This window comes from Streptococcus sp. S5, assembly GCF_034134805.1.
Lineage (GTDB): Bacteria > Bacillota > Bacilli > Lactobacillales > Streptococcaceae > Streptococcus > Streptococcus lingualis.
This window is the reverse complement of the sequence record NZ_CP139419.1, coordinates 1,497,001-1,612,343: the sequence shown is the minus strand read 5'-3', so window position 1 is coordinate 1,612,343 and position 115,343 is coordinate 1,497,001. Positions and strand designations below refer to the sequence as shown.

At 42.0% G+C, this 115,343-nt stretch carries 107 protein-coding genes and 1 pseudogene (2 of these 108 only partly in view); 89 read left to right on the top strand and 19 right to left on the bottom strand.

What is annotated here, in order from left to right; genetic code table 11:
* From SM123_RS07710 to metG, 5 genes are all read left to right on the top strand, one after another.
* Positions 1-916 carry the 3' portion of a hypothetical protein gene (locus SM123_RS07710; RefSeq protein ID WP_049474238.1) on the top strand. Its footprint begins 122 nt before the window's first position, so the window shows 916 of its 1,038 coding nt (coding positions 123-1,038); its start codon lies off the left edge, out of view; the stop codon is at positions 914-916.
* Positions 855-1,688: a hypothetical protein gene (locus tag SM123_RS07705; RefSeq protein ID WP_320909379.1), complete on the top strand. Its 834-nt coding sequence runs from the start codon at positions 855-857 to the stop codon at positions 1,686-1,688. Before SM123_RS07710 ends, SM123_RS07705 begins: the two co-directional genes overlap by 62 nt.
* Positions 1,689-1,696: 8 nt before the next feature.
* The gene (locus SM123_RS07700; RefSeq protein WP_320909378.1) at positions 1,697-2,224 is read left to right on the top strand and encodes a hypothetical protein; all 528 of its coding nucleotides are present in this window, start codon (positions 1,697-1,699) and stop codon (positions 2,222-2,224) included.
* Between the two features lie 173 nt (positions 2,225-2,397).
* On the top strand, positions 2,398-3,090 hold the full coding sequence (locus SM123_RS07695) for a phosphoglycerate mutase (RefSeq protein ID WP_003012031.1): 693 nt from the start codon (positions 2,398-2,400) through the stop codon (positions 3,088-3,090).
* A 263-nt stretch (positions 3,091-3,353) separates the two neighbouring features.
* On the top strand, positions 3,354-5,345 hold the full coding sequence (gene metG / locus SM123_RS07690) for a methionine--tRNA ligase (RefSeq protein WP_320909377.1): 1,992 nt from the start codon (positions 3,354-3,356) through the stop codon (positions 5,343-5,345).
* 260 nt (positions 5,346-5,605) lie between these two features.
* On the opposite strand, the gene SM123_RS07685 is transcribed toward metG, so the two are convergent.
* Together SM123_RS07685 and SM123_RS07680 are read right to left on the bottom strand one after the other, a co-directional pair.
* Entirely contained in the window at positions 5,606-5,812 is a 207-nt protein-coding gene (locus SM123_RS07685) for a helix-turn-helix domain-containing protein (protein WP_003006064.1), read from the bottom strand.
* A 10-nt stretch (positions 5,813-5,822) separates the two neighbouring features.
* On the bottom strand, positions 5,823-6,344 hold the full coding sequence (locus tag SM123_RS07680) for a DUF2975 domain-containing protein (RefSeq protein WP_320909376.1): 522 nt from the start codon (positions 6,342-6,344) through the stop codon (positions 5,823-5,825).
* A 247-nt stretch (positions 6,345-6,591) separates the two neighbouring features.
* Between SM123_RS07680 and SM123_RS07675 the strand changes: the two genes are divergently transcribed.
* From SM123_RS07675 to SM123_RS07665, 3 genes are all read left to right on the top strand, one after another.
* Entirely contained in the window at positions 6,592-7,854 is a 1,263-nt protein-coding gene (locus tag SM123_RS07675; RefSeq protein WP_320909375.1) for a DUF6287 domain-containing protein, read from the top strand.
* 194 nt (positions 7,855-8,048) lie between these two features.
* The gene (locus SM123_RS07670) at positions 8,049-8,984 is read left to right on the top strand and encodes a metal ABC transporter solute-binding protein, Zn/Mn family (RefSeq protein WP_320909374.1); all 936 of its coding nucleotides are present in this window, start codon (positions 8,049-8,051) and stop codon (positions 8,982-8,984) included.
* Positions 8,985-8,991: 7 nt separating this feature from the next.
* Positions 8,992-12,240, top strand: coding sequence for a pneumococcal-type histidine triad protein (locus tag SM123_RS07665; RefSeq protein WP_320909373.1), 3,249 nt, complete (start codon positions 8,992-8,994; stop codon positions 12,238-12,240).
* 227 nt (positions 12,241-12,467) lie between these two features.
* Here the strand turns inward: SM123_RS07665 and SM123_RS07660 are convergent, their stop codons facing one another.
* A complete protein-coding gene (locus SM123_RS07660; RefSeq protein WP_320909372.1) occupies positions 12,468-13,652 on the bottom strand; it encodes a DUF2974 domain-containing protein in 1,185 nt (394 codons plus the stop codon).
* Between the two features lie 169 nt (positions 13,653-13,821).
* Between SM123_RS07660 and SM123_RS07655 the strand changes: the two genes are divergently transcribed.
* The 5 genes from SM123_RS07655 to SM123_RS07635 all read left to right on the top strand — a co-directional run bounded on the left by SM123_RS07655 (position 13,822) and on the right by SM123_RS07635 (position 18,470).
* The gene (locus tag SM123_RS07655) at positions 13,822-14,499 is read left to right on the top strand and encodes a response regulator transcription factor (RefSeq protein WP_003006080.1); all 678 of its coding nucleotides are present in this window, start codon (positions 13,822-13,824) and stop codon (positions 14,497-14,499) included.
* A complete protein-coding gene (locus tag SM123_RS07650) occupies positions 14,492-15,466 on the top strand; it encodes a sensor histidine kinase (protein ID WP_320909371.1) in 975 nt (324 codons plus the stop codon). The genes SM123_RS07655 and SM123_RS07650 overlap by 8 nt, the downstream gene beginning before the upstream one ends.
* A 115-nt stretch (positions 15,467-15,581) precedes the next feature.
* A complete protein-coding gene (locus tag SM123_RS07645) occupies positions 15,582-15,710 on the top strand; it encodes a hypothetical protein (RefSeq protein WP_260314290.1) in 129 nt (42 codons plus the stop codon).
* Between the two features lie 15 nt (positions 15,711-15,725).
* Positions 15,726-16,484, top strand: coding sequence for an ABC transporter ATP-binding protein (locus SM123_RS07640; RefSeq protein WP_061563696.1), 759 nt, complete (start codon positions 15,726-15,728; stop codon positions 16,482-16,484).
* Positions 16,485-18,470 carry an ABC transporter permease gene (locus tag SM123_RS07635; protein ID WP_320909370.1) on the top strand — a complete coding sequence of 662 codons (1,986 nt, stop codon included), beginning with the start codon at positions 16,485-16,487 and terminating at the stop codon, positions 18,468-18,470. It abuts the gene before it with no gap.
* 369 nt (positions 18,471-18,839) lie between these two features.
* Here SM123_RS07635 and SM123_RS07630 read toward each other — a convergent pair whose 3' ends face one another.
* Positions 18,840-19,103, bottom strand: a complete 264-nt coding sequence (locus SM123_RS07630; protein ID WP_003012241.1) for a SemiSWEET family transporter — start codon at positions 19,101-19,103, stop codon at positions 18,840-18,842.
* 286 nt (positions 19,104-19,389) lie between these two features.
* Here SM123_RS07630 and SM123_RS07625 point away from each other — a divergent pair, with 286 nt between their 5' ends.
* From SM123_RS07625 to SM123_RS07585, 9 genes are all read left to right on the top strand, one after another.
* On the top strand, positions 19,390-19,647 hold the full coding sequence (locus tag SM123_RS07625; protein ID WP_003006102.1) for a SemiSWEET family transporter: 258 nt from the start codon (positions 19,390-19,392) through the stop codon (positions 19,645-19,647).
* Between the two features lie 259 nt (positions 19,648-19,906).
* Complete coding sequence (locus SM123_RS07620) at positions 19,907-20,284, top strand: YbgA family protein (protein ID WP_320909369.1); 378 nt, start codon at positions 19,907-19,909, stop codon at positions 20,282-20,284.
* Positions 20,285-20,650 (top strand): TIGR02328 family protein, encoded by a 366-nt coding sequence (locus tag SM123_RS07615; protein WP_315378364.1) that lies wholly within the window; start codon positions 20,285-20,287, stop codon positions 20,648-20,650. It abuts the gene before it with no gap.
* A 127-nt stretch (positions 20,651-20,777) separates the two neighbouring features.
* Positions 20,778-21,116 (top strand): nucleotide pyrophosphohydrolase, encoded by a 339-nt coding sequence (locus SM123_RS07610; protein WP_251458791.1) that lies wholly within the window; start codon positions 20,778-20,780, stop codon positions 21,114-21,116.
* On the top strand, positions 21,113-22,843 hold the full coding sequence (locus SM123_RS07605; protein ID WP_320909368.1) for a DUF2075 domain-containing protein: 1,731 nt from the start codon (positions 21,113-21,115) through the stop codon (positions 22,841-22,843). Before SM123_RS07610 ends, SM123_RS07605 begins: the two co-directional genes overlap by 4 nt.
* 82 nt (positions 22,844-22,925) lie before the next feature.
* Positions 22,926-23,837, top strand: a complete 912-nt coding sequence (locus SM123_RS07600) for an Rpn family recombination-promoting nuclease/putative transposase (RefSeq protein WP_320909367.1) — start codon at positions 22,926-22,928, stop codon at positions 23,835-23,837.
* A 152-nt stretch (positions 23,838-23,989) separates the two neighbouring features.
* Complete coding sequence (locus SM123_RS07595; protein WP_021152814.1) at positions 23,990-24,913, top strand: L-lactate dehydrogenase; 924 nt, start codon at positions 23,990-23,992, stop codon at positions 24,911-24,913.
* A 244-nt stretch (positions 24,914-25,157) separates the two neighbouring features.
* Entirely contained in the window at positions 25,158-26,216 is a 1,059-nt protein-coding gene (locus tag SM123_RS07590) for an Rpn family recombination-promoting nuclease/putative transposase (RefSeq protein WP_320909366.1), read from the top strand.
* A gap of 304 nt (positions 26,217-26,520) precedes the next feature.
* Positions 26,521-27,060, top strand: a complete 540-nt coding sequence (locus SM123_RS07585) for an NADPH-dependent FMN reductase (RefSeq protein WP_045759196.1) — start codon at positions 26,521-26,523, stop codon at positions 27,058-27,060.
* A gap of 28 nt (positions 27,061-27,088) precedes the next feature.
* Here SM123_RS07585 and SM123_RS07580 read toward each other — a convergent pair whose 3' ends face one another.
* Positions 27,089-27,784: a VIT1/CCC1 transporter family protein gene (locus tag SM123_RS07580; protein WP_061590981.1), complete on the bottom strand. Its 696-nt coding sequence runs from the start codon at positions 27,782-27,784 to the stop codon at positions 27,089-27,091.
* Positions 27,785-28,059: 275 nt separating this feature from the next.
* Positions 28,060-29,454, bottom strand: coding sequence for an MFS transporter (locus SM123_RS07575; RefSeq protein ID WP_320909365.1), 1,395 nt, complete (start codon positions 29,452-29,454; stop codon positions 28,060-28,062).
* Positions 29,455-29,774: 320 nt separating this feature from the next.
* Between SM123_RS07575 and SM123_RS07570 the strand changes: the two genes are divergently transcribed.
* The 6 genes from SM123_RS07570 (at position 29,775) to SM123_RS07545 (ending at position 36,970) form a co-directional block, all read left to right on the top strand.
* Positions 29,775-31,067: a PTS transporter subunit EIIC gene (locus SM123_RS07570; RefSeq protein WP_320909364.1), complete on the top strand. Its 1,293-nt coding sequence runs from the start codon at positions 29,775-29,777 to the stop codon at positions 31,065-31,067.
* Entirely contained in the window at positions 31,054-31,911 is an 858-nt protein-coding gene (locus SM123_RS07565; RefSeq protein WP_320909363.1) for an alpha/beta hydrolase, read from the top strand. Before SM123_RS07570 ends, SM123_RS07565 begins: the two co-directional genes overlap by 14 nt.
* Positions 31,912-31,994: 83 nt before the next feature.
* Positions 31,995-33,113 carry a DUF4767 domain-containing protein gene (locus SM123_RS07560; protein ID WP_320909362.1) on the top strand — a complete coding sequence of 373 codons (1,119 nt, stop codon included), beginning with the start codon at positions 31,995-31,997 and terminating at the stop codon, positions 33,111-33,113.
* A gap of 213 nt (positions 33,114-33,326) precedes the next feature.
* Positions 33,327-33,881 (top strand): hypothetical protein, encoded by a 555-nt coding sequence (locus tag SM123_RS07555; RefSeq protein WP_320909361.1) that lies wholly within the window; start codon positions 33,327-33,329, stop codon positions 33,879-33,881.
* A gap of 325 nt (positions 33,882-34,206) precedes the next feature.
* Entirely contained in the window at positions 34,207-34,974 is a 768-nt protein-coding gene (locus SM123_RS07550) for an ABC transporter ATP-binding protein (protein ID WP_320909360.1), read from the top strand.
* Positions 34,967-36,970, top strand: a complete 2,004-nt coding sequence (locus SM123_RS07545) for an FtsX-like permease family protein (protein WP_320909359.1) — start codon at positions 34,967-34,969, stop codon at positions 36,968-36,970. The genes SM123_RS07550 and SM123_RS07545 overlap by 8 nt, the downstream gene beginning before the upstream one ends.
* Before the next feature lie 479 nt (positions 36,971-37,449).
* Here SM123_RS07545 and SM123_RS07540 read toward each other — a convergent pair whose 3' ends face one another.
* Positions 37,450-39,414, bottom strand: coding sequence for a peptide ABC transporter substrate-binding protein (locus SM123_RS07540; protein ID WP_320909358.1), 1,965 nt, complete (start codon positions 39,412-39,414; stop codon positions 37,450-37,452).
* 259 nt (positions 39,415-39,673) lie between these two features.
* On the opposite strand from SM123_RS07540, the gene SM123_RS07535 reads away from it, so the two are divergent.
* The 17 genes from SM123_RS07535 (at position 39,674) to SM123_RS07455 (ending at position 54,286) form a co-directional block, all read left to right on the top strand.
* Positions 39,674-40,003, top strand: a complete 330-nt coding sequence (locus SM123_RS07535) for a PadR family transcriptional regulator (RefSeq protein ID WP_003012258.1) — start codon at positions 39,674-39,676, stop codon at positions 40,001-40,003.
* The gene (locus SM123_RS07530) at positions 39,997-40,797 is read left to right on the top strand and encodes a hypothetical protein (protein ID WP_070589537.1); all 801 of its coding nucleotides are present in this window, start codon (positions 39,997-39,999) and stop codon (positions 40,795-40,797) included. Before SM123_RS07535 ends, SM123_RS07530 begins: the two co-directional genes overlap by 7 nt.
* The gene (locus SM123_RS07525; RefSeq protein ID WP_320909357.1) at positions 40,794-41,624 is read left to right on the top strand and encodes a hypothetical protein; all 831 of its coding nucleotides are present in this window, start codon (positions 40,794-40,796) and stop codon (positions 41,622-41,624) included. Before SM123_RS07530 ends, SM123_RS07525 begins: the two co-directional genes overlap by 4 nt.
* 284 nt (positions 41,625-41,908) lie before the next feature.
* Complete coding sequence (locus SM123_RS07520) at positions 41,909-43,300, top strand: APC family permease (protein ID WP_320909356.1); 1,392 nt, start codon at positions 41,909-41,911, stop codon at positions 43,298-43,300.
* Between the two features lie 104 nt (positions 43,301-43,404).
* Positions 43,405-43,641 (top strand): DUF2829 domain-containing protein, encoded by a 237-nt coding sequence (locus tag SM123_RS07515; RefSeq protein WP_000141913.1) that lies wholly within the window; start codon positions 43,405-43,407, stop codon positions 43,639-43,641.
* Positions 43,634-44,332, top strand: a complete 699-nt coding sequence (locus tag SM123_RS07510; protein ID WP_049474267.1) for a 3-oxoacyl-ACP reductase — start codon at positions 43,634-43,636, stop codon at positions 44,330-44,332. Before SM123_RS07515 ends, SM123_RS07510 begins: the two co-directional genes overlap by 8 nt.
* A 383-nt stretch (positions 44,333-44,715) precedes the next feature.
* On the top strand, positions 44,716-45,375 hold the full coding sequence (locus SM123_RS07505; protein WP_024055043.1) for an ABC transporter ATP-binding protein: 660 nt from the start codon (positions 44,716-44,718) through the stop codon (positions 45,373-45,375).
* Positions 45,376-45,379: 4 nt separating this feature from the next.
* A complete protein-coding gene (locus SM123_RS07500) occupies positions 45,380-46,582 on the top strand; it encodes an ABC transporter permease (protein ID WP_320909355.1) in 1,203 nt (400 codons plus the stop codon).
* A gap of 98 nt (positions 46,583-46,680) precedes the next feature.
* A complete protein-coding gene (locus tag SM123_RS07495) occupies positions 46,681-47,178 on the top strand; it encodes an NUDIX hydrolase (RefSeq protein WP_320909354.1) in 498 nt (165 codons plus the stop codon).
* Positions 47,175-47,615 carry an ASCH domain-containing protein gene (locus SM123_RS07490; protein WP_320909353.1) on the top strand — a complete coding sequence of 147 codons (441 nt, stop codon included), beginning with the start codon at positions 47,175-47,177 and terminating at the stop codon, positions 47,613-47,615. The genes SM123_RS07495 and SM123_RS07490 overlap by 4 nt, the downstream gene beginning before the upstream one ends.
* 378 nt (positions 47,616-47,993) lie before the next feature.
* Complete coding sequence (gene glmU, locus SM123_RS07485; protein ID WP_320909352.1) at positions 47,994-49,373, top strand: bifunctional UDP-N-acetylglucosamine diphosphorylase/glucosamine-1-phosphate N-acetyltransferase GlmU; 1,380 nt, start codon at positions 47,994-47,996, stop codon at positions 49,371-49,373.
* 9 nt (positions 49,374-49,382) lie between these two features.
* Positions 49,383-49,928, top strand: a complete 546-nt coding sequence (locus SM123_RS07480) for an NUDIX hydrolase (protein WP_223325331.1) — start codon at positions 49,383-49,385, stop codon at positions 49,926-49,928.
* Positions 49,929-49,939: 11 nt separating this feature from the next.
* Positions 49,940-50,275: a cell wall synthase accessory phosphoprotein MacP gene (gene macP / locus SM123_RS07475; RefSeq protein WP_070589511.1), complete on the top strand. Its 336-nt coding sequence runs from the start codon at positions 49,940-49,942 to the stop codon at positions 50,273-50,275.
* 24 nt (positions 50,276-50,299) lie between these two features.
* Entirely contained in the window at positions 50,300-50,992 is a 693-nt protein-coding gene (locus SM123_RS07470) for a 5'-methylthioadenosine/adenosylhomocysteine nucleosidase (RefSeq protein ID WP_021152843.1), read from the top strand.
* Between the two features lie 22 nt (positions 50,993-51,014).
* Complete coding sequence (locus SM123_RS07465) at positions 51,015-51,323, top strand: YjgN family protein (protein WP_070594428.1); 309 nt, start codon at positions 51,015-51,017, stop codon at positions 51,321-51,323.
* Positions 51,324-51,427: 104 nt separating this feature from the next.
* On the top strand, positions 51,428-52,051 hold the full coding sequence (gene nth, locus SM123_RS07460) for an endonuclease III (RefSeq protein ID WP_003006251.1): 624 nt from the start codon (positions 51,428-51,430) through the stop codon (positions 52,049-52,051).
* Between the two features lie 267 nt (positions 52,052-52,318).
* A complete protein-coding gene (locus tag SM123_RS07455) occupies positions 52,319-54,286 on the top strand; it encodes a peptide ABC transporter substrate-binding protein (RefSeq protein WP_320909351.1) in 1,968 nt (655 codons plus the stop codon).
* 98 nt (positions 54,287-54,384) lie between these two features.
* Here SM123_RS07455 and SM123_RS07450 read toward each other — a convergent pair.
* Positions 54,385-54,477 (bottom strand): annotated as a pseudogene (locus SM123_RS07450) (bleomycin resistance protein); the annotation flags it as partial.
* A 107-nt stretch (positions 54,478-54,584) separates the two neighbouring features.
* On the opposite strand from SM123_RS07450, the gene SM123_RS07445 reads away from it, so the two are divergent.
* On the top strand, positions 54,585-55,223 hold the full coding sequence (locus tag SM123_RS07445; protein ID WP_023917595.1) for a hypothetical protein: 639 nt from the start codon (positions 54,585-54,587) through the stop codon (positions 55,221-55,223).
* Positions 55,224-55,457: 234 nt separating this feature from the next.
* On the opposite strand, the gene SM123_RS07440 is transcribed toward SM123_RS07445, so the two are convergent.
* Both SM123_RS07440 and SM123_RS07435 read right to left on the bottom strand, forming a co-directional pair.
* Positions 55,458-55,844, bottom strand: coding sequence for a bleomycin resistance protein (locus tag SM123_RS07440; protein ID WP_004219638.1), 387 nt, complete (start codon positions 55,842-55,844; stop codon positions 55,458-55,460).
* 11 nt (positions 55,845-55,855) lie between these two features.
* Positions 55,856-56,683 carry an exodeoxyribonuclease III gene (locus SM123_RS07435; RefSeq protein ID WP_049522944.1) on the bottom strand — a complete coding sequence of 276 codons (828 nt, stop codon included), beginning with the start codon at positions 56,681-56,683 and terminating at the stop codon, positions 55,856-55,858.
* A gap of 135 nt (positions 56,684-56,818) precedes the next feature.
* Between SM123_RS07435 and SM123_RS07430 the strand changes: the two genes are divergently transcribed.
* The 15 genes from SM123_RS07430 to SM123_RS07360 all read left to right on the top strand — a co-directional run bounded on the left by SM123_RS07430 (position 56,819) and on the right by SM123_RS07360 (position 73,020).
* Positions 56,819-57,271 (top strand): DUF3290 family protein, encoded by a 453-nt coding sequence (locus SM123_RS07430; RefSeq protein ID WP_320909350.1) that lies wholly within the window; start codon positions 56,819-56,821, stop codon positions 57,269-57,271.
* Positions 57,268-57,900, top strand: a complete 633-nt coding sequence (locus tag SM123_RS07425) for a DUF421 domain-containing protein (protein WP_049515494.1) — start codon at positions 57,268-57,270, stop codon at positions 57,898-57,900. Before SM123_RS07430 ends, SM123_RS07425 begins: the two co-directional genes overlap by 4 nt.
* A gap of 140 nt (positions 57,901-58,040) precedes the next feature.
* The gene (gene pbp2b / locus SM123_RS07420) at positions 58,041-60,092 is read left to right on the top strand and encodes a penicillin-binding protein PBP2B (protein WP_320909349.1); all 2,052 of its coding nucleotides are present in this window, start codon (positions 58,041-58,043) and stop codon (positions 60,090-60,092) included.
* Positions 60,093-60,102: 10 nt separating this feature from the next.
* Positions 60,103-60,699, top strand: a complete 597-nt coding sequence (recR, locus tag SM123_RS07415; RefSeq protein ID WP_070845403.1) for a recombination mediator RecR — start codon at positions 60,103-60,105, stop codon at positions 60,697-60,699.
* A gap of 76 nt (positions 60,700-60,775) precedes the next feature.
* Positions 60,776-61,822, top strand: a complete 1,047-nt coding sequence (locus tag SM123_RS07410) for a D-alanine--D-alanine ligase (protein ID WP_320909348.1) — start codon at positions 60,776-60,778, stop codon at positions 61,820-61,822.
* A gap of 324 nt (positions 61,823-62,146) precedes the next feature.
* Complete coding sequence (locus SM123_RS07405) at positions 62,147-63,517, top strand: UDP-N-acetylmuramoyl-tripeptide--D-alanyl-D-alanine ligase (protein WP_247923085.1); 1,371 nt, start codon at positions 62,147-62,149, stop codon at positions 63,515-63,517.
* Positions 63,507-64,118 carry an NUDIX hydrolase gene (locus SM123_RS07400; RefSeq protein ID WP_320909347.1) on the top strand — a complete coding sequence of 204 codons (612 nt, stop codon included), beginning with the start codon at positions 63,507-63,509 and terminating at the stop codon, positions 64,116-64,118. Before SM123_RS07405 ends, SM123_RS07400 begins: the two co-directional genes overlap by 11 nt.
* Positions 64,119-64,148: 30 nt before the next feature.
* A complete protein-coding gene (locus tag SM123_RS07395) occupies positions 64,149-64,850 on the top strand; it encodes a YwaF family protein (RefSeq protein WP_320909346.1) in 702 nt (233 codons plus the stop codon).
* Positions 64,851-64,875: 25 nt separating this feature from the next.
* A complete protein-coding gene (locus SM123_RS07390; protein WP_320909345.1) occupies positions 64,876-65,562 on the top strand; it encodes a YwaF family protein in 687 nt (228 codons plus the stop codon).
* 14 nt (positions 65,563-65,576) lie between these two features.
* Positions 65,577-66,257 carry a YwaF family protein gene (locus tag SM123_RS07385; protein ID WP_070505817.1) on the top strand — a complete coding sequence of 227 codons (681 nt, stop codon included), beginning with the start codon at positions 65,577-65,579 and terminating at the stop codon, positions 66,255-66,257.
* Between the two features lie 184 nt (positions 66,258-66,441).
* Entirely contained in the window at positions 66,442-67,989 is a 1,548-nt protein-coding gene (locus SM123_RS07380; RefSeq protein ID WP_003012237.1) for a peptide chain release factor 3, read from the top strand.
* A gap of 80 nt (positions 67,990-68,069) precedes the next feature.
* Positions 68,070-68,450 carry a PH domain-containing protein gene (locus tag SM123_RS07375; RefSeq protein ID WP_003015210.1) on the top strand — a complete coding sequence of 127 codons (381 nt, stop codon included), beginning with the start codon at positions 68,070-68,072 and terminating at the stop codon, positions 68,448-68,450.
* Between the two features lie 40 nt (positions 68,451-68,490).
* Complete coding sequence (locus SM123_RS07370) at positions 68,491-69,399, top strand: magnesium transporter CorA family protein (protein WP_070666301.1); 909 nt, start codon at positions 68,491-68,493, stop codon at positions 69,397-69,399.
* A gap of 804 nt (positions 69,400-70,203) precedes the next feature.
* Positions 70,204-71,775, top strand: a complete 1,572-nt coding sequence (locus SM123_RS07365; RefSeq protein ID WP_049486402.1) for a degradosome RNA helicase CshA — start codon at positions 70,204-70,206, stop codon at positions 71,773-71,775.
* A 351-nt stretch (positions 71,776-72,126) separates the two neighbouring features.
* Positions 72,127-73,020, top strand: coding sequence for an aldose 1-epimerase family protein (locus tag SM123_RS07360; protein WP_070505813.1), 894 nt, complete (start codon positions 72,127-72,129; stop codon positions 73,018-73,020).
* Positions 73,021-73,036: 16 nt separating this feature from the next.
* Here SM123_RS07360 and SM123_RS07355 read toward each other — a convergent pair whose 3' ends face one another.
* Together SM123_RS07355 and SM123_RS07350 are read right to left on the bottom strand one after the other, a co-directional pair.
* On the bottom strand, positions 73,037-73,300 hold the full coding sequence (locus tag SM123_RS07355; protein WP_247923092.1) for a GIY-YIG nuclease family protein: 264 nt from the start codon (positions 73,298-73,300) through the stop codon (positions 73,037-73,039).
* The gene (locus tag SM123_RS07350) at positions 73,290-74,036 is read right to left on the bottom strand and encodes a tRNA1(Val) (adenine(37)-N6)-methyltransferase (protein WP_320909344.1); all 747 of its coding nucleotides are present in this window, start codon (positions 74,034-74,036) and stop codon (positions 73,290-73,292) included. The genes SM123_RS07355 and SM123_RS07350 overlap by 11 nt, the downstream gene beginning before the upstream one ends.
* A 139-nt stretch (positions 74,037-74,175) precedes the next feature.
* Between SM123_RS07350 and SM123_RS07345 the strand changes: the two genes are divergently transcribed.
* On the top strand, positions 74,176-74,706 hold the full coding sequence (locus tag SM123_RS07345) for a DUF4352 domain-containing protein (protein ID WP_021152864.1): 531 nt from the start codon (positions 74,176-74,178) through the stop codon (positions 74,704-74,706).
* A gap of 31 nt (positions 74,707-74,737) precedes the next feature.
* Here the strand turns inward: SM123_RS07345 and SM123_RS07340 are convergent, their stop codons facing one another.
* Positions 74,738-77,077 carry a cation-translocating P-type ATPase gene (locus SM123_RS07340; RefSeq protein WP_320909343.1) on the bottom strand — a complete coding sequence of 780 codons (2,340 nt, stop codon included), beginning with the start codon at positions 77,075-77,077 and terminating at the stop codon, positions 74,738-74,740.
* Positions 77,078-77,252: 175 nt separating this feature from the next.
* On the opposite strand from SM123_RS07340, the gene SM123_RS07335 reads away from it, so the two are divergent.
* From SM123_RS07335 to SM123_RS07270, 14 genes are all read left to right on the top strand, one after another.
* Complete coding sequence (locus SM123_RS07335; RefSeq protein ID WP_003006324.1) at positions 77,253-77,999, top strand: lysophospholipid acyltransferase family protein; 747 nt, start codon at positions 77,253-77,255, stop codon at positions 77,997-77,999.
* A 67-nt stretch (positions 78,000-78,066) separates the two neighbouring features.
* Complete coding sequence (locus SM123_RS07330; protein WP_320909342.1) at positions 78,067-78,735, top strand: helix-hairpin-helix domain-containing protein; 669 nt, start codon at positions 78,067-78,069, stop codon at positions 78,733-78,735.
* Positions 78,716-80,962, top strand: a complete 2,247-nt coding sequence (locus SM123_RS07325) for a DNA internalization-related competence protein ComEC/Rec2 (protein ID WP_320909341.1) — start codon at positions 78,716-78,718, stop codon at positions 80,960-80,962. The genes SM123_RS07330 and SM123_RS07325 overlap by 20 nt, the downstream gene beginning before the upstream one ends.
* Positions 80,963-81,037: 75 nt before the next feature.
* Positions 81,038-81,640, top strand: coding sequence for a DUF805 domain-containing protein (locus SM123_RS07320; protein WP_223325348.1), 603 nt, complete (start codon positions 81,038-81,040; stop codon positions 81,638-81,640).
* Positions 81,641-81,663: 23 nt separating this feature from the next.
* A complete protein-coding gene (holA, locus tag SM123_RS07315; protein WP_320909340.1) occupies positions 81,664-82,698 on the top strand; it encodes a DNA polymerase III subunit delta in 1,035 nt (344 codons plus the stop codon).
* An 88-nt stretch (positions 82,699-82,786) separates the two neighbouring features.
* Positions 82,787-83,392 carry a superoxide dismutase SodA gene (sodA, locus tag SM123_RS07310; protein ID WP_195529528.1) on the top strand — a complete coding sequence of 202 codons (606 nt, stop codon included), beginning with the start codon at positions 82,787-82,789 and terminating at the stop codon, positions 83,390-83,392.
* Positions 83,393-83,602: 210 nt separating this feature from the next.
* On the top strand, positions 83,603-85,075 hold the full coding sequence (locus SM123_RS07305; RefSeq protein ID WP_320909339.1) for a helicase HerA-like domain-containing protein: 1,473 nt from the start codon (positions 83,603-83,605) through the stop codon (positions 85,073-85,075).
* Positions 85,076-85,173: 98 nt separating this feature from the next.
* Entirely contained in the window at positions 85,174-86,241 is a 1,068-nt protein-coding gene (locus SM123_RS07300; protein ID WP_320909338.1) for a serine hydrolase, read from the top strand.
* A gap of 159 nt (positions 86,242-86,400) precedes the next feature.
* A complete protein-coding gene (locus SM123_RS07295; protein WP_320909337.1) occupies positions 86,401-87,090 on the top strand; it encodes a Crp/Fnr family transcriptional regulator in 690 nt (229 codons plus the stop codon).
* Positions 87,091-87,326: 236 nt separating this feature from the next.
* Complete coding sequence (gene arcA / locus SM123_RS07290) at positions 87,327-88,556, top strand: arginine deiminase (RefSeq protein WP_003002445.1); 1,230 nt, start codon at positions 87,327-87,329, stop codon at positions 88,554-88,556.
* An 85-nt stretch (positions 88,557-88,641) separates the two neighbouring features.
* Positions 88,642-89,658 (top strand): ornithine carbamoyltransferase, encoded by a 1,017-nt coding sequence (argF, locus tag SM123_RS07285; protein WP_021152877.1) that lies wholly within the window; start codon positions 88,642-88,644, stop codon positions 89,656-89,658.
* A gap of 85 nt (positions 89,659-89,743) precedes the next feature.
* A complete protein-coding gene (arcC, locus tag SM123_RS07280) occupies positions 89,744-90,688 on the top strand; it encodes a carbamate kinase (protein WP_024055214.1) in 945 nt (314 codons plus the stop codon).
* 124 nt (positions 90,689-90,812) lie between these two features.
* Entirely contained in the window at positions 90,813-92,324 is a 1,512-nt protein-coding gene (locus tag SM123_RS07275) for a YfcC family protein (RefSeq protein ID WP_049486413.1), read from the top strand.
* A gap of 17 nt (positions 92,325-92,341) precedes the next feature.
* A complete protein-coding gene (locus tag SM123_RS07270; protein WP_254732632.1) occupies positions 92,342-93,676 on the top strand; it encodes a dipeptidase in 1,335 nt (444 codons plus the stop codon).
* Positions 93,677-93,990: 314 nt separating this feature from the next.
* Here the strand turns inward: SM123_RS07270 and SM123_RS07265 are convergent, their stop codons facing one another.
* Both SM123_RS07265 and queA read right to left on the bottom strand, forming a co-directional pair.
* Positions 93,991-94,461, bottom strand: coding sequence for an arginine repressor (locus tag SM123_RS07265; protein WP_003006364.1), 471 nt, complete (start codon positions 94,459-94,461; stop codon positions 93,991-93,993).
* An 11-nt stretch (positions 94,462-94,472) separates the two neighbouring features.
* Positions 94,473-95,501 (bottom strand): tRNA preQ1(34) S-adenosylmethionine ribosyltransferase-isomerase QueA, encoded by a 1,029-nt coding sequence (queA, locus tag SM123_RS07260; protein ID WP_320909336.1) that lies wholly within the window; start codon positions 95,499-95,501, stop codon positions 94,473-94,475.
* Positions 95,502-95,808: 307 nt separating this feature from the next.
* On the opposite strand from queA, the gene SM123_RS07255 reads away from it, so the two are divergent.
* The 10 genes from SM123_RS07255 to alaS all read left to right on the top strand — a co-directional run bounded on the left by SM123_RS07255 (position 95,809) and on the right by alaS (position 108,062).
* On the top strand, positions 95,809-96,516 hold the full coding sequence (locus tag SM123_RS07255) for a glucosamine-6-phosphate deaminase (RefSeq protein WP_003006372.1): 708 nt from the start codon (positions 95,809-95,811) through the stop codon (positions 96,514-96,516).
* Between the two features lie 188 nt (positions 96,517-96,704).
* Complete coding sequence (locus tag SM123_RS07250) at positions 96,705-98,051, top strand: DUF1958 domain-containing protein (RefSeq protein ID WP_049490513.1); 1,347 nt, start codon at positions 96,705-96,707, stop codon at positions 98,049-98,051.
* A 70-nt stretch (positions 98,052-98,121) separates the two neighbouring features.
* Positions 98,122-99,294, top strand: a complete 1,173-nt coding sequence (locus SM123_RS07245) for an MFS transporter (protein ID WP_118228363.1) — start codon at positions 98,122-98,124, stop codon at positions 99,292-99,294.
* 167 nt (positions 99,295-99,461) lie between these two features.
* Complete coding sequence (locus SM123_RS07240) at positions 99,462-100,043, top strand: hypothetical protein (RefSeq protein ID WP_118228362.1); 582 nt, start codon at positions 99,462-99,464, stop codon at positions 100,041-100,043.
* 73 nt (positions 100,044-100,116) lie between these two features.
* Positions 100,117-101,067: a competence protein CoiA family protein gene (locus tag SM123_RS07235; protein ID WP_118228361.1), complete on the top strand. Its 951-nt coding sequence runs from the start codon at positions 100,117-100,119 to the stop codon at positions 101,065-101,067.
* 72 nt (positions 101,068-101,139) lie between these two features.
* On the top strand, positions 101,140-102,942 hold the full coding sequence (pepF, locus tag SM123_RS07230) for an oligoendopeptidase F (RefSeq protein WP_070505789.1): 1,803 nt from the start codon (positions 101,140-101,142) through the stop codon (positions 102,940-102,942).
* A gap of 1 nt (position 102,943) precedes the next feature.
* Positions 102,944-103,663 carry an O-methyltransferase gene (locus SM123_RS07225; protein ID WP_070586540.1) on the top strand — a complete coding sequence of 240 codons (720 nt, stop codon included), beginning with the start codon at positions 102,944-102,946 and terminating at the stop codon, positions 103,661-103,663.
* A 72-nt stretch (positions 103,664-103,735) separates the two neighbouring features.
* A complete protein-coding gene (gene prsA, locus SM123_RS07220) occupies positions 103,736-104,680 on the top strand; it encodes a peptidylprolyl isomerase PrsA (RefSeq protein WP_320909335.1) in 945 nt (314 codons plus the stop codon).
* A 253-nt stretch (positions 104,681-104,933) separates the two neighbouring features.
* Positions 104,934-105,419, top strand: a complete 486-nt coding sequence (locus SM123_RS07215; RefSeq protein WP_023917679.1) for an LURP-one-related/scramblase family protein — start codon at positions 104,934-104,936, stop codon at positions 105,417-105,419.
* Between the two features lie 24 nt (positions 105,420-105,443).
* Entirely contained in the window at positions 105,444-108,062 is a 2,619-nt protein-coding gene (gene alaS, locus SM123_RS07210) for an alanine--tRNA ligase (protein WP_320909334.1), read from the top strand.
* Between the two features lie 374 nt (positions 108,063-108,436).
* Here the strand turns inward: alaS and nrdF are convergent, their stop codons facing one another.
* From nrdF to nrdH, 4 genes are all read right to left on the bottom strand, one after another.
* A complete protein-coding gene (gene nrdF, locus SM123_RS07205; RefSeq protein WP_031573445.1) occupies positions 108,437-109,396 on the bottom strand; it encodes a class 1b ribonucleoside-diphosphate reductase subunit beta in 960 nt (319 codons plus the stop codon).
* Positions 109,397-109,420: 24 nt separating this feature from the next.
* Positions 109,421-109,792 carry a hypothetical protein gene (locus SM123_RS07200; RefSeq protein ID WP_320909333.1) on the bottom strand — a complete coding sequence of 124 codons (372 nt, stop codon included), beginning with the start codon at positions 109,790-109,792 and terminating at the stop codon, positions 109,421-109,423.
* 28 nt (positions 109,793-109,820) lie between these two features.
* A complete protein-coding gene (nrdE, locus tag SM123_RS07195) occupies positions 109,821-111,980 on the bottom strand; it encodes a class 1b ribonucleoside-diphosphate reductase subunit alpha (RefSeq protein ID WP_049472150.1) in 2,160 nt (719 codons plus the stop codon).
* A gap of 114 nt (positions 111,981-112,094) precedes the next feature.
* Positions 112,095-112,313: a glutaredoxin-like protein NrdH gene (nrdH, locus tag SM123_RS07190; RefSeq protein WP_003006408.1), complete on the bottom strand. Its 219-nt coding sequence runs from the start codon at positions 112,311-112,313 to the stop codon at positions 112,095-112,097.
* A gap of 464 nt (positions 112,314-112,777) precedes the next feature.
* On the opposite strand from nrdH, the gene SM123_RS07185 reads away from it, so the two are divergent.
* The 3 genes from SM123_RS07185 to glgB all read left to right on the top strand — a co-directional run.
* Positions 112,778-113,041, top strand: coding sequence for a phosphocarrier protein HPr (locus SM123_RS07185; protein WP_003006411.1), 264 nt, complete (start codon positions 112,778-112,780; stop codon positions 113,039-113,041).
* 4 nt (positions 113,042-113,045) lie between these two features.
* A complete protein-coding gene (ptsP, locus tag SM123_RS07180; RefSeq protein WP_320909332.1) occupies positions 113,046-114,779 on the top strand; it encodes a phosphoenolpyruvate--protein phosphotransferase in 1,734 nt (577 codons plus the stop codon).
* Positions 114,780-115,107: 328 nt separating this feature from the next.
* On the top strand, positions 115,108-115,343 hold the beginning of the coding sequence (gene glgB, locus SM123_RS07175) for a 1,4-alpha-glucan branching protein GlgB (protein ID WP_320909331.1). Its footprint extends 1,672 nt past the window's final position; the window shows 236 of its 1,908 coding nt (coding positions 1-236); its start codon is at positions 115,108-115,110; its stop codon lies off the right edge, out of view.

Sequence of the window (115,343 nt, the reverse complement as noted above, 5' to 3'; positions counted from 1 at the left end):
GAGTGATAGAAATTATGATTATGTTGGTAGAGGACAACGGTTATTGGAAAATCGAATCATTAGTGAAGAGGCCACCGGAATTCCAATATTGGCTTATAGTTTTAAGAAAGAAGATAAAAATAATGCCCCATATTATACTATCGGATCCCAATATATAGCCCTTCAAGATTCTAAACTAATCAGTGGCGAAGATAAGAAAAAAGACGCAAATGAATATTTTAGAATTCGATATTATGAATTGGGTCAAGAGAAAGGAGAAGGTCATACCATTGATGTTTTAAAACTCGTTCAAAAAATGGGTTACGACTCGATTGAAGGAAACATGCGAAGTAGCATGTTTACAGATGGAAAAGATGAGTATGTAGCTTTCAATGTTACAAAAAATAATCTCCTATTTGTGAATCTGAACAAGGGAGAAATCGCAGAGACAGATCCAAAAATGATTGTTGATTATGGTTACAGTGGATTTTATCAAATATTGCCTGCACCCAAATTTGAGACAAAAAAATACAGTCTTGATAGAAATAAAATAGATGTAGGAGGATGTTGGATAGATTATGAATATGATGATGAAGATGAAAAAGTAGAAACTTCCTCAAGTTCTACGGAGAGATTAGATCGCAATGGTGTGAAGGTGAAGGATAGTAAACTCTTAACCCTACTAAAAAAATATCGCCATCTCTTGATTTTAAAACAAAACCTCACTATGGAGGAGGAAAAAACTGTCATCAAGAGTTTGTTTCCTGATGCAGATCATTTCAGTTGGTCTATTAGCGCTCCTTATACAAAGAGTGGGCAGAAAGAAATCGTTCGGAATGCTGAAGAATTTAAAAAGATTATAAAGGAGGAAAGAGTTGAAGAAGAGTTGGAACGTGAATTTGAAAAAACATTTCAAGAAGGGCCAGACGACGATTAGTGATCGGTCAAAAGCCTTTCTAGTGGTTATCTGCTTCCTACTGTTTCTAGGATTCTATTTTTATAGAAATTTAGACGCTAACCTAAAAGGTTTCTATGATAGTAGAAGTTTCCGAGGAGATATACAGATTACAGGTTTCTCTTGGACTCGGCCCAATGCTGGTCCGGATGTGAATTTTATCTATTCTGAAACGGTTGAAGGGAAAAAGATTTCAATTCCCCTGAAAAAATCAGTCAGATTTAAACACTTGGTGATGCCGTATTCTAATAAGATTGATTTAGCTGAAAACCTAGGAATAGAAAATACCTATGATGATTTTGATAGAGCCTATTTGCCCATTATAGAGAAGGGGTTTGAATTCAGTACTGAGCGAATCGAGCTTGAAGCAGAATTAGATAAAAAAATTAACGAGTATAGTGCTTTTAGCGGCTCTTGGATTGAAATAAGCTTATCCCCTTTTAAGAAACGAGGTAACAATTATTTCAGTTTGATGGAGCAATATGAGAATAGCATTCCTAATTCTAAGTTAAAAATTCTAGGGGGATGGTATGATGTCTCGTATAGTAGTTTTATCGAATCAGGAGACATTTATGTTAAAATTATCTCCCCTGAAAATATAAGTCGATTTAAAGAATCAGGGAATGATTTTAAATCAGTTTTGAAAGATTACTTGGCAATTAAGTCTCTACCAGATGGGTGGTATGGCTTGTTCGATGATGGGAAACAAGTATCTGAGACTGTTGAAATTCGGAATGGAAAGGTTAGGGGGTGAAAGGAGGCATGGTAAAAGGAAAAATAAAATTTAATCATCAGTCATTGCGTCAACTTGGCTTATTTACGGCCTATGTTTTGACTTTATTGATGTCACCGTTTTATATATATCAAAAAATAGGGGAGAATGATTCGGCACGGTTTACGATTTTCCTAGGTGAACATTCTCTTTACAATGCCAAAGAGTTTGAAGGCCTCATTCATTCCTATTTCACCATTTCACTAGTGATTCTTTTCGTATTACCAGTACTTGCTATTCTTGTAAAATATCTCCTAAATAAATTAGGCTATCCTTTGTTAGCTCACCTTCAATCACTGTTAATTTTTGTAGCCTGTAGCATTATTTTAATCTTCACCATGTTTTCTATGACTGTTCAAATAGACCTCCTTCGGTTGGAATGGGGATTTTACTTATGTCAAGCCATCTATTGGATTTTTATCCTCAGAGAGTGGTGGAATGTCAGTGGGATCGTTTATAGACGAAATCATCCTTCAGAAGATGAAAGAGCAGAAGAGAAGGAGCAACCGGCAGAATAATCCTATTTCAACGTCAGAAGTAACATTCCCCAATTTCAAACCAGAGCCGTCAGGCTCTTTTTTGTGAGAAATTGCACTTTTCTATGGTCGCCACTAGATTTTTCACTGAAAATCTAGTAGAATAGAATAGATAAACGGGGGAAACCTCGGAGAATAAAAAGGAGATCCATCTAATGGTAAAATTGGTTTTTGCTCGCCACGGTGAGTCTGAATGGAACAAAGCTAACCTTTTCACTGGTTGGGCTGATGTTGATTTGTCTGAAAAAGGTACACAACAAGCGATCGACGCTGGTAAATTGATCAAAGAAGCTGGTATCGAATTTGACCAAGCTTATACTTCAGTATTGAAACGTGCGATCAAAACTACTAACTTGGCTCTTGAAGCTTCTGACCAATTGTGGGTTCCAGTTGAAAAATCATGGCGCTTGAACGAACGTCACTACGGTGGTTTGACTGGTAAAAACAAAGCTGAAGCTGCTGAACAATTTGGTGATGAACAAGTTCACATCTGGCGTCGTTCTTACGATGTATTGCCTCCTGCAATGGACCGTGATGATGAACACTCAGCACACACTGACCGTCGTTATGCTTCACTTGACGATTCAGTGATTCCAGATGCTGAAAACTTGAAAGTGACTTTGGAACGTGCCCTTCCATTCTGGGAAGATAAAATCGCTCCAGCACTTAAAGATGGTAAAAACGTATTCGTAGGAGCACACGGTAACTCAATCCGTGCACTTGTAAAACACATCAAACAATTGTCAGACGACGAAATCATGGATGTGGAAATCCCTAACTTCCCACCATTGGTATTCGAATTTGACGAAAAATTGAACGTTGTAAAAGAATACTATCTTGGAAAATAAAAATATCCAGTGGATATTTTTATCCCGAGCCTAGAAATGCCAAAGCGAGGCTTATCCAGTGGATATTTTTATCCCGAGCCTGAAAACGCAAAAGCGAGGCAATTCTAACGGGATTCGTTATCAATCATAGAAAGCTGACTTCGGTCAGCTTTTTTGCTTGTCTTCCTTACATCCTAGCTGGTTTTGGGTTTTCAGGGTCTCCTAAAAATGTTATAATAGAGTGTTACTAAATTGGGTTCCATTAGCCCTGAAAGGAAAAGAAAATGACAAAATCATTCTACATCACAACCCCTATCTATTACCCATCTGGTAAATTGCATATTGGTTCAGCTTATACAACGATCGCCTGTGACGTTTTGGCGCGTTACAAACGTATGATGAACTACGATGTTTTCTACCTGACTGGTCTCGATGAGCATGGTCAAAAGATCCAGCAAAAAGCAGAAGAAGCTGGGATTACGCCACAAGCTTATGTAGATGGGATGGCCGTTGGAGTGAAAGAACTCTGGCAATTACTCGATATCTCATACGATAAATTCATCCGTACGACAGACGACTACCATGAAGAAGTGGTGGCCCAAGTCTTTGAACGCTTGCTTGCGCAAGACGATATCTACCTTGGTGAGTACTCTGGCTGGTATTCAGTCTCTGATGAAGAGTTCTTTACAGAAAGCCAATTGGCTGAGGTCTTCCGTGATGAGAATGGCAAGGTCATCGGTGGGGTAGCCCCATCAGGCCACGAAGTAGAATGGGTTTCTGAAGAATCTTATTTCCTTCGCCTCAGTAAATACCAAGACCGCTTGGTCGAATTTTTTAAATCTCAACCGGATTTCATCACACCAGATGGCCGTCTCAATGAAATGTTGAAAAACTTCATCGAGCCAGGTTTGGAAGATTTAGCAGTATCTCGGACCACCTTTACTTGGGGAGTTCCAGTTCCATCTAATCCAAAACACGTGGTCTATGTATGGATTGATGCCCTTCTCAACTATGTGACAGCTCTTGGTTACGGTCAAGAAGATCATGAAAGCTTTGATAAGTTCTGGAACGGAACGGTCTTCCACATGGTCGGAAAAGACATCCTTCGTTTCCACTCCATCTACTGGCCAATCCTTCTTATGATGTTGGATATCAAATTGCCAGAACGCTTGATTGCCCATGGTTGGTTTGTCATGAAAGACGGCAAGATGTCTAAGTCTAAAGGGAATGTCATCTACCCAGAAATGTTGGTGGAACGCTTTGGCTTGGATCCACTTCGTTACTACCTCATGCGTAGTTTGCCAGTTGGTTCTGATGGTACTTTCACACCAGAAGACTACGTGGCCCGCATCAACTATGAATTGGCCAATGACCTTGGAAACCTCCTCAACCGGACGGTCGCCATGATCAATAAATACTTTGGTGGTCAAGTTCCTGCTTATGTCGAAAATGTTACCGCATTTGATGCAGATTTGGCTAAGGTGGTTGAAGAAAACATCGCTGAATACCACAAGCAAATGAATGCGGTTGATTACCCACGTGCTTTGGAAGCCGTATGGAACATCATCTCTCGGACTAACAAGTACATCGATGAGACTGCTCCTTGGGTCCTCGCTAAAGAAGATGGTGACAAGGAACAATTGGCAGCGGTCATGGCTCACTTAGCAGCTAGCCTTCGTGTCGTGGCTCACTTGATCCAACCATTCATGATGAACACCTCAAATGCCATCATGGAACAACTTGGCTTGGGCTTGGACTTCGATCTTGAAAACTTGACCCTAGTAGGCTTCCCTGAAAATGTCACAGTGGTTGCTAAAGGAACTCCAATCTTCCCACGTCTTGATATGGAAGAAGAAATTGCCTACATCCAATCTCAAATGACTGCTGGCAAACCACAAGAAAAAGAATGGATTCCAGAAGAAGTGGAACTCAAGTCTGAAAAAGATGAGATCAAATTTGAAGACTTTGACAAGGTTGAAATCCGTGTAGCAGAAGTCAAAGAAGTGGAACGCGTCGAAGGATCAGACAAATTGCTTCGCTTCCGCCTAGATGCAGGAGATGGCGAAGACCGTCAAATCCTCTCAGGTATAGCTCAATTCTATCCAAACGAACAAGAATTGGTCGGCAAGAAACTTCAAATTGTGGCCAACCTCAAACCACGTAAGATGATGAAAAAATATGTCAGCCAAGGCATGATTCTTTCCGCAGAACACGGAGATCAATTAACGGTCTTAACCGTTGATCCATCTGTACCAAATGGCAGCATTATTGGTTAAACATATATAAAAAAGCACTCCCGCGGGAGTGCTTTTCTTGTGTCGATATAGTTTCCATCATTGAGTTTTACAAGGATGGTAGATGAGTCCTATTAGTAATGGGTGTTAACGGAGACTTCCGCAGTGAGAAAAGAGTCTGAAACATTTTTGTTTCAGACTCTCGGAAGATTTGAGACAGTGGGCTCAAATCTAAGGTATGGAATCCCAAAGGGATTCGCTACCGTCCGTCCTCACCTAAGGAAAGCCTCCGAATACAGTTTCTATTCATCTGGCCGGTATTCTAGGATATCTCCTGGCTGGCAGTCGAGTTCTTTGCAGATGGCTTCAAGGGTGGTGAAGCGGATGGCTTTGGCCTTGCCGGTTTTGAGGATGGAGAGGTTGGCTGTGGTGATGCCGATTTTGTCGGCTAGCTCATTGGATTTCATTTTCCGCTTGGCTAGCATGACATCTAGATTGACGATAATCATGGCAACCTCCTTAAATGGTTAGCTCATTTTCTTCAGCAATCTCAATCCCTCTCTCTAAAATCTTGCCAAGGACCCAGACAATTGGGACAGCAAGAAGAAGTCCCGTGTTAAAGGTCAATCGGAAGGTGAAGGGAAGGAGATAAGCATTGCCGCTGGTCTCAAGTGTACCAGACATAAAGGACAAGACCAAGAGAATCTTCCAAGCTCGGTTGCAAAGATCAATGTTGGAGTGAGAAAAGATCTTTTCTTGGTAGAGATTTTGGAGGAAGCTGCGAATGGTGATGAGAAGAAAAATATAGATAGCGCTTGAGGCTAGTGGAAAGAGCAACTGCCAGAGGGGGTGCGGATGTTTGGGGAAGAGCTGGATACCATTGATATCAAAGGACAAGCGTCCAGATTGAACGATCTCCTTAAACACTCCCATCCGGGAAAGCAGGTGGATGACCAGTGCTGCCAAGGTCATAAAGCCACAGAAGTAAATGAAAGCCGTTAAGACTTCAATGACATCTTTTAAGGTTTTTGAGTTTTTCATCGAAAGCCTCCTTGAAGTTTATTTATTTTTCACTTATAGTATACTCCTTATAAAAAATAAGTCAACAAAAAGTATCGAAAAACGATAAAAAAATAATGTTAAACAAAATATTATTTTTGAGAAACAGGTAATCTCTGCTATAACTAGTCAGTTTAAACCTAGAAAACCACTACATAGAGGGGAATTTTACTATACTGTCGATTTAGGGTATACTAGTGTATAGATCTTATTCCATGGAGGTAGTAAAATGAATCTTAAGTGGAAGAAAAAATACCTGGGGCCGATTCTGGGACTAGTCGGAGCAGCTGTTCTGATCGGTGGAGTCTATCTCTACTCTAGTTCTAACATCCAACCAGACCATCAAAAGGAATTTAACCAGACCAGCAAGAAGGTCACCAAGCCAAAAGAAAAAGCTATTGACTTGAGTGGTGATTATGTCTCCAATGAACGAGATGAAGCCAAAATTGAGAAAAAAGGCAAAGCCTGGAAGATCGCTTACCAAACGGCTGATGGCAAGGTATCTGCTGAATTTAGTACGGATTGGAAGGTCGAAGGAGCTAATAAAGTTTCGACAGGCAAGATGAAAAAGTCCGATGGCAATACAGACTTTACAGTCACTGTACGTGTCTTTAAATACAAGACGGATAAGAAACCTTTGATCACGGTGACCATGTCTGATAAAAATCCTGACCACGAGATGGTCTTTGCCAACCGGGAGGATTTTTTCAAATCGACAGATCCAAATGATGTTGTCCTTGATGGCAGTCTCTCACCGTTTGAAGGTGCTTATTCCAATGATACCTATGAAAAGGAAATCGCAGATTCCGGTTTTAAACTTTATGGCTATACTCCAGAAGAATATTACCAAAACAAGACCAATGCCTTTCCAAGTATTGTAAATGGGGAGACTGGCTGGACTTTCTGGAGTGGAGGCACTCGGGCAAGTTACTTGTTCAATAAAGAAAAAGAGCCCAAGAAGCGAAAAGGCTATTATGAAGTTTATTTCACAGGGGCAAATGGGACTGCGATCCAAGGGCAAGAGCAAACCTTGTACTTGATCCCAGCAGGTGTGACAGGTCCTGATGGAGTAGCTTCCCAAGAACGTCGGATTCTCTTTGGGGACGTGGCCTACCGTGATTACCATCTAGAGTGGTGGAAAGCATACCCACAACCGAAAAAAGAGAAAGACTTGGATATTGCGGCCATTAACGGAGGAGACTTCTCAAGCTTAGCTGGAACCTGGCGCAATGGCAAGGGGGCTGAAATCGTCATCCAAGCAGACGGAAAAGTCAAGGGCCAAGGTAGCCTCAAGGCTGTTGCAGACTCGGATAAGAAGAGCAAGATCCCTTATGTTGAGATGAAGATGGGTGAAACTGGTGCAGCGATTGGACTTCTGAAAATCGGTTTCCAAAATCCAGATGGAGACCAGTCTGATACCAGCAAGCCACGTCTAGTGGTCACTCAATCTGCAGGAAACTATCCAGCTGATCAATATTTCTACCGTCAATAAAAAGTTTGAGACATCTTTGTCTCAAACTTTTTTACTGTCTAAAAGGCAGCTATCTATTTGCAGAATGCTAGTTCCTAACATTAAATGGAAAAAAATGTAAAAAAGACTTGACAAAGCAAATGATTAGCAGTATTATTAACTAGTTAATTAACCGATTAATAAACTAGTTAATAAAAATGAAAAAGAGGTGAAGGATGAATAGGAGAAGAATGAAGGTTCTGGGACTCTTGTTTCTCGGTTTCTTTCTGCTGACAGCTTGTGGAAGTCAAGGAAATGCGGGCAAGCCCCCTTCTAAAAAAGGTCTTAAAATTGTCACGAGTTTTTATCCTATCTATGCCCTGGTCAAGGAAATCTCTGGCGATCAAAATGACATCTGGATGGTTCAGTCAGGTGCAGGGATCCATGATTATGAACCCTCAACCAAGGAAGTGGCCCAGATCTATGATGCGGATGTATTTGTCTATCATTCTCAGACCCTGGAATCTTGGGCCGGCCGCTTAGATCCTAACCTACAAGGTTCCAAGTTGCGAGTGATCGAAGGCAGCCAAGGAATGACCCTTGATAAGGTGGCTGGATTAGAGGATGTCGAAGCTGGTCAGGGAAAAGAAGCAAAGCACTTGTATGATCCGCATACTTGGTTGGATCCTGTAAAAATCGCAGAGGAAGGAAAGATCATCGCCCAACGTTTGGGAGAGATCGATCCAAAGAACAAGGAACTCTATCAGGCCAATGCTCAAAAGCTTGAAAAGCGCTGTGAGGAACTGGTAGCCCGCTGCCAGCCTCTCTTTGACAAGGCCAAGCAAAAGACTTTTGTGACCCAGCATACGGCCTTTTCTTACCTGGCTAAACGCTTTGGTCTTAAGCAGTTAGGGATTGCAGGGATTTCCCCAGAGCAAGAACCGACCGCTCGGCAATTGGCGGAGATCCAGCAGTTTGTCAAAGACTACAAGGTAAAAACGATCTTTGTGGAAAAGCACACGTCGTCAAAAGTGGCAGATAGTATTGCCAAGGCAACAGGGGCGCGTGTCAAGGTCTTGGATCCACTGGAAGCTGATCCGAAAAATGATAAGGATCTATTAGAAAATTTAGAAGAAAATATGGCGACTTTAGCCAAGGAATTAGAGGAGTAAATAAAGAATGAAGAAAAAGGGAACGATTGGATTGGTAGCGACCTTGGGGCTAGGACTCTGTGCCTATGCGCTCAGTCAGCAACCACAAGTCAAGGAAGAGAAAAAGAATCAGATTCAGTATTTGCAAGCGGACAAGAAATCGTCATCGTCTGCCACCAGCAAAAAGGAAGACAGCATCGAAGCGGTCAATGCCAAGGAAAAGACCCAGGCAGAGCAGATTGTCATCAAGATTACAGATGAAGGCTTTGTCACTTCTCATGGGGATCATTTTCATTACTACAGCGGCAAGGTTCCATTTGATGCCATCTTTAGTGAAGAGTTGATTTTGCGGGATCCAACTTACCAGCTGCAAGAAGCGGATATCGTGAGCAAGGTCAAGGATGGCTATATTATCAAACGCGCTGGGAAATACTATCTCTACTTAAAGGATGCCCAGCATACGGTTAATGTGCGCTCGATCGAAGAGATCGCCCAACAACAAAAGGGAGGCGCAAAAGAAGAAGGGGAAACGGGATCGGTGCAAGCGAGCTCCTCGCACAAGTCAGGCAAGACCCGTGACTTCCGTCAACCGAGTCAAGCGCTGAAAGAAGGCAAGACTCTTGAGATGCTGACGGCTAAGAACCATACAGCTGGTGGCTACCGTACGGACGATGGTTATGTCTTTAGCCCTGGAGATGTCATTTCAGATACAGGGGACGGCTTTATTGTGCCCCATGGTGGCCATTTCCATTATATTCCAAAGAGTGCCCTATCTGCTGGCGAGTTAGCAGCAGCCCTCTCCGTCTTAGGTGGTCAAGCCGGCCATCAAGCAGGGAACTCACACCTAGCTAGTCCAAGTGCAGAAGCAAGCAAAAATCAAGGGACTCCAGATCAGGTATCTCCAAGTCTAGGGAAACAAGCTAGCAACCAGGTGTCACCAAGTCCAACCAATTCCCATGTGACACCAACGACTTCTACACCGTCCACATCCAAACCGAGTCCAATTCTCAGCAGTCTGATCGAAGAATTGCAGAAAGCCCCTCTAACTTCTCGTCATGTGGAGTCTGATGGTTCTGTCTTTGATCCAAGCAAGATTACCAAGTGGACCGATCAAGGGATTGTCTACCCTCATGGGGATCATTTCCACTTTATCCCATACAGCTCCCTATCTCCTTTAGAACGTGAGTTGGCGCGGCAATTCCAATTGCTTCGTGCTCAAGGAACTGGTAGTCCAACCGAAGGAAATCCAAGCTTGCCTTCAAATCCAAGCACAAAACCAGTTGATCCTGATCCTGATCATGACCACGAGCATGGAGACAGTCACGAGCACGAAGAGGAGCACGACCATGGCTTCCACGCAGACAAGGTCATCAGCAAGGACGAGGAAGGCTATATGGTCGCTCATGGCAACCATGCCCATTATTTCTATAAAAAGGACCTCTCTCCTCAAGAGATTGCAGCAGCGGAGGCAACTCTAGCTGGTAAGAAAGAAGAAGACAAGGGTCAGCCACTGACAGATGATGTTGCCACCTATTCTCGTGATGCCTCAGATGAGGAAAAGATCCAATACATCAGCAAGACCTACGGTGTCCCTCGCGAGGCCATTAAGATTTCCAATGGTTTCTTTGTCTTTAACAATCCAGACCAAGAATACGATCCGACCCACATCCACCCTTATGCTGTTCGTAAGGAACATGTCCGGATCCCACTTGAAACTGGCAATCCTGAACTAGACTTTATCAATGAACTCTATGCAACAGCGCTTCGTTCAGGGATTTCTCCTTATAGCCTTCAGATTGAAAATGGTCAGTTTGTCATCCCGCATGGCGATCATAACCACTACATCAAGGTGCGCTCAGCAGGTCTAGCAGACTACTTAGCCCACCGTCTTCCAACCATTCAATCGCCTTATAAAAAAGGAGACTTGGACAAAAAAGCAGTAGAGGACAAGGTCAACCAGCTCTTAGCAGAAAGTCGCAGTCTATATGCTTCTGATCCATTGCAGCAAAGACGGATTGAGCTGATCTTGGGCCACTTCTTGGAAAATGTCAAGAGTTTCCCAAGCAATTCGACGGAAGGCTACCTAGCCAGTCTCAAACAGGTTGATGAGCAGTACATTCATGCGACCCAAGCGGTCAAACCAAAAGAAGAGACAGCCTTGGATCGTCGTTACCAAGAATTGTTGGAACAAGTGCGCTTGCTAGACACAGAAGCCTTCCAATTGAAGAAGGAAGAGTTGGTCTCTCAACTGCAGGAAGCCTATACTGCCAAGGACAGCAAGCGTTTAGAGCAGGAAGGGAAGCTATTAGAAGCTGTTCAGGAGATGCAAGATCGGACGGGTGTGACATCGGTCGATTACCTCAAGTATTTCTACCAAAGCTTGAGCGATGCGCGCTTGACACCAGAACTCCGCACCAAGGCAGCAGATCTAGCCTTGAAGCTCTACCGAGCTCAAGCCTTTGAAGAAGCTTGGGATTCCAAGTCTCACTTTATGGAACTCTACCAAACTAAGCAAGCTATTGACCAGCTCTTCTCCCAAGAAAAAGGCCAAACCTATCCTATTGAAAAAACAGTTTTGGATCAAAAAGGAAGTCAAACCCCATCCTACAACGTAGCAGTTTATGATTTCCTCAAAGGCTTGTATGGAGAGTTGGATAAGGCAACAGAAGCCCGTCAACAGAACAAGATTTTGACAGCTCTCTTAGAGCAAATCCAGTCGCTCTTGCCACAAGTCGAAGACCAAGGCAAACGAACTGCTTTTGAAGCAGGCTTGGCTCAACTTGGAAAAGAATCTGATCCAGACAAGGCTATTACAAGTGGGGAAGCACTTCTACGCGAAATCAGTGATACCATTGAAAAGCAAAAACAAAAGCAAACGGAAGAGCCTCAAATTGGGGATGTCGCTCTTTATCAACAGCTCTATAACCAATTGATGGCCCTACACCAACAATTGGTGGAAAAGGGAGCTAGTGATGCTGTATTTGATCGCTTAGAAGCTCTCTTTGACCAATTGTCTAATCCAAAGAGTGATAAAGCAGCCTTACTACAGGCCATCCAAGCCTTCCAGGCAGAATTGGCAGCTGCGCCATCTGCAAACGAAGCGGGGAAACCAGCTTCTACAGCTGAAACGCCTGTCGCTACAGAAACTCCGGTGGAAAAAGAAGCAGCAGCTTCAGAAAGAAGCAGGCCTGCCACCACTGAGACAGAAACAGAGCCTGCAAGCTCAGCTGTAACAGAAGCAAGCACACCAGATGCTCCATCTCCTCAGAACCAATAGAAAATAGAAAAGAGAGTAGGACAGAAATCGGTAATTCGTTAGAATTCGATTTCGTCGTCCCACCTCCGCACAGTTGACTAGGGCTGTAAAAGCTGATGAAATCAGCGTAGTAGAGCCCACTCAACCACTGCGTCTTGCTCGACAATCCAAAAATAATTGAGAGGCTAGGACTTTTGTCCCAGCCTCTTTTTGCGTTCTAGTGAATATTAGAGGTCAGTTGTTGAGCCTCACTCCTTGTGCTCCAGGAGCAGTGGAGAGGTAGACTCGACTGCTTTTTTTCGCTTGAAAAATGCGGCCATTTGAACCAGGATGCGGGGGACCGTTTGCCATTTTTTCCAAGCTTGAAAGCGAGTGTCGATGAGCTGCTTGGCTAAGCGTTCCAGCATTTCCCGTTCGGTTGGATCCAGATCCTGGGCATTTTGGAGGATTTCTTTGGCCTTAGCTAGCTGTTTGAGATCGGTTAGATCATTGATGGAAGTGATGCCGGCATCCAGAAAAATGCCAAAAAAGGTGTCAAAAAACTTCTTGCGCTCCTCTGCCGATGTTTCGCGAACCCATTGCTTCAAGGTCAGGTCGGTCTGCTGGCTATCGGGACTGGTTTCAGAAACAGTCACAAAGCTGTAGTCCTTGATTTCCCAAGTAAAGGCATCGTGCTGGGCAAAGCCACCCAAGGCGTGACTTTTGACAATGGTCGTCGGTTCTGGCACTTCCAACATCATGCCAACGATGGATCCCTGAGGGACAAAGCGACGAATGTATGGGGACGTGCGCTGGTAGCCTTCGGTTTCGATAATGGCCTTGTTGAGGCCAGGAGCATCGTAGCTGTAGATCGTGTCGACCCGTTCAAATAAGGAATCAGGTAGATACGAGCAGGCATAGGTTGCAAGATTTCCCCCTTTGGAGTGACCGGCTACTATGAAACGTCCTTTCGGAAATTCCTTCATGACGTTTTGCAGGTAGCTGGCAGCGCGCTTCTGGGCTGGGACATGGTCCATATAGGTCATGTGGAAGTCTTCCTTCCAGCCGATCAAGGTGTCATCCGTCCCTCTGAAAACGACCAAATACACATCCAGACTAAGCCGATAGGTCATGGCTGCAAACTGTTTTTGGACATCGGGATCGTACTCATCGACATAGTTAAGGAGTTTGATGTTCTTAAAGCGCTTTGAAGTAGCCAAGTCATCGACTAATTGGAGGTGCTGGTTACTCACGATAAAATCGGTAGTCCGATTGATCAGTTCCATCGCATCAGACAGGCGCACTGGAATTCCTGTTGTATCTCCTTGAGGCACAATGTGTCCAAAGGGCAGATAGGTTAGCTCTGTCAATGCGAGAACATCCAGTTCTTTGAAGGGGCGGTCATAAATGGAATCGTAGGTCACTTCTTTTAGGTAATCAAAAATAGTCGACATCTGTGCCTCCCGTGTCTTATTTCTTTCAGTATAGCACAAAAATGGATGTAGAAAAAGCGCCTCCTATCAAGAAAGTAGAGGCCAGCTCTTCTTTCCCTCTGAAACAGCCTTTTTCTCTGCTGTTTAATCTGTTATAATAGGAAGAAGAAAATAAGAAGGAAAGAAAGCCATGCATAAAATTCTCTTAGTGGAAGACGATGAAATTATCCGCCAACAAGTCAAACAATTATTGGAACAATGGGGCTATGAAGTGGTCGCAGTAGAGGACTTTATGGATGTCCTCGGGATCTTTGTCGAAAGTGACCCCCACTTGATCCTCATGGATATTGGCCTGCCTCTCTACAATGGTTACCACTGGTGCCAGGAGATTCGCAAGGTTTCAAAGGTTCCGATCATGTTTCTTTCTTCACGGGATCAAGCCATGGATATTGTCATGGCCATCAATATGGGTGGAGACGACTTTGTTACCAAGCCTTTTGACCAAAATGTCCTCCTTGCCAAGGTTCAAGGACTCTTGCGCCGCTCTTACGAATTTGGGACAGATCAAAATCTGCTGGAGCACCGGGGAGCCATCCTCAATCTCAAGTCTACGGACTTGGTGTATGAAGGGGAAGTCATCAAGCTGACCAAGAATGAATTTCAGATCCTGCGTGTCCTGTTTGAGCATGCAGGCAGTATCGTGGCGCGTGATGACATGATGAAGGAGCTCTGGAATAGCGACTTCTTTATTGATGACAATACCTTGTCTGTCAATGTGGCCCGCCTTCGTAAGAAACTAGAAGAAGCTGGCTTGTCAAATTTCATCGAAACCAAGAAAGGCATCGGTTACGGGTTGACCCATGAATAAATTTGGAACGATCTTCTGGCAGTATGTGGTATCCCGCAGGCGCCTGCTCTATCTATTGGTCATCTTTTTGATCGTCGATTTGGTCTTTGCCTATCTCTTTCCAGAGACAGGGACGGTTTTCCTCTATGCGACCCTGGTGCTAGGCTTTTTTACTCTTTGTATCTTGATCTGGGATTTCGCCATGACCTTTCGGGACTACCGCAAAGCCGCACTATATGAGGAAGTTGAGGTTGCCTCACCACTGGAACACCTCCTTTATGAAAAATACAGGGAAGAACAGCAGGCGCGCCTGGAAGAAGGAAAGACAGCCCAGGCCAAGTTCAATGACCTGATGGATTACTATACCCTCTGGGTTCACCAGATTAAGACGCCCATTGCGGCCAGCCAGCTCTTGGTGCAAGATGTCGAGACACCCATTGTCAAGCAGCAGATGGAGCAGGAGCTTTTTAAGATTGACTCCTATGCCAATCTGGTTTTGCAGTACCTGCGACTAGAGAGTTTTCATGATGATCTGGTCTTGAGGCGCGTGTCGGTAGAAGATTTGGTCAAAGAAGTAGTCCGCAAGTATGCCCTCTTTTTTATCCAAAAGAACTTGACCGTGGATCTGCATGATTTGGAGCAGGAGGTCATCACCGATCGCAAGTGGCTCCTGGTCATCATCGAGCAGCTCTTGTCCAATAGCCTCAAGTACACCAGCACCGGTGGAATTGAAATCTATTTTAAAGACCAGACTCTCTATATAAAAGATAGCGGGATTGGGATCAAAAATAGCGATGTCCTTCGCGTCTTTGAGCGGGGCTTCTCCGGCTATAATGGCCACCTGACCCAGCAATCCTCAGGGCTGGGACTCTATCTATCTAAGAAAATCGCAGAGCAATTGGGCCACAGGATCACCCTCCATTCAGAGGTCGGCCAAGGCACGACTGTTGCCATTCACTTTGAAGAGAAGAAGTTGGTCATGGATTAAGATTTCCCCATCTTACAAAAATGTAAGAAATAAAGGTCAAAATGAAAGGTTAGGTTATGGTAGCCGCCTTTTATTTTTTATACAATAGTCTCATCAAATGAAGGAGGTCAAGAAAATGAAACTCTTGAAATGGATGAAACAACCCAAAAAGACTGAGAAACCAAATAACCAAACCGATCTGGAAAAGACGGAATTTGGTCTCCAAGTCCTGCAACAAACCCAAGAATTTTTCTTGATCTACTAGTAAAAGGAGAAAAGTATGTCATTACTAGACGTTCAACATATCAAAAAAATCTACAAAACCCGCTTTCAAGGAACGCAGGTCGAAGCTCTAAAAGATATTCACTTCACTGTTGAAAAAGGGGAATACGTCGCTATCATGGGGGAATCAGGATCCGGGAAATCCACCCTCCTCAATATCCTAGCCATGCTGGACCAGCCAACCGAAGGACGGGTCTACCTCAATGGCACGGACACCTCAACCATCAAGAACAAAGACGCGTCCAGCTTCCGCCGGGAAAAACTTGGCTTTGTCTTTCAAGACTTCAATCTGCTTGATACCTTGTCTGTCAAGGACAATATCCTTCTCCCTCTAGTCCTTTCTCGCAGACCAGTCAAGGAAATGATGAGCAAGGTGGATAGCGTCAGTCGGGAGTTGGGCATTCACCAACTGCTTGAAAAATATCCCTACGAAATCTCTGGTGGGCAAAAACAACGGGTAGCCGTAGCACGGGCCATCATCACCTCCCCTGAAATCCTCCTTGCGGATGAGCCAACAGGGGCGCTGGATTCCAAGTCTTCGGCTGCTTTGCTGGATGTCTTTGAAGATATCAATACCATGGGCCAAACCATTCTCATGGTGACCCACTCAACCGCAGCAGCAGCGAGGGCCAAGCGCGTGCTCTTTATCAAGGATGGGATTCTTTACAACCAGATCTTCCGCGGGGAAAAGACAGAGCGTCAGATGTTCCAAGAAATCTCAGATACTCTGACGATCATGGCAAGTGAGGTGGAGTAGATGTTTCGATTAACCACTAAATTAGCTTGCTCTAATCTGATCAAGAACCGCAAGCTCTATTATCCCTTTGCGATTGCAGTCATTCTCGCAGTGACCATCGCTTATCTCTTTGACTCCCTGACCTTTAATCCCCACATTTCCGAGCTTCGAGGGGGCGATTCCATGATCTTTACCCTCGTCTTGGGACTGTTTGTGGTCAATGCAGCGGGGGCCATCATCGTGCTCTATGCCAATAGCTTCGTCATGAAAAATCGCTCCAAGGAGCTGGGCATCTACAGCATGCTAGGCCTTGAGAAACGCCATCTTATCAGCATGATCTTCAAGGAACTCTTGATGTTTGGCTTTCTAACCATCTCAGCCGGAGTCTTGATTGGAGCCCTCTTTGACAAGCTGATCTTTGCCTTTCTCTTGAAACTCATGAAGATGAAGGTCCAGCTAGTATCTACCTTCCAACCTGGGATTGTCATCTTGGTCTTTGTCACCTTTGGTCTCATCTTTGGACTTTTGATTCTTCTCAATGCTTGGCGCATTCTCCGTTTAAATGCCCTGCAGTTGACGCGTGAGAAATCTAGTGGCGAAAAGAAAGCCAGCTTTTTGTGGCCTCAAACCATCCTGGGCTTAGCAGCTCTTGCTTTTGGCTACTACCTAGCTGTGTCTGTCAAAGACCCCATTATTGCGCTTGTGACCTTCTTTCTAGCCGTTATCCTGGTCATGATCGGAACCTACCTGCTCTTTAATGCTGGGATCACCGTCTTCTTGCATCTGCTTAAGAAAAAGAAGAGCTACTATTACCAGCCCAACAATATGATCTCGGTCTCTAACCTCATCTATCGCATGAAGAAAAATGCAGTGGGGCTTGCGACCATTGCCATCCTCTCGACCATGGTGCTAGTAACCATCTCTGCAGCCACCAACATCTATGTCGGTAGCGAAATGGTCAAGAAAATCATGGCGCCTCATGATTTCTCTGTCCAAGGAAAAGGGGTTGAGCTGGAGCAGATCAATCAGAAATTTGATGAATTTGCCTCTGAGCACCATCTCGAGATCAAGAATCGGGACCTGATGATCTATGCCAACTTTGGGGTTAAATCACAAAAGGGCACAGACTTGACCGTCTATCCAGCTGATGAACGCAGCGTCACTCCTAAAACCGTCTTTATGGTCTTTGATGCAGCTAGTTATGAACACATGACAGGCGAACAAGTTGATCTGACAGGCAACCAAGTTGTTCTCTTTGCCCATAACGAGGCTCTTAAGGGGCAAAAGCAGTTCACTATCAACGGGCAAGACTTCCAAGTCAAAGAAGAGGTGAGCAAGGATTTTATCACCGATCATGTGCCAAACCAGTTTAATATGCTGACAGAGGATTTCAATTACCTAATCGTACCTGACCTCTCAACCTTTGTCGCCCAGTTTCCAAATCTTGCCATCTATACCAATATCTATGGTGGTTTCAATGTCAATGTCGATGAAGACCAGCAACTCAAGCTAGCAACTAGCTATGACAAGATGATCGATGAATTGAGCAGCCAACAGGGCCAAGGAACATTCATCTATGGAGGCAACCGAGCCAATGATGTGGCAGAGTTGAATAGCCTCTTTGGTGGCATCTTCTTTATCGGAATTTTCTTGTCACTGATCTTTATGGTCGGAACAGTTATCGTGATCTACTACAAGCAAATCTCAGAAGGCTATGAAGACCGTGACCGCTTCATCATCCTCCAACAGGTGGGGCTCGATGAACACGAGGTCAAACGGACCATCAACCGTCAAGTGCGGACTGTCTTTTTCCTCCCTCTCATCTTTGCCTTTATCCATCTGGCCTTTGCCTACCATATGATCCGCCTCATTCTCAAAGTCCTCGGTGTCATCAATAGTGGCCAAGTCCTCGTCGTGACCCTCAGCGTCTGCGCCGTCTTTCTCATCACCTACCTGATCGTCTTTTGGATCACCTCTCGGAGCTATCGTAAGATTGTGCAGATATAAGAAAAAGAAGCTTGAATCAAATTAGAAACTTTCCTTAGGTGAGTACGGACGTCATGGAACTTCTATGAAGTTCCATGACTAATTATTGAGCCTAAGGTCTCAATAATTCCGAGTGCCTGAAACAATTATGTTTCAGGCACTTTTCTCACAGCGGAAAGTTTCAATATACTTTAAATAATAATCAGAAATCATTTTGATATTTTTGCACAATAGTCCAGCTAAGGTTATTCAAAGAAAAGAATTATCAATTTTTTTAAGCTCGCTTATGGCGAGCCTTTTCTGTGAAAACCGACTGCGATTGTTTTTGTTTTTCAAAGGGATACACAAAAAAGACTGAACCAGTCGAGTTCAGTCTTTGATCGATTTCTATTAAAGTGATGTAAGGAAAGTCAATCCCCCTAGGATGACACCTGCTGAATTTGGAATGATCAAAATCCAGTCTTTTTTAGGTTCCTTTGTCCAACCATAAATGACCCAGATCAAGCAAGAAATAGCAGCTGACAAGGGTTGGAAAGGTTGGGCCTTATTTCCCTGTAAATTAGCAATAATTTGTGGGATGTAGGCAATGAAAACGATAATCCCAATAAAGGCACCGATCGAGCCAACGATTTGGTTGATTTTTTGTTTATTCATAAAATTTTACCTCCGTGTATCAAAATAGCATAAGTAGGAAGAAAATGCAATTAATTTGCATGCTATGCAAGATGAAAGTGATTACATTCGCACAAAATTAGACAATGTGTCAAAAATGGAAACTAGAGAGAAGACTCTCTCGAAGAGAAATCCATCTTCCTGCAAAATCACAAGATTGTGACACTTTACAGTTCGGTAACATTTGAAAAAAAGACTTGAATTTGTAAAGGACAAAAGGTAGAATAGTGCATACTTTAAAAAAAGAAAAGGAAATGGTAGTTTCAAAATGAATGAAAAACAAATGAAAATTCTCGGTTGGGTTGCGACCTTTATGTCTGTGATGATGTACGTGTCTTACTTCCCACAAATCATGGATAACCTCGCTGGTCACAAAGGGAACTTTGTTCAACCTCTTGTCGCAGCCATCAACTGTAGCCTTTGGGTTTACTACGGACTCTTCAAAAAAGAACGCGATATTCCACTTGCTGCAGCCAATGCACCAGGGATCATCTTTGGTTTGATCACAGCCATCACAGCCTTGTAATCAATGAAAGAGAGAGTGGGACAGAAATTGGTAATTCGTTAGAATTCGATTTCGTCGTCCCACCTCCGCACAGTTGAGAAGGGCTGCAAAAGCTGATGCAATCAGCGTAGTAGAGCCCACTCAACCACTGCGTCTTGCTCGACAATCCAAAAACAATTGAGAGGCCAGGACTTTTGTCCCAGCCTCTTTTTTATAACTTCACTCATTTCCATGGTATAATGGGAGGACTATTAACCGAGAAGATCAAAAGGAGACACGAGTGGATCAAAAACATCACTGCCAAGTCCTATGGGCGAAAAATAAGTACCTGGTGCTGAGCCATTCCAGCAACATTTACAAGGAGATCCGGGAATACCTCAAGCAAGACCAGGTGGAGGTCAGCCACGTCGAGGACCTGATCCAGCAAGCGTTAGCCTTGCCGGAAAATCGTGGTCAGGTCTCCAATGCCTTCCAGCATATCTGGGGCTATTTCAAAAAGCAGGCGACTGCTGAGGAAAAGGCAGACTTTATGTTGCTACTTGAGAAATACCAGCATGGGCAAGCTAGCCAAGAGGATCTCATCAAGGGGATCCAGACGCTCCTTGAGCGTTATCCCAATCGCTACTTGCAAGAGTCAACACTACTAGGAGGTCAATAGATGAGACTGTGGCACCAAGACTTGATTCCCAAACTCCCTCGACCCCAGCTTCTAGGCCAACACCGGGAATGCTGCGCCCTTCGAGGTAATGGCTGGGGCAAGAAGCACGCGACGGTCAACTATGTCTTTGACTACTCGCCCTATCGCCTCTATGCCTATCACCGCCTGATCATGGAGGAGATGACCGCTCGTGGCTACAAGGTCAGTCCAGAGTGGTGGGAGCCGACCTATCGAGGCAAAACCTGCCCAGCTTACCCAGAGCTGAAAGAGGAAGCTTTAACCACGCCGATCTATCCTGAGCATCAGGACACTTACCTCCAAGAATGCCTAGATAACCTAGCAGAAAAAGGGATTCAATTAGATTAAAAAAAAAACGGACCAGACCAGGTTCGTTTTTTTGCGCCAATTCCCAACAAAATGCTTTGAAAGCGTTAATTTCTTTCCCAAACATGCTATAATAATAGGAGATTATGTACAGGAAAAGGATAGACGGATGAAAGAATTAATCGACTTAATTAATCAATTTAGAGATGAACGTGACTGGAGAAAGTTTCATAATGAAAAAGATTTGGCCATTTCGATTTCACTAGAAGCGAGCGAATTGTTAGAACTATTTCAGTGGAAACAATCAGAGGAAGTAGTTGAAAAGTCATTAAAAGAAATCAAAGAAGAACTTGCGGATGTTTTTATGTATTCTTTAATGTTAGCAGATAATTTGAATCTGGATGTAGAAAAAATTATAAAAGAGAAAATTGATATAAATGCAAAAAAATATCCTGTAGAATTAAGCAAGGGAAATAATAAAAAATATACGGACTTGGAGAAAAAATGAGCGACATTCAATCACCCGTAGTTATAGAAATCGATTATTCAAATCGAACATTTGATCAATTAAAAGAAACGATTGCTCCGAAACATTCTAAGCTTATCTTTGATTATCCAACTGTATACATCGTAAACGATGAGAATAAAAACAAGTATAGTGTTTATGTCGGAGAAACAACAGATATCATTCGTAGAACAAATCAGCACCTATCAGATGATATAAAGAAGGACCGAGAAGATTGGCGACAATTTGAACAATCTAAAACCTCTAAAATGTTTGTTATTGGGCATAACCATTTCAATAAATCTTTGACCTTGGATATTGAGAATAGGTTAATGCTTTACTTATCAAGTGTTGACCAAGTTGAAAGGGTTCAGAATAGAAGAGGAAATCCTCAAAACAAATATTATACTTCTGAAGAGTTAGACGAGATTTTCTCAAAGATATGGAGAACCCTAAATCGGAAAAACCATTATTTATTCCCAGCAGAAAGTTTTATTCGAAATTCAGCGATATTTAAATCTTCTCCATTTCACAAGTTAACAGATGAACAAGTGAAGGCCAAAAATGAAATATTGCTCAAAATTACATCTGTCATTAGTAAAAATGAAACAGGAGTTCTAATTTTAGTAAAGGGTGATGCTGGTGCAGGGAAAACGGTTTTGATGAGTTCCCTCATCGATGATTTGTTGAATTCTGAAGATATTCAGATGATTCGTGAGAACAATGATATTAATTTGGTTGTGAATCATGATGATCAACTCAGTGTTTACCAAGAAATTGAGAAAAAATTGGAATGGAAGAGTGGATCAAATATTAATGTTGTGATGAAACCAACTCAATTTTTAAATGCTCTGAAAAAAGAAAAAACTGATGCTGGAATTGTAGTGGTTGATGAAGGTCACTTGTTATTGACTGCAAAAAATCAAGCCTATTTAGGTGGGAATCATTTAAATGATTTGCTCGCTAAATCCAAAGTAGTAGTTCTTGTTTATGATGAAAATCAGATCATGAATAAATCCCAAATATGGACAGATGATGCTTTCTTGAAATTGGAACATGAAGCCAATTTAAAAGGAAATCTCATTACGCTACATAACCAAATGCGTATCCATGCAACAAAAGAAACAGTTGAGTGGATAAGAAACTTGATTGATACTGGAGTTGTGAATGAGGTTCCAATTGATAATGATTATGATATTAGAGTTTTTGACTCTCCTGAGGAACTTCAAAGTGCAATCATGGAAAAAAATGATAATCAGAGTTTAGGGATTTCACGCTTAACAGCAACCTATGATTGGGAATACAGTAGTCAATCAAAACCAAAGGATTCTGACTATTGGTGTGTCCGTATCGGAGACTGGTCTTGTCCATGGAACAGACAACTTGCAAAAGAAAAAGAATCTAAACATTTATCCTGGATAGAGCAGTCTCAAACGATTCATGAAATTGGCTCAACGTTTACCGTTCAGGGATTTGATCTAAATTATGTGGGAGTTATCATTGGCCCATCTGTCAAATATAGAGACGGGAAAATTATTTTTGATATAAGTGAAAGCAAAAATAAAAGTGCTGTTCAAAACAGAAAACTTGAATCAGGTGAAATGATTAATTACGGAGAAACATTATTGCGAAATGAGTTAAATGTTTTGCTCACCCGTGGAGTTAACGGGCTATACGTCTATGCGGTTGATGAAGAACTTCAACAAGCTTTAAAAAATGCGACAAAATAAGATGCTTCTTATTCCCCAAATTTTTTTCGAATGATAGAAGTAGAGGGACCTTCCCTCTATTTTTTATCGAAAAGGAGCAGGGATGCAGAAAAGACACGCGCATGTATCGCCGACCTTGGATATCATGGCTAAGAAGATTTTTAGTTTGCCGGAGGTGACTGCAGCATTTATTCGGGACATTTTGGAGCTAGATGTGGCGGACGCTCAGATTGTGGAGGGAAGCCAGCCCCACAGCATGGCCTATGAGGAGAATGACTTGTTCTCCACTGCGGTGGATGTGAGAGCCAAGCTCCACGACGGGACTGAGGTGATTATCGAGATCCAGATTCGCAAGCAGCAGTATTTCTTGAATCGGTTCCATTACTATTTGGCCAATCAGCTGGTGGAAAATGTGCAAAAACTGCGCCAGCAAGGCCAGACACATAAGATGTATGAGCAGATGGAGCCAGTCTATGGGATTGCGATTTTGGAGAAGTCGCTCTTACTGGACGAAGAGGCCGCCATCAATAAATATTGGCTGACCAATAGCCGGTCCGGCAAGCGACTCAAGGCCTATTATAAAAATGGCAAGCACCAAAATCTTCTGCAGGTTGCCTTTTTAGAGCTAGACAAGTATAATAAAGATGAGAACCTGACTGATGCAGGCAGACAGTGGTTGGAGTTTTTTGGGAATCTTCCCTTCACAAAAGCTCCCAGTCAGGCCGTTGCCCACGCAGATTCATTATTAGATTCATCTAGCTGGACCAAGGAGGAGAAGACCATGATAGACGAGCGGATTCGTATTCAAGAAAATTATGATATGACCCTGGAGACAGCGATAGACGAAGCACGCGAAGAAGGTTTAGTACAAGGATTGGAACGTGGTCTGGAACGTGGTCTGGAACAAGGTCGTAAACAGTTGATATGCGAGATGGTCTCACGAGGAATGACACCTGATCTTATCTCAGAGATGACAGGTTTGACCATTGAAGAAATTGAGACTCTTCTTTCCTGAGTTGTTAAAAGAGGCACTGCCTCTTTTCTTTTTGAAAAAACTTGAAAATTTTCCCATTTTTTCAATCTTCTTTTCTAGAATTGTGGTAGAATAGAGTCAACAAAGAGCGATCCTCACCAACAGTGTGATCGATACTAGAAAAGAGGATTCTGATGACAAGAAAAATTGGTATTATTGGTTTGGGGCATGTGGGTGCGACCTTGGCCCACAGCATGATTTTGAAACACACCTGTGATCACTTGGTCTTGATTGATACCAATGAGAAAAAGGTCAAGGCAGATGCCTTGGATTTCTGTGATACGGTTGCTAATACGGGGTATCCGGTTCATATCACGGTCAATGACTACGCGGCTTTAGAAGATGCGGATGTCGTGGTGTCGACTCTTGGAAATATCGAGTTGCAGGCCAATAACACAGATGACCGTTTTGCGGAGCTTCCCTTTACCAGTAAGCAAGTGGTGCAAGTAGCGCGTGATTTGAAGGCTTCTGGCTTTAGCGGGGTCTTATTGGTCGTGACCAATCCGGTCGATGCAGTCACTCAACTCTATCAACAATATACCGGCCTTCCAAAAGAGCAGGTGATTGGGACAGGGACGTTACTTGATACAGCTCGGATGAAGCGTGCAGTCGCTGATCGTTTGCAGGTTTCTCCTGCTAGTGTATCAGGCTATAACCTTGGTGAGCATGGGAATTCTCAATTTGTCGCTTGGAGTCAGGTCCGTGTTAAGGGACATGCTATTACCGATCTCTTCTCTCAAGAAGAGCTTGACGCCATCAACTACGAGTCCTTGCGCGGTGGACACACGGTTTTCTTTGGTAAATTCTATACCAACTTTGGGATTGCTGCGGCAGCCCAACGCTTAGCAGAAGCTGTGATCAATGATAGCCACGAGGAAATGCCAGTGTCTAACTATCGTCCAGAATATGGAACCTATCTTGGCTATCCAGCGATCGTAGGTCGAAAAGGAATTCTTGAACGATTGGATTTGCATTTGACAGAAGAAGAAAAAGAAAAATTACTCCATTCAGCCGAAACCATCAAAGAAAATACACGAAAAGGTTTGGAGCATGCATAAAAGTGAGGGCTGGGCACAATTTGTTCACCCTTCGATGTATAATATGCATAAAAGTATGACGCAGTGGTTGATTGGTATCTTTGTTCGCTTTTTAAGCTCCAAAGATAACCTAATCAACTTGTGCGGGGGTGGGAAAACGAACTCTTTTTAACTAGTCAGAGTTCTTTCCCACTCCCTTTTTTCTGCAATTTTTTCGAATGGTATAAGTGAGGGGATTCCCTACACGAAATCATTGGAGGTTGCTATGAAGAAACGACACGAGTATGTATCGCCCACCTTGGATTTAATGGCAAAAAAGATTTTTAGCCTGCCGGAGGTGACAGCAAAGTTTATCCGCGAAGTATTGGATCTGCCAGTAGAGTCCGTTGAGATTTTAGAAGGAGACCAGATCCATGAGCAGGGGTTTTTAGGAGATCTTCCTTTTGAAACATCCGTTGATGTGAGAGCAAGACTAGATAGTGGGCTTGAAGTGATCATTGAGATTCAAGTTTTGAAGCAAGAGTATTTCTTGAATCGTTTCCACTATTATTTAGCCAATCAACTGGTAGAAAATGTCCAACGCAAGCGAAAGAAAGGGGCAACCCATTCTATGTACCAGGAGCTGGAGCCGGTCTATGGGATCGCTATCCTGGAGCGAAGTATTTTTCCTCATTTAGATTCACCCGTCAATGTCTATGAAATGCGCCATACAGTAGATGGGACACCTCTTTATAGTTCTCGAAAGGATGGAGTAGCGCACAATATGTTAAAGGTTGCCTTTTTAGAGTTGGATAAGTATAATGAAAGTAGAGATACGGAGTTGAATGCTCACTGGAGACAATGGCTTGAATTTTTTGGTAATCGCCCATTCAGTCATCAACCAGATCAAGTGATCGAGCAGGCAGAATCACTCCTAATCCCATCAAATTGGACAAGGGAGGAAAAAGAAATGATTGATGAACGGATTCGTATCAGAGAAAATTGGGAAATGAGCATGGATACCTTTCGGAAAGAACAACTGGAAGCCGGTTTTCAGAAAGGGTTGAAAAAAGGTCTTGAACAGGGACTCGAACAAGGTCTTGAACAAGGTCTTGAACAGGGACTCGAACAAGGTCTTGAACAAGGACTCGAGCGTGGTCTCGAACAGGGATTGGAACAAGGCAGACAAGAAGGCATGGAGTTGGGAGTTCAAGCTGGTCAGCAGTCTCTGATTCAAAAACTATCTTTGAAGGGGATGAGTATCGAGATGATTGCTGAAATGACAGATTTATCCTGCGAATCCATCAAAAAAATGTTGGCTACGGATTCGTCTAACGAGGAGTAGTAGCGAGAACAGAATTTTGGGATTGAGAATTGACTTGCTGAGAAAAAAGTAGTTCTAAAATGGATTGTAAAGATCGTCAGGAGTTCGTTATTTTTGGATCTTGATCCTCTACAGATTTATACGGTTATGATTTATTGAAGGTTGGAAACTTTTATCCAACCTTTTTTTCTCACTCCTCTTGCCCCTCACCTAGTGAACTGGAATAGAAGTTTAAAAATACGAGTTGTAATCCTTGACATTACATTGTGATCCTGTATAATAGCTATTGTAATAAATAATCTTACAACAGAAAGAGGAAACAACTATGAAAAACATTTTATTTATTGTCGGATCCCTTCGTCAAGGATCTTTTAACCACCAAATGGCTAAGAAAGCAGAAAGTCTTCTGGAAGGAAAAGCAACGGTGACTTACTTGGACTACAAGGACATTCCAATGATGAACCAAGATTTGGAAACACCAACCCTACCAGCTGTGCAGGCAGCGCGTGATGCGGTTCTTGCTGCGGATGCCATCTGGATCTTCTCGCCAGTCTATAACTTTGCTATTCCAGGTGTAGTGAAAAACCTAATCGACTGGCTTAGCCGTGCCCTTGACCTGTCAGAAACTCGTGGTCCATCTGCCCTTCAAGATAAGATCGTAACGGTTTCTTCAGTAGCCAATGCCGGACACGAACCAATGTTTGCGGCTTACCAAGCGCTCTTGCCTTTCGTTCGGACTCAAGTGGTTGGAGAGTTTACTGGAACAACCGTTAACCCAGAAGCTTGGGAAACAGGTGAATTAGTCTTGACAGATGAAGCGGTCGCAGGACTGGAAAAACAAGCACAAGCCTTATTAGAAGCATAAGAAAAGCTGAGACAGAAGTCTCAGCTTTTTAGATACTAAAGAGTTGTCCGAAGAAGTAAGTCACACCCATGGTGAGAAGGCCAATGATGAGGTTGCGAAGCATGGCTGGCTTGGTTGGTGCTTTTCCCAGTTTTGCACTGGTATAGCCAGTGAAGATCAAGGATAGTCCAACAACGAAGACCGTCACCGGGATGCGATAGGCAGTTGGAAAGAGAATAATAGAGAGCATTGGAGGAAGGGAACCAACCGAAAAAGCAAGAAAGCTAGATGCAGCAGCATGCCAAGGATTAGTAAACTCCTCATATTCGATACCATATTTCTCTTCGACCAGGGCTTTGAGTGGATGTTTCATAAAGGCCCGTTCTGTCAAAATCTTTGCGGAAGTTTCGCATTCTCCATTTTGAAGGTAAGCGTGGTAGAGAGATTCTCTCGCTAACTTTGGATCGCGATCCAACAAGGCTTGTTCGCGGTTCACAGCGGCTTCTTCCGTGTCTTTTTGTGTGGAAACAGAGACATACTCACCGCCCGCCATCGAAAAGGCACCTGCCAGAATCGCCGACAAGCCAGATAGGAAAATGATCCAGATGTTTGGTGTGGCACTGGCTACCCCAATCACCACCCCAGCAATAGAAATAATCCCATCATTGGCCCCGAGAACAGCGGCTCTCAAGATATTCAAGCGGTCGTTAAATGATTCATCTACTCCATGTTTCATTTCAGTCATACAATGTCTCCTTTATCTTATTTAGAATGATTATAAATAAAATACAATAAGAAAGCAAGGATTTTAACTCAAATGATAAAAGTTCGACAATTTAATGAAATTTAAGTTATAATCTTTGGCATTGCAAGCAAAAAGAAAGAATAGGTCATACGCCTATTCTAGCAAGATTTATTTAGCAGAAGTGATTTTACCTTTGAGGATCCTGATGGTATTCTAACGCGAGTGCGGAAAGGATAACAAAAAAACAGCAAATTGCTGTTTTCTGATGAGAAAAATTAATTCGTATCTTGTTCTTTCCCCACAACCCAAAATAAGAGAAGCAGTTGGAAGATGCCTAAGGCAAATAAGACCATAAAACCGTTGCGGCTTCCTTTAGCAGTGGCTTGGGTGAAGTCCATCTTTTGATTAGCTTGGCTCATGGCAACGATCAGCGAAGCTAGGGTTGTTCCGACAGCGCCTGCAAATTGTTGCAAGGTGTTAAAAATCGCGTTCGCATCAGGTTGCTCTTCCAGAGAGAGTTGTTTTTGTCCGTTGGTCATGATATTGCCAAAGGCAAGCCCCATACCGGTCATGAAGATCATGTAAAAGACAAGAATCAAGACATTTGATAACTTCAAGCCAAAGAGTGTGAAGAAGAAATGAGCCAGAAGGATCAAAACAGCTCCAAGGAGAATTGGTCTGCGGGCGCCTAGTTTATCTAGAATGAGACCGGAGAAAGGAGCAAAGCCAGCTCCGATGATGGCTCCTGGAAGCAGCATCAAAGCTGCAAGTGTGGTGTTAGAGTGGTTGACCAACTGGATATAATTGGGCAAGAGGAAACTCATGGCCAGAGAACCTAATTGGAAAGTGAAAAAGGCAAGAACATGGCCAGTGAGGAGATGGTTCTTTAAGATGGCAAGGTTGATAATGGGATTCTCCAACTGATTGGACCGCCAGACTAAGAGAACCAGTCCCAAGAACCCAATCACCAGCCAACCAAGGACAGAAAAACTAAAGAAAGCATGGTCAGAGAGACCGTGAATGCCTAGAATCAAGCCTAAAAATGATGCAATAATGGCGAGAAGGCTCATGATATCAAGGGTTTCTCGTTTGACTTTACTGATTTGCTCAATGGAGCGAAGTCCTGCAACTAGCGAAGCTAGAAGGATCGGGAATTGAACCAAAAAGATGGAGCGCCAGCCGAAGTTAGCTGTCAAGAGACCACCGACAGTAGGACCAATGGCGGGAGCGATAGCTGTAATCAGGGTCCCCACTCCCATCATGAGACCGATCTTGCGTTTTGGGACCTGCTCTAAAATGATATTAAACATCAGAGGAAGGGCAAAACCAACCCCCATTCCTTGGACCAATCGACCCAAGACCACAAAGCCAAAACTTGGAGCTAGGAAGTCAATGAGAACACCTAAAACAGATAGGAGATTTCCAACTAAAAAGATGGACTTCATTTTAAAAGAGCGCTTAAGGTAGGCAGATAAGGGGACTACACAGGCAACGACTAGAAGATAGATGGTGGTGACCCACTGGACGGTTGCGGTATTGATCTCAAATTCCTTCATCAATATTGGGAAGGTGATATTCATGGCAGTTTCTCCAGCCACCCCGCAAAAGGAAAGGATCCCTGTTGCAAAGATTGCAAATAAGACCTTGGCTGAAATTTTTTCTTGTGACATCGGTGTCTGATTCCTCCTAAATCTTCCTAAAGATATGGACTATGGTATAAAAATCATGGTTACGATCTGATTTTCCGTCAGCTCCAATCGCTAGGAGCATAGCACGACCAACGGTAACCTGATCCATCGTTTTGTTAGCTAACAAATAGTATAGAGGAAATGAAGACCCCTGTCAAAGAGTTTTTGAAAAGTTTTGAAAATATTAACAGCATTCTCAAAAGACGATGCTTCTCCAAACGAAAGGAAAGGCTCGCCAGTATGGTATAATAAGAAGAAAACAGTAAACGTAAAGAAGTCAATCAACTCGAACAGGAGGCCCCATGACCAAGTATTTAGTCCAGAAGTTTTTCTGGTTACGAGAAAAAAGTTTGATTCAAATTTCCCAGAAAACCCTTGTTTCCTTATTTCCTTTTTTTCTATTTTCAGGAATCATTCGGGTGATCGCTCTATCGGTCTTCTCCGATCGAGGCTATATCCATCAGCTCTTTTCGATGGATAGCTGGTTGCCGTGGGATCAGGCCATTAGTCAAGTCCTCATTAATTTTTCCAATTTTTTAGGAGGTCTAGCAGGACCTTTAGCGACTTATTTCGCTGGAAAATATACAGCTGGGCACTATGGTAGAAGTACAGGGACAGCAGGTGTCACCGCTCTTTTGGTCAGCTTGATTGTAGGGTCTCAGGAATTGTTGGTGGGACCGCTCCATGACGGGCAACTGACGCGTATCAACTTACCCGCGACGACCAATATCGTCTTAGCGATTTTTTTAGGCTATCTAATTGGGCAGATCTTTCGTCTATCCAAGGCCAGTGACGACCAGATTGTGGACAAGGATTTCATCTATCAACCCAAGACGGTGCGTCCCATTTTCTTGTCCTTAGTTCTAGGGGTCAGCCTCAATCTTCTTTTGGTTCTTGGAAATCAATTTAATATTTTTCAAACTATCCGACAGTTCTTGGCTTCTCTAACGGTAAGCAGTCATCATCTCCTGTCCACCTTTGTCATGGGTCTTTTCAGTAGCATATCTGCTTGGTTTGGTAATAGTCAAGTCTTTGCCTTGAACTCAATTGCGGATGATAGCTTTGCCTTGGAAAATCTGACCTACGCTGTGACCCATCATTCAACGACAGGCATTCCTCATCTCTATACCTTGACCAATTTGTACCGCAGTTTTGGTCTGGTGGCTGGTGTCGGCGCTGTCCTAGCGCTTTTGGTTGCAATCTTATTGGTTTCACGAAGTCAAAAGGACAAGAAAGTCAGTCTTCTCAGTCTGTTTCCAAGTCTCTTTAACAATGGGGCTTCTTTCATGGTAGGGATACCGGTCCTTCTCAACCTCCTATATGTGATTCCCTTTTTATTGATCCCTTTGGTGAATATGGCGATAGCAGCTCTAGCTTTGTGCTTCAAACTGATGCCAGCAGCCGTCTATCCCGTGCCAGATGGGACACCTAGCCTTCTTTATGCTTTTATTGGAACCGGAGGAAGTCTGAGAGCCTTAGCTGTCAGTATACTTTGTTTTGCCGTCGATGTGCTCCTTTATCTACCATTTGTCCGCATGGGAAATCGTATCCGAAAAGATCTAAAAGTGAAAGGAGAAAGCGATGAAACAATCTAAAAAAACAGCGATCGTCCTCACTTTGGTTAGTCTTTTCTTAATCGCTTTAGCCATTCCTTCTTATAGCTGGACTCGGACCAATGTTTCAAAAATCGAGAAATTTTATAATTCAAAATTGTCTCCCATCATCATGATCCCGGGAAGCTCAGCAACAGAGAACCGCTTCGATAGCTTGGTAACCAAGCTCAACCAAGGCCGCCAAGGAACCAAACACAGTCTACTTAAGCTTAAGGTTTGGAATGATGGGCATATCACCTATAGTGGTAGTATTGATGCCAAGGACAATGAGCCGGTAATTGTGGTTGGTTTTGAAAACAACAAAGATGGCTATAGCAACATTAAAAAGCAGGCTAAACTATTCAATCAAGCCTTTGAAGCCCTTCAAGCCAAATACAATTTTAATAATTTTAAGGGCTTGGGTCATTCCAACGGTGGCTTGATTTATACAGCCTTTATTGAAAATTACCTGGGGGATTATGATGTGGATCTCAAGACCCTCATGACCATCGGAACTCCCTACAATTTCACGGAGACCAATATCAAAAATAAATCTGAGATGTTGGCTGACTTTATCAAGGGAAAAGAAGCTATCCCCACAACCCTTCATATGTATTCAGTAGCAGGGACCATCACCTATGATTCAGATGAGTTGGTCCCAGATGCCAGTGTTTCTGCTGGGAAATATATCTACCAAAACCAAGCAGCTAGCTATACGGAGATTACGGTGACGGGGGAAGATGCCCAGCACTCGGATCTTCCGACCAATGATGAGGTAGTTGCCTTGGTGAAAGAGCATATTGAAAGTCAAACGGATAGTCGTGCCAAACCGAATAAAATAAACTAAGTGTGAAGAAGGGATTCCTTCCTCACCTTTTTTTTAGTATAATAAAGTTTAGTATGAAAATAAGGGAGACTATAGGAAATAAGATGAAAAGAAAACAATGGGTGCAGTTAGGAATAGTGGCTTCGAGTATGGTCATGTTAACAGGATGTTACCAAAGATACCAACGCCAGTCCAGTCCCAAAAAAGAGGCTGCAACAAGCCAGACCTCAGCAAAGAAACAAGCGAAAAAAGCAGATAACAAACAATTATACCAGTCTGTTTTTTCAGACTACCAAAAGATTTTTGCCACTTCAAAAGATTTAGATGCTATTTCCAAATTGAATGATGCATTAGCCAAAGAAGATCGGATGATCAATAGCTGGGTGATCGAGACCGTGATCAATCAGCCAGATGCCGTTCGCTATGCCTTTAAGGACTTAAATAACGATGGGGTAGATGAGATGATCATCGCCAATCAGCAGACCGATGGAAGCTACTTTGTGACAGGAGTTTATTACCTCAAGAACCAAAAACCGACCCTGCTAGCTGAAGGTTTCGTCGCTGGACACGGTGGAGCGCGCAATGCGACGACCCTCTATCAGGGAGGAGAAGTCTTAGAAGTCAGCTGGATGTCAGGAACTGGCCGTGGGGTAGCTGTGCTCTCACGGATAGAAAAGACGCCTCAAGCTGCGACCAAAGTCCAGGAAGAAGAAGTCCAAGTACCTGGTTCAGATCTGAATAGCCTCTTTGGAAAATCGGATGAGAATAAACTGGATCTCAAGGCTTTTGACTGGCAAACTTTTGACAGCGCACCATCAGCGGGAAATAGCCAAAGCCAGGAAAAAACGCCTTGGAACGCTGAAAAATCAGCAAAATTAGCAGAATTTATGAAGACCTGGGGAGAAAAGATGGGCCAACCCAACTATCAAAAAGGCATCGCTGGCGGTGATGTAGGACCAGACAACCTCTATACTCTAGGGGAAAATAGCAAGATGGATGCCATTTATACAGATACTGGTCAGGGAAATGCAAAATACCGCATCGTGGAACGCTATAGCAATTGGGACAAGTATCCAGATGTGCATAGTTATTTCTTTGCCATTACAGATACAGGAGAAGGCATTGTCTTTCATTCTCCAACGACTAATGGTGGAAAGATGTATCTAAAACCAACGGACAACAAGGAACTTCAAGAAGAATTTACACAGTTGCTTCATCAATAAAAAGAAGAATAAACCAGAAAAGGACTGTTTTTCTGGTTTTGTTTATCCAAAGAATGAATAAAAATACAATAAAAGAAATAATTTTTAGGATATAAAATATGTTAAGAACTAGTGATAATTAGCGGTGCATAAGTATTTGAAAACAGAAAATGTTTGACAATTAAAGGAAAATCATTTAAAATATATTCATTCTTTATTTATAGGAGAAAAAATATGAAAAAACTTCTTACAGCCGGTGTGGCTCTCTTGTCGGTTGCAACGTTAGCAGCTTGTTCTGGTAAAACTGCTTCAGAATCATCAAGCAAGGATTCAAAAGCTTCTTCTAGCAAAGTAGAAAAATCATCTACTTCAGAAAGCAAATCAAGCAGTTCATCTAAATCAGCAACCTCTTCTGTTGATATTCCAGAAATTGTCTTGTTGACTGATGATGAAATCGATAACGCCAAAACACTTGGTGATATGAAAACCATTTATGGAAAAATGATCGATAACTACACAAAATATCTCAAAGAAATTGGTGATAAGATTCCAGCTTCTGGTAAAGAGGCCTATAATAAGCAAGTAGATGCAGGTATCCAATCTATGGAAACTGCAAGAAAAGCTTTTAACGAGTCACTTTCATCCCTTGGTTCTGATGATACAGTTGTGCCTGAGCAACCTCGTGCTCAATTTGCACAACAAATAAAGAGTGCTCGCGATATTGCCCAAAAAGCTCTTGAAGGTGCTTATCAATCAATTGCACCATTGCTCTCTTCATCAGCTGAATAATTCATAAATGAAAATGAGAGTAGGACAGAAATAGGTAATTCGTTAGAATTCGATTTCGTCGTCCCACCTCCGCACAGTTGAGTAGGGCTGTAAAAGCTGATGAAATCAGCGTAGTAGAGACCACTCAACCACTGCGTCTTGCTCGACAATCCAAAAACAATTAATAGGCTAGGACTTTTGTCCTAGCCTATTTTTGTTTTCTTACAAAAATGTAAGAAATAAAGGGTAAAATGTAAGGTTATGTTATGGTGAAAGCGTTCTTATTTTAGTACAATTGATTTGTAAAAAACAATTGAAGCTTTTTCGAGCTAGAAAGGAACAGACCATGACCCTACTAGACGTTCAACATATCAAAAAAATTTACAAAACCCGCTTTCAAGGAACGCAGGTCGAAGCCTTAAAGGATATCCATTTTACCGTGGAAAAAGGTGAGTACGTCGCTATCATGGGGGAATCAGGATCTGGGAAATCCACCCTCCTCAATATCCTAGCCATGCTGGATCAGCCGACTGAAGGGCGGGTTTACCTAAATAGCATAGACACCTCGACCATCAAGAACAAGGACGCGTCGAGCTTCCGTCGCGAAAAACTAGGCTTCGTCTTTCAAGATTTCAACCTGCTCGATACCTTGTCTGTCAAGGACAATATCCTCCTGCCTCTCGTCCTCTCTCGCAGACCGGTCAAGGAAATGATGAGCAAGGTCGATAGCGTCAGTCGGGAGTTGGGCATTCACCAGCTCTTAGAAAAATACCCTTACGAAATCTCTGGTGGGCAAAAGCAACGGGTGGCCGTAGCACGGGCCATCATCACCTCGCCAGAAATCCTCCTGGCGGATGAGCCAACAGGGGCGCTGGATTCCAAGTCTTCGGCTGCTTTGCTGGATGTCTTTGAAGATATTAATACAATGGGGCAAACCATCCTCATGGTGACCCACTCAACTGCAGCGGCTGCTCGGGCCAAGCGCGTGCTCTTTATCAAAGACGGAATTCTCTACAACCAGATCTTCCGCGGGGAAAAAACAGAACGTCAGATGTTCCAAGAAATCTCGGATACCTTGACGGTCATGGCGAGTAAGGAGGATCGTGATGTTTAAATTAACAAGTAAATTAGCTCTTTCCAACCTCAAACAAAATCGTAAGCTCTATTACCCTTTTGCTATAGCTATCATTTTAACGACTATGATCCTCTATAGCTTTATCGCCCTGGCAACGACCCCTCATTTAGAAGCTTCTTACGGAGGACGAACGGCAAGAGCTGTCCTTGGTTTTGGTTGTTTCGTCGTCCAGCTGGTCGTCGTCATTTTAGTGGCTTATGCCAATGGCTATGTTATGAAAAATCGTTCCAAAGAATTGGGATTATACAGTGTTTTGGGGATGGAGAAGAAGCATCTCCTCGTCATGACCTTATGGGAATTGCTTATCTTCTATATCCTCACAGTTGGAGTAGGACTGGGCTTGGGGCTCTTGTTTGATCCCTTGATTTTTGCCCTCCTCTTAAAATGTATGGGGCTTCCAGTCGTCATTCAATCGACCTTCCAGATAGGGGCTGTTCTTAACACTTTATTTGGGCTAGCCTTAGCTTTTGCCCTCATTCTCTTGTTAAATTCTTTCCGTCTCTTGCGCTACAGTTCCCTCCACCTCATGCAACAGAAAAAGGCAGGAGAGAAGAAAGGACGCTTCTTGCTGGTCCAAACTCTTTTAGGACTAGGACTCTTAGGAATTGCTTTCTATTTAGCGCTAACCGCAGAGCGTCCAGTTGCGGCTGTCCAAAGATTCTTTATTGCCGTTATCTTGGTCATTCTTGCGACTTATCTCTTATTCAACGCAGGCACCATTACCTTTTTAAGATTTCTCAAAGGTCGGAAATCCTACTATTACAAGCCAGAGAATTTTATATCCGTCTCCAACTTAATAGCACGGATGCGAAAAAATGCAGCGGGCCTTGCGACCATTAGTATTCTTTCCACCATGGTCTTGGTCACCTTAACAGGGTCGCTGAATCTCTTTATTGGAGGGCAGAATTACCTAGATACTATGTACCCTTCGGACTACAATATTAGTGTGGGGCATATGACTTCAGAAGCTGAAACAGAACCGGTTATTGAGGAGGTTCAAGCACAAATTAAGAAAGTGGCCGATGCGACACATCTATCAGATTATCAAGTGAATCAGACAACATACTGGTCGGCTGAAATTCGAAAGATTGATGGAAAGGTCTTAGAGGTTTATGACCAGTCCGATCAAGAAACTGGTCAGGAATTGAAGACAGAAGGAGTAGTCTACTTTTTTGATCAGGCAACTTATGAGCAACTGACGGGTCAAAAAGTTGAGCTTGGGGAAAATGAAATCCTAGCCTATGGGTATCAGTATCCTGGAAGACTAGACTCGCAATTAGAAATCAATGGAAAGAGCTTCGCGATTAAGCAAAAACTAGACTCCAATTTTATCCAAGGGAAACTCCCTCAAGCCGACCTGTTTCAACACCAAATGGGCTTGTATCTTGTCCTCCCTGACTTGAACCAACTGGGATTAAAAATTGATAAAAATTTGGAATTCTCTATTAGTGCTAAAAATAAAGAAAACCAAGATTTTATAGCTGGAATGGCCAAAGAGCTTTATTCGACAGACAAAATGAGTCAATATGGTGGGACTTTGTTTGGTGGGGTTGATCGATACAGCATGGAGAAGGAGTGGCGTGAATCAGCAGGGACAATCCTCTTTATTGGTGTTTTCCTATCTGTGATCTTTCTATTGGCTACGGTTCTCGTGATTTACTACAAACAGATTTCAGAAGGCTATGAGGACCGGGAAAATTTTGTGATCTTGCAACAAGTAGGATTGGACCAAAAGCAAACCGGCACCACCATACGCAAACAGATTCTCACCGTCTTTTTCCTTCCATTATTCTTCTCCTTCCTCTACCTAGGAGTGGCCTATAAGATGATTGCAAAAATCGTTGCTCTCTTAGGAGCGAACAATGCGGGCTTGGTCCTTCAAACAACCTTAGCCATCTGCGCTGTCTTTTTCATCTCTTATATCCTCGTCTTTCTTCTGACTTCTAGAAGTTATCGAAAGATTGTCGTGAGATAGCGTTCGAGTCTATAAAAGATTGGGAAATGAAAAAGCCGATAAGTAGACAAACTGTTTTTTTCATAGAACAAGCTAAGTGTTGCGGAAAGAATTATAATAATGTATGTTTTAAAGCTTATTTAAACAAATACTGAAACTTTCCTCCGTGAGAAAGAGAGTGGGACAGAAATCGGTAATTCGTTAGAATTCGATTTCGTCGTCCCACCTCCGCACAGTTGAGTAGGGCTGTAAAAGCTGATGAAATCAGCGTAGTAGAGCCCACTCAACCACTGCGTCTTGCTCGACAATCCAAAAATAATTGAGAGGCTAGGACTTTTGTCCCAGCCTCTCGGGAGTTTTGAAACTTTAGGTTCAAAACTAAGTTTTGAAACTTCGGAGAAGTTCGCTAACGTCCGTACTCACCTAAGGAAAGTTTCAAGGATAGGTTTTTCCTTAATCAAAAACACCGAGGATCAAATCCCCGGTGTTTTCTATCACGATTATTTCACGTGTTTTGCAAGTTCTTCTTGCGCTTTTTTGTTTGATTCTTCTTTTTCTTTCAACCAATTCTTATAAGCTTTTTCGTAATCAGCAGTTGTAACTGTCTTATCTTGAACTTTTTGGTATTTGAAGAAGCTTGATTCACCTTTAATACCAATTGCAGAATTTGCTGCTGAGAATGGCGTTACCTTCGTGATAGATGGAACTCCACCCTTAGAGTAGATTGGAAGTACCATTGCGTTTTCAGTCAACCAAGCTTGGGCAGCAGCGTATTTTTCATAACGCGCATTGGTATCCAATTTTTCAGCATTAGCAGCATCCAACAATTCTTTGTATTGGTTCAAACCAATTTTTTCGATGAGAGCTTGGTCTTTCTTAGGATCAAGTCCCATACCAGTCAAGGTTGAACCATCTGTTGGGTTCAAGATATCCAAGTAAGTAGATGGATCTTGGAAGTCAGGTCCCCAACCTGTGATATCCATATCAAAGTCTTTTTGATCTGGTGATTGGGCGAAGTAAGTAGCGTTGTCTGCATCGTCTGTAGACAATTTTTGTACATCGATCACGACATTGTCTTTACCAAGAGCTGTTTCAATAGAACTCTTCATAGAGTCTGCTTGTTGGACAAGAGCATTAGAAGATTGGTCTACGACATAGTCGATATGGATTGGGAATTGAACACCTTGTGATTGCAATTCAGATTTCGCTTTTTCAAGTTCCGCTTTGGCTTTATCCGCATTATGCAAGCTATCTTGCGCGTCAGCAAAGCTAACACCTTTCCACTCATCTCCTGTTGCGGCAAGTTTTTCTTCAACGAGCGTACCGAAGTCTTTTCCGTTGGCTTGCACAAATGTTGGTGGAACTAGAAGGGTACGTAGAGTTTTTGATGCTCCGTCTTTCCCGTTAACTTGAGCGCTGTAGGAAGTTCTGTCTAAAGCAAAGTTCAAGGCTTGACGGAAATTCTTGTTTTGAAGAGCTGTCTTAGTACTGTTCTTTTGCTCATCAGACGTCTTCTTCGTATGACCGTAGTTTTGACGGTTAACGTTGAAGTAAGCGTAGTAAACAGTAGAATCTTGAGGTGTATAAACGATGTTATCCTTGAATTTCTTCTCAATTGTGCTGTAAGTTGAGCTTGTTGGGAAGAGACGAGCAGTAGATAGGTTCCCATCTGAGAAGTTACGAGCAAGATAGTCTTGGTCAGATCCATCGAAGTAAGTCAATTTAACCGTATCGATGTGAACATTTTTCTTGTCGTAGTAATCAGGGTTTTTATCCAACTCGATTTGTGATTTTGAAGTGAAGGATTTCAAAATGTATGGACCATTGTAGAGGATACCATTTGGTTTCACGCTACCAAAGTCTTTCCCAGCTGATTCCAAGAATTTTTCATTAACTGGCATCATGGTAGCAGTCGTCAATTTAGAATTCCAGAAAGATTCTGGTTGGTTCAAAGTGTATTGAAGAGTGTGATCATCAACAGCTTTTACCCCAACAGTTGAGAAGTCTTTGGTTTTCCCGTTTACATAGTCATCCAAGCTTTTGACCGAGTTTTGAACCAAGTAAAGAGCATCCGATTTTTTATCTGCTACGTATTTTAGAGATGTCACGAAATCTTGTGCAGTGACGTCAGCGTATTCATTTCCTTCTGAATCATACCACTTCGCATCTTTTCGAAGCTTGTAAGTATAAGTCAGACCGTCTTTTGAAACGGACCAGTCCTCAGCAAGAGCAGGCACTAAGTTACCGTATTGATCGTTTTCAAACAAACCATCGACCAAGTTGGTTGTAATGTCGCTTGTAGTTGAACGATTTGAAGTCAAATAGTTCAAGGAATCAGGGTCTGTACCATACACGTAGTTGTAAGTAGTCCCTTTTGACGCATTAGAAGATGAGCCACATGCAGCAAGGAAAAGCGTTGAAGCCGCGGCGACACCTGCTAAAAGAGCAAGCTTCGATTTTTTCATATTCGTGTCTCCTTTTGAATAATTTTAATTATTATACTCCAATCAATCTACAAAATAAAGTGTTTTTTGAACTTTTTTTGTATATTTACACACCACTATACAGTAAAACCCTTGATTTTAAGGGATTTTTAAGGAATAAAAATTTTTTTAAAAAATTACTATTATGCTTTACATACTAGTAAAGAAAGAGTATACTGATAGTGAGCAAACTAGTATGTAAAACAAACTAGTGAAAAATGTGAAGAAAGAGGTGAGAAGGATGAAAGAGTCCCAATTACTAAAGGGAGTCTTGGAGGGCTGTGTGCTGGAGATTATTTCCAAAAAGGCTATCTATGGCTATGAATTGATCCAAAGTCTCAAAGAGATGGGATTTGATAAGATTGTCGCTGGGACCATTTATCCCCTGCTTCAAAAATTAGAAAAACAAGGGGTCATTCATGGGGAAATGAGGCCGTCTCCAGATGGTCCTGATCGCAAGTATTTTTCACTCAGTGATGCTGGAAGAGAGCGCTTAGAGGAATTTTGGGACCAGTGGCAGGAGCTAGTCACAAAAGTAGAACGTATCAAGAAGGAGGGAGAAGAATGGTAGAAAGTTATACCGAAAAAATGTCAGATGAATTGATTCATCTAAACAAAGAGGATCAAGCCTATGTGAAAAAAATGGTGGCCTATATTGGGGCCAAATCCTATTTTTATGATGATGAAGCACTCGGTGAACAACTCTACAATATGGTTTGCGACCTGAAAGTTGCTGAAAAAGAAGGCATTCGGGCGGTGGATTATTTTGGAAAGGATCCACGGGCGATGGTGGATCAAGTTCTTTCAGACTTGCCTAAACGCTCTTTAGGATCTTATGTGGGACTCGTCTTCCTACTTGGAGTGATCTTGGTTGGCATGCGTTATTTAATGGATTTTACCTGGATGACGCCACTAAAAATCGAACCCTTGACCTATGTTGTCATTCTCCTCAATTTCTTGGTGTTCAGCCAGTTCATCACGTGGCTTTGGTCTAAACAGAGCTATGGTGAAATGAAGTGGTCTTGGGCTATGTTTATCAGTGTGATCAGCCTGATGGTATTTCTGAACATCGTACGACAATTTTCGATCTATTTTGGCCACATTGGGAGTCTCTTCTTATCAGATGGTTGGGCAATTGTTCTCGCTGTCCTAGTCTTACTTGGGTTTACGGTCATGGCTTTTAGAAGCAGGAATCGTCTGATGTCGAGTCTACTAGTCATGGGCCTGACTTTCCTAGTTACAGGATGCTGGATTCGTCTTGTGAATCAGGAAACTGCTCATTTAATAGGCTGGTTACTTCCTCTCATGGGACTAGTCCTGACCCTTATTGTATTTTGTCTCCAAAGAAAGAAGGAAGAAGCATGAAATCAGCAATGTATTTTGAAGAAACGCAGGCCTTGATGCAAACCTTTAGCCAGGAGGACCAAGCCTATTTCCAAGATCTCTGGGATTATTTCAATTTTGCAGGTTTCTTATATGAGGAGAAAGCCTTAAGAGAGCAGGTCTATAATCTAGCGCTAGATTTTTCGCAAGCAGGAGCGGATGGCTTAACGGCCAAGGACTATTTTGGTCTCGATCCAAAGGGAATGGCAGACCAAATCATCGAAAATATGCCCAAAGAATCGACGCGGTCTGTTTTGAAATATGGGGCTATCTTTTCAGGTATTGTGATATTTTATCGCCTCTTAAGTGATTTTGCTTCTCAAGCAGTCCTTGTGCTCAAGCCACTAGTCTATTTGACAGACATCATTTTGGGACTCCTAGCTGTTGGGATCATCTTCTATCTCCTTCGTCGTCTCATTTTTGCGGAGGAAAAAACGAAAAAAGCAATTTATGTAGCATTTGTTCTAGTTCTAGGATTCTATTTTGTCGGTGAAATAGTGGGAGTCCGCTTCTTGCCAGCTCTTGCTTGGTTTGTAGTCCCTAGTCCTTGGGATACTCTTCTCATGACAGGGGCTAGCGGGGCTCTCATTCTTTGGCAATGGAAAGAAGAGTTTGGACGAGCTTTCATCTTTCCTATCGTCGCCTTTTTAGGGGTTGGATTCTTACATCGCTGGACCTTGGCACAAGGAGTTCAGAATCTTGGTATGACAGTTCTTCTGCCCACAGTGATCATCGTCTTTGGGCTGGTTATTTATTATTGGTTTACGATTCGTGCTTTGAAAAAGAATAGGACGGAAAGTGATAAATAGAAAGAAAAGGGGGGCTGGGACTAAAGTCCTAGCCTCTCAATTGTTTTTGGATTGTCGAGCAAGACGCAGTGGTTGAGTGCTCAAAGCACTGCTTTGAGGTGGTAGATAGGACTTGCTAAGCAAGTTTCCTAAGTATTTGTTCGCTTTTCAAGTTCCAAAGATGCCCTACTCAACTGTGCGGAGGTGGGACGACGAAATCGAATTCTGACGAATTACCGATTTCTGTCCCACTCTCTTTCTTGTCCAAGTATGATAGAATAAACTCATTAGATGGGAGAATAGATATGAATTTATTTCGAAAAAAGGGACTTGGGCAAGTACACCCGGGTCTAAATCGCCATTTACGTTTGTGGGATTTGATTATTTTAGGAATTGGTGCCATGGTGGGGACAGGGATCTTCACGATTACGGGAACTGCAGCAGCGAATTTAGCTGGGCCAGCCTTGATCATTTCGATTGTGATTGCAGCTTTTTGCGTAGGGCTCTCGGCTCTCTTTTTTGCCGAATTTGCCTCTCGTATTCCTGCGACTGGGGGAGCCTATAGTTACCTCTATGCTATCTTTGGAGAGTTTCCTGCCTGGATTGCAGGTTGGTTGACCGTGATGGAATTTATGACGGCTGTATCAGGGGTGGCCTCAGGTTGGGCAGCCTATTTCAAAGGTTTGCTAGCCAATCTTGGCTGGAGGCTACCGACTGCTCTAAATGGCACTTTTGATCCAGCTGCGGGGACTTATGTGGATCTCTTGCCTATTTTGGTCATGGTCCTCGTCACAGCCTTAGTCCTTATGAATGCAAAAGCGGTCTTACGTTTTAATTCCTTGCTGGTCTTACTCAAGTTCTCCGCTCTTGCCTTGTTTATCCTTGTGGGGATTTTTCACCTAAATCCTGGCAACTGGGCAAACTTTGCTCCGTATGGATTTGGCGAAATCTATGGTGGTCAGACAGGGATTATGGCTGGAGCTTCGCTCATGTTCTTTGCCTTTCTTGGTTTTGAGTCCATTTCCATGGCGGTCGATGAAATCAAGGAACCACAAAAGAACGTCCCTCGCGGGATTGTCCTCAGTCTTTTGATCACAACCGTTCTTTATATCTTGGTCACCCTGGTTTTGACCGGTATGGTTCCTTTTAAGAACTTAAATGTAGAAGACGCGGTTGCCTTTACCCTCCGTCAGGTCGGAGCCGGCTGGGCTGGAAATTATGTATCGCTGGTAGCGATTTTGACACTAATCACCGTCTGCATTTCCATGACCTTTGCCCTCTCACGGATGATTTACAGTTTGGCGCGGGATGGTCTCCTGCCAAAAGCTATGAAACAACTCGATCCAAAAACTAGAATTCCCAAAAATGCAACACTAGTAGCTGGATCAATGGCTGCTATTGCTGGTGGAGTCTTTCCACTAGCCAGTATCGCTTCCTTCTTAAATATTTGTACCTTGGCTTACCTGGTTATGTTGGCCTTTGCCCTCTTGAAATTGCGCAAGGAACACGGGGCTCCTGGACCTGGTGAATTTAAAACACCCTTGGTTCCAGTCTTGCCAATTCTATCAATTGTGGTCTGCCTGTCCTTTATGACCCAGTATTCCCTATCGACCTGGCTGGCCTTCGGAGTTGCTCTCCTGATTGGGATCGGAATTTATTTCGGTTATGGGTATCGCCATTCAGAAGAAAATCAATAAAAGATGAAAGCTAGAGTAGAAGAACTCTGGCTTTTTGTATAGGGAAAGCTCTTTTTTTGATATAATAAAGGGAGAAAGTTAACTAGATAACAAAGGAGAAAAACATGACATTTGAAGAGATTTTACCAGGCTTAAAGGCTAAGAAAAAATATGTGCGAACCGGTTGGGGCGGAGCAGAAAACTATGTCCAATTGTTTGATACCATTGAGCAAAATGGGGTGGCTCTGGAAGTGACACCTTATTTCCTCATCAATGTCTCTGGCGAGGGTGAAGGTTTCTCCATGTGGAGTCCAACTCCTTGTGATGTTTTAGCGACAGATTGGGTGGAAGTCCATGACTAAAAGGGTCTTGATTACAGGCGTGAGTTCCGGGATTGGTCTGGCTCAAGCTCGCCTCTTTCTAGAGAAGGGCTACCAGGTCTATGGGGTGGACCAGGGAGCGGATCCTCAGTTAGCAGGTGATTTTCACTTCTTACAGAGGGACTTAACTCTTGATTTGACGCCGATTTTTGATTGGTGTCCTGAGGTAGAAGTCTTGTGCAATACAGCCGGAGTTTTGGATGATTACAAACCGCTTCTGGAGCAAAGCGCTCAGGAGATTCAGGAGATCTTTGAGATCAACTATGTGACCCCGGTGGAGCTGACGCGGCATTATCTGACTCAAATGTTGGAGAAGAAGCAAGGTATCATCATCAATATGTGCTCCATTGCTTCTAGCCTGGCAGGAGGCGGCGGTCACGCTTATACCTCGTCCAAGCATGCCTTAGCAGGATTTACCAAACAGTTGGCCCTGGATTATGCAGAAGCTGGTATTCAGGTCTTTGGGATTGCTCCTGGGGCTGTCAAAACAGGCATGACCGCAGCGGATTTTGAACCAGGTGGATTGGCTGACTGGGTAGCCAGTGAGACGCCGATCAAGCGCTGGATTAATCCAGAAGAAGTAGCAGAAGTCAGCCTCTTTTTGGCTAGCGGGAAGGCATCTGCCATGCAAGGACAAATCCTTACCATTGATGGTGGTTGGAGTTTGAAGTAGGAGGATGAAAAAGCAAGAGTTGAAATCTTGCTAAGAAATGTAATTGTTTTTTCCTTACTGAAAGAGGATCAAACCTAGGTGAACAATTAAGTTAGGACAGTGGTGAGACAGGTATTTACCTCTATGCTAAAGAAGATCTTACTGAACGAAATTAAACCTACCAGAGTGATCAGGATGAATCAGATTTCTTTATGATTGGTCACGATGGAGATCTAGCCTTTTTCACCAAAAAAAGACAGGGATAATAACAATTATGAAGATAACTGAGGGTAAGTTCAGAAGAACTTTTTGAATGGGCTCTACCTGAAACCTTAAGAGATTGTTTTAGAAGAAACGAATAGTATAACTGATTTGCTAAGTTATTGTGGAATGAAGGTGAAGTCATGATTAAATTAGTGAATGTTACTAAATGTTTTAGTGATGGATCGAATGTCAGATATATTTTCAAAAATTGTAATTTTGAATTTAAAAAAGGTAGCACGACTGCAATAGTTGGCCGTTCTGGATTAGGAAAAACTACTCTTGTTAAATTAATATTAGGGATTACCAGTTTAAATGAGGGGGATATCTTAGTCTGTGGTAGTTCCATTTTAGATATGAAAAATTTGAGTAAGGTAAGGCGTAGGAATATTGGCTGTGTCTTCCAAAACTTTAATTTGATTTCAGGTTTCACGGTGAAAGAGAATATTCTACTTCCAAGATATTTTTTTGAAAATGGAGAGAATAACATTAACGAAATTTGTAACACTCTAGGTCTTTCAAAGGAAATGTTAAGCAAGAGTATTGATAAGATTAGTGGAGGTGAAAAACAAAGAGTTGCCTTGGCAAGAGCTCTTATTAATAATCCAGAAATATTGATAGCAGATGAACCTACTGGTAATTTAGACGCTGCTAACGAACAAAATATAATAGAATTGTTGAAGCGGATCAATGAGGAGTTAGGTATCACGATTATAATAGTAACTCATAGTGATAAGGTGGCGAATAGTATGCAGTCTATTTGCACAGTTGTTGATGGCAAAATTGAGTACGTAAGGAGATGATAAAATGAATCATTCCATATTATTCATTGCTAAAAGAGATTTAGAAGTTAACAAACGAAGATATAGATTAGTTCGACTGTCAATAGCGATCTCTGTTTTGCTAATTGTTTTAGTGATGCTCATTTCTAATTCTTTCTATAATAAAATGATTAAAGAAATGACTGTAGCAAATAAAAATGTTGTTACTGTTGCCTTTGGTAATAAAGAAAATTCTCTGAATTATAAAGCTTTACCTTTATTTTCTAGTGATGATATTGATCGAGTTAAAAAAATTGATGAAGTAAAAAATATTACAGGTGTGAAACTACTATTTACGGATGATATCAAATTCCAAAATGGCAAAACATCGGTTTCCAATACCATCCATTGTTTAGAAGAAAAGTATTTAAAAAACCTGAATATTAGAATTGCTGAAGGGAAATTTCCAGAGAAGGACAATGAAATATTAATCGGAGATTCCGTACACAAGGCTACATCAATGAATGTCGGAGATACGGTGACTATTAAGATTGATAATCATTATGAAAAGTTTGTAATTTCTGGCATTATAGACAAGCAAGAAGCGCAGTTATTTTCTACCTTGCCAACAGAAATAAATCAAATGATGGCAATCAATGTAAAAAGTAGTAGCGTTTCATCAAATAAGTATTACTATCTGAATGCTACTGTAAAAAATGGAACCGATTTAAATGAAGTAGCAAACAAGATAGAAAAGACTGTTTTAAAAAATGAAAATTTAAAACAATCTTTATCAGGAACAGGATTAGATGTTGTTGTAGCAACACAACAGGATGTTATCAATATGCTATCCAGATGGTTTTCCTACATCGACCTTTTTATCCTCTTAATCATAGTTCTTATCTCTATTGTAGCGATTATTAATATCATCAATATTCTAGCTATTACCATTCAGGAGAATCATAAACAGATCGCAACTTTTAAAATCATCGGTGCATCTGATCGACAGATAAAAAGAATATATTTATTTGAAAGCTTTATGATGGGAGTACGAGGTACAAGCGCGGGATTGGTGATAGGAATTGCTATTTCTTATTTGATCATCTTTTTGAGTGGATTACCACTAGATATTGAACTTACCAGATTGTTGTTCCCGGTATTAATAGGGATACTCACTTCAGTTTTTGCAGGATTATTGGTATCTAGAAAAATTATTAAAATTGATATTGAAAAGGTATTAAATCAATAGAGAAGAAATGATTAGGGTCAATAAGAGATGGTGTTGCAAAAAGAATAGCTATACTGGTTTCACTATCGACTGAGCTTTGAATGAAAGTAGAGGATTTGATGGAAATCAAAAAACACTTTGGTGTATACGGAATCTGTCTTCAAGACGGGAAATTACTTTGCATTGAAAAAACAAGAGGCCCCTATCAACAGCGTTTTGATCTACCGGGTGGTAGCCAGGAACTAGGGGAAGGGCTGACTGAAACACTCAAGCGAGAAGTTCTGGAAGAGACGGGCTATACGATTAGCAGATACGCTAATCCTAGGATGTATGACGTGATGGTTCAAGAAGAGGGCAAAGATTTCGCTGTACACCATATCATGGCCTTTTATGATATCGTACTCGATTTCGAAGGCCCTCAACAATCCCTTCCTCAGGAGGTTCTTGATGGAAGCAATGATTCAGCAAATGCAGTTTGGTTGAATGTGGAAGAAATTACTGAAGACAATGCTTCTCCTTTAGTATTGAAGGTGAAGGCGGAGTTACGAGGATTTCCAGAATTGGACATGACAAGCTATAGAAATTGGAAGGTGAAAGAAAAGAAGGAGAACAAATGACACCTCAAGAAATGTGGAATGCCTACAAGCAAATCAACCCCTCTATCGGAGATGAGATAGATGCCTGGGCTTTTGGAGTGGACCCAGACCTTTTAGCGGAACTGGTCTTTAAAGGCGAAAAAACAGCAACTGCCTCAGCTTACGATCTTTACGCAGTAGAGGACGAACCCCTTCCCCAAGAAGGAACCTTTGATGTCATTTTAGACAGTAAGGATCAAGCTGTCTGCATTGTCGAAATTACAAAGGTTTCTGTTCAGCCTTTCCATCAAGTGTCAGCTGACCATGCCTATAAGGAAGGTGAAGGAGACAAATCTCTGGCTTATTGGCGTCAGGTTCATGAAGACTTTTTCAAAGACTGCTTTGGAGAAGCAGGTCTGACGTTTACACCTGACAGCAAGGTGGTTTTAGAAGAATTTCGCAAGGTCTATCCATTATAGATACGCTCTCCATTTAGAAAATCAGAAAAGAGAATAACTGTTTTCTATCAAACAATACCTAGTGATTGTGTCAAGCTAAAAATACTGCCCAGTTCTTAGAACTATTAAAAGATTTTTTGAGACTTTCCGCTGTGAGAAAAGCGCTTGAAACCTAAAAGTTTCAAGCGCTCGGGAGTTTTGAAACTTTAGGTTCAAAACTAAATCATGGAACTTCGAAGAAGTTCGCTGATGTCCGTACTCACCCAAGGAAAGTCTCAACGAAGATTTGATCTTAATCTGACTCTCCTTTTTGGAGAGTTTTTTGGTTTGGGTCTTATTTTCCAAAAGGGCTAAAAAATGGTATAATGTAAGCGATATTGTACAGAAAAGAGAAATGTTATGCCAAATTATGCCATTATTTTAGCAGCGGGGAAAGGTACCCGTATGAAATCAGATCTGCCCAAGGTTCTTCACAAGGTTGCAGGGATCTCAATGTTGGAGCATGTCTTCCGTAGTGTTGGAGCAATCTCACCTGAAAAGACGGTAACGGTTGTGGGGCACAAGGCGGAATTGGTGGAGCAAGTCCTAGCTGGACAAACAGAATTTGTTAAGCAAACCGAACAATTGGGAACCGGTCATGCGGTTATGATGGCAGAGCCAGTCTTGGAAGGTCTTGAAGGCCATACTCTTGTCATCGCAGGTGATACTCCTTTGATTACAGGTGAAAGCCTCAAACACTTGATTGACTTTCATATCAACCACAAAAATGTGGCAACCATTTTGACAGCCGAAGCAGCTAATCCATTTGGCTATGGTCGGATTGTCCGCAATGACAATGCGGAAGTGCTTCGAATCGTCGAGCAAAAAGATGCGACAGATTTTGAAAAGCAAATCAAGGAAATCAATACAGGAACTTATGTCTTTGACAATGCACGCCTCTTTGAAGCTTTGAAAAATATAAACACTAACAATGCCCAAGGTGAATACTATATCACGGATGTCATCGGTATTTTCCGTGAAGCTGGTGAAAAAGTTGGGGCTTATACGCTCAAAGACTTTGATGAAAGTCTCGGGGTTAACGACCGCGTTGCCCTTGCAACAGCAGAAGGCATCATGCGTCGTCGCATTAACCAAGCCCACATGGTCAATGGGGTGAGCTTTGTCAATCCGGATGCGGCCTATATCGATGTCGATGTTGAGATCGCACCAGAAGTGCAAATCGAAGCCAATGTTACCTTAAAAGGACACACAAAAATTGGGGCTGAAACAGTCTTAACCAATGGAACCTATATTGTGGACAGTGAAATTGGGGTAGCTGCTGTCATCACTAACTCTATGATTGAAGAGAGCACGGTAGCTGATGGCGTGACGGTAGGACCATACGCTCATATTCGTCCAGGATCTAGCCTCGCCAAAGATGTCCATATTGGAAACTTTGTTGAAGTCAAAGGTTCGTCTATTGGCGAAAATACCAAAGCGGGTCATTTGACCTACATCGGCAACTGCCAAGTCGGCAGCAACGTCAACTTTGGGGCAGGAACTATCACTGTGAATTATGATGGCCAACACAAGTTTAAAACGACGATTGGAAACAATGTCTTTGTCGGATCCAATTCGACGATTATTGCGCCAGTTGAATTAGGCGACAATTCCTTAGTCGGTGCTGGATCAACCATTACCAAGGATGTACCAGCTGATGCGATTGCGATTGGTCGTGGCCGTCAAGTGAATAAAGAAGAGTATGCCCTTCGCTTGCCACACCATCCTAAAAATAAATAGGAGATTCTCATGCAATTTGAAGAAAAAACCATTGAGCGCAAGGAGATTTATCAGGGACCGATTTTCCAAGTGGTCACTGATCAAGTAGAACTACCCGCTGGAAAAGGCCAAGCGCAGCGTGATTTAATCTTCCATAATGGAGCAGTAGCGGTTTTGCCGATCACAGAAGATGGGAAAACGATCTTGGTCAAGCAGTACCGTAAGGCGATTGAAAGGACCTCGGTGGAGATTCCAGCAGGGAAGTTAGAAAAGGGAGAAAACGCAGACCCTAAAGCGGCTGCTCTGCGCGAATTGGAAGAAGAAATTGGCTACACAGCTGATCTAGAGTTGTTGTATGATTTTTATTCAGCCATTGGATTTTGTAATGAGCGGATCAAACTTTATGGTGCGACCAACTTGAAAAAGGTGGAAAATCCACGTCCACAAGATGCGGATGAGACCTTAGAGTTATTAGAAGTGACTTTGAAGGAAGCCAAAGATTTAATCCAAACTGGCGAAGTCTGTGATGCCAAGACCATCATGGCGATCCAATATTGGGACTTAATCAATAAATAGAGGAGGATCCGATGGGAAAACCTTTATTAACCGATGAAATGATTGAACGAGCAAGGCGAGGTGAGGACATCACCGGTCCTAAAATGGTCGATGCGGAAGAGACGAAAATTATTCGGACAGACCACAGAGGATTTGGCTATGAACGTCCTATGAGAGAGAGTCGTAGGGAACGTCCACAAGAGCGTTATTCTCAGGATACTGTGCAGATCCAAGTGGAGCCCACAGTGACCAAGAGTCGTCGCATTGAAGAACGCAAACAAAGTGTGGTCCAATCCAAACTCAATAAGATTTTGTTCTGGATCATTGTGCTCCTCATTGCCTTGATCATTGCTATTTGGCGTTTATAAGGTCGTCACAAGGAGAGAAATGACATGAAAATTGGAATTATCGCAGCCATGCCCCAGGAGTTGAAGATCTTGGTTGAAGCCCTTGAAAATGGGGAAAAGCATCTGCGTCTTGGAAAAGTCTACTATACAGGATCTATTGGACGCCATGAGGTCGTTTTGGTTGAAAGTGGTATCGGAAAAGTCATGTCTGCTATGAGTGTAGCAGTCTTGGCCAATGATTTTAAGGTGGAAGCCATTATCAATACGGGTTCTGCAGGTGCCGTTGCACCGGGAATGGCCGTTGGGGATATCGTCCTTGCGGACAAATTGGCCTATCATGATGTGGATGTGACAGCCTTTGGTTATAAGTATGGTCAAATGGCAGGTCAACCACTTTACTTTGAATCCAGTCGCTATTTCGTATCAGAAATGAAAAAAGTTCTGGAAGAAGAAGCTGCAACCACACATGTAGGCTTGATTACAACAGGAGATAGCTTTATCGCGAGTGAAGAAAAAGTCGCAGCAATTCGGGAGCATTTCCCAGAAGTCTTGGCCGTTGAGATGGAAGGGGCAGCTATTGCCCAAGCCGCTCATGCAGCTGGACGTCCCTTTATGGTTATTCGAGCTATGAGTGATACGGCAGATCACGCAGCCAATATTTCTTTTGATGAATTTATCGTAGAGGCTGGCGAACGCTCTGCTCAAACCCTGATTACCTTCTTGAAGAGATTGGTGTAGAAAAAATATAGGGAGATGGACCATGTATCGTGAATCGTATTTTGATGGAGGCCTATTTTCATATATTGGCCATGTTTTATTAGCAACCTTCATTACAGTATTGACTTTTGGGATTTGTGCTCCTTGGGGCGTGTGCATTATGTATAACTGGAAGGTCAAGCATACCGTGATTGATGGTCGTCGTCAGTACTTTGACGGCACGGCTATGCAGTTATTTGGAAATTGGATCAAATGGTGGTTCTTTACCATCATTACATTTGGGATCTATGTGTTCTGGTTAAATATCAAGGTCACTCAATGGATTACCAAGCATACTCATTTTATAGACTAATTGAAAAGGACTCGTCTACGGACTAGTCCTTTTTTGAAGCCGAATCTTTCAGAAATAGGGAACTTTCATGCTATAATAAAGACTAGTAATGTAAAGGAGAGAATATGGTTTTATCAAAGAAACGGGCACGTCATGTGATTGAAGAAATTATCGCCCTCTTTCCAGATGCTAAGCCAAGTCTGGATTTTCGTAATCATTTTGAATTGTTAGTAGCGGTTATGCTCTCGGCTCAGACGACTGATGCGGCTGTTAACAAAGCGACACCAGGTTTGTTTGCGGCTTTTCCAACCCCGCAAGCCATGGCAGCAGCCAGTGAAGCTGATATCGCCAAGCATATTTCTAAATTAGGCCTCTATCGAAATAAGGCCAAATTTCTCAAAAAATGTGCCCAGCAATTGCTAGATAACTTTGATGGTCAAGTGCCTCAGACTCGTGAAGAGTTAGAAAGTCTAGCAGGAGTAGGACGCAAGACAGCTAATGTGGTTATGAGTGTAGGATTTGGGATTCCAGCTTTTGCTGTCGATACCCATGTGGAGCGGATCTGCAAGCACCATGATATCGTCAAGAAATCAGCGACGCCATTGGAAGTTGAAAAGCGGGTCATGGATGTTCTGCCAAAGAGCGAATGGCTAGCGGCCCATCAAGCCATGATTTATTTTGGACGGGCCATCTGCCATCCTAAAAATCCTGAATGTGACCAGTATCCACAACTCTATCATTTTGATTAGGAATCAGTTCCTCTGCTCGAAAGAGCAGAGGTTCTTTTTTTGTAATGAAACGTATATTTATTAAAAGGATTGAAAGGTGATATCTATGTTGGATCTGGTGGTAGGTGCCTAGACTCCTCTATCCGGCTTCTTTGAGATCGATTTCAAGATGCTTTTTCTTTATATCTTATTATATTCATTCAGAAATAACGAACTTTTTTTAAATAAATTTGGTTTTTTTTAAGAAATAGTGTATAATGGTAGAAAATCTAACATAAGGAGATAGTGATGAAAGCAAAAAAACTGTTAGCTCTTGCAGGAGTTTCTGTTGCAGGTGCCTTTCTTTTAGCAGCATGTGGCGGTGGTAGTAGCAATCAAGCAACCTACTCATTCGTCTATTCAGCAGATCCAAATACCTTGGATTACATCGCTGCAACTCGTACAACAACTTCAGATGTCACAAGTAACCTTGTAGATGGTCTTCTTGAAAACGACCGATACGGAAACTTTGTGCCAAGTCTAGCAGAAGATTGGACTGTCTCTGAAGATGGATTAACCTATACTTACAAACTTCGTAAGGATGCCAAATGGTATACGAGTGAAGGAGAAGAATATGGTGCTGTAACGGCTCAAGACTTTGTTACAGGGATCAAACACGCGGTTGAGTCTAAATCAGAAGGTCTCTTCTTGATTCAAAATTCGATCAAAGGTTTGGATGCCTACGTAAAAGGGGAAACCAAAGACTTTAACACAGTTGGAGTGAAAGCCTTAGATGACCACACCATCCAATATACCTTGGTCCGTCCAGAAAGCTTCTGGAACTCAAAAACAACCTCAGGTGTTCTTTTCCCAGTCAATGCGGATTTCTTGAAATCTCAAGGAAAAGATTTTGGTTCTTTGAAACCTAGCAGCATCTTATACAATGGTCCATATTACCTGAAATCATTGACTTCAAAATCTGAGATTGAATTGGTCAAGAACAAAGACTATTACGATGCGAAAAATGTTCATATCGACAATGTCAAATTGACCTTTAATGATGGATCAAACCCAGATTCTATCATTAAGAACTTTGAAAAAGGTCAATATTCCTTTGCATCTGTTATGCCAAACAGCTCGACTTATAAGAGCGTCAAGAAAAACTTTGGCGACAACATTGTCTACGGTTTGCAATTGGGAACATCCTACTACCTTGGATTCAACTTGGACCGTCAAAAATATGACCACACAGCCAAAACAACGGATGAACAAAAAGCCTCTACCAAGAAAGCAATCTTGAACAAGGACTTCCGTCAAGCGGTGAACTTTGGTTTTGACCGCAAATCTTATGCGGCACAAGTTTCAGGGGCTGATGCGGCTGAAAATACCCTTCGTAGTACCTTGGTGCCACCAACTTATGTCCAAGTCAATGGAGAAGACTTTGGTAAAGTCGTTGAAAAACAATTGGTTACCTATGGGGATCAATGGAAAGGTGTGAGCCTGGACGATGGTCAAACAAGCCTTTACAGCCCAGAAAAAGCCAAGGCTTCATTTGCGAAAGCTAAAGCTGAATTGCAAAAACAAGGAGTTCAATTCCCAATTCATTTGGACTACATTGTTAGCCAAGTGGACAACAGCATGGTCCAACAAGCTAGCTCCTTCAAACAATCTGTAGAGTCAGCGCTTGGTGCAGACAATGTCGTTGTGGACCTTCAAAAGGTATCGGATGATGATTTCCAAAATATCACCTACTTCAGCGATACAGCGGCTGCGAGAGATTACGATATCTCAGGCGGTGGTTGGGCTCCTGACTACCAAGACCCATCGACTTACCTCGAAAGTATCAGCCCAGTAAATGGTTCTGTCTTCTACTATCTTGGTATTGATGCAGGTTCAAACAACCCAGCCATTGCAACAGTTGGTTTGGATCAATACGCTAACATGTTGAAAGACGCAGATGCTGAATTGTTGGATCAAGCAAAACGCTATGAAAAATATGCAGCAGCGCAAGCATGGTTGACAGATAGCTCGATTACGCTTCCAACTGTTTCAAATGGTGGTGCTCCAATGCTTCAACGGACCGTACCATACAGCCGTGCGGCTTCATGGGTTGGTACAAAAGGAACAGGAACATTCTACAAATACCTTGAAATGTCTAAAGATGTTGTCACTACAAAAGACTTTAACAAGGCCAAAGAAGAATGGTTGAAGAAAAAAGCAGAATCCAATAAAAAAGCTCAAGAAGATCTCAAAGATCACATTGAGAAGAAAAAGTAAAAAAATCAATCATTGGTCTATCAATGAAGATAAAAAAGTCGGAGCCGTCATGTGAAGGCTCCGGTTTTTTTATGTCTTGAAAGTCAGTCTGTCTCATTCTATTCACTAAATCTTAAAAAATAGCCATCAGGGTCTAAAACTGCAAATTCATGGGGATAGATATATTGTTCACCAACACGAAATTTTCTTTTGTTATACCCTATGCTTTTTAGTGAAAGCGTTTCCTGTTTTAATTTAAATAAACTATAAAAAATGATATAATACATGTGAGTCAACCACTTTAAGGAGAACAATCCTGATGAAAAACAAAATAATATTAAGCTCTGTAACGCTTCTATCTGCATTTATACTAGCAGCATGCGGAAACGGAGAGAAGAAAGCAACAGAAACTACGGCTGCATCAACGACAAAAGCTCAAACAACAACTCCTGGGTCTTCTTCTAGGGCAAAAGAAATATCCCTTGCAGATACTCAACGTATCGGAAATGAAAATTTTGGTTATATCAATATCCCTAAAGATTGGGTCGTATATAATTTCAAAGCTCAAAGTAGCAAAACTCAAAGTAGCAAAACGCTCAAATATTCATCACCAGACAAACACAATATGTTGTTAATGGAATCAAACACTAAAGATACTGTTGAACTTGGCCCCAACGAAACCTTTGACGCACAGTTACTTGCGGACCGTTTATATAGCTTCTGGGGAAAAGCCAAAAATCAAACTAGTTTAGAAGGTGTAAAAGCTATTTTTGCCAGTGAGGACGCTTTCTTAATAAAAGTAACATTTAAAAATGGGAACATTTTGTACGAATGGGTATTCCAAAAAGGCGATAAAGTATACAATATCACAATCGTAGGTTCAGAAGATATGATTAAAGCCTTAAGACCTGTTCTCGAGCAATCTTGGGGCTTAGATCCAAATATTCCTGGGAAATAATCCCCAAAAGACTAAAAGAGAGTGGGACAGAAATTGGTAATTCGTTAGAATTCGATTTCGTAGTCCCACCTCCGCACAGTTGAGTAGGGCTGTAAAAGCTGATGAAATCAGCGTAGTAGAGCCCACTCAACCACTGCGTCTTGCTCGACAATCCAAAAATAATTGAGAGGCTAGGACTTTTGTCCCAGCCTCTTTCTTTTTTTGTTTCTTTTTCTACTCTAGTGATCTATTTTCTTATTCACTAAATCTTAAAAAATAGCCATCTGGATCTAGAACTGCAAATTCATGGGGATAGATATATTGTTCACCAACACGAAATTTTCTTTTGGTCAAAGGACGATGAATAGGATAGTTAGACTCGATTACTTTTTGATAGAGTCTAGGGACATCTTTTATGCCGAAGGAGATATTAACTCCACGACCAAAGGGGTAGGTCAGTTCAGCTAGTTCCTCCTTACTCCCCTCCTCTATCATTAGCTGGCACTCTTCAAGAGAAAGAAAGAGGAAGTTCTCTTCTGGTCGCCCGTATTCGATGGTAAAACCCAGTAAATCACAGTAGAAGGAACGGGACTGCTCTAAATTCGATACAATAAACTCAGGAATCACTGCATTGAAATTCATAAAGACCATCCTTACAAATCAATTTCTAATACAATTGGTGTATGATCTTGACGAGCGCCTGAGTCAATCATATCTGATTTAGTGACCTTGTCAGCAATGCGGTTTGAGGTTAACCAATAGTCGATTCTCCAGCCCGTATTGTTGATTTTTGAGGTTTTACTTCGTTGTGCCCACCAAGTATAGCGCTCAGGAACATCACCATGTAGGTGACGAAAGGTATCTGTAAATCCTTTGGCCAAAAGATTTGTAAATCCTTCACGTTCTTCGTCTGTGAATCCTGGTGAACGGCGGTTGCTGGCTGGGTTGGCAAGGTCAATTTCCTTGTGGGCAACGTTGTAGTCCCCAGTTGCAAGGACGGTTTTTTCTTTGTCTAATTCAGCCAAATATTCAGCATACTTAACGTCCCAAATTTGACGTTCTTCCAAACGTTTGAGTCCATCACCAGCGTTAGGTGTGTAGACCTGAGTCACGAAAAATTCATCAAATTCCAAAGTAATGATCCGACCTTCCAAGTCCATGGTCGAAGGAGCTCCGATTTCTGGGAAAGTCACAACTGGTGTGAGCTCTTTTTTATAGAGGAACATGGTTCCAGCGTAGCCTTTACGAGCCGGTTCTTGAGAAGAGCGCCAGGTGTTTTCGTAGCCAGGGAAGAGCTCCTCAAGGATTTCGAGGTGTTTTTTAGTAGGACCTTTGGCGGATAACTTGGTTTCTTGAATGGCAATGATATCCGCATCCTCAGAAACCAAGGTTTGGAGGACTTCTTGAGAGAGTTTGGCGCGTGCTGAATCACTAGTTAATGCAGCATTAAGCGAGTCGATATTCCATGAAATGAGTTTCATTGTATTTCCTTTTCTTGACATGATAGATAATTTTATTATAACAAAAAATATATTTTTTTCTGATTAGAATGCCTTGAATTCTCCCCTGAAATCTATTATAATAGATTGAATTCATTTGGAGAAAGGGAGTTCATTATGAAATTTTACTCTTATGACTATGTATTGAGTCAGATCAGTCAGCAAAATTGGGTGACCATTGTGATCTCTGGTTTGCTCATTCTACTGACTGGTTTTTTTGCGGTGAAAGCCTATCGGGAGAAGCACGATAGCAAATTCCGCGAATTATCTATTATCTCCATTTTAACTCTGGTGGCAGTGGTCTTGATCAGTATCAGCAATTTCCAAAATAGCCAAAGTAATAATGATCAGTTCCAACGCTCACTCCATTTTATTGAGGTCATCTCAAAGGAGTTGGATGTCAAAAAAGAAGATGTCTATGTCAATACTTCAGCAGCCACAGATGGGGCGATCCTGAAGGTTGGAGAGGTTTATTACCGAGCTATCGCAGGCTCTGACCCAGATAGCTACCTATTAGAAAAGATGGATCTGTGTAAAACAGACGTGGAACTTGTGGAGGTGAACAAATGACAGTAGATTTTTTAGCCATTTTGATTAAATTAGCTATCGGCTTGATTTCCTTGGTATTTGTAATCAATGTGACCGGGAAAGGAAACTTAGCACCAAGTTCTGCAGTAGACCAGATACAGAACTTTGTTCTGGGGGGAATTATTGGTGGGGTGATTTACAATAGCTCCATTACCATTCTTCAATACATTGTGATTCTCTTGATGTGGACTATTTTGATCTTACTCTTAAAATGGCTCAATACCAATGTCCGTTTTATGAAGCACTTGATCGATGGCAAACCAACTGTCATTATCAAAAATGGGAAGCTTGATCCGGAAGCTTGTCGATCCAAGGGACTTTCTGCTTCAGACGTTGCCTTGAAATTGCGTTCACAAGGAATTTTCCAATTAAAGGGAGTGAAACGAGCTGTCATTGAACAAAACGGTCAAATGATCGTTGTCCGTGCGGGGGATGAAAATCCTAAATACCCAATCATTACGGATGGTGTGGTTCAGCTTGAAATTTTGGAAACAATTGGGAAAAGTGAAGAGTGGTTGCTAGCTGAATTGGAAAAAGAAGGCTATGACAACGTTTTGGACATTTTCATTGCTGAGTATGACAAAGGAAAAATCAATGTTGTGACCTATTAAAAGAAGAGATTGGACGAGCCTGTCCAATCTTTTTTCTTTATAAAATTCCAGGAAAGGCCTCTTCCTTTTCTTGAGATACTCTGGGAAAAATAGTAAAATGGAAGGTAAGTGTTCATTAGAAAAGAAGGATAGAAAATTTCATGAAGAAGAAAATACGGAAGTTTGAGAATCATTCGATTACACGCAGACTCTACCTGCTGTTTAGTTTGATTTGCCTTCTTTTTTTGGTGCTGATTGCCCGACTTGGCTATATGCAGATCACTCACCAAGCCTACTATACGGATAAATTGGCAAAAGCTACGAAAAAGACGGTCAAACAAGGAAGTGTGCGAGGGCAAATCTATGATGCTTCTGGTAAGCCCTTGGTGGAAAATGTGGGAAAACAAGTCCTGACCTTTACGCGCGATCGTAAAATGACGGCACAAGAAATGCGAGAGACAGCAGGGAAACTCCTGCAGTATGTCGACGTAGAAAATCCTCAAGTGACTGAACGACAAGAAGTGGATTACTATCTAGCTAATACCAAGGTCTACCAAGAGGTCGTGGAACACCTACCTGAGAAAAAGAAATTTGATACCGATGGCAACCGCCTGCCGGAAGCCAAGATTTATCAAGCGGCAGTGGATAGTATCGACCCTTCAAAACTCGGCTATACAGATGATGAGAAAAAGATTATTTATCTCTATAGCCAGATGAATGCGGTAGAGAATTTTGCGACGGGGATTATTTCGACGCAAGTACTAGGAGCTGAACAGATTGCGACCATCGCTGCGGACAGTCAGGACCTTCCGGGAATTGCCATCACGACTAGCTGGGACCGCAAGGTTTTGGACACTCCTTTAGCTTCTATTATTGGAAACGTATCGACCGAGCAGGCGGGGCTTCCAGCAGAAGAGGTTGAGGACTATGTCAAAAAAGGTTATGCTCTCAATGACCGGGTTGGTACCTCTTATCTCGAAAAGGAATACGAAAACGTCCTTCAAGGCAAACGCAGTGAAAAAGAAATTCTCCTAGATAAAAATGGCAACATGGAGAAAGTGGTCGATGTTTCAAAAGGGGCCAAAGGAGAAAACCTCAAGCTCTCGATTGATTTAGATTTCCAAAAAGGAGTGGAAGATATCCTTCGCTCCGCCTTTAGCGCAGAGTTGCAAGCTGGAAATGCGACCTACTCCGAAGGTGTCTATGCCGTAGCTCTGGAACCCGATACAGGGAAGGTCCTTGCTATGGCAGGGATTAAACACCAGGCTGGTAGTCAAGATCTATCAGCAGATGCGTTGGGAACAGTCACCAACGTCTTCGTCCCAGGATCTGTGGTCAAAGGAGCGACCTTGACTTCTGGATGGGAAAATGGAGCCATTTCTGGGAATCAGGTTCTGACCGATCAGCCGATTGTTTTTGCAGGATCAGCTCCTATCAATTCTTGGTTTACCCAATACGGTAGTCGTTCCATCAATGCGGTGGAAGCATTGGAATACTCTTCTAATACCTATATGGTCCAAATTGCCCTTAAGATGATGGGGCAACCTTACACCCCAAACATGACCTTGCAAGTGGATCAGGTTGAACCTGCCATGAAAAAACTGCGCTCTACTTTTGAAGAGTATGGTCTTGGAACATCAACGGGGATTGACCTTCCCAATGAATCGACTGGTTTTATTCCAAAAGACTACACAGTCGGCAATTATTTGACCAATGCCTTTGGCCAGTTTGACAACTATACACCGATGCAATTGGCCCAGTATGCGGCAACCGTTGCAAATGATGGGAAGAGGGTGAGTCCTCATGTCGTCGAAGGCATCTATGACAATAATGATCAAGGGGGCCTTGGTCAGTTGAAAAAAGCGATCGAAACCAAGGAGCTCAATCAGGTCCATATCTCAGCGGAGGACATGGCTTTGATCAAGCAAGGGTTCTATCAGGTTGCGAATGGTACGAGTGGGTTGACGACAGGGAAAACTGTTGGTCAAGGTGCCAGTGTCTCCATTAGTGCCAAGACAGGTACGGCCGAAACCACAGTCGATGGAGGCAAACAAGCCATTAATACCAATGTGGTGGCTTATGCACCGTCAAACAATCCAAAGATTGCGGTAGCGGTGGTCTTTCCACATAATACCAATCTACAAGCGACAGTCAGTCATTCCATTACACGTGACATTATTAACTTATACAATCAGAAACACCCGATGAATTAGAAAGGAAACTATGCTTTATCCAGCACCTATTGCAAAATTAATTGACAGCTATTCGAAGTTGCCAGGAATTGGGATCAAAACAGCGACTCGTCTGGCTTTTTACACCATTGGTATGTCAGATGATGATGTCAATGAATTTGCCAAGAACTTACTGAATGCCAAGCGTGAGCTAGGGTATTGCAGTATTTGTGGCAATTTAACCGATGAAGAAACCTGCGAGATTTGTCGAGATGAAACGCGGGATCCATCCCTCATTCTGGTTGTAGAAGATAGCCGGGATGTATCTGCTATGGAAAATATCCAGGAATACCATGGTCGCTATCATGTCTTGCATGGCTTGATCTCGCCCATGAATGGCGTGGGACCCGATGACATCAATCTCAAGACTTTGATTGGTCGCTTGATGGATGGAACAGTCACAGAGGTCATTGTTGCGACCAATGCGACAGCAGACGGGGAAGCGACATCTATGTATATCTCGCGCGTGCTCAAACCTGCAGGGATCAAAGTAACCCGTTTGGCACGTGGTCTGGCAGTTGGAGCCGATATCGAGTATGCGGACGAAGTGACCTTGCTTCGTGCGATCGAAAATCGGACAGAATTATAAGAGAAGTTCTTTCGAAAGGGCTATCATTGTGGTATACTATCAAGTAAGAAATCAAGGGAACAATTAGGGAGAAACTATGAGTAAACAAGACTTAATCCTGTTGTATGGTGGACGTAGTGCAGAACGTGAAGTATCTGTTCTTTCAGCTGAAAGTGTGATGCGCGCGATTGATTACCAAGCATTTTCGGTTCAAACCTATTTTATTACGCAGTCAGGAGATTTCATCCAGACGCAAGCTTTTGAAGAGAAGCCAGCAGATGGTGAGAAATTGATGACCAACGAGACAGTAGACTGGTCTAAAAAAGTGGCACCATCAGCGATCTACAAGGAAGGAGCAGTTGTCTTTCCAGTTCTTCATGGACCGATGGGAGAAGATGGTTCTATTCAAGGATTCTTGGAAGTTTTGAAAATGCCTTATGTCGGCTGTGGCATCTTGGCTTCCAGTGTGGCAATGGACAAGATCACAACCAAACGAGTTTTGGAATCTGCAGGGATTCCACAAGTTCCTTATGTAGCTGTAGTGGAAGGTGATGACCTAGATGAGAAAATTGCTACAATTGAAGCCACTCTCTCTTATCCCGTCTTTACCAAACCATCCAATATGGGATCTAGTGTAGGAATTTCAAAATCTGAAAACCAAACAGAACTTCGGGCCGCTCTCGCATTAGCTTTTAAATACGACAGTCGTATCTTAGTAGAACAAGGGGTCAATGCGCGTGAGATCGAAGTCGGCCTCCTTGGCAACTATGATGTGAAGAGTACCTTACCAGGTGAAGTTGTGAAAGATGTGGCCTTCTATGATTACGATGCCAAATACATTGACAATAAAATTACCATGGCCATTCCAGCCCAATTGGACCCTGAGGTTGTGAACACCATGCGGACCAACGCAGAAAAAGCTTTCCGTGCGATCGGTGGACTTGGCTTGGCGCGTTGTGATTTCTTCTATACGGATAAAGGAGAAATCTTCCTAAACGAACTCAATACCATGCCTGGATTTACCCAATGGTCTATGTATCCTTTGCTTTGGGACAATATGGGACTCAACTATACAGATTTGATCACCAAGTTAGTAGAGCTTGGAAAAGAAGTCTTCCAAAAACACGAAGCGCATTTGTTGTAAGAAAAGAGAGAGTGGGACAGAAATCGGTAATTCGTTAGAATTCGATTTCGTCGTCCCACCTCCGCACAGTTGAGTAGGGCATCTTTGAAACTTGAAAAGCGAACAACTACTTAGGAAACTTGCTTAGCAAGTCCTATCTACCACCTCAAAGCAGTGCTTTGAGCACTCAACCACTGCGTCTTGCTCGACAATCCAAAAACAATCAAGAGGCTAGGACTTCTGTCCCAGCCACTTTTTTTGTGGTCTAGAATATGGTATAATGAGAAGAATTTGATAGGAGCGTCCAAATCTTAGAGGACGTTACGGAGAACTGAGGAGTCGGATATGAATCTCACATTACATGAAGTTGCTCATCTAGTACATGCAAAAAATGATATCAGCCAATTTGAAGATGTGGCCCTCGTCAAGCCGGAATTTGACAGCCGATTGATTGGGCCTGGAGACCTGTTTGTTCCTTTAAAGGGAGCGCGTGATGGTCATGACTTTATTGAGACTGCTTTTGAAAATGGAGCCGTAGCCACTTTTTCAGAGAAAGTGGTAGAAGGCCACCCTTATATTTTGGTGGAAGATGTGCTGAGCGCTTTTCAAACACTTGCTGCAGCCTATCTTCAAAAGACAAAAGTAGATGTTTTTGCAGTGACGGGGTCAAATGGTAAAACCACCACAAAAGATATGTTGGCACAGCTTTTGTCCACCACCTACCTGACCTATAAAACACAAGGAAACTATAATAACGAAATTGGTCTTCCTTATACGGTTTTGCATATGCCAGAAGGGACGGACAAACTGGTCCTTGAAATGGGGCAAGACCATCTAGGAGATATCCATCTCTTGTCAGAACTGGCGCATCCAAAAGCTGCTATTGTCACCTTGATTGGGGAAGCCCATTTGGAATTCTTCAAAGATCGAAGTGAGATCGCAAAAGGAAAACTCCAGATTGCGGACGGGATGCCAGAAGGTGGCCTTCTGGTAGTTCCAGCTGATCCGATCGTCAATGCCTACCTCCCTGAAAATCAAACAGTCGTTCGCTTTGGGCCAGACGAGGAGATTTTTATTACTGAGTTAATTGAGCGAAAGGATAGCTTAACTTTCCGAGCGAATTTCTTAGAAGAAGCTATCGATCTTCCGGTAACAGGAAAATACAATGCGACCAATGCTATGATCGCAGCTTATGTTGCTTTGAAAGAAGGAGTGAGTGAGGCTGCGATTCGTGATAGTTTTGAAACCTTGCAATTAACGCGCAACCGGACAGAATGGAAGAAGGCCAGTAACGGAGCGGATATCCTATCCGATGTCTACAATGCCAATCCAACGGCTATGCGCCTAATCTTAGAAACTTTCTCGACTATTCCTGCTAATCCAAATGGTCGAAAATTAGCTGTCCTGGCAGATATGAAAGAACTAGGGGAGCAATCCATTGATCTGCACAACCAAATGATCCTCAGCCTGTCGCCTGATGTCTTGGATACGGTGATTTTCTACGGTCAAGACATTGCGGGCTTGGCTCAATTAGCGAGCCAGATGTTCCCACTCGGACATGTCTATTATTTCAAAAAGACCGCTGAGGAAGACCAGTTTGAGGACTTGGTCAAACAAGTCAAGGAAAGCTTAAAAGAGCAGGACCAAATCCTCATCAAGGGAAGCAATTCCATGAATCTAGCCAAATTGGTAGAGGAATTGGAGAATGGCGAGTAATAATGTACTGAAGAACATTCAGCGCTTGATTTCAATCACTAATACAGGCTTAGCCTTCTCAAAAGATCCATTTGATCAAGAGCGCTACCAGGATATTCGTGAAATTTTACAGGATCTTGTGAGAGAAACGACTGATCTGAATTCACAAGAATTATCGGATTTGTTTCGACCGACAAACTATTATGACACCCCCTTAATTGATGTTAGGGCTTGGATTGTCAAAGATAGAAAACTTTGTCTGGTGAAAGGTCAGGGAGAAGAGACCTGGGCTTTGCCGGGTGGTTTTGGTGAGGTTGGCTATTCTCCTAAAGAAAATATTTTAAAGGAAATCCAAGAAGAAACGGGCTATGTAGCACGTGTCAATCGCTTGTTGGCAGTATTTGATACCAATCGCTACCAATTGCAAAGCCGCCAATATGTGAAATTGGTATTTGAATGTGAATTGCTGGCTGGAAGTTTTCAACAGAATCAGGAAATTTCCGATCTTGCATTTTTTGAGAGAGAGAAGATGCCTGCTCTTTCTACCAAGCGCAATACAGAAGAACAATTGAATTTCCTTTGGGAGGTTTATGATGGGAAACGAGATTTGTATTGTGATTAAAAACGATCTATAAATTAAAGGGATATAAAAATGACACTTTGGGATTTATTGTTTACGAACCAAAAATCAGCCCCGCCTGAGTTTGGACTCAGGTACTTTTTCCTACCAGTTTCCTTGTTGGTGGTTGGCTACTTTTCTATCAAATATGCGCAGTCAAAAAGCTACCAGCGCTTTTGGTACTGGGCACAATTGATTCAAGTTTTGACCATCAATGCTTGGTATATTCTAGCCCACATGCCTTTGACAGATAATTTGCCTTTTTATCATTGTCGCTTGGCCATGCTTGCGATCCTCTTTGCTCCGAGAGGAACCTATATCAAGCAATATTTTGCCTTGTTGGGAGTTCTAGGATCCATTGCGGCCTTGGTTTATCCAGCCTTTGACCCCTTCCCATTCCCCCATATTACCGTGCTCAATCTGATTTTTAGTCACTGGGCCTTGTTTGCCAATAGTTTGATTTACCTGCAAGATTTTTATCAGTCGGAAAAACAAGACAGCTTACGAATTGTTAAGATCACTTTTGGAATGAATGCAGTCATCTTTTTGGTCAACCTTTTGACCAGTGGAGATTACGGCTTCTTAAAGCGTCCACCAATCATTGGAGACCACGGTGCTCTTTTGAACTACCTCTTGGTCAGCATCGTGATGGTGGCCGGTATTTGCTTGGTCAATCAACGCTATAAATACAAATACAAGATGGTCGAAGAGAATATCGTTTCGCGTTCAGAATAAAAAGAGCAGATAAGGGAAAGAAATCATGACACTTTGGGACTTATTTTTCACCAGTCAACCAACGGCCCCTCCTCAATTGGGGGTCTGGTATTTCTTATTGCCGACTTCATTGGTGGTAGTGGGAGTTCTGTCCATTCGATTTGCTCATTCTAAAGGCTATCAAAACTTTTGGTATTGGGGGCAGTTGATCCAGTTGCTCATTATCAACTCTTGGTATCTAGCTGCTCGCTTGCCTCTTTCAGAGAGTCTTCCCTTCTATCATAGTCGGATGGCCATGTGGATCATTCTTTTGGCTCCCAAGGGCAGCTTCAAACAATATTTTGCCCTCGTGGGAGTCTTTGGCTCCATTATGGCCTTGGTTCATCCTGTTTTTTATCCCTACCCTTTTCCTCACGTATCTTCGATCAACAATGTCTTTGGTCACTGGGCTCTCTTGGCCAACTGTTTGATCTATCTGGTTCAATCCTACCAGGTGGAAGAAGGGGCTGTTTGGAAAATCTGTCAGATGACTGTTGGGATCAATGCCATTATTCAGCTTGCGAATCTCGCAACAGGTGGAAACTACGGCTTTATGCGTCGGCCTCCTGTCATAGGTGACCATGGCCTTGTGTTCAACTATTTGATCGTGACAGTTCTCATGACGGGGACACTGATTTTCATCAATACGATCGTTCAGTACAGTAAGAAAAGAAGAATACCTGAATCTGTTTAAACTAAGGAGATTTTATGCATCATTTTTTCACTACAGAATCAACAGCACCACCAGCAATTTCAGTAACTTGGTATAGTGTGATGGTCTTGTTCGTTGTGACAGCGATTATGATGTCACTTCGCTATTATCAGAATGAGCAATTTCGCAAATGTTTTCAATACTTACAGGGCTTCCAGTTAATTTGCTTGTATCTTTGGTATTTTGCCTACCACATTCCATGGTCCAATAGCTTACCTTTTTACCATTGCCGCTTGGCCATGTTTGCGGTCTTGTTTTTACCAGACCGATGGAAAAGCAAACAGTTCTTTGCCTTGATGGGAGTGAGTGGAGCCATCTTTGCTTTGGGCTATCCAGTCTTTGATCCCTACACTTTCCCTCATATTACGAGTTTTTCTTTCCTCCTCGGACATTACTGTCTCCTCATCAATTCCTTGATTTATCTTTTGAGATGGTATGATCGAAACCAATTAAAAAATAGTCAGATTGTTCTCTATACCTTTGCCTTAGATTTATTCCTGGTTGGAGTCAATCAATTGACGGGAGGAAATTACGGCTTGATGGCCCGCCCTCCGATTATGAGAGGGGATAAGGTGTGGCTCAACTATCTGGTTGTATCCAGTATTTTAGCCCTTGCTTTATTACTCTTTAATCAGTTCTTCAGTCGCAGAAGTGAGCGAGTGAAAGTGAGAAAATAAATATGATTGAATTAGACTAGAATCTACGGATTTTAGTCTTTCTTTTTGCTCTCAAAGAAGAATCATCGTTGAAAAAAGTGCCTATTTTCGCTATAATAGAAAAGATAGAGAAATTGAGGAGAGATCCGATGTAAAGATGAATTTGTAAATTTATCAGAAAATAAAAAGAGAAAGAATTAGGAATATGAACGTACAAGAAGAAATTAAAAAACGCCGTACCTTTGCCATTATCTCCCACCCGGATGCTGGTAAAACGACGATTACAGAGCAGTTGCTCTACTTTGGAGGAGAGATTCGGGAAGCCGGTACCGTCAAAGGGAAGAAAACAGGAAACTTTGCTAAATCTGACTGGATGGATATCGAGAAGCAACGTGGGATTTCGGTAACCTCATCTGTTATGCAGTTCGACTATGATGGCAAACGGGTTAATATCCTTGATACCCCAGGGCACGAAGACTTTTCAGAAGATACTTATCGGACCTTGATGGCGGTGGACGCTGCCGTCATGGTGGTGGACTCTGCCAAAGGGATTGAGGCCCAAACCAAGAAATTGTTTGAGGTTGTGAAACACCGTGGCATTCCCGTCTTTACCTTTATGAATAAGCTGGACCGTGACGGTCGTGAGCCACTGGACCTCTTACAAGAATTGGAAGAAGTCTTGGGCATCGCGAGTTACCCAATGAACTGGCCGATCGGGATGGGGAAAGCCTTTGAGGGGCTTTACGACCTCTATAATCAACGCTTAGAACTCTACAAAGGGGATGAACGCTTTGCGAGTCTAGAAGATGGAGACAAGCTCTTTGCCAACAATCCTTTCTACGAGCAGGTGAAAGATGACATCGAACTCTTGCAAGAAGCTGGAAATGAATTCTCAGAAGAAGCCATCCTTGCGGGTGAATTAACACCAGTCTTCTTCGGATCCGCTTTGACCAACTTTGGGGTACAGACTTTCTTGGAGACTTTCCTCAAGTTTGCTCCAGAACCACACGGCCACAAGAAGACCGATGGAGAAATGGTCGATCCTTATGACAAGGATTTCTCAGGATTTGTCTTTAAAATCCAAGCTAATATGGACCCTCGTCACCGTGACCGGATTGCCTTTGTGCGGATCGTATCTGGTGAATTTGAGCGTGGGATGAGTGTCAACCTGCCTCGTACTGGTAAGGGAGCGAAACTCTCTAATGTCACTCAATTTATGGCCGAAAGCCGTGAGAATGTCAGCAATGCTGTAGCAGGAGACATCATCGGGGTTTACGATACCGGGACTTATCAGGTTGGAGATACTTTGACAGTGGGCAAAAACAAGTTTGAATTTGAACCCCTGCCAACCTTTACGCCTGAAATCTTCATGAAGGTGTCTGCTAAGAACGTCATGAAGCAAAAATCCTTCCACAAAGGGATTGAGCAATTGGTGCAAGAAGGAGCTATTCAGCTCTATACCAACTACCAAACAGGTGAATACATGCTTGGTGCCGTTGGTCAACTTCAGTTTGAAGTCTTTAAGCACCGGATGGAAAATGAATACAATGCCGAAGTGGTCATGAGCCCAATGGGTAAAAAGACCGTTCGCTGGATCAAACCAGAAGACTTAGATGAGCGCATGTCTTCAAGCCGAAACATCTTGGCGAAGGACCGCTTTGACCAGCCAGTCTTCCTCTTTGAAAACGACTTTGCCCTCCGCTGGTTTGCGGACAAGTATCCAGACGTTGAGTTGGAAGAAAAGATGGGATAAGGAACGTTTTCAAAACTGATCCATAACAATAGAAATAAGAAAACGGAAGCTTATCTGTTTTCGCTTTTAAAGGAGAAATGATGGGATTACTAAGTGGTTTGATGGGCAATGCCTCTCAAAAGAATGTTGATAAAGTAGAAAGAGATCTGGAAGATATCTTGGTGCCGGGAGAGCAAGTCACACTTGCTTTTAGCTTGATTCGTGATTTAATCGTCTTTACAGAGTTTCGTTTGATCTTGGTTGATAAGCAAGGAGTAACAGGAAAGAAAACTTCCTACAAATCCCTTCCTTATCGCTCCATCTCTCGATTTTCAGTAGAAACTTCCGGTCATTTTGATTTGGATGCTGAATTAAAAATCTGGGTCTCTTCAGCAGTGGAACCTTCAGAAGTTTTACAATTCAAGAGTGACAACAGTGTCATTGAAATCCAGCAAGCATTAGCCAGTGCGGTCTTTAAATAAAAAATCATGTTGATAGAGAACAGTTGAGAAAGGAGACGGAATGTTTATCGATAAACAATTGGGTCAAGATCGGAAATGGATCAATATCGACTCGGATTTGATTGCTGAAAATTCATATCTTTATAAAAAATACGATATTGACAAAGAAACCATTGAGTACGCGATGGATAAGAACGAACGTGCCCATATGGATTACAATCGAGAAAACGGAACGATCACCTTTATCTACAATGTATTGGATTTAGAAAAGGACAAGGAATACTACGAAACCATCCCCATGACCTTTATCGTTCAAGATACGCGACTCGTGACCATCAGTAACCAGGACAATGCCTATATCATTGAACAAATGGTTCGTTATTTGGAAAGCCATGAGGAGCTGTCGATCTATAAGTTGCTTTTTGCAGGTCTTGAAATGATCAGTAATGCTTATTATCCGATTATTGATCGCTTAGATAAGCACAAAGATGAACTCAATCGTTTGCTTCGAAAGACAACGACGACAAAGAATCTTTATGCCCTGTCTGACCTTGAGACCGGTATGGTGTATCTGGTCGCGGCAGCCAAGCAAAATCGGATGTTGCTAGAACATATCAAAGCACATGTCATTTATCGCAGGATGAATGATGTTGAAAAAGAGCAGTTTGATGATGCCATGATCGAAGCGCGTCAGTTGGTTTCAATGACCGAGTTGATTTCCAATGTCTTACAGCAGTTGTCTGGATCATACAACAATATCCTAAACAACAACTTGAATGACAACTTGACAACCCTAACCATCTTTGAAGCCTTGTTGGCGGTCTTAGCCGTTATCACCGGTTTCTTTGGAATGAATATCCCTCTTCCGATGACAGAGGATCCCAATGCTTGGATCTATGTATCCCTATGTAGCTTTATATTATGGCTCATTTTGGCAAAGGTCATGCGGTGGATTGTGAAAAAAAGATAAAAAAAAGAGGCTTGGAGAAATCCGAGCCTCTTCGTATCTAGAATAATCTGAGAAATAGGAACCATCTAGACACCTGCCCTCCTCTCCAAAGAAGGGGCAGTGTGAATAGTTCATCGACTGTACAAAATCTTCTTGGAAATAGTAGGAGTAGATTTAATAGTACTGAGTGGTTCTAAATAAATCAGAACTTAGAATAAATCGTTGAATCAGATAAAATGATCCTATTTCTTTATACAGAAATATTTTAGATACTAACTGTATTATACATATTTATTTGTAAAAACGCAAGATAAGAGTTACCAAAAAATAAAAGTTTTCCGATTTTTTTATACTCCAATGATGAAGTATATGAAATGGTCGCAAGAAGAAAACCAGTCCTGGCTAGATTTAGGGGCGTTTTTATAATCTTAAGCTATCTAAGATTTTTTCCTAAAAAATAAAATTAGTCTCCTGTGACTATCATTTGCCTCTTCATTATGTTATACTAGATAAGTTGCAAACTTGTATGAGAGAAATGGTGGGGAGACTGAACAGATGGAAGGCTTCTGTTCGAAAGAAGACTCCCGCAAATAGGATCATGTTGCCTATTTGTTTGAAAAAACGATTCTAGTCAACAACATCCGTTAGGACGCAAAACATTTTTCTCTAAAGAAAATGTAGTCTTAAACAGACGGACTAGTTTTTCTTTAGATGAGTCTTGCGACAGGTAACCGGGAAGATGACTTCCTATGCAATCAGTGCGTATTCGCATTGAAAGAAGTTTGATAAAGTGGCTTCGCACCACTTTTTAGAAAGAAGAAAGAATTGAAATTCAATGAATTTAACTTATCTGCTGAATTATTAGCAGAAATCGAAAAAGCTGGCTTTGTAGAAGCAAGCCCGATCCAAGAACAAACCATTCCTTTGGCTCTTGAAGGAAAAGATGTCATCGGTCAAGCGCAAACAGGGACTGGTAAAACAGCTGCTTTCGGTCTTCCAACGTTGGAGAAGATTGATGTCGATAACACAGTGATCCAAGCCCTTGTCATTGCACCAACGCGTGAATTGGCCGTTCAAAGTCAGGAAGAACTCTTCCGCTTTGGACGCAGTAAGGGTGTTAAAGTTCGCTCTGTCTATGGTGGATCAAGCATTGAAAAGCAAATTAAAGCTTTGAAGTCAGGTGCTCACATCGTTGTGGGAACACCTGGACGCTTGCTAGATTTGATCAAGCGCAAGGCCTTGAAACTCGATCATATTGAAACCTTGATCTTGGATGAAGCAGATGAAATGCTCAACATGGGCTTCTTGGAAGATATCGAAGCCATCATTAGCCGTGTTCCAGAAACACGCCAAACCTTGCTCTTTTCAGCAACGATGCCAGAAGCGATCAAGCGTATCGGTGTTCAGTTTATGAAAGAGCCAGAACACGTTAAGATTGCGGCCAAAGAATTGACCACCGATTTGGTCGATCAATACTATATTCGTGTCAAAGAAGGCGAAAAGTTTGATACCATGACTCGATTGATGGATGTCGAGCAGCCTGAACTTGCCATCGTCTTTGGTCGGACAAAACGTCGGGTCGATGAATTGACGCGTGGCTTGAAAATCCGTGGTTTCCGAGCAGAAGGGATTCACGGAGATTTGGATCAAAACAAACGTCTTCGTGTCCTTCGTGATTTCAAAAATGGGAACTTGGACGTCTTGGTGGCAACGGACGTTGCGGCACGTGGGTTGGACATTTCAGGTGTGACCCATGTCTACAACTACGATATTCCACAAGATCCAGAAAGCTATGTTCACCGGATCGGACGGACAGGTCGTGCTGGGAAAACAGGGCAATCCATTACCTTTGTTTCGCCAAATGAAATGGGCTATTTGCAAATCATTGAGAACTTGACCAAAAAGCGGATGAAGGGAATGAAACCTGCAACAGCAGAAGAAGCCTTCCAAGCGAAAAAACAAGTAGCGCTGAAGAAAATTGAGCGAGACTTTGAGGATGAAAAAATCCGGACTAACTTTGAGAAGTTTGGTAAAGATGCTCGCAAATTGGCTGCAGAATTCACTCCTGAAGAATTGGCTATGTATATCTTGAGCTTGACAGTTCAAGATCCAGATAGTCTTCCAGAAGTTGAAATTGCGCGTGAAAAACCATTGCCATTTAAACCATCCGGTGGTGGCTTTGGTGGGAAAGGCAAAGGGGGCCGTGGAAATGGCCGTCGTGGAGACCAACGCCGTGACCGAAATCGCAGAGATGACCGTGAAGGTGGACGCCGTGATTTCAAACGCAAGTCCAATAAAAATAGCCGAGACTTTGAAGGCAAAGGCAACAAACGTCCTCATCGTACTTCCAATGAAAAGAAAAATGGATTTGTTATCCGCAACAAAGGGGATAAATAAGCCCTAAGAACGGTCTAGCAATAGGCCGTTTTTTTAATGAAAATCAAAAATACAAGGGTTAACCAGCTGTTAACCCTTGTATATTTATAAGGAGACCTAAATGATAACTGACTCTTTTAGAAAAATGTATCATGATAAGGAGCATCCAAAAAAGTCAGACAACAGAAAGAATGAATTCCTAAAACGGAATATTTCTGTTAACATATTAAGTCTACAATTATTTCTAAGCTTTGTCAAGAATTTTTTCTTATTTTTTTAAAAATTTTTGACTAGAAAAATAAAAATTGACAATCTCTTCTAAAAGGTTATAATGAATATAATAACTATACTAATTATTAAGAGGTGTCGCCCATGGTGATTGCATTAAAAAATGATGATCTAGAAGTACAATGTAAGACATTCGGAGGGGAATTGAGCTCTATTCGAAGTAAAGAAGGCATAGAATATCTCTGGCAAGGGGATCCAGAGTATTGGTCAGGACAAGCGCCCGTTCTGTTTCCGATTTGCGGGAGCGTTCGTAATGGCCAAGTGCAGTATCATCTAAAAGATGGAGTGAAGACAGGCCAGCTTCCAAGACACGGTCTTATTCGCAAGAGAGAGTTTGAACTCAAAGAACAGACAGACCATCGTCTTGTCTTTGAAATTACCTCTAACGACGAAAGCTTACAAAATTATCCCTACCATTTTCGAGTGGAAATCGCTTATGAATTGAAAGGGAAAGAAATTACCATCACCTATCGCGTGCAAAATCTTGAGTCAGATCAAGTCATGCCTTATTTTATTGGAGGGCATCCAGCCTTTCGTTGTCCCCTTTTAGCAGATGAAGACTATGAAGACTATGAGTTGATTTTTGAAAAAGAAGAAAGCTGTAGCGTTCCTCTCTTGTTCACAGAAACCGGCTTGGTTGATCGCCTGCAGCGGACACCATTTTTAGACCATAGTCGTAGCTTACCTTTACGCCATGAACTGTTTGAAAAAGATGCCATTATTTTAGATCAATTAGCCTCCAAATCTGTGCAGCTCCTCTCGAAAAAATCCGGTAAAGGTTTGGAATTTGCCTTTGCAGATTTTGAGAATCTCGTCCTTTGGTCTACCAATAACAAGGGTCCTTTCATTGCCTTGGAGCCTTGGACGGGTATTTCCACATCTGCAGAAGAGGGAGATTTCTTCGAAGATAAAAAAGGTGTGATCCAGTTGGCTCCTCAAGAAACACGGAGTCACCAGTACCGTATCACCATTTTGTAAATGAAAAACCGTTGGACTATAGAGTCCGACGGTTCTTTTTGATATAGTTTAGCTTTGCTTGACGCGATTTCTTTTTAAAGAGAGCCTCGGCAGACATAGCAGAGGGTTTATCTGGATAGGATTCTTGGTAAAGAAGTTTAACGGGGAGGCGAGCCCGTGTGTATTTGGCGCCTTTTCCAGCATTGTGCGTCTTCAGGCGTTTTTCGACATCCGTGGTGTAGCCAGTGTAGAGGGAGCCATCCGCGCACTCTAGGACATACATGTAAGCCTTAGTTTCCATAGTAGATCTCATGAATCTCGTCTGTATAGCTACCGTCTTCATTGTGGATAAAGAGGGGAGGCAGAATTTTTAAACCATCTAGTGAACCATCCTTGATCGCCTCAATCAACAACATATTCGCCTCTTTGGTCACTTTTGGATAGACAAACTGGATCCGCTTAGGTGCAAGATTGTAACGTTTCATGGTTTCGATGATATCCAAGAAGCGATCTGGACGATGAACCATTGCTAAGCGGCCATTTGATTTGAGAACCCGCTGGGCCACATGGCAAATCTCATCTAAATTGGTCGTAATTTCATGCCGAGCTAAGAGGTAGTGTTCACTCTCATTGAGATTGGAATGCTCATCCACCTTGAAATAAGGAGGATTGCAGAGGATAATATCCACCTTACTGCCCTTGATATGTTGAGGCAAATGCTTGAGGTCATCATTGATCATGGACATTTGCTGGTTCAAGCCATTGAGAGCAATGGAGCGGGTAGCCATATCCGCTAGACGTTCCTGAATTTCGACACCAATGATCTGGGCCTCTGTCCGAGTGCTTGCAAAGAGTCCCACAGCCCCATTTCCAGCGCAGAGATCTACGATCAAGCCTCGCTTGGGCAATTTTGGAAAGCGCGAGAGCAGGACGCTATCCACGGAGTAACTAAAGACTTCCCGATTTTGTATAATTTTCACATCACTTGAAAAGAGTTGATTGACGCGCTCGCCGTCTTTTAATTCGATATCTGTCATGGCTCTATTATAGCATGAAAAGAGGCTTGGGGAAAGATGATAATTTTTAATATATTAAAATGATATATTTTTGTAAAAACGCTTTCTTTTCTTGTTTAAATATGTTACTATATATTAAAAAAAGTGGGAGGTTTTGTAAATGAACAAAACGAAAAAATGGTTTGGCTTGGGGGTAACATTGCTTTCAGCAAGTATACTAGTAGCCTGTGGAAATTCTAGTAGTAAGTCTGATGATACTTCAAAAGAAGCTAAAACAGAGAAAAAGGCATCTACTGAGAAGAGTAGTGAAAAGAAATCAACCTATGCAATTGGTGATAAGATTGTTTTTGATAAACAAGCTGAGTACACTATTACAAATGTTGAATGGACTGATGAACGGAATGATTTTGATAAAACAAATCCCGATAAAGTATTAAAAGTGACCTATAATGTGAAAAATCTATCAGATAGTGATCTAGCAGTTGGGGTTGACATTGATCTATTTGTTGGTGGAAATAAAATGGAGACTTATCCTAATACAAATACAATGGGGTCAATTTCACCGGGTCGATCAATGGAAGGTGCTGTACAACATTTTGGTGTAAAAGGGGATGGCAAATTAGAACTGGAAATAAAACCATTTGCTGCATTTAATGAAAAACCTGCGATTGTTGCTTTTGATGCACCGTAAAAAAAGTTGAGAGTAAAACTCTCAACTTTTTTTAATCAAATTCATATTTTTGGAGAATCGTAGTGAGGATAAAGATTCCTGTAAAGATAGCCATCAATGCCAGATAAACTGGGAAAGTAGTGGCTGTAAGGAGGGAAATCTCGATCAAGTTTTTCAACACAACCGCAGATGCGTAGAATCCTACTACAGAGAAGAGGATGAGGAGGGCCCGCCAGATATTTAGTGGCAGGCAAGCACGGATAACGGATAGGAAACCGATGGATCCAAGTAAGTAGTAGGATACAGTAGACATATCGGCTGCAGACCAACCATGGCTTGCTCCCCAAAGGCGAATAAACAAGACACTAAAGACGACCATCAAGGCGCTTGGTAAGGCTAACAGAAGGGAACGTCTCAAGAAGTGTTTTTCAACCGGTTTGATATTGCGTTCAAAGGTCAACACAAATGGTGGGAATCCTTCGACGAATTGGTCGATCAGGGTGATTTGAATAGGAATGAAAGGGAAAATCAGCAAATAGTTGACGTTAAAGAAGAGAGCACTGGCAATACAGATGATAGCCAAGAGGAAGGAATAGATCGTTTTGATAAAGAAGATTGGAGCGATTCGTCCAATGTTATTCACCACACGACGGCCTTCAAAAAGAATTTCTGGAACGTCATTAAAGTCAGAGTTCAAAAGAACAATATTGGCAATTTGACGGGTTGCTGGATCTCCTTCAGCCATTACGATGGAGCAGTCTGCTTCGCGAAGAGCAAGGATATCATTGACCCCATCTCCTGTCATAGCAGTCGTCCGACCAGCTGCTTTCAAGGTTTGGATGAGCAGTTTTTTCTGGTGAGGAGACACGCGCCCAAAGATAGCTGTTTCTTCTGCTTGATCCACTAATTGATCATCAGAAATTTTTGAACAATCGATGTAGTTCTCATAATTTTTGAAGCCAGCTTGTTGAGCGATATAAGAGACCGTCACAGGGTTGTCACCGGAGATGATTTTGAGATCCACTCCTTGAGAGCGCAAATACTCAAGAGTATCTGAAGCCCCTTCACGAATGGGGTCTGTAATCTCAATAACCGCAATCCCTTCAAGATTTTCAGGCAGTTTCAATTCCTGCATGCTGATCAGTTCTGAACTGTGAGCCAAGACGAGCACGCGCGATCCACGAGCTTGTGCTTCTACGACAGCAGCGGGATTTTCTTTAAGGAGCATTTCAGGAGCACCGAGAAAGACAGTTCCAAGGTTGGATAGGTGCATGGCTCCCCATTTCCGATCACTTGAGAAAGGAATAATGTTTTCTGCAGTATAAGCATGCTCTAACTCCCCATAAGCCTTGCGAATAGCTTGAGCAGTAGGATTGGTATCCTCGCTATATTGCATGTAAGCAGAGAGGATGACCTGGATTGTCTGTTCAGAAAAATGATCAGATAAGCTATGGAGAGCTTCGACTGTCATCTTCCCTTGAGTGATGGTACCGGTCTTATCAAGACATAAGGTATCCACACGCGCCAGGGTTTCTACTGAGTACATTTCTTGGACAAGAACCTTGCGCATACCGAGCTTAATAACCGCTGTCAAAAGAGATGTAACTGTCAGTAAAGCGATTCCCTTTGGCAACATTCCCAAGAGAGCTGTTGAAGAATTCACGACAGAATCTTTGATCGGCAGCATCTTGATCAACAGTGCTTCAAAGAAGAGGGCAAGGCCAAATGGGATGATAATTTTACCAGTGAAGCTAGAAATTTTCGCTAAGTTATAAAGAATACGCGAATTGATAGGCTTCAAGGTTTTGGCTTCCATCATCAGTTTGTTGGCATAGTTGTTTGCTCCAACTCGCTTGACACGGGCATAGACTTGACCACTGGCAATATAACTACCAGAAAGCAGTTCATCGCCAACTTCTTTTAAGACCAGATCACTCTCACCAGTCAGCATAGCCTCATTGGCTTCAGCGATACCAGACATGACTTCGGCATCACTAGGGATCTGCTCACCCGAAGACAAGAGCATTAAATCACCTAGAACAAGCTTTTCTGGTGGAATCGCATCTTTTTCACCGTCTCGAATGACAGTCACTAGCTCACGACTCATGAGATTGAGTTTATCAATCATCCGCTTGGCGCGCATCTCGGTCATGATCCCTGTAATGGCATTGAAGCAAATGACTGCGAAAAAGATCATATTGCTCCAGGCCTGTACAGCAGCCAAGGCCACGGCAATCACAAAGTTTAAGGTATTAAACAAGGTGAAGACGTTGCGCTTGATAATTTGCCAGGTGCTGGTACTTGTATTCGTTGTAAAATCATTGGTTTGTCCGCGATCCATTTTCTTGCGGACTTCACTGAGGGACAAGCCCTTTAAATCAATAGTTTCCATAGACAATATGATATCATTTTTTTGAGAAAAAGACTATCTAGAATCGGTCCGCTGAGACAATTTTTATCTAAAAAAGGTTTGCGGTCAAAATCAGGATACGGTATAATAAGAAAGAACCTTTTACAGGATGAAATATCTTGTAGAGAGACGAATGAAATGGATTTGAGGAACAACTATGTTTTATACCTATTTACGTGGCCTTGTTGCCTTTATTCTGTGGGTTTTAAATGGGAATGCCCATTACCATCATAAGGACAATATTCCAGATCGGGAAGAGAACTACATCTTGGTATCCCCTCACCGGACTTGGTGGGATCCGGTCTATATGGCCTTTGCAACCAAGCCAAAGCAGTTTATCTTTATGGCGAAAAAAGAGCTCTTCACCAATCGTATTTTTGGCTGGTGGATTCGCATGTGTGGGGCATTTCCGATCGACCGTGAAAATCCAGGAGCAGAAGCCATTAAGTATCCTGTCAATATGCTGAAAAAGAGCAACCGTTCCTTGATTATGTTCCCAAGTGGAAGCCGTCATTCTCAAGACGTCAAAGGCGGTGTTGCCATCATTGCCAAAATGGCGAAGGTCCGTATCATGCCAGTGACTTATACTGGCCCAAGAGACTTAAAAGGTTTGGCAACGGGTGAACGCATTGATATGAACTTTGGACATCCCATTGATATTTCGGATATTAAAAAGATGAATGACGAAGGAGTGGCAGAAGTTGCCCGCCGTATCCAGGAGGAGTTTGACCGCTTGGATGCGGAAGCACAAGCGATCAACACCCCAACAAAACCTTTTATCTTGATTCGTTTGTTAAAAATCCTTTTGATTCCTCTTGTCTTAGTCGTGGGAATCTTGACCTTGCTCTTTAGTTACCTAGCCAGTTTTGTATGGGATCCAGACAAACATCGGAAAAACAAGTAAAAAAACTGAGAGTTTTTCTCAGTTTTTTTTTATTTTTACGAATAATAAAAGTGAGAGGAGGTTTCTTATGGAGGATATCATCGAAAAAATCAAAGAATATAAGCTCTTTTTAGCTCTTACTGCTATCGGACTCTTACTTGGAGGGTATTTTCTTTTTCATCGACCTCAGTCAAGTGCATCCACCATACCGGATCTTTATCAGTCTTCTAGTTCAACTTCGAGCAAAGAAAAGGTGCAGACTAATAGTTCCAAAGAAGAAAAGACGGCGACTTCTGTGTCTGATGCACCCGAGATCATTACGGTCGATGTCAAAGGAGCCGTCAAACAACCAGGGGTCTATGAGTTGCGCTCCAATAGCAGAGTCCACGATGCTATTTATAAGGCGGGTGGGATGACAGCAGATGCCAATAGCCAATCGGTCAACTTGGCGCAAAAACTCTCCGATGAAGCAGTGATCTATGTTGCTAAAGAAGGAGAGGATGTTCCAGTACTTGGAAGTTCAGAAAGTCCTGCAACTTCGTCAGCGCCAGCAGAAAAAACAGGCAAAGTCCATTTAAATCGAGCGACCGAGTCAGATCTCCAGACAGTATCAGGCATTGGCCAGAAACGTGCCCAGGACATTATCGCCTATCGCGAAGCAAATGGTCCTTTTCGATCAGTGGATGATCTGAAGAATGTTTCAGGAATCGGAGAGAAAACACTGGAGAAACTAAGAGATGCTTTCACGGTGGATTAAAGACCTTCCATTTTCTCTTGTCCATCTCGCCTTTTTGCTCCTATGGCTGTATTTTAGTATCTATCAACCATCTTGGCTTTCGATCAGCGGTCTAGTAGTAGTGGGAGTTTTAGCGGTTCATCACTATAAAGGGGATCGCTCAAGTTTGCTAGGGCTTGGTTTAGTAACCCTTTGTTTCGCGGCCTTCTTTGTCTTTCAGCGACTACAGGATCATCCAGTACAAGTGGAAAGTCAGCCCCCACCCCACTTACGCCTGATTCCAGATACGATCAAGATCAATGGGGATGCCCTGTCTTTTCGTGCTAAAAATCAGGGTAGGACCTATCAAGTCTTCTACACTTTAAAATCAGAAAAAGAAAAACAGCAGTGGCAAAGTCAAACTCATTTGTTGGAGTTGACATATAAAGGTGTTATAGAGGAACCAGAAGGACAGCGAAATTTTAGAGGATTTGACTACCGGGCTTATTTGCAAACACAGGGGATTCACTATCAAATAAAAATTGAAGCGATCCAATCCGCGCTTCCTATACAGACTTGGAATGTTTTTGACTGGCTGTCTCAATGGAGGCGACAAGCCATTGTTTGGAGTAAAGAGCACTTTCCGCAGCCAATGAACCAGTATATGACCGGCCTTCTTTTTGGCTATTTAGATAAGGATTTTGAAGAGATGGACCAGCTTTACACGAGTTTAGGAATCATCCATTTATTCGCCTTATCTGGGATGCAGGTCGGCTTTTTCATCAATGGGATCCGGAAAGCTCTCTTACGTCTAGGAATCTTGCAAGAAACAGTTGATATCTGGATGCTTCCAATTTCTTTGGTCTATGCTGGCTTGACAGGTTTTTCAGTTTCAGTGGTTCGCAGTCTCTTGCAGAAGATTCTCTCTCAAAAGGGCATCCGAGGGATGGAGAATATGGCGATGACCTTGATGCTCTTAATGTTTCTCATGCCCAAGTTTCTCCTGACAGCTGGAGGGGTTTTGAGTTGTGCCTACGCCTTTATTTTGACCTTGGTAGATACCAGTTCTTATTCCGGACTGAAAAAGCTACTAGTGGAAAGTTTATGGATTAGCCTGGGGATTTTGCCCCTTTTGACCTATTACTTTAGTGTCTTTCAACCGTGGTCACTCCCTTTAACCTTCCTCTTTTCTTTCTTATTTGATCTTGTCCTTCTTCCAGGTTTAACGGTGCTATTTATCTTATCGATTCTAAAGCCCCTTACAATTTTTAACAGTTTCTTTCTTCTCATAGAGGAGTGTATTCGTTGGATTTCAAAGCTCACGTCGCTACCTTTGGTATTTGGTCAGCCGACGGGACCAGCTCTGATTGCTCTCTTCCTTCTTTTTGGGATCTTGTATGATCTTCGAAAGCAAAAAAAACGTCGTTTTCTGTTAATCGGTATGATTCTACTCATCTTTTGTTGGACCAAGCACCCTTTAGAAAATGAGATTACCATGGTGGATATCGGTCAAGGAGACAGTATCTTTTTACGCGATTGGAAAGGAAGAACCCTATTGATTGATGTTGGAGGACGTGTCACTTTTAAAAGTGGAGACAAGTGGCAAGAGCGCAGTCAATCTGCCAATGCGGAACAAACCTTGATTCCCTATCTCAAGAGTCGAGGTGTTGGAAAACTCGATGCTTTGGTCTTGACTCATACAGACCAGGACCATATGGGCGATATGGTGGAGGTTGCCAAACAAATCCCGGTTAAAAAAGTGTATGTCAGTCCAGGTAGTCTAACTAATTCTCAATTTCGAGAGAAATTGAAACAGCTTCATAGTCCGATTAAAGTAGTCCAGAGAGGAGATCAACTACCTATTTTTGATGATCATTTAGAAGTCTTATCCCCTGATGAAGTGGGGGAAGGTAAAAATGATGATTCGATTGTCCTCTATGGGCAGTTCTATCAGAAACGATTTTTGTTCACAGGTGATCTGGAAGAAGCCGGAGAGAAGAAACTATTGAAAAACGATCCACAATTACAAGTAGATGTCTTGAAAGTAGGCCACCACGGTTCTAAAGGTTCCTCTAGTGATGTGTTTTTAGATCAGTTACATCCTCAGTTGGCCTTGATCTCTGTTGGAAAGAAAAATCGCTACCAGCATCCTCACAAAGAATTGCTCGATCGTCTAGAGGAACGCTCTATTTCTTATTTTCGTACCGATGAAAGGGGAGCGATTCGCTTGATTGGATGGAACCATTGGAGGGTAGAAACGGTCCGCTAGAGACGAGGAGAGGTTTGCTTTCTATGCTGAAAATTGCTATTATAGAAAGTGAAATCAATGTAAAGGTAGAATCGTATGAACGCATTTAAGCAATTTTGGATACAGTATGCAGATTTTTCAAGTAAGACCAGTCGGGCGCATTTTTGGCTAGCTTTTTTCTGGAATTCCCTGATTTCTTTGCCTCTTTGGGTTTTTTACATCGTGACCTCTTTATCCCATCAAAATGCTCAAGAAACGCTCAATTTTTCAACTGTTCATTCTAAGACAGGTTTATGGGCGCTCGCGTTCTTAGCATTCTTTTACTTCCTCATTTTAGTACCCAGTCAAGCCATTTGTGTACGTCGCTTGCGGGATGCGGGAATCCATTGGTCTTGGATCTTTTTGAACCTTGGTCCGGTTCTGCTCTATTTGTTGACGGGACTAGATATTTTCCTATTTCTCTGGGTGATTACAGTTATTTCTCTCTTGATTCTCATGATGCTTCCAGGAAAAAACACCTTCCCACAACCAGTAGAGACTCCTATGGGAGTGGCTTCTGAACCACAGGTCACAGCGCCAGGTGGGAGCTTTGGCGGCAACTCGTTTGAGCAAATCCCTAATTTTGTAGCAGCACCTGATTTATCTGATGAAAAACCACCATTGGAACAAAGAATGGCTGCTGAACACGAAATCCACTAGACTGATAGAGATAAGAGAGTTTCATGCAAGCAATTACCGACACTAGACATCTGACGGTTCAAACTCTGCCTCCTATTCTTGTCTTGACGGGTGAGGATGTAGGTCAATTTGAATGGTTAAAAAAAGACATTTTAAAAAAAATAGGCTATGATCCCTCAGATTTGAATTATTCTTATTTTGATATGAAGGAAGCCTCCTATGCTGAGGTCGAGCTGGATTTGGTTAGTCTTCCTTTTTTTGCAGATGAAAAAATCGTGATTTTGGACCACTTATTGGATCTAACCACTGCCAAAAAACGCAATTTAACAGATGAAGATCTGAAGCAATTTGAAAACTATCTGGAAAATCCTTCTGAATCGACCCGTTTGGTGATATTTGCAGAAGGAAAATTAGATAGTAAGCGTCGCTTGGTCAAACTTCTAAAACGGGATGCCCAGATCATTGAAGCAACAACACCTAAAGAGCAAGATTTAAAGCGTTATTTTTCTAGTCAGGCCCAAGAATTGGGCTTACACTTTGTGGGCGATTCCTTGGACCAGCTACTCTTAAAATCTGGCTATGATTTTGGAGAGTTACAGAAGAATCTCGCTCTATTGCGGGCTTATAAAGAAGATGGTCAGATTACCCTCGAAGATATCGAGGAGGTTGTTCCAAAGTCCTTGCAAGATAATATTTTTGATCTGACACAGATGATTCTCAAACGCCAAATCGATCAAGCTAGGAATTTGGTGAAAGATCTTCGCTTACAAGGAGAAGATGAAATAAAATTGATCGCTATTTTGTTGGGGCAATTCCGAATGTTTTCTCAAGTTAAAATTTTCTCAGAAGAAGGCCAATCCGAAAGCCAAATTGTAGCGAGCTTGTCGGAGTTGTCAGGACGCAAGGTCAATCCTTACCAGGTGAAGTTTGCCTTACGGGATAGCCGCAGGCTTTCCCTGTCTTTTTTGAAGCAGGCTATGACGACCTTCATCGAGACTGATTATGCGATTAAAAGTGGAACATATGAAAAAGACTACTTATTTGATTTGGCCCTGTTGAAAGTAGCTAATAGCATATAACGATGAATGAAATCGCAAGCAGATTAGTTGAATAATTTAGCTGTTTGCGTTATCATCAAGTCAGTAATAAAGAAAAGAGGACCATAAAATGGCTATCATTTTACCAGAATTACCATATGCTTATGATGCATTGGAACCTTATATCGATGAAGAAACCATGCATTTGCACCATGATAAACACCATCAAACATATGTAAACAATGTGAATGCAGCTCTTGAAAAACATCCTGAAATTGGAGAAGACCTTGAAAGCTTGTTAGCTGATGTTGAATCCATTCCAGCTGATATTCGCCAAGCTGTGATCAACAATGGTGGTGGTCATTTGAACCACGCTCTTTTCTGGGAATTGATGACTCCAGAACAAACAGCTCCTTCAGCAGAACTTGCTGCAGCGATTGATGCTACATTTGGTTCATTTGAAGACTTCAAAGCAGCCTTCACAGCAGCAGCAACGACACGTTTTGGTTCTGGCTGGGCATGGTTGGTTGTCAACAAAGAAGGCAAACTCGAAGTCACTTCAACAGCAAACCAAGATACACCAATCTCTGAAGGTAAAACACCAATCCTTGGTTTGGATGTTTGGGAACATGCCTACTACGTGAAATACCGTAACGTACGCCCTGACTACATCAAAGCTTTCTTCTCAGTGATCAACTGGAATAAAGTTAATGACTTGTTTGCAGCAGCAAAATAATAAAATGAAGGAATCTATAAGAGCTAGTATTGGCTCTTATAGATTTTTTTATGTGCATCCGGAAAATCGGAGTATAATTTCTTGCGTTTGGTCAGGAAAATGATACACTAGTAGGAGTGTGTCTTACTTGTCTGAAGCCTGGTTTGAAGGGCCTAGGCAAGGTAAAGATAAACCTTAAAATGAAAACTGAAACATTCAGGGAGAAATGAAATGACTAGTATTACCATTACTAAAGGAGCTGTTGAGACGCCTATCTATTTGCGGATGTTGAATCGTCATGGCTTGATTGCAGGTGCAACAGGAACAGGAAAAACGGTTACGCTCAAGGTCCTAACAGAAAAATTAAGCAAAGAAGGAATTCCGGTCTTTCTAGCCGATATCAAGGGAGATTTATCTGGCTTAGCCAAAGCAGGGCAATGGACACCAAAACTGGAAGAACGCTACAAGCTTCTTGGTCTCACAGATCCGTTTGAGCCACAAGCCTTCCCTGTTCGATTGTGGGATGTCTTTGGACAATCTGGTCATCCTGTTCGGGCGACTGTCGAAGGGATGGGATCATTGCTTCTTTCTCGTCTGCTTGATTTGAATGAAACCCAATCAGGAATTCTCGCAATTGTCTTTAAAGTGGCCCAAGAGAAAGATTGGCCCTTGATTGATTTGAAGGACCTGCAAAGCCTTTTAAAGGAAGTCTATGAACACAGCTCAGACTATTCGGCCCAATATGGCAATATCACCAAACAATCTGTCGGAGCGATCCAAAGAAGTCTTTTGGTTCTTGAAGAAGAAGGAGCAGATCAGTTTTTCGGAGAGCCCGCACTTGATTTAAATGACTTCATGCAAGTCGATGCATCAGGGCGTGGGTATATCAATATTCTTTCGGCTACAAAGCTCTTTCATTCACCAAAATTATACTCAACCTTTTTGATTTGGATGCTGTCTCGTCTCTTTGAAACACTTCCAGAGGTTGGGGATCCTGAAAAGCCAAAATTGGTCTTCTTCTTTGATGAAGCGCATCTCCTCTTTAAGGATGCAAGCAAGCTCTTTCTTGAGAAGGTCGAGCAAGTGGTACGCCTGATTCGTTCGAAGGGTGTAGGGATTTACTTTATTACCCAAAATCCTCAAGACCTTCCAGAATCTGTTTTGGCACAGCTTGGAAATCGTGTTCAGCATGCGCTTCGAGCTTATACACCCAAAGAAATGAAGGCAATTAAGGTTGCTGCCCAAAGTTTTCGTCCAAATCCAGATTTTGATACAGAAACAGTGATCACAGAGTTAGGGACAGGGGAAGCCTTGGTTTCTTTCCTGAATGAAAAGGGACAGCCTAGTGTGGTTGAGCGTGCTTACATTCTCTCTCCTCAATCGAGTTTTGACCTCTTAAATGAGAGTGAACAATTGGCCTTGATCACAACATCGCCTTTCCATCAAAAGTATGCGACGACGATTGATCGGGAATCTGCCTATGAAAAATTAGCAGCTAAAGCAAGCAAGGAAGCACAAGAAGAAGAGCAAAAAGAAGCAGAAAAAGAACGAGCTGCGGCGGAAAAAGCAGAGCAAAAACGCAGTCCAGGTCGCCCAAGAAAATCCAGTCTTGAAAAAGCCAAGGATTCCTTCTTGAGTTCCTTATTCCGGACGATTGCGCGTGAGATCGCTAAGCTAATTATGGGCTCCTTTAAACGAAAATAAGCCTTTTATGAAAAGAAAAAAACTTTTTAAAAAGAAACCGTTTTCTCTTTCTGATAATTCTTGTTATTTTCAGTAGAATCTTTTATAATTAATCTCGTATGAAAAAATATTTTAATCTACGCTCGATCATGATTGCGGTCAGTATTTTATTGTGCTTAGTGGGAACAAGCGCACTGGGCTACTTGCATCTTACGCAACCAACAGCATCAGCAATTGAAAAAAAAGCAAAGAAAACAAAAGAAGCAAAAGAACAAGATATCGAAAAGTCTACCCCTGAGACGAAAAAACCGCGTGTCAAATCTCCTGAAGCTAAGCAAGCAGTAGTAGATGCAGACATGGAAACGATGAGCGCTTATGGCCTTGTCTATGATTATGCTAATAAAGGTTTGGTAGAGGTTGTTCAGGATTTCCTAGCAGAAAGTGGAATTGATCCGTCACAAGTTGCCTTCACGTATCGCAATGCCATTACAGGAGAGCAATTTGCCATGAATGATCTTCAACCAATGACGGCAGGTAGTACCTATAAGCTACCCTTGAACATGTTGGTGGTGGATGAAGTCGCAAAGGGCAAACTGAATTTAACAGATCGGTTTGACATTACCAACACCTACTATGAATATGTAGGGGAGCATGACAATTACATTGCTGCCTTTGATGGAGCTATGTCTATCCCTGATATGCAGCGCTATTCATTGGTTTACTCTGAAAATACCCCAGCCTATGCTTTGGCCGATCGTTTAGGGGGGATGGAGCAAGCGCGTAAGCTATTCAGTCGCTATGGTCAATCTCGTTCACCAGAGGTTAAAACCTTTAGCGAAGATAATAAAACGACAACGGATTATTACATCCATGTCTTGGAATACCTTTGGAATCATCAAGAAAAATATGCAGATTTGCTGGAATTGATTGGAGAATCATTCCCAGGTGAGTACTATAAGAAATTCTTGCCAGATTTGGTGATTCAACAAAAACCAGGGTATGTTGCTGAAGCACTTAATGTGGATGCAATTGTCCATGAATCGACTCCTTATTTGGTTGCCATTTACACTGCAGGACTTGGAGGTACGACTCCAGAAAGTTCTGAAATTAGTGGCGTTGGTCTTTATCAATTGGGGCAATTAGCTTATGTTATCAATGAATGGCATCGTGTCAATATGAATGAATAATCAACAGAAGGTCTGAGGGTTGCTCAGACCTTTTCTTCTAACAAAGTATCATGAAAATGACTTGGTGTTTCGAATTACTTTTCTGTTCTAAAGAGACTTCTTTCCCTTTTCTATAAAAAGTATGTTATACTACTAATAGTAATAAGAGGAAGTATAGACATGATTACAAAGGAAGATTACCAGTTGCTCCGCTCGCATCCAGCCTTTTCTGCGCTACCAGTGGAGCTATTTGATAAATTAGCTGTTGAAATTCATGCCAGGGATATCCCTAAAGGACAAATTTTATTTTATGCAGGAGATAGGCGGGAGCGCATTTTTCTTCTGACAAAAGGCTTTGCTCGTATTGAGCAATTTGATTCGTCTGACCAATTCTCCTATATGGATTATATAAAGAAGGGGGCTTTGTTCCCTTATGGTGGGATGTTCCAGGATGAGCGTTACCACTATACAGCTAGTGCGGTGACGGATTTGCGTTGTTTCGTGATCCCCGTCAATCTTTATGAATTATATGCCCAAGAGAGTAAGGAGCAGCTGCTCTTTATTACGAGAAAGCTCTCTTCCATCCTAGAATTTCAAGAGTTGCGTTTGCGCAATGTCGTGACAGCTAGTGCTAGTGAGCGTGTGATTCAATCCTTAGCCATTCTGTGCAAGGACTATGAAAGCCTTGGAAATCAACTTCCATTTCCGATTAGTATGAAGGAAATGGCCAAATTAGCAGCCACAACCCGAGAAACTGTCAATCAAGTTTTAAAGAAACTCATCGATTCTCATAAGATCCAGTATGAGAGAAAACAACTAACTTTTCTGGATACAGCCTACTTTTTAAAGAGTTTTGAAGAGATCAACTAATTTGTTGATCTTTTTTTATTTTTTACAAAAAAATATATATTCATAAAAATAATATAAAAGACAAAATATGCAAAGAAAACGCTTCATATTAACTAAAAAATAGGAAAGATTCAAAAAAACGCCAAATTCTTTGCATTCAAAAAGTAGAATCCTTTGTGAAAGCGGTATCATTAAAGACTATAATAACAACTGTAATAAGCTTGTGAACAAGCTCAAAGAAAAAAGGAGGATGACAGATGTCAACTAAACCAATTCATGTTTTCTCAGAAATTGGAAAACTGAAAAAAGTAATGTTGCACCGTCCAGGTAAAGAGTTGGAAAACTTGATGCCTGACTATCTAGAGCGTCTTCTTTTTGATGATATTCCATTCTTGGAAGATGCACAAAAAGAACACGACAATTTTGCTCAAGCGCTTCGTAACGAAGGAATCGAAGTACTTTATCTTGAAAAATTGGCAGCTGAGTCATTGACTACTCCAGAAATTCGCGAACAATTCATCGAAGAATATCTTGATGAAGCAAACATTCGTGGACGCCAAACTAAAAACGCTATTCGCGAAATCCTTCGTGGTATTGAAGACAACCAAGAATTGGTTGAAAAAACAATGGCTGGTTTCCAAAAAGCTGAGCTTCCAGAAATTCCTGAAGCTGACAAAGGCTTGACAGACCTTGTCGAATCTGACTACCCATTTGCGATTGATCCAATGCCAAACTTGTACTTCACACGTGACCCATTTGCTACAATTGGGAATGCAGTATCATTGAACCACATGTATGCTGATACACGTAACCGTGAAACTTTGTATGGTAAATATATCTTCAAATATCACCCAGTATATGGTGGTAATGTAGAATTGGTATACAACCGTGAAGAAGACACTCGTATCGAAGGTGGGGACGAATTGGTCCTTTCTAAAGATGTCTTGGCAGTTGGTATCTCACAACGTACAGATGCTGCATCAATTGAAAAATTGTTGGTAAACATCTTCAAGAAGAACGTTGGCTTCAAGAAAGTATTGGCCTTCGAATTTGCGAACAACCGTAAATTCATGCACTTGGATACAGTATTCACAATGGTGGACTACGATAAATTTACCATCCACCCAGAAATCCAAGGAAACCTTCGCGTCTTCTCTGTAACATATGAAAATGAAGCATTGAAGATTGTTGAAGAAAAAGGTGATTTGGCTGAATTGCTTGCTGAAAACCTTGGTGTTGAAAAAGTTACATTGATCCCTTGTGGTGATGGCAATGTGGTTGCAGCTGCTCGTGAACAATGGAACGACGGATCAAATACTCTTACAATCGCACCTGGTGTGGTAGTTGTATACGATCGTAACACAGTCACAAACAAGAAATTAGAAGAATACGGACTTCGTTTGATTAAGATCCGCGGAAGTGAATTAGTTCGCGGTCGTGGTGGACCTCGTTGTATGTCAATGCCATTCGAACGTGAAGAAATCTAATAGAGAAGACCGAGAGCTGGTCTTTGGGGATCAGCTCTTTCTTCTTACTGATCAATACTAGAAAGAAAATAGGAGACAATTAGAAATGACAGATTCAGTATTCCAAGGACGTAGCTTCTTGGCAGAAAAAGACTTTACACGTGCAGAGTTAGAATACCTTATCGGACTTTCAGCTCACTTGAAAGACCTTAAAAAACGCAACATTGAACACCACTATCTTGCTGGTAAAAACATTGCGCTTTTGTTTGAAAAAACTTCAACTCGTACTCGTGCTGCCTTCACAACAGCAGCTATCGACCTTGGTGCTCACCCAGAATACCTAGGTGCAAACGACATCCAACTTGGTAAAAAAGAATCTACAGAAGATACTGCTAAAGTTCTTGGACGTATGTTTGACGGTATTGAATTCCGTGGTTTCAGCCAACGTATGGTTGAAGAATTGGCTGAATTCTCAGGTGTTCCAGTTTGGAATGGTTTGACTGACGAATGGCACCCAACTCAAATGCTTGCAGACTACTTGACAGTTCAAGAAAACTTTGGACGTTTGGAAGGTTTGACACTTGTATACTGTGGTGATGGACGTAACAACGTTGCGAACAGCCTTCTTGTAACAGGTGCTATCCTTGGTGTGAACGTACACATCTTCTCACCAAAAGAACTCTTCCCAGAAAAAGAAATCGTTGAATTGGCAGAAGGATTTGCAAAAGAAAGTGGCGCTCATATCTTGATCACTGAAGATGCTGACGAAGCAGTGAAAGGTGCAGACGTACTTTACACTGACGTTTGGGTATCAATGGGTGAAGAAGACAAATTTGCAGAACGTGTTGCCCTTTTGAAACCTTACCAAGTAAACATGGATTTGATTAAGAAAGCTGATAACGAAGACTTGATCTTCTTGCACTGCTTACCAGCCTTCCACGATACAAATACTGTTTACGGTAAAGATGTTGCTGAAAAATTCGGCGTAGAAGAAATGGAAGTTACTGACGAAGTGTTCCGCAGCAAATATGCTCGTCACTTTGACCAAGCTGAAAACCGTATGCACACCATCAAAGCGGTTATGGCAGCTACTCTTGGTAACTTGTACATTCCAAAAGTTTAAGACTTTATAACCGTATACCAACAGCTATAGGGGCTGGACTGCTAGCTTTAGTCCTGCCCCTATTTTTTATAGAAAGGGATAACTTATGTCAAGAAAAATCGTCGTTGCTTTGGGAGGAAATGCTATTCTCTCATCTGATCCTTCTGCTCAAGCTCAACAAGAAGCACTTGTAGAAACAGCAAAACACTTAGTCAAATTAATCAAAAATGGGGATGACTTGATCATCACTCACGGAAATGGTCCTCAAGTAGGGAACCTTTTGCTCCAACACTTGGCAGCAAACTCTGAAAAAAACCCTGCTTTCCCACTTGATTCATTAGTTGCTATGACCGAAGGAAGTATTGGCTACTGGCTTCAAAATGCTCTTCAAAATGCTCTTCATGAAGAAGGAATCGAAAAAGATGTGGCTTCTGTTGTGACACAAGTCATTGTTGATAAGAACGACCCAGCTTTTGTCAACCTCAGCAAACCAATCGGTCCATTCTACTCAGAAGAAGAAGCAAAAGCAGAAGCTGAAAAATCAGGAGCAACTTTCAAAGAAGATGCTGGTCGTGGCTGGCGTAAAGTCGTGGCTTCACCAAAACCAGTGGATATCAAAGAAATCAATACCATCCGTACTTTGTTGAACGACGGTCAAGTCGTTGTGGCAGCCGGTGGTGGTGGTATCCCAGTTGTGAAAGAAGCAGATGGTAGCTTATCTGGTGTTGAAGCGGTTATCGATAAAGACTTTGCATCTCAACGTTTGGCTGAATTAGTAGAAGCAGACCTCTTCATCGTCTTGACTGGTGTCGATTATGTCTTTGTGAACTACAACAAACCAGACCAAGCAAAATTGGAACATGTTAATGTGGCTCAATTGGAAGAATACATCAAACAAGACCAATTTGCACCAGGAAGCATGCTTCCTAAAGTGGAAGCTGCCATTGCCTTCGTCAATGGTCGCCCAGAAGGAAAAGCAGTTATTACATCACTTGAAAACCTTGGAGCTTTGATTGAGTCTGAAAGTGGAACAATCATCCAAAAAGACTAATGAAAAATTAGGAAAAAACTAGTATTTTAAAGCTTATTGTGATAGAATAAATCTATAGGTAAGCGTTTTACAAGAGACTCTTGTAAAACATCACTCACACTTTGTTGCGTTAGGAGGAAGACAAATGAGTGAAAAAACGAAAAAAGGATTTAAGATGCCTTCATCTTTTTCCGTATTGTTAATTATCATTGCTATTATGGCAGTGTTAACTTGGATTATTCCAGCTGGTCAATACAAGGTTGACGATGCAGGTGCTATCATTGCAGGTAGTTATGAATCTGTAAAAGCACATCCTCAAGGGATTTGGGATGTCTTGATGGCCCCAATCAATGCCATGCTTGGTAAAGCACCAACTAGTGCAGCGATTGACGTAGCCTTCTTCATCTTAATGGTCGGTGGTTTCCTTGGTGTTGTGAACGAAACAGGTACCCTTGATGTAGGGATTGCTTCTATCGTTCGTAAATACAAAGGCCGCGAAAAAATGTTGATTTTGATCTTGATGCCATTGTTTGCCCTTGGTGGTACAACTTATGGTATGGGTGAAGAAACCATGGCCTTCTATCCACTTCTTGTACCTGTTATGATGTCCGTTGGTTTTGACAGCTTGACAGGGGTAGCCATTATCCTTTTAGGATCACAAATCGGATGTTTGGCGTCAACATTGAACCCATTTGCGACAGTTATCGCATCTGATACTGCAGGTATCTCAAGTGCTTCAGGTCTCTTACTTCGTGTGATCTTCTGGATCGTATTGACAGGACTTAGCACATACTATGTATACCGTTATGCAGATAAGGTTCAAAAAGACCCAACCAAATCTCTCACCTATGCAACTCGTGAAGAAGATTTGAAACACTTCAATGTTGATAGTGGCGAAGAAATTCCTTCACAAATGAACAAGAAACAAAAACGTGTCTTGGTCGTCTTCATCTCAACATTCGTTATCATGGTTGCTGGATTTATCCCATTCAAAGATTTGGGTATTACATTCTTTAACAACTTTAACGAATCTCTCCATAAAATTCCAGTACTTGGTCAATTGATCGGTAACACAGATGCTCTTGGTACATGGTACTTCCCACAAACAGCTATGCTCTTTGCCTTCATGGGAATCCTCGTTGGTATCATTTATGGCTTGAAAGAAGATAAAATCATTTCATCTTTCATGAATGGTGCAGCTGACCTCTTGAGTGTTGCTCTTATCGTAGCGGTAGCACGTGGTATCCAAGTCATCATGAACGACGGTATGATCACTGCGACAATTCTTCACTGGGGTGAAGAAGGACTTAAAGGTCTTTCATCTCAATTGTTCATTGTCTTGACTTACATTTTCTACTTGCCAATGTCATTCTTGATCCCATCATCATCTGGTCTTGCCAGTGCAACAATGGGTATCATGGCACCTCTTGGTAAATTCGTCAATGTACCAGGTAGCTTGATTGTCACAGCTTACCAATCTGCATCTGGTGTCTTGAACTTGATCGCACCAACTTCAGGTATCGTAATGGGAGCTCTTGCTCTTGGACGTGTTGACTTGAGTGCATGGTGGAAATTCATGGGTAAATTGGTCGTAGCGATTGTTGTGATCACCATTGCCCTTCTTCTACTAGGAACTGTGGTTCCATTCTTGCAATAGAATAAAGTAGGTGTTTCATGAAAAATAGAATAAAGAACGATGTAAAAGAGCAGTTTTTAAACTCGCTTCAAACCATCATTTCTTACCCTTCTGTATTAAATGAAGGGGAAAATGGAACACCGTTTGGACAAGCTATCCAAGATGTCCTAGAAAAAACCTTAGAGCTTGCTCGAGAATTAGGTTTTCAAACATATATAGATCCTGAAGGATACTATGGATATGCAGAGATCGGTCAGGGGGAAGAACTCCTGGCCGTTCTTTGTCACTTGGATGTTGTTCCAGCCGGTGATTTACAAGATTGGCAAACGCCACCTTTTGAAGCGACTATTGTCGGTGATTATCTAGTAGGTCGTGGTGTGCAGGATGATAAGGGACCGTCTCTTGCTGCCCTCTATGCAGTCAAGAGTTTACTGGATGATGGCATCCAGTTTACCAAACGAATCCGCTTTATTTTTGGGACGGATGAAGAAACCTTGTGGCGCTGTATGAACCGCTACAACCAAATCGAAGAGCAAGCAGATCTTGGATTTGCACCGGATTCCTCTTTCCCATTAACCTATGCTGAAAAAGGCTTATTACAAGTGAAATTGCATGGTCCAGGTTGGGATGATATTCCCTTACAGGCTGGTCAGGCCCTCAATGTTGTTCCAGACAAGGCGACCTATGCTGGTCATCGTTTGGAAGAGTTGCTTCCTGTTTTGGATCAAAGTGGGGTTCAGTATAGCCAAACAGAAGATTCTGTAACGGTTTTGGGTGTTTCCAAGCACTCTAAAGATGCAGCTGAAGGAGTGAATGCTATTGTCGGTTTAGCGGAAAGTTTATCCCTCATCCAACCCCATCCAGCTTTGCTATTTATCGCAGATGCAGTTGGTGAGGATGCAACTGGTGAGGCTCTATTTGGCCCTATTTCAGATGAACCAAGTGGCGATCTTTCCTTTAATCTTGCGACCCTTGTGATCGATCAAGAACAATCGGAAATCGGGATTGATATCCGGATCCCCGTCTTAGCAGATAAGGATGCCTTGGTAGCTCGTTTGCAAGAAATTGCAGCTAGCTATCAGTTGGAATATGAAGAGTTTGATTATCTGGCTCCTTTATATGTTCCTTTGGATAGTCCTTTAGTCAGCTCTTTGATGGCCGTCTATCAGGAAGAAACTGGTGATAAGACACCAGCTATGTCTTCTGGTGGTGCGACATTTGCGCGGACCATGGAAAATTGTGTCGCTTTTGGGGCTCTTTTCCCAGGTGCAGAACAGACCGAGCACCAAGCCAATGAACGTGCAAAAATTGAAGATCTCTACGCAGCGATGGAAATCTATCGAGAAGCCATTCAACGCTTAGCTACAACGTAAAAAATTTGGAAACCAAGTTTCTAAACTTTCAGATTGAAGACAAACTTATACTAAAAACTTTCCTTAGGTGAGTACGGACGTCAGCGAACTTCTACGAAGTTCCAAGACTAATTATTGAGCCTAAGGTCTCAATAATTCCGAGTGCCTGAAACAATTTTGTTTCAGGCACTTTTCTCTCAGCGGAAAGTTTCAGTGTTTTCTTCATTCATTCAAAAAACTAGAACACATTTTAATTTTTTTGCAGAATCGCTCACCTTATTTTAAGATAGTTTATCTACATTTTAAAAAGTTTGGAAACTCGGTTTCCAAACTTTTTATTTACTAAAGAAGAAGGGTGGGGTGAATTCTTTTAATTTTTCAAAACAATCCAAAGCTCCTTGGTTGTCTTCGCAGATAACCAAACAGACATCGTCTCCACAGATGGTGGCTACAATTTCTTGGAGTTCCAGTGCATCTAAGATTGCTCCAAAGGATTGGGCCAGACCTGGAAGAGTTTTTACAACGACCTGGTTTTGAACGGGCCGCAACATGACTAAGGCATCTTCCATATACATCCGCAGGCGCTTTTCCCAACGGGAAGGAGCGATGGTGTTCATGGCATAGTAGGAACTATCCCCCTCGTTAATTTTTACTAGATTCAAGGATTTGACATCCCGTGAAAGGGTGGACTGGGTAACGAGAACACCATTGGCTTCTAAGGCTTCCTGGAGTTCTTGTTGGGTATGAATCCTACGCTCAGAAATGATCGAGCGGATCAAGCGATGGCGGCTTTCAATTTTATTCATGAGAGACTCCTTTACTTGATGAACATAGCATCCCCAAAGCTGAAGAAGCGGTAGCGTTCTTGAATCGCATGGTGGTAGGCTTCGAGGGTTAATTCGCGGCCAGCAAAGGCAGAAACCAACATGACCAGAGTTGATTTTGGAAGGTGGAAGTTGGTTGAAAAGGCGTCGACGACTTTCCATTCATAACCTGGTTTGATAAAGATATTGGTCCAACCTGAATCGGCTTGGATGTCTCCATCAAATTTATTGCCAATTGTTTCAAGGGTTCGAATAGAAGTCGTTCCAACAGCTACGATGCGTTTTCCTGCAGCTTTTACCTGACGAAGGGTAGCAGCAGCCTCTTCAGAAAGTTGGTAAAATTCAGAGTGCATCTCATGGTCTTCAAGATTGTCCACGGATACTGGACGGAAGGTTCCCAGGCCCACATGAAGGGTCAAATAGACCAGGTGAACCCCTTTTGCTTCAATCTTTTGGAGCAATTCTTTGGTGAAATGAAGACCTGCCGTTGGAGCTGCTGCAGAACCATTTTCTTTGGCGTAAACGGTTTGGTAGCGCTCGCGGTCAGCAAGTTTTTCGTGAATATAGGGAGGAAGTGGCATTTCACCAAGGCTTTCTAGAACTTCTAAAAAGATCCCTTGGTAGTGGAAGCGAACGATACGGCCTCCGTGCTCTAATTCTTCCTCAACGGTTGCGGTCAAACGACCATCTCCGAAGCTGACTGTGGCCCCTACCTTTAAGCGTTTTGCAGGTTTTGCCAAGACTTCCCAACAGTCATCTTGCGTATTTTTAAGGAGAAGGAATTCGACGTGACCACCTGTTTCTGGTTTGACTCCATGAAGGCGGGCTGGTAGAACGCGCGTATTGTTCATGACAAGAGCATCTCCTGGCTCCAATTCATCCAAAATTGCATCAAAATGACGGTCTTGGAATTGCCCTGTTTTTCGATCGAGGATCAAGAGTTTAGAGGCATCTCGTTTTAAAAGAGGGGTTTGAGCAATCAGTTCTTCAGGCAAATCAAAGTCAAAGTCGTTAGTATTCATTTGCGCTCCTTTTATAATAAATTTGTGAGTAGATAGATGGTAGTCCCGACAGCTAAGAGCATCAGGCTGATTCCCATCAAAAAGATCAGGACCTTGAGAATCTTTCTTTGATGAATCAAGAAAGATAAGAGAAAGACAAGGAGTCCGATCAAAAAAATGATGAATAATAGTGATACAATCATACCTTTCATTATATCACGAATCGACTTGAAAAAGAAAAAAATGCCAGAAAAAGATAGCGGTTTCACTTGACAAAAATTGGTCTATACCATATAATAAAAGCATAGAGAAATAGGAGGTCTATCCAATGAAAATTATTGAAGTAAAGGACCAAATTGAGGGTGGAAAAGTTGCCTTTGATATATTGAAAGAAACTTTAAAGGAAGGTGCTCAAACCTTAGGTCTTGCGACTGGAAGCAGTCCCCTTGAGTTTTATAAACAAATTCGTGAAAGTGATTTGGATCTGTCTAATCTAATCAGTGTGAACTTAGATGAATACGTAGGGTTGACGGGAGATGATCCTCAATCTTATCGGTATTTCATGGAGAAAAACCTCTTTGATGCCAAACCATTCAAAGAAAGTTATCTCCCATCAGGTGTAGAAGAATCTGCCGATCAAGAAGTGATCCGTTATAACAAAATACTCGAAGACCATCCAGTGGATCTTCAAATCTTGGGAATCGGACGCAATGGGCATATCGGTTTTAATGAGCCAGGGACATCCTTTGATAGTCAGACCCACTTAGTTCAGTTGGATGCCTCTACCATTGAGGCCAATTCTCGTTTCTTTGATAAGATCGAAGATGTACCAACCCAAGCCATTTCGATGGGGATTGCCAATATCTTAGCTGCGAAATCAATTGTCTTGTTTGCTTATGGGGAATCAAAAGCCCAAGCAATCAAAGGTACAGTAGAGGGTGAAAGGACAGAAAAAGTGCCAGCTAGTGCCCTTCAAGGACATCCAAATGTGACCATTATTGCGGATAAGGAAGCCTTGAGCTTGTTAAGTCGATAAAAAACAGGACCTATCGCCGATTTATTCGGGCCAGATAGGTTTTTTTCTGCTTCAAAATATGGTACAATACAAGTAATTATCTGCTGGGATTAGCTCTTTTCATCTACTGGGAGACAAGAGGAAAGGGCATGAGGGCTAGAAGCTTATTTTAGCCTCCAGCTGATTAGTCTGTTATAAAGGAAAAGTTTATGATAAAAAAATATTTGATCCATATTTGCCTCCTTCTGAGTCTCTTATGCCAGCCAATTCTAGCGAGTGCGGATGAATTGGTGGATATGGCGCAAAAGATGTATCCAAATGACAATGTCCAAGCCATTAACCGTCCACATTCTTCGCTTATTATTGACGGCAATACCGGAAATGTTCTTTGGAAAGACAATATCGATGAAGTCAGAGATCCTGCCAGCATGAGTAAGCTCATGACGCTCTATCTCTTGTTTGAAGATATGGCAAATGGCAAGATCAGTAAGGATACAGTGATCAAGGCGACCGCTTCAGACCAAGCGATCGGAAAGATCTATGAGATCTCCAACAATAATATTGTTGCTGGGGTAGACTACACAATTCCTGAGTTGATTACCATGACAGTGGTTCCATCCTCAAATGTATCGACCCTCATGTTGGCCAATCTCATGTCCAACAATGATCCAGATGCCTTTATCGAGCGCATGAATGCCAAGGCTAAGGAATTAGGGATGACCAATACGGTCTGGAATAATCCGAGTGGGGCGGCCATCTCCACCTTGCAGGGCTACTATCAGGTCAACAATTATCCAAATGATGCGGCCAACCAGACAACTGCGCGTGATTTAGGGATTCTGGTTTATCATTTTATCAATCAATACCCAGATATTTTAAACTATACCAATCAAGCACAAGTCACGGTCAAAAAAGGGACTCCATATGAGGAAACCTTTGATACCTACAATTATTCATTGCCAGGAGCCAAGTATGCCTTGAAAGGTGTGGATGGTTTGAAAACTGGTTCAAGCCCTCGTGGAGCTTTCAACTATATCGCGACCATCAAACGGGGCAATCAGCGCTTAATTGCTGTCATTATGGGCGTAGGAGATTGGGCAGACCAAGATGGGGAATATTACCGTCACCCGTTTGGCAATGCCTTGATCGAAAAAGCCTATAAAGATTTTGGCTATAAAAAATTGCTAGATGCAGGTGTCCAGAAGATTGACGGCAAGACCTATACACTTGAAAAACCCTTCTATGCAACGGTCAAAAAAGGTGCTAAAGAACCGACCCTTGCGGTAAAAGATGGCTATCTGACAGTAGATAATGATCTCTACACGTTGTCTGAAGGTATCCGAGATGATATGAAGGTAGAAGAAGGGGCCAAGCCAGAGCTTGTCAAAGAAACAGCAAGTGGGAAAAAGACAACGGCTAAGCACAGTAAATGGCTTTCGCTGGATCACTTCCTGATCTTGATTCCAATTCTCATTCTTGTCATCATTCTCTCGATTGAAAAACAAAGTCGTGAGAGACGCAAAAAAGAGGCTCAAAAGCGCTATAATAAAGAGTAAAATAAAACCTAACTGATTGTCAGTTGGGTTTTGTCATTGTCTCATTCCGATATTTTTAGAAAGGATTCATATGAAAAAATTCCGAAATTCTTATGCGGCTTATATGTTGCTCTATAGTTTTTATTTTATGTCCACATCTCTCTTTACGACCCTCATTTCCGTCTATTTGATGGGAAAGCACTATAGTGCAACCCAAGTGTCGACTTTGGTATCGGTTGCCTTTTTCTTATCCATGGTAGCCCAACCCTTCTTTGGGTATATCAATGAGCGATTTGGAATCGTAAAAATGACGACCCTCAGTCTGAGTGTGATCATTGGTGGTGTCTTAGGTTTTCTTTGGGCCCCCAATCTCTTTTGGCTGACTGTTTTTTATGGGATTGTTCTAGTCTGTTTGAATGGGACAGCTCCCATGATGGAAGTATTTGCAACGCAAAGTCCATACGCTTTTGGGAAGATTCGCGTTTGGGGAACTATTGGCTACTCGGTCGGTGTTCAAATAGCCGGCTGGGTCTATCATCAGTTTAGCCCCCAAGCTGTCTATTATACGGTTTTGATCACCATTGTATTGAGTCTCTTCTGCCTAAGTGCGGTTCGAATGAAGAAAAAAGAGACAGTCGTAGAAAAGGAAAAACACCCTGTCTCTATTCGTCCTCTTCTTCACAATGGACCTTATCTCTTCTTTATCATTTTGATTGGCTTGGCTTCAGGGGTTGGAAATATTGGTCATACCTATATTCCTGAGTTGCTCATGGATAGCGGTCTACCAGTCCATATTGCCTCAACGGTTGTAGCTATCTCAGTCGTAGTGGAAGCCCCCTTGATCTTTTTCTCTGATCGATTCATGGACCACTGGCCTTTACGGGTTTTGATCGCTCTTCCAATTGGGATTATTTTCGCTCAATATGCTGTCTATGCTCTTCCAAGTCCTGTCTTCTTAAAAGTGATAATGACTCTCTTAGCCAAGCATACAACAGGGATGGTTTTGATTATGGTCTCCTTACGGTTTATTGCCCAACAGGTGAATGGAAAAGACTTGGTTCTTGCCATGGCTATTGTCCAAGGAGCTCGTTATTTAGGCACCATTCTTTTACAACCCTTCGCAGCCCTCTGTATTGAAAGAGGTGGTTACCAAGTCATGAGTTTCTTTTTAGCAGGGGGTGTAGGGATCGTCTTTTTGCTGAGCTTTGCCTTAAAAATGCCCCAAGGGAAGGCTCACGGCCTTTTTGGTGGCAAAGTAGACTAATGAAATTGTTACAATTGTATGACTAATCATCGAGGAGTTGGACAGAAACACTGATTTCACAGTGTTTTGTCCAACTTTTTTGCTATTATTAAGAACTAGTGGTTAATTTGACAGTCAAAGTATTCGATGGTAGAATGAGGTAAAATAAATATAAAGGAGACCATTTTATGAAAAAAATGATCTTATCGACAGCTGCTCTTTTGACGATTGTTTCCCTTGCTGCTTGTTCAAACAAACAAGACACAAAGAAGGAAACTTCAAATAGTCAATCAACTACTAAAGTGACGAGCAAATCTGCCAACACTTCAAAAAGTAAGGATACTTCAACAGATTCAGAAGATACGTCATCTTCTAGCCTCTTAACAGATGCTGAAATCAGCAAGGCAAAAACAGTTGGAGACTTCAAAAAGTTGTTTGCAAAATTAATGGATCAATCTGTTTCACTTACTGAAGAAGCAGGCACTTCTGTTACAGGTTCCGCAAAAGAACAATACGATGCAATGATTAGTACCTTAAAGCAAGGATTAGAAAACCAAAAAGATATCTTTAATGAAGGCTTGGAAAGCATCGGTTCAGATAGCACAGTCGTTCCTAAAGAAGACCGTGAAGCTTTGATCGAAATCTTGAAAGATGCTCGTGAAGAGTTGGAAAGTACTCGTAAAGAAATGAAAGATATGCAGAAAGAATTGAGTAAATCTCCTGTTGCAGATGACGACAGTGATGATTCAGATTCAGATTCTGAAGAATAAAAAGAAGAAAAGGTTGGAATTTCCAGCCTTTTTCCTATTTTTTTTCGAATGATATAGATGAGGAGGTGGGCCTATGTTTATTGCCATGGATAACAATCAAAAGCGGTGGAACTGTATGGAAGAGATCCCAGCTGTGACAGAAGGTCCCTTCTATTGCTTGGCTTGTCATAGTCCAGTGCGTCTAAAAAATGGCTCGGTTCTACGGGCTCATTTTGCTCATATAAAATTACAGCATTGTCCCTATCATCACGAAGCTGAGAGTTTTGAACATCTGGAATTGAAAGCTTGTCTTTATGACTGGGCCTCTAAGGAATCTCATACAGAGGTAGAAAGTTATTTAGCAGACTTTCAACAAATTGCCGATCTTTTGGTAGTAGACAAGAACTTAGCTTTGGAAGTGCAGTGCAGCTCCCTATCTTTAGAACGCTTGAAGGAGAGGAGCGATGCTTATCGATCCAACGGTTACCAGGTCAATTGGTTACTTGGTAAAAAGTTGTGGCTCAAGGAAAGGTTAACAAAACTGCAGGCAGGCTTTCTTTATTTTAGTCAGAATCGCGGGTTCCATCTTTGGGAATTGGATCTGACAAAGAAAGAGCTACGTTTACAATACCTCATTCATGAGGATTTACGAGGGCGATTGCATTATCAGACAGAAATTTTCCCTTTTGGTCAAAGGTCTTTACTAGAAGTCTTACGTACCCCTTATCTTTCGCAACCCATGGAACAAATGGCAGTCGAGCTCGATCGGACATTTTTAACATATATACAGCAGCAACTCTTTTATCGTCATCCAAAGTGGCTGAAGCTTCAGGAAGAACTCTATTTGCAGGGACACCATCTGATGGAACTGGGGCTAGATTTCTTTTATCCTCTTTGTCGTCCGATCCTTTCACAGAACTTGCTCCAAATTAAAGAGGATGTAGAAGGTTACTACCAGCAATTTATGACCTATTATCAGTCGCAAGGGATCCAACCCGTTCAGATCCTTTATCCCCCACGTTTTTATGCTCAACAGAAAAGCTAACTTTCTAAGATAGAAATCCTCCCGAAATGTTCATTTTTATGCTAAAATAGTACCATTGGAGGATTAATCGAAATGGTAAAACAACGTAATGAAATTGATGAAAAATACCAATGGGATTTGTCGACAATTTTTGCGACAGATCAAGCTTGGGAAGAAGAAGCAGCTAGCTTAGCTGCAGATATTAAAGCAGCAAGCCACTATGCTGGTCATTTATTGGATTCAGCGCAAACACTTTTGGATACAACCAATGCATATTTGGAATTGAGCCGTCGTTTGGAAAAGGTCTACGTCTATGCTCATATGAAAAATGACCAAGATACACGTGTGGCTAAATACCAAGAGTACCAATCAAAAGGGATGTCTCTTTATAGCTTGTTGGGTGAAACCTTTGCCTTCTATGAGCCTGAATTCATGGCCATTACGGATGAGCAGTACAAAGCTTTTGTGAGTGAGGTTCCGGCCTTGGAACAATATGGTCATTATTTTGATCGTTTGCTAGAGAAAAAAGAACATGTCTTGTCTCAAAAAGAAGAGGAATTACTTGCAGGAGCTGGTGAGATCTTTGCGGCTGGTGGGGAAACCTTTGAAATCTTGGACAATGCAGATATTGTTTTCCCAACTGTGCATGATGACAAGGGCGAAGAAGTTCAATTAACCCATGGAAACTATATTTCTTTGGTAGAATCAAAAGATCGTGCCGTTCGTAAAGAAGCTTACGAAGGCCTCTACAAGGTTTATGAACAGTACCAACATACCTATGCTAAAACCTTGCAAACCAATGTGAAAGTTCACAACTTTAATGCCAAAGTTCGCAAATTCTCATCTGCCCGTGAAGCGGCCCTTTCTGAAAACTTTGTACCAGAAAGTGTTTATGATAGCTTGGTAGCAGCTGTGAACAAACATTTGCCACTCTTGCAACGTTATGTGCAATTGCGTTCAAAAATTCTTGGAATCTCAGACTTGAAGATGTACGATATGTATACGCCATTATCCGATACAGACTACAAGTTTACCTATGAAGAATCGTTGGCCAAAGCAGAAGAAGTCTTGGCCGTTTTGGGTGAGGACTACCTTTCTCGTGTGAAACGTGCCTTTAGCGAACGGTGGATTGATGTGCATGTCAACCAAGGAAAACGATCAGGTGCTTATTCAGGTGGTTCTTATGATACCAATGCCTTCATGTTGTTGAACTGGCAAGATACATTGGATAATCTCTTCACCTTGGTGCATGAAACTGGTCACAGTATGCATTCTAGCTATACCCGTGAAACCCAGCCTTATGTCTATGGGGACTATTCCATCTTCCTTGCCGAAATCGCCTCTACAACCAATGAAAATATACTGACCGAACGTCTGTTAGAAGAAGTAGAAGACGATGCAACTCGTTTTGCTATTTTGAATCACTTCTTGGATGGCTTCCGTGGAACCGTCTTCCGTCAAACTCAGTTTGCCGAATTTGAGCATGCCATTCACAAAGCAGACCAAGAAGGTACGGTATTGACTAGTGAGTTCTTGAACAACCTTTATGCAGAGCTCAATGAAAAATACTATGGTCTTTCAAAAGATGACAACCCTGAAATCCAGTATGAATGGGCTCGGATTCCTCACTTCTACTATAACTACTATGTTTTCCAATATTCAACAGGGTTTGCAGCAGCTTCAGCCTTAGCTGAAAAAATTGTTCATGGAACACAAGAAGATCGTGATAAATATATCGACTACTTGAAGGCCGGAAACTCTGATTATCCACTCAACGTCATCCGTAAAGCAGGTGTGGATATGGAAAAAGAAGACTATTTGGACGCAGCCTTTGCGGTCTTCGAACGTCGGTTGAATGAATTTGAAGCCCTAGTAGAAAAATTAGGACTCGCATAAGATGGTAGAGTCTTATAGTAAAAATGCCAACCACAATATGCGCCGGCCAGTGGTTAAAGACGAGATCGTTGACTTTATGCGCACGCGTCAAAAACCGGTAGTAGGTGCCTTGGAGGAGTTAGAAGCATTTGCCCGCAAGGAAAATATTCCGATTATTCCGCATGAAACGGTAGCTTATTTTAGACTACTCCTGCAAGCCCTACAACCAAAGAAAATCCTTGAAATTGGGACGGCAATTGGGTTTTCAGCGCTCTTAATGGCTGAAAATGCTCCCGATGCACAAATTACCACTATTGATCGGAATGAAGAGATGATTGGCTTTGCCAAGGAAAATCTGGCTAAATACGATCAGAGAAAGCAAATCACCTTGCTTGAAGGAGATGCAGTAGATGTCTTGCAGGATTTAACAGAGACCTATGACTTTGTCTTTATGGACTCTGCTAAGTCTAAGTACATCGTCTTTTTACCACGGATTCTCGAACTCTTAGAGGTTGGGGGAATTGTGGTACTGGATGATATTTTCCAAGGAGGAGATGTTGCAAAGGACATCATGGAAGTGCGTCGTGGACAACGAACCATTTACCGGGGGCTTCAGAACCTCTTTCATGCGACTCTCAATCATCCAGATTTGACCGCTAGTTTGGTGCCACTTGGAGATGGTATTTTGATGATTCGGAAAAATGCAGAGACGGTAACCTTGCCAGATCCTAGCTCTTTTTAGGTAAATTTAAGGTATTCTCTCTAATTTGTGGTAAAATAGAAGAAGTTTAAAAAGGAACGGAGAATAATTTTCATGAAGAAAAAACTTGTAGCGGGTGCTGTGACCTTGCTATCAGTCGTAACACTAGCAGCGTGTGCCAATGGCACAAACAAAGATATCGTGACCATGAAAGGGGACACGATCACAGTTTCTGATTTCTATAATGAAATCAAAAACAACCAAGGTGCTCAACAAGTTCTTTTCCAAATGACCATCAATAAAGTCTTTGAAAAAGAATATGGATCAAAGGTTTCTGATAAAGAAGTCGATAAAGAATTGGCTAAACAAAAGAAACAATTAGGTAACCAATTCGATGCATACTTGGCGCAACAAGGCTTGACGGAAGAAACAGCGAAGAAACAAATCCGTAGCAATATGTTGTTGGAATATGCAGTCAACCAAGCTGCTAAGAAAGATATCAAAGAGTCTGACTACAAGGCGGCTTTTGAATCTTACACACCAGAAGTAACAGCACAAATTATCAAGTTAGATTCAGAAGATAAAGCAAAAGAAGTGTTGGAAGCTGCTAAAGCGGAAGGTGCAGACTTTGCCCAAATCGCCAAAGACAATTCAACAGATACTGCTACAAAAGACAAAGGTGGCGAAGTTAAGTTCGATTCAGGAACAGCAAATATTCCATCTCAAGTCAAAGAAGCTGCCTTTAAATTGGATGAAAACGGCATTTCAGATGTGATCACAGTTTCAGCAGGTCAAAACTATTCTGCTAGCTACTATATTGTCAAATTGAATAAGAAGACAGAAAAAGGTTCTGACTGGAAGAAATACGAAAAACGTTTGAAAGAGATCATTGTTGACGGTCGTAAGCAAGATACCAATTTCATCCGTAGCGTTATTGCAAAAGCGATGACCAATGCCAATATCAAGGTCAAAGATGATGCTTTCAAATCAACATTTAACCAATATTTGCAAAATATCGGTGTTCAAACAAGTGATAGCAGCTCATCATCTAAAAAATAGTTGACGGTTCCATTTGGAACTTGTATAATGAAATAGTTGAGAATAAATCATTGTTACTCGGAATCAGAGAAGTGGCGGGGGTGCGAGCCATGGAAGAGAAATGATTTTGCTACTCGGCTGAGACAATTGCATATAAAATGAAGAATGACAAGTTCATTGAATGAAGGTGGTACCGCGGTTTTTCGCCCTTCGTTTAGTGGCTTGTCTTTTGTTTATGGGCAGTTGTCTGGAGCTTTTTAAAGGAGATCAAAAGATGCGAACCTATCAAGTGAAACAAAAATTTCGATTGGGTGGCGAGCGGTTCGATATCAAAGATGAGTTGGGAAATGTTGAATACCAGGTTGAGGGATCTTTTCTTAAGATTCCCAAGACTTTTACCATCTATGATAAGAATGGACAAGAAGTGAGCCACATTACTAAAAAAACAATCAGCTTTCTTCCCAAGTTTGTGGTTGAGTTGAAGGATGGGGACCGCTTTTTTATCCATAAAAAGCTGACGCTCTTCAGGGATAAGTACGATATCGAAGATTTGGGACTTCGGGTACAAGGAAATATCTGGGACCTAGAATTCAAATTATTCGATGATCGGGATCAAATCGTCGCTGAGATTAGCAAGGAACTCTTTCATCTAACCTCTACCTACCAAGTATCGGTGTATGAGGATGAATACGCTGATTTAGTCATCTCACTTTGTGTCGCTATCGATTATGTCGAAATGTTAGAAGCTAGCGCAAATTAATCTTAGAAAAATTAGGAGACAAATATGAAACAATTATCTAGTGCACAAGTCCGCCAAATGTGGCTTGATTTCTGGGCAAGCAAAGGCCACTCTGTAGAACCATCTGTTAGCTTGGTTCCAGTAAACGATCCAACCCTTTTGTGGATCAACTCAGGGGTTGCCACTCTTAAGAAATACTTCGATGGAACCATCAAACCTGAAAATCCACGGATTACCAATGCTCAAAAAGCCATCCGTACCAATGATATCGAAAACGTAGGAAAGACTGCTCGTCACCATACCATGTTTGAAATGTTGGGGAACTTCTCAATCGGAGATTACTTCCGTGATGAAGCCATTACGTGGGCTTATGAACTTTTGACAAGCGCTGAATGGTTTGACTTCCCCAAAGACAAACTTTACATGACTTATTACCCTGACGACAAGGATTCATACAACCGTTGGATCGCTGTTGGGGTAGATCCAAGTCACTTGATCCCAATCGAAGACAACTTCTGGGAAATCGGTGCAGGGCCTTCTGGACCAGATACAGAAATCTTCTTTGACCGTGGAGAAGCCTTTGACCCTGAAAATATCGGTCTTCGTCTGCTTGCAGAAGATATCGAAAACGACCGTTACATCGAAATCTGGAACATTGTCTTGTCACAATTTAACGCAGACCCTGCTGTTCCTCGTAGCGAATACAAGGAATTGCCACACAAGAACATTGATACGGGCGCTGGTTTGGAACGTTTGGTAGCCGTTATTCAAGGAGCGAAGACCAACTTTGAAACAGACCTCTTCATGCCGATCATCCGTGAAGTTGAAAAGATGTCTGGTAAAACCTATGATCCAGATGGCGATAACATGAGCTTCAAGGTGATTGCTGACCACATCCGTTCGCTTTCATTTGCGATTGGTGATGGGGCTCTTCCAGGTAATGAAGGACGCGGTTACGTTCTTCGTCGTCTCCTCCGTCGTGCTTCCATGCATGGTCAAAAATTAGGGATTGAAGGAACCTTCTTGTATAAATTGGTTCCAACCGTTGGGAAGATCATGGAAAGCTACTACCCAGAAGTACTTGAAAAACAAGACTTCATCGAGAAAATTATCAAGAGTGAAGAAGAATCATTTGCTCGTACCTTGAACTCCGGACAACACTTTGCCCAAACTATCGTTGAAGACTTGAAAGCAAAAGGTCAAACAGTGATTGCTGGTCAAGATGTCTTCAAACTTTATGATACATATGGATTCCCCGTAGAATTGACAGAAGAAATCGCTGAAGAAGCTGGAATGACAGTCGATCGTGAAGGTTTTGAAGCAGCCATGAAGGAACAACAAGAACGGGCGCGTGCATCGGCTGTCAAAGGTGGATCTATGGGGATGCAAAATGAAACCCTTCAAAACATTACAGTTGAAAGTAGCTTCAACTACAATGCCAGCCAATTGCCTTCTAAGTTGGTGGCTATCGTAGCGGACAATGCAGAAGTAGAGGCTGTATCAGAAGGGACTGCATCATTGATCTTTGCAGAAACTCCATTCTACGCTGAAATGGGTGGACAAGTTGCGGACCATGGTCAAATCTTGGATGCTGCAGGAAACGTCGTAGCGACAGTGACAGATGTTCAAAAAGCACCAAATGGACAACCACTTCATACTGTTGAAGTTCTTGCTCCTCTTGCCTTGAACCAAGAATACACCTTGGCGATCGATACCAATCGTCGTCATCGTGTTATGAAGAACCACACTGCAACTCACTTGCTCCATGCGGCTCTTCACAATATCCTTGGTAACCATGCAACCCAAGCAGGATCTCTTAACGAAGTAGAATTCCTTCGCTTTGACTTCACTCACTTCCAAGCCGTAACTCCTGAAGAATTGCGCGCTATTGAACAACAAGTCAATGAAAAGATTTGGGAAGCGATCGCAGTCGAAACGATTGAAACAGATATCGATACTGCTAAAGAAATGGGAGCCATGGCCCTCTTTGGTGAGAAATACGGTAAGGAAGTCCGTGTTGTCACTATTGGTGATTACTCTGTTGAGCTCTGTGGTGGTACTCACGTAGGTAACACTTCTGAAATTGGTCTCTTCAAGATTGTCAAAGAAGAAGGGATCGGATCAGGAACTCGTCGTATCTTGGCAGTGACTGGTAAGGAAGCCTTTGAAGCTTATCGTGAACAAGAAGATGCTCTGAAAGCAGTCGCAGCAACTTTGAAAGCTCCTCAACTCAAAGAAGTCCCTCACAAGGTGGAAGGTCTTCAAGAACAACTCCGTCAATTGCAAAAAGAAAATGCAGAATTGAAGGAAAAAGCAGCAGCAGCGGCAGCAGGTGATGTCTTCAAGAATGTTCAAGAAGCAAACGGACACCGTTACATTGCCAGCCAAGTTTCTGTATCAGATGCAGGTGCCCTTCGTACCTTTGCGGATAACTGGAAACAAAAAGATTACTCTGATGTGCTTGTTCTTGTCGCAGCCATCGGTGACAAGGTCAATGTCCTTGTAGCCAGCAAGACAAAAGATGTGCATGCAGGTAATGTGATCAAAGAATTGGCTCCAATCGTCGATGGACGTGGTGGTGGTAAACCAGACATGGCCATGGCAGGAGGAAGCAACCAAGCCAAGATCCAAGAATTGTTGGATGCTGTAGCAGGTAAATTGTAATTATCGAAGAGGTTGGATGTTTGTTCAACCTCTTTTTTCAAAAAAGAAGCAGATCCAATTAGAAAAAGATTGCAACAAAAAAACCTTTCCGTCTGGAAAGGTTTCAGATTGAAGATAAAGTCTTCTGAAAAACTTTCCTTAGGTGAGTACGGACGTCAGCGAACTTCTACGAAGTTCCATGACTAATTCTTGAGACTAAGGTCTCAAGAATTCCGAGTGTCTGAGACTACTATGTCTCAGACACTTTTCTCACGGCGGAAAGTTTTTAATCTTTAAAAAATAAAAGTCATTTTTTGAAAATCATCTATCTGTTTTATGTAAAACAATAGGTTGTCTACATTTAAAAACCTTTCCAAACGGAAAGGTTTTTCTTCTTATAGTCCGTAATTGTAATCGTCATCCTGCATGGCTTCTACTTCACCGAGAAGGTAACCATTTCCGACTTGAGAGAAGAAGTCGTGGTTAGATGTACCGGTTGAGATTCCGTTCATAACGATTGGGTTGACGTCATCCGCTGAGTCTGGGAAGAGTGGATCTTGTCCCAAGTTCATGAGGGCTTTATTAGCATTGTAGCGAAGGAAGGTCTTGACTTCCTCTGTCCAGCCCACACCGTCATAGAGGCTCTCTGTATAGCCTTCTTCATTTTCATAGAGGGTATAGAGCAGGTCATACATCCATTCTTTGAGTTTTTCTTGTTCTTCTTCTGGTAATTCGTTAAATCCAAGTTGGAACTTGTAGCCGATATAGGTTCCGTGAACTGATTCGTCCCGAATGATCAACTTGATGATCTCAGCTACGTTGGCCAATTTGTTGTTTCCAAGATAGTAGAGAGGTGTGAAGAAACCAGAGTAGAAGAGGAAGGTCTCAAGGAAAACGCTGGCGACTTTCTTTTCAAGGGGAGTCCCATTGAGATAGATTTCGTTGATGATTTCTGCCTTCCTTTGAAGGAAAGGATTGGTGTTGGTCCATTCGAAAATCTCTTCGATTTCTGACTTGGTATTCAAAGTAGAAAAGATAGAAGAGTAAGACTTAGCATGGACAGATTCCATGAATTGGATGTTGTTAAAAACAGCTTCTTCGTGGGGAGTACGAATATCTGCACGAAGAGCCTGAACACCTGTTTCAGATTGCATGGTATCTAGAAGGGTTAATCCCCCAAAGACTTTACCAACTAGGTCTTTTTCTTTATTCGACAACTTTCTCCAGTCATCCAAGTCGTTTGACAAAGGGATACGTGTATCCAACCAGAATTGCTCTGTCAGTTTTTCCCAGGTCGATTTATCGATGACATCTTCGATCGCATTCCAGTTAATGGCTTTGTAGTATGTTTCCATTTTATAAAATTCCTTCTGAATTATTCATTCTTGTTTGCTATCTAAAAGTCGTTGTATAGAATTATTATATTCCTCATCAATGTCATCTGTACTTTGATTGTTTTCTTTTCTTTTTTGTACTTCGACTAAGTAATCATCAGTTTTTTGTTGAATTAGTTGATTGATTTCATCGTTTGAGGTGTTTTTATTCTTGATTGTTTGAAGTTTAGAAAGAAAATGTTTATATGCTTTTTGAAAACTGATAGTTACTACTGCACCTAGAGCAGTCCCCAAAGAAATAAGTATAGCAGCTGCTTTTTTTGGCCCTCCCCATAATTTTGTAAGTTGAGCCATTTTAGCATAATCCCACTTAACTTCTTTTATAATTTTAACAGATTCTAAAATTAGGTTTTTCATGATTGTTACCTTGTAAGTGAATTTCGACTTAAATCACACAGCTTTCACATTGGTTCGCGCCAACTTCTCCACCATCATCTGTAAAGGTACGGACGTAGTAGATAGACTTGATACCCTTGTTAAAGGCGTAGTTCCGAAGGATAGACAAGTCACGTGTCGTTTGTTTGTTTTCAGTTTTCCATTCGTAAAGTCCTTTTGGAATATCACTGCGCATAAAGAGAGTCAGTGAAAGACCTTGGTCTACGTGCTCAGTTGCAGCAGCATAGACATCGATGACTTTTCGCATATCCATGTCGTAGGCAGAAGTGTAGTAAGGAATCGTTTCCGTTGACAATCCTGCTGCAGGGTAGTAGATCTTACCGATTTTTTTCTCTTGGCGTTCTTCAATCCGTTGTGTAATTGGGTGGATAGAAGCAGATACGTCATTAATGTAGCTGATAGATCCATTTGGTGCGACAGCCAAGCGGTTTTGGTGGTAAAGACCATCTGCTTGAACTTTAGCACGCAGTTCTGCCCAATCCTCAGCACTTGGGATAAAGATATCTTTAAAGAGTTCTTTGACGCGATCAGATTTTGGTACAAATTCTCCAGTCGTGTACTTATCAAAGTAAGTACCGTTGGCATAGTCTGATTTTTCGAAGTTGTGGAAGGTAACACCACGTTCGCGAGCGATGTTGTTTGATTCTACGAGAGTCCAGTAGTTCATGAGCATGAAGTAGATACTTGTAAACTCAACAGACTCAGGTGATCCGTATTCAATTAATTGTTGCGCAAGGTAGCTGTGAAGTCCCATTGCTCCAAGTCCAAACGAATGCGCCAGTTTATTTCCGTGGTCGATAGTTGGAACGGCCACGATATGAGAGCTATCTGTAACGAAGGTCAAAGCACGAACCATGGCACGAATCGAACGTCCAAAATCAGGTGAAGTCATCATGTTAACTACGTTGGTTGAACCAAGGTTACATGAGACGTCTGTTCCCATTTGGACAAATTCTTGGGCATCGTTGATCAAGCTTGGTTCTTGAACTTGGAGGATCTCTGAACACAAGTTACTCATGATGATTTTTCCATCAACAGGGTTTGCCCGGTTAGCAGTATCGATGTTGACTACATATGGGTAGCCAGATTCTTGTTGCAATTTAGAAATTTCAGTTTCCAAATCACGTGCCTTAATTTTTGTCTTGCGGATGTTTGGATTAGCAACCAACTCATCGTATTTTTCAGTGATGTCGATGTAGTTGAATGGCACTCCGTATTCACGTTCCACAGAGTAAGGGCTGAAGAGGTACATTTCCTCATTCTTACGAGCCAACTCGTAGAACTTATCTGGCACGACGACACCAAGTGAGAGAGTCTTAACCCGAACCTTTTCATCAGCATTTTCTTTCTTAGTAGAAAGGAAGGCGATGATGTCTGGGTGAAAGACATTGAGGTAAACCACCCCAGCCCCTTGGCGTTGTCCCAATTGGTTAGAGTAAGAGAAGCTATCTTCGAAGAGTTTCATAACAGGTACGACCCCAGAAGCGGCTCCTTCATACCCTTTGATTGGTGCTCCAGCTTCACGAAGGTTGCTGAGGGAAATCCCAACCCCACCACCGATACGTGAAAGTTGAAGGGCAGAGTTGATGGAACGTCCGATCGCGTTCATATCATCAGTTACTTGGATCAAGAAACATGAAACCAATTCTCCACGGCGGGCACGACCAGCATTTAAGAAAGAAGGAGTAGCTGGTTGGTAGCGTTGGTGGATAATTTCGTTTGCGATGTCTCGCGCGATAGCTTCATTTCCATCTGCAAAATAGAGAGCATTGAAGAAGACACGGTCTTCCATGCTTTCAAGATAGTATTCTCCATCATTTGTTTTCAAAGCGTATTGGTTATAGAATTTGTAGGCTGCCATGAAGGACTTGAATTGGAAGTTTTGGTCTTTGATAAATTGGGCCAATTCCTCTAAAAATTCAGGACGGTATTTCTCGATAAAAGCTCTCTCAATGTAATTGTGCTCGAGAAGGTACTGAATCTTGTCTGTAATCGAGTCAAAGGCTTTAGTATTTGGTACAACATTTTCTTTAAAGAACGCATCCAAAGCTTCTTTATCTTTATGAAGCATGATTTGGCCGTTTACTGGACGGTTGATTTCATTGTTAAGACGAAAATACGTCACATCTTCAAGAGATTTTAATCCCATAATAATCCTTTTCTAGTTCAAAAAAATGAAGAGGAGAAGTCCTCTCTTTACAAGTAAAAAGTCTAGTGTTAGGTTGCTAACGCTAGACCCTATTTAAGCAAAATACTGTGTTTATTAAGAAAGTTTCTTCAACTTAGCTGGTTGAAAACCAGAAAATACTTCATCCGGTGTTTGAATTACTGGAGCAGCATTGAAGCCAAGGTTCTTAACATGCTCTACAAATTCTGGCTGTTCATCTAAGTTAATTTCGCGGTATTCCACATGATTGCTATCGAGGAATCGCTTGGTCATTTTGCATTGAACACAATTATTTTTTGAATAAATGGTTACCATTTCTTTTCCGTTCTCCTATCGAAATATAAATCTGTAAACAGTATAAACAAAATCCAGCAACTTGTCAACAAAATAAAACTAAATATTGTGCAAAGATATGAAATGGAGTTTTCAAAGCACAATATATTGTGCTTTGAAAATCGAAGAAATGGGATAGGAATAGGCTTTAAAGCATCTTTAATTAGTTATAATTTTTTGGTGAATCAATATCCTGTGGTTCAAGAGCTTCTTTTCATTGAAAGCGGAGGAAAATGTTACTTATAATATAGTAGAAAATTGAAAAGATATTTTCTCTGTTCTTCAGGTGCTTCTTAAAATGTATCTAAATTGGGATTTTTCGCAGTCTTTTTCTGTAAGTCAGTGATAAAAATCTTGAAAAAAATTTCAAAAGATGATATAATACCAAATTGTAAGGGTTATCAAAAGGTAACTCAAAAACTATTTTTAAAAAGGAGAGTCAAACTATGGCTTCTAAAGATTTCCACATCGTGGCAGAAACAGGTATCCACGCACGTCCAGCAACTTTGTTGGTTCAAACTGCTAGCAAATTTGCTTCAGATATTACTCTTGAATACAAAGGTAAATCAGTTAACTTGAAATCAATCATGGGTGTTATGAGCCTTGGTGTTGGTCAAGGAGCAGACGTTGTAATCTCTGCAGAAGGTGCTGACGCTGATGATGCTATCGCAGCTATCTCAGAAACAATGACTAAAGAAGGATTGGCTTAAAAATATGACAAAAATGCTAAAAGGAATTGCAGCATCTGACGGTGTTGCCGTTGCTAAGGCATATTTGCTCATTCAACCAGACTTATCATTTGAGACTGTTTCAGTCGAAGATACAAGTGCAGAAGAAGCTCGTTTGGATGCAGCTCTTGAAGCTTCACAAAACGAGCTTTCTCTTATTCGGGAGAATGCAGTAGCAAGCCTTGGTGAAGAAGCAGCGCAAGTTTTTGATGCGCATATGATGGTTCTTGCTGACCCTGAAATGATTGGTCAGATCAAAGAAACAATTCGTACGAAAAAAATCAATGCAGAAGCTGGCTTGAAAGAAGTCACTGACATGTTCATTGCGATCTTTGAAGGAATGGAAGACAATCCTTACATGCAAGAACGTGCAGCAGATATTCGTGACGTTACCAAACGTGTCCTTGCCAACTTGCTTGGTAAGAAATTGCCAAACCCTGCTTCTATCAATGAAGAAGCAATCGTGGTGGCGCATGACTTGACTCCATCTGATACAGCACAGTTGAACAAAAAGTATGTAAAAGCTTTTGTTACGAATATCGGTGGACGTACAAGTCACTCAGCTATCATGGCTCGTACACTTGAAATCGCAGCTGTTCTTGGTACAAATAACATCACAGAACTTGTCAAAGATGGCGATGTTTTGGCTGTTTCAGGGATCACTGGTGAAGTAGTGATCAACCCTACTGAAGAACAGATTGCAGAGTTCAAAGCAGCTGGTGAAGCTTATGCTAAACAAAAAGCTGAATGGGCTCTCCTTAAAGATGCGAAAACAGTGACTGCTGATGGAAAGCACTTCGAGTTGGCTGCCAACATCGGTACACCTAAAGACGTTGAAGGTGTAAACGATAATGGTGCAGAAGCTGTTGGTCTTTACCGTACAGAATTCTTGTACATGGATTCTCAAGACTTCCCTACTGAAGATGACCAATACGAAGCCTACAAAGCTGTTCTTGAAGGTATGAATGGTAAACCTGTGGTTGTTCGTACAATGGATATTGGTGGGGATAAAGAACTTCCTTACTTCGACCTTCCTAAAGAAATGAACCCATTCTTAGGCTTCCGTGCTTTGCGTATTTCTATCTCTGAAACTGGTAATCAAATGTTCCGTACACAATTGCGTGCTTTGCTTCGTGCATCTGTTCACGGTAAATTGCGGATCATGTTCCCAATGGTTGCTTTGTTGACTGAGTTCCGTACAGCTAAAGGTATTCTTGAAGAAGAAAAGGCTAAATTGCTTGCGGAAGGTGTTGCTGTTGCAGACGACATCGAAGTAGGGATCATGATTGAAATTCCTGCAGCAGCTATGCTTGCGGACCAATTTGCTAAAGAAGTTGATTTCTTCTCAATCGGTACAAATGACTTGATCCAATACACAATGGCTGCTGACCGTATGAACGAACAAGTTTCATACCTTTACCAACCATATAACCCATCAATCCTTCGTTTGATCAACAACGTGATCAAAGCAGCTCACGCTGAAGGCAAATGGGCAGGTATGTGTGGTGAAATGGCCGGTGACCAAACTGCTGTTCCACTTCTTGTCGGAATGGGCTTGGATGAGTTCTCTATGTCAGCGACATCTGTCCTTCGTACACGTAGCTTGATGAAGAAACTCGACACAGCTAAAATGCAAGAATACGCTAACCGTGCTCTGACTGAATGTTCAACAATGGAAGAAGTTCTTGAACTTTCAAAAGAATACGTGAACGTAGACTAAGAGTCGATCAAGACTAAGACAAATTTGTCTTAGTCTTTTTTTACATTGTACATAAAAATGTTCATTTTATTCGTAATAAACTAGTTAGTAATAAAAATAGTGATTTAAATGTTCGGTTATTTGTTTAATTTTCCTCGTATATATAGTATAATCGTAAGTAAGATTAGGAGGAAAGCGAAGGAATGAAGTAAAAGGTTCGGAAGAGAAAATGAAAGAACTTTTCCTGATAAATTTACATGATTTTCCTGGAATCAACTTGAAAATTAAGTGATTTTATAGTAAAATAAAAACAACTAGAAAACGCTTTCAAAAATAAAGAGGTGAGTAAATGGATAGAAGCACAGACTTATGGACATTTGGAAGAGGGGATAATTTCCATCTTCAAGAGTACTTAGGAGCTCACAAGGAAACAAGGGGAGAACAAGAAGGCTTTACCTTCCGTGTTTGGGCTCCCAATGCTCAGGCGGTGGATCTGATTGGTGATTTCACTGATTGGGAAGCCCGTAATATTCCAATGGTTCGTAATGAAGGAGGCGTCTGGGAAGTCTTCTGTTCCGATGCAAA

Excerpts from the sequence above, each read along its gene's own strand:
- SM123_RS07700 (WP_320909378.1), top strand. The coding sequence starts at position 1,697 with ATGGTAAAAGGAAAAATAAAATTTAATCATCAGTCATTGCGTCAACTT.
- SM123_RS07695 (WP_003012031.1), top strand. The coding sequence starts at position 2,398 with ATGGTAAAATTGGTTTTTGCTCGCCACGGTGAGTCTGAATGGAACAAA.
- metG (WP_320909377.1), top strand. The coding sequence starts at position 3,354 with ATGACAAAATCATTCTACATCACAACCCCTATCTATTACCCATCTGGT.
- SM123_RS07685 (WP_003006064.1), bottom strand. The coding sequence starts at position 5,812 with ATGATTATCGTCAATCTAGATGTCATGCTAGCCAAGCGGAAAATGAAA.
- SM123_RS07680 (WP_320909376.1), bottom strand. The coding sequence starts at position 6,344 with ATGAAAAACTCAAAAACCTTAAAAGATGTCATTGAAGTCTTAACGGCT.
- SM123_RS07675 (WP_320909375.1), top strand. The coding sequence starts at position 6,592 with ATGAATCTTAAGTGGAAGAAAAAATACCTGGGGCCGATTCTGGGACTA.
- SM123_RS07670 (WP_320909374.1), top strand. The coding sequence starts at position 8,049 with ATGAATAGGAGAAGAATGAAGGTTCTGGGACTCTTGTTTCTCGGTTTC.
- SM123_RS07665 (WP_320909373.1), top strand. The coding sequence starts at position 8,992 with ATGAAGAAAAAGGGAACGATTGGATTGGTAGCGACCTTGGGGCTAGGA.
- SM123_RS07660 (WP_320909372.1), bottom strand. The coding sequence starts at position 13,652 with ATGTCGACTATTTTTGATTACCTAAAAGAAGTGACCTACGATTCCATT.
- SM123_RS07655 (WP_003006080.1), top strand. The coding sequence starts at position 13,822 with ATGCATAAAATTCTCTTAGTGGAAGACGATGAAATTATCCGCCAACAA.
- SM123_RS07650 (WP_320909371.1), top strand. The coding sequence starts at position 14,492 with ATGAATAAATTTGGAACGATCTTCTGGCAGTATGTGGTATCCCGCAGG.
- SM123_RS07645 (WP_260314290.1), top strand. The coding sequence starts at position 15,582 with ATGAAACTCTTGAAATGGATGAAACAACCCAAAAAGACTGAGAAACCA.
- SM123_RS07640 (WP_061563696.1), top strand. The coding sequence starts at position 15,726 with ATGTCATTACTAGACGTTCAACATATCAAAAAAATCTACAAAACCCGC.
- SM123_RS07635 (WP_320909370.1), top strand. The coding sequence starts at position 16,485 with ATGTTTCGATTAACCACTAAATTAGCTTGCTCTAATCTGATCAAGAAC.
- SM123_RS07630 (WP_003012241.1), bottom strand. The coding sequence starts at position 19,103 with ATGAATAAACAAAAAATCAACCAAATCGTTGGCTCGATCGGTGCCTTT.
- SM123_RS07625 (WP_003006102.1), top strand. The coding sequence starts at position 19,390 with ATGAATGAAAAACAAATGAAAATTCTCGGTTGGGTTGCGACCTTTATG.
- SM123_RS07615 (WP_315378364.1), top strand. The coding sequence starts at position 20,285 with ATGAGACTGTGGCACCAAGACTTGATTCCCAAACTCCCTCGACCCCAG.
- SM123_RS07610 (WP_251458791.1), top strand. The coding sequence starts at position 20,778 with ATGAAAGAATTAATCGACTTAATTAATCAATTTAGAGATGAACGTGAC.
- SM123_RS07605 (WP_320909368.1), top strand. The coding sequence starts at position 21,113 with ATGAGCGACATTCAATCACCCGTAGTTATAGAAATCGATTATTCAAAT.
- SM123_RS07600 (WP_320909367.1), top strand. The coding sequence starts at position 22,926 with ATGCAGAAAAGACACGCGCATGTATCGCCGACCTTGGATATCATGGCT.
- SM123_RS07595 (WP_021152814.1), top strand. The coding sequence starts at position 23,990 with ATGACAAGAAAAATTGGTATTATTGGTTTGGGGCATGTGGGTGCGACC.
- SM123_RS07590 (WP_320909366.1), top strand. The coding sequence starts at position 25,158 with ATGAAGAAACGACACGAGTATGTATCGCCCACCTTGGATTTAATGGCA.
- SM123_RS07585 (WP_045759196.1), top strand. The coding sequence starts at position 26,521 with ATGAAAAACATTTTATTTATTGTCGGATCCCTTCGTCAAGGATCTTTT.
- SM123_RS07580 (WP_061590981.1), bottom strand. The coding sequence starts at position 27,784 with ATGACTGAAATGAAACATGGAGTAGATGAATCATTTAACGACCGCTTG.
- SM123_RS07575 (WP_320909365.1), bottom strand. The coding sequence starts at position 29,454 with ATGTCACAAGAAAAAATTTCAGCCAAGGTCTTATTTGCAATCTTTGCA.
- SM123_RS07570 (WP_320909364.1), top strand. The coding sequence starts at position 29,775 with ATGACCAAGTATTTAGTCCAGAAGTTTTTCTGGTTACGAGAAAAAAGT.
- SM123_RS07565 (WP_320909363.1), top strand. The coding sequence starts at position 31,054 with ATGAAACAATCTAAAAAAACAGCGATCGTCCTCACTTTGGTTAGTCTT.
- SM123_RS07560 (WP_320909362.1), top strand. The coding sequence starts at position 31,995 with ATGAAAAGAAAACAATGGGTGCAGTTAGGAATAGTGGCTTCGAGTATG.
- SM123_RS07555 (WP_320909361.1), top strand. The coding sequence starts at position 33,327 with ATGAAAAAACTTCTTACAGCCGGTGTGGCTCTCTTGTCGGTTGCAACG.
- SM123_RS07550 (WP_320909360.1), top strand. The coding sequence starts at position 34,207 with ATGACCCTACTAGACGTTCAACATATCAAAAAAATTTACAAAACCCGC.
- SM123_RS07545 (WP_320909359.1), top strand. The coding sequence starts at position 34,967 with ATGTTTAAATTAACAAGTAAATTAGCTCTTTCCAACCTCAAACAAAAT.
- SM123_RS07540 (WP_320909358.1), bottom strand. The coding sequence starts at position 39,414 with ATGAAAAAATCGAAGCTTGCTCTTTTAGCAGGTGTCGCCGCGGCTTCA.
- SM123_RS07535 (WP_003012258.1), top strand. The coding sequence starts at position 39,674 with ATGAAAGAGTCCCAATTACTAAAGGGAGTCTTGGAGGGCTGTGTGCTG.
- SM123_RS07530 (WP_070589537.1), top strand. The coding sequence starts at position 39,997 with ATGGTAGAAAGTTATACCGAAAAAATGTCAGATGAATTGATTCATCTA.
- SM123_RS07525 (WP_320909357.1), top strand. The coding sequence starts at position 40,794 with ATGAAATCAGCAATGTATTTTGAAGAAACGCAGGCCTTGATGCAAACC.
- SM123_RS07520 (WP_320909356.1), top strand. The coding sequence starts at position 41,909 with ATGAATTTATTTCGAAAAAAGGGACTTGGGCAAGTACACCCGGGTCTA.
- SM123_RS07515 (WP_000141913.1), top strand. The coding sequence starts at position 43,405 with ATGACATTTGAAGAGATTTTACCAGGCTTAAAGGCTAAGAAAAAATAT.
- SM123_RS07510 (WP_049474267.1), top strand. The coding sequence starts at position 43,634 with ATGACTAAAAGGGTCTTGATTACAGGCGTGAGTTCCGGGATTGGTCTG.
- SM123_RS07505 (WP_024055043.1), top strand. The coding sequence starts at position 44,716 with ATGATTAAATTAGTGAATGTTACTAAATGTTTTAGTGATGGATCGAAT.
- SM123_RS07500 (WP_320909355.1), top strand. The coding sequence starts at position 45,380 with ATGAATCATTCCATATTATTCATTGCTAAAAGAGATTTAGAAGTTAAC.
- SM123_RS07495 (WP_320909354.1), top strand. The coding sequence starts at position 46,681 with ATGGAAATCAAAAAACACTTTGGTGTATACGGAATCTGTCTTCAAGAC.
- SM123_RS07490 (WP_320909353.1), top strand. The coding sequence starts at position 47,175 with ATGACACCTCAAGAAATGTGGAATGCCTACAAGCAAATCAACCCCTCT.
- glmU (WP_320909352.1), top strand. The coding sequence starts at position 47,994 with ATGCCAAATTATGCCATTATTTTAGCAGCGGGGAAAGGTACCCGTATG.
- SM123_RS07480 (WP_223325331.1), top strand. The coding sequence starts at position 49,383 with ATGCAATTTGAAGAAAAAACCATTGAGCGCAAGGAGATTTATCAGGGA.
- macP (WP_070589511.1), top strand. The coding sequence starts at position 49,940 with ATGGGAAAACCTTTATTAACCGATGAAATGATTGAACGAGCAAGGCGA.
- SM123_RS07470 (WP_021152843.1), top strand. The coding sequence starts at position 50,300 with ATGAAAATTGGAATTATCGCAGCCATGCCCCAGGAGTTGAAGATCTTG.
- SM123_RS07465 (WP_070594428.1), top strand. The coding sequence starts at position 51,015 with ATGTATCGTGAATCGTATTTTGATGGAGGCCTATTTTCATATATTGGC.
- nth (WP_003006251.1), top strand. The coding sequence starts at position 51,428 with ATGGTTTTATCAAAGAAACGGGCACGTCATGTGATTGAAGAAATTATC.
- SM123_RS07455 (WP_320909351.1), top strand. The coding sequence starts at position 52,319 with ATGAAAGCAAAAAAACTGTTAGCTCTTGCAGGAGTTTCTGTTGCAGGT.
- SM123_RS07445 (WP_023917595.1), top strand. The coding sequence starts at position 54,585 with ATGAAAAACAAAATAATATTAAGCTCTGTAACGCTTCTATCTGCATTT.
- SM123_RS07440 (WP_004219638.1), bottom strand. The coding sequence starts at position 55,844 with ATGAATTTCAATGCAGTGATTCCTGAGTTTATTGTATCGAATTTAGAG.
- SM123_RS07435 (WP_049522944.1), bottom strand. The coding sequence starts at position 56,683 with ATGAAACTCATTTCATGGAATATCGACTCGCTTAATGCTGCATTAACT.
- SM123_RS07430 (WP_320909350.1), top strand. The coding sequence starts at position 56,819 with ATGAAATTTTACTCTTATGACTATGTATTGAGTCAGATCAGTCAGCAA.
- SM123_RS07425 (WP_049515494.1), top strand. The coding sequence starts at position 57,268 with ATGACAGTAGATTTTTTAGCCATTTTGATTAAATTAGCTATCGGCTTG.
- pbp2b (WP_320909349.1), top strand. The coding sequence starts at position 58,041 with ATGAAGAAGAAAATACGGAAGTTTGAGAATCATTCGATTACACGCAGA.
- recR (WP_070845403.1), top strand. The coding sequence starts at position 60,103 with ATGCTTTATCCAGCACCTATTGCAAAATTAATTGACAGCTATTCGAAG.
- SM123_RS07410 (WP_320909348.1), top strand. The coding sequence starts at position 60,776 with ATGAGTAAACAAGACTTAATCCTGTTGTATGGTGGACGTAGTGCAGAA.
- SM123_RS07405 (WP_247923085.1), top strand. The coding sequence starts at position 62,147 with ATGAATCTCACATTACATGAAGTTGCTCATCTAGTACATGCAAAAAAT.
- SM123_RS07400 (WP_320909347.1), top strand. The coding sequence starts at position 63,507 with ATGGCGAGTAATAATGTACTGAAGAACATTCAGCGCTTGATTTCAATC.
- SM123_RS07395 (WP_320909346.1), top strand. The coding sequence starts at position 64,149 with ATGACACTTTGGGATTTATTGTTTACGAACCAAAAATCAGCCCCGCCT.
- SM123_RS07390 (WP_320909345.1), top strand. The coding sequence starts at position 64,876 with ATGACACTTTGGGACTTATTTTTCACCAGTCAACCAACGGCCCCTCCT.
- SM123_RS07385 (WP_070505817.1), top strand. The coding sequence starts at position 65,577 with ATGCATCATTTTTTCACTACAGAATCAACAGCACCACCAGCAATTTCA.
- SM123_RS07380 (WP_003012237.1), top strand. The coding sequence starts at position 66,442 with ATGAACGTACAAGAAGAAATTAAAAAACGCCGTACCTTTGCCATTATC.
- SM123_RS07375 (WP_003015210.1), top strand. The coding sequence starts at position 68,070 with ATGGGATTACTAAGTGGTTTGATGGGCAATGCCTCTCAAAAGAATGTT.
- SM123_RS07370 (WP_070666301.1), top strand. The coding sequence starts at position 68,491 with ATGTTTATCGATAAACAATTGGGTCAAGATCGGAAATGGATCAATATC.
- SM123_RS07360 (WP_070505813.1), top strand. The coding sequence starts at position 72,127 with ATGGTGATTGCATTAAAAAATGATGATCTAGAAGTACAATGTAAGACA.
- SM123_RS07355 (WP_247923092.1), bottom strand. The coding sequence starts at position 73,300 with ATGGAAACTAAGGCTTACATGTATGTCCTAGAGTGCGCGGATGGCTCC.
- SM123_RS07350 (WP_320909344.1), bottom strand. The coding sequence starts at position 74,036 with ATGACAGATATCGAATTAAAAGACGGCGAGCGCGTCAATCAACTCTTT.
- SM123_RS07345 (WP_021152864.1), top strand. The coding sequence starts at position 74,176 with ATGAACAAAACGAAAAAATGGTTTGGCTTGGGGGTAACATTGCTTTCA.
- SM123_RS07340 (WP_320909343.1), bottom strand. The coding sequence starts at position 77,077 with ATGGAAACTATTGATTTAAAGGGCTTGTCCCTCAGTGAAGTCCGCAAG.
- SM123_RS07335 (WP_003006324.1), top strand. The coding sequence starts at position 77,253 with ATGTTTTATACCTATTTACGTGGCCTTGTTGCCTTTATTCTGTGGGTT.
- SM123_RS07330 (WP_320909342.1), top strand. The coding sequence starts at position 78,067 with ATGGAGGATATCATCGAAAAAATCAAAGAATATAAGCTCTTTTTAGCT.
- SM123_RS07325 (WP_320909341.1), top strand. The coding sequence starts at position 78,716 with ATGCTTTCACGGTGGATTAAAGACCTTCCATTTTCTCTTGTCCATCTC.
- SM123_RS07320 (WP_223325348.1), top strand. The coding sequence starts at position 81,038 with ATGAACGCATTTAAGCAATTTTGGATACAGTATGCAGATTTTTCAAGT.
- holA (WP_320909340.1), top strand. The coding sequence starts at position 81,664 with ATGCAAGCAATTACCGACACTAGACATCTGACGGTTCAAACTCTGCCT.
- sodA (WP_195529528.1), top strand. The coding sequence starts at position 82,787 with ATGGCTATCATTTTACCAGAATTACCATATGCTTATGATGCATTGGAA.
- SM123_RS07305 (WP_320909339.1), top strand. The coding sequence starts at position 83,603 with ATGACTAGTATTACCATTACTAAAGGAGCTGTTGAGACGCCTATCTAT.
- SM123_RS07300 (WP_320909338.1), top strand. The coding sequence starts at position 85,174 with ATGAAAAAATATTTTAATCTACGCTCGATCATGATTGCGGTCAGTATT.
- SM123_RS07295 (WP_320909337.1), top strand. The coding sequence starts at position 86,401 with ATGATTACAAAGGAAGATTACCAGTTGCTCCGCTCGCATCCAGCCTTT.
- arcA (WP_003002445.1), top strand. The coding sequence starts at position 87,327 with ATGTCAACTAAACCAATTCATGTTTTCTCAGAAATTGGAAAACTGAAA.
- argF (WP_021152877.1), top strand. The coding sequence starts at position 88,642 with ATGACAGATTCAGTATTCCAAGGACGTAGCTTCTTGGCAGAAAAAGAC.
- arcC (WP_024055214.1), top strand. The coding sequence starts at position 89,744 with ATGTCAAGAAAAATCGTCGTTGCTTTGGGAGGAAATGCTATTCTCTCA.
- SM123_RS07275 (WP_049486413.1), top strand. The coding sequence starts at position 90,813 with ATGAGTGAAAAAACGAAAAAAGGATTTAAGATGCCTTCATCTTTTTCC.
- SM123_RS07270 (WP_254732632.1), top strand. The coding sequence starts at position 92,342 with ATGAAAAATAGAATAAAGAACGATGTAAAAGAGCAGTTTTTAAACTCG.
- SM123_RS07265 (WP_003006364.1), bottom strand. The coding sequence starts at position 94,461 with ATGAATAAAATTGAAAGCCGCCATCGCTTGATCCGCTCGATCATTTCT.
- queA (WP_320909336.1), bottom strand. The coding sequence starts at position 95,501 with ATGAATACTAACGACTTTGACTTTGATTTGCCTGAAGAACTGATTGCT.
- SM123_RS07255 (WP_003006372.1), top strand. The coding sequence starts at position 95,809 with ATGAAAATTATTGAAGTAAAGGACCAAATTGAGGGTGGAAAAGTTGCC.
- SM123_RS07250 (WP_049490513.1), top strand. The coding sequence starts at position 96,705 with ATGATAAAAAAATATTTGATCCATATTTGCCTCCTTCTGAGTCTCTTA.
- SM123_RS07245 (WP_118228363.1), top strand. The coding sequence starts at position 98,122 with ATGAAAAAATTCCGAAATTCTTATGCGGCTTATATGTTGCTCTATAGT.
- SM123_RS07240 (WP_118228362.1), top strand. The coding sequence starts at position 99,462 with ATGAAAAAAATGATCTTATCGACAGCTGCTCTTTTGACGATTGTTTCC.
- SM123_RS07235 (WP_118228361.1), top strand. The coding sequence starts at position 100,117 with ATGTTTATTGCCATGGATAACAATCAAAAGCGGTGGAACTGTATGGAA.
- pepF (WP_070505789.1), top strand. The coding sequence starts at position 101,140 with ATGGTAAAACAACGTAATGAAATTGATGAAAAATACCAATGGGATTTG.
- SM123_RS07225 (WP_070586540.1), top strand. The coding sequence starts at position 102,944 with ATGGTAGAGTCTTATAGTAAAAATGCCAACCACAATATGCGCCGGCCA.
- prsA (WP_320909335.1), top strand. The coding sequence starts at position 103,736 with ATGAAGAAAAAACTTGTAGCGGGTGCTGTGACCTTGCTATCAGTCGTA.
- SM123_RS07215 (WP_023917679.1), top strand. The coding sequence starts at position 104,934 with ATGCGAACCTATCAAGTGAAACAAAAATTTCGATTGGGTGGCGAGCGG.
- alaS (WP_320909334.1), top strand. The coding sequence starts at position 105,444 with ATGAAACAATTATCTAGTGCACAAGTCCGCCAAATGTGGCTTGATTTC.
- nrdF (WP_031573445.1), bottom strand. The coding sequence starts at position 109,396 with ATGGAAACATACTACAAAGCCATTAACTGGAATGCGATCGAAGATGTC.
- SM123_RS07200 (WP_320909333.1), bottom strand. The coding sequence starts at position 109,792 with ATGAAAAACCTAATTTTAGAATCTGTTAAAATTATAAAAGAAGTTAAG.
- nrdE (WP_049472150.1), bottom strand. The coding sequence starts at position 111,980 with ATGGGATTAAAATCTCTTGAAGATGTGACGTATTTTCGTCTTAACAAT.
- nrdH (WP_003006408.1), bottom strand. The coding sequence starts at position 112,313 with ATGGTAACCATTTATTCAAAAAATAATTGTGTTCAATGCAAAATGACC.
- SM123_RS07185 (WP_003006411.1), top strand. The coding sequence starts at position 112,778 with ATGGCTTCTAAAGATTTCCACATCGTGGCAGAAACAGGTATCCACGCA.
- ptsP (WP_320909332.1), top strand. The coding sequence starts at position 113,046 with ATGACAAAAATGCTAAAAGGAATTGCAGCATCTGACGGTGTTGCCGTT.